Raw genomic sequence first — 115,343 nt, 5'->3', positions numbered from 1 at the left:
CGGCCGTGGAACGTCATGCCCGGGGACAGACCCGGTGCTCCGCGCAACGAGATTCCAAGGAGTTCAGGTGCCGCTGACCAAGGACGTCAAGGACCAGATCATCGCCGAGTACGCCACCCACGAGGGCGACACCGGCTCCCCCGAGGTGCAGATCGCACTGCTGACGCAGCGCATCAAGGACCTCACCGAGCACTTCAAGACCCACCAGCACGACCACCACTCACGTCGTGGCCTGCTGCTGCTGGTCGGGCGCCGCAAGCGCCTCCTCGGCTACCTGGCTGACATCGACATCGAGCGTTACCGCTCGCTCATCGAGCGTCTCGGCCTGCGCCGCTGACCCACACCGGCCCGGTTCCCCCATGGACCCGGGCCGGTTCACTGCGTCCGGGCCGGGCACGTCGCCCTCGTCCGGGCACTCCGAGAAAACCCGCGTGACGCCCGCTGGCGGTTTTCGACATTGGCTCACGGACTCCCACCCCTGGTGGCCGGAATGCCGTGGGCTTCGATCGAGAGCCGACGCGGGGCGCGCATCCACTGAGACACAAGGAGAACCACGCCTCATGATGGAAGGCCCTGACATCATCGCCGCGGAGGCGACCATCGACAATGGTCGCTTCGGCACGCGCACGATCCGCTTCGAGACCGGACGGCTGGCCCAGCAGGCCGCCGGCTCGGCCGTCGCCTACCTCGACGACGAGACCGTCGTCCTGTCCGCCACCACGGTGGGCAAGCACCCCAAGGACCAGTTCGACTTCTTCCCCCTCACCGTCGATGTCGAGGAGCGCGCCTACGCCGCCGGTCGCATCCCCGGATCCTTCTTCCGCCGCGAGGGTCGCGCCGGCACGGAGGCCATCCTGGCCTGCCGCCTCATCGACCGCCCGCTGCGCCCCGGCTTCGTCAAGGGCCTGCGCAACGAGGTCCAGGTCGTCGAGACCGTCCTGGCCATCAACCCCGACGACGCCTACGACGTCCTGGCCATCAACGCGGCCTCGATGTCCACCCAGATCGCCGGCCTGCCCTTCACCGGCCCCATCGGCGGCACCCGCCTGGCGCTCATCGACGGCCAGTGGGTCGCGTTCCCGCGCTGGTCCGAGATGCAGCGCTCCGTCTTCAACATCGTCGTCGCCGGGCGCATCGTCACCCTGGAGGACGGCTCCGAGGACGTCGCCATCATGATGGTCGAGGCCGGTGGCGGCGAGAACGAGTGGGAGCTCATCCAGGCCGGTGGCATCGCCCCGACCGAGGATGTCGTGGCCGACGGCCTCGAGGCCGCCAAGCCCTTCATCCGCGCCCTGTGCGAGGCCCAGATCAAGGTCGCCGAGAAGGCCTCCAAGGAGACCGCGGACTTCCCCGTCTTCCTCGACTACTCCGACGAGCAGTACGCCGCGGTGGAGTCCTGGGTGGGCACGAAGCTCGCCGACGCGCTGCTCACCGAGGGCAAGCTCGCCCGCGACCACGCCGTCGACGCGGTCCGCGGCGAGATGCTGGAAGCCCTCGCCGAGTCCCACCCGGACCAGGAGAAGGAGCTCAAGGCCGCCTTCCGCTCCGTCGAGAAGGAGACCATCCGCCAGCGCACGCTGCGCGAGGGCATCCGCATGGACGGGCGCACCCCGCGCCAGATCCGCTCCCTGTCCGCCGAGGTCGAGGTCCTGCCCCGCGTCCACGGCTCCGCCCTGTTCCAGCGCGGCGAGACCCAGATCCTGGGTGTCACCACCCTGGCGATGCTGCGCATGGAGCAGCAGCTGGACAACCTGAGCCCGATCACGGCCAAGCGCTACATGCACCAGTACAACTTCCCGCCCTTCTCGACCGGCGAGACCGGCCGCGTGGGCGCTCCCAAGCGTCGCGAGATCGGCCACGGCGACCTCGCCGAGCGGGCCCTCAAGCCCGTCCTGCCGACGCGTGAGGACTTCCCCTACGCGATCCGTCAGGTCTCCGAGGCCCTCGGCTCCAACGGTTCGACCTCCATGGGTTCGGTCTGCGCCTCGACGCTGTCCCTGCTGCAGGCGGGCGTGCCGCTGCGCGCCCCCGTGGCCGGCATCGCCATGGGCCTCATGACCGGCAAGGTCGACGGGGAGGACCGCTCGGTCACCCTCACCGACATCCTGGGCGCCGAGGACGGCTTCGGCGACATGGACTTCAAGGTCGCCGGCACGAAGGACTTCATCACGGCCCTCCAGCTCGACACGAAGCTGACGGGCATCGACTCCCAGGTGCTGCGCGCCGCACTGGCCCAGGCTCGCGATGCGCGTCTGGCGATCCTGGAGCTCATCAACGAGGCCATCGACGGGCCCGACGAGATGTCGCCCTACGCGCCCCGCATCATCACCGTCCAGGTCCCCGTGGACAAGATCGGTGAGGTCATCGGCCCGAAGGGCAAGATGATCAACCAGATCCAGGAGGACACGGGCGCGAACCTGACCATCGAGGACGACGGCACCGTCTACATCGGTGCTGCCGACGGGACGGCCGCCGAGGCCGCCCGCGCGATGGTCAACCAGATCGCCAACCCGCAGATGCCCGAGGTCGGGGAGCGCTTCGTGGGGACCGTCGTCAAGACGACCTCCTTCGGCGCGTTCGTCTCGCTGACGCCCGGCACGGACGGCCTGCTGCACATCTCGCAGGTGCGTCGCCTGGTGGGCGGCAAGCGCATCGACTCCGTGGAGGACGTCCTCCAGGTCAGCCAGCAGGTCGAGGTCGAGATCGCCGAGATCGGCGACCGCGGCAAGCTCTCCCTGCACGCCGTGGTCGACGGCGAGTCCGAGGACCACGGCTCCCGCGAGCCCGAGTCCGCCGTGGAGCACGAGCACCGCGAGCGTCCCGAGCACGGGGAGCGTCGCGAGCGTCGCCCGCGCACCCGGTCGCGTCGTCGCCGCGAGGAGGACAACGGTGGGAGCTCCTCCGAGGAGTGACACCGTGGACTGACCACGTGGGTGACCGCGTGGAGTGACACCGGTTCCGATCCGGTCCGGATGAGGGGCGGTTCCGTCGCACGTGCTGCGGCGGAACCGCCCCTCCGTCGTCCCCGGGGAGCGGTCTGCCCCCAGTCGGAGGACAATGGTTGACCACCGTGCGGGACCCACGCACGGGTTCCCCGATCCGAGGAGGCGACGAATGAGGATTCGATGGAGGTACATCCGCAGGACCGTCGGTGTCCTCCTCGTGCTCATGCTCCTCGGCGCCCTCATCTACGGAGTGGCCCTCACGGTCCGGGACCGGGACACGGGACCCGCGTCGGGGGATGCGCTCGCCTGCACCGAGATCGGTGCCGAGCAGGGCGTCTTCCTCGGTGTCGAGGACGAGGACACCGGAGTGAGCAGGGTCGTCCTCAGTGTCCGCACCGATGGTGGGACGTCCGAGTCCAGCCTGGAGGCGGAGGACAACGGTTCGGACGCCGGCGTTGCCGGGAATCTGTTCGTGGCCACCACCGGGCGTCCCGAGGCCTCGGACGTCGAGGTGCGCCTCACCGACCGGGACGGGGACGTCCGGGTGCTGCCCGGCGTGGGTGAGGCCGTGCTGGCGGAGCCGAACGGCCCGCAGTGCGAACCGCACTCCTGGCAACTGTCCATGGACCTCCACGACGGCTCCCTCACCCCCGCCCCCACCGCCACCCCCTGACCCCTGACCCCTGACCCCTGACCCCTGACCACGCCGAGGTCCGCTCTGTTCTGAGCTCGAAGTCCGCTCTGTTCAGGGCCCGAGGTCCGCTCTGTTCAGGCCTCGAAGTCCGCTCTGTTGGCAGCACGAGGTCCGCTCACCCAGCCTCACGAGGTCCGCTTACCGGGCCGCGCATGAGCCGCCCTGTTCGGCACACGCTCTGCCCCTCTTCCTGCCGACGAGCCGCTGAGGTCATCGCACGTGGCCATGAGCGCATGTCGCCCGGCCCCGCCCACGGGGCGACGGGTTGCCCCTGCGGCTGTTGCGTGCGCGGGCCAGTAGACTCGGGGCATCCCCGACTCGGAGGTTCGGTCATGCGCCGCTTCACGGATTCCATCCTCTTCCTCGCACTCTTCGTCATGGCTGCGTTGGCCTGGCTGATCCTCGCGAACACCGGTGGTGTCCCCGAGGCCGCGTCGGGCAGGATCGCCCCGATGACCGTGGGGACCGTGGTCGTCATCGCCTGCCCGGCCCTCCTGCTCGCCGCTCTCCTCGGGCTCGCGCGCGCCCTCAGCAAGACCTCTCCGCGCCGCTTCTACACCTGGACCACGGGCGCCGCCGTCGCGGGCAGTGTCGTGGCCGCGGTCGCCTCGGTGCCCGCCGACCGACAGGGGGTCGAGGTCGGATTCTCGTGGATGTCCTGGTTCTTCGGGATCATGGCCTTCGCCTTCGTGATCGCCCTCGTCATCGCCCTCACCGGCGGGATCCCCGGACCGTCCGACGAGGCACCCGCACAGGCCCGGCCCACGACTGCACCGGAACGGCCCCGGACCGAGACCCCGGCCCCGAAGTCCTCNGCCCCTCCGTCGTCCCCGGGGAGCGGTCTGCCCCCAGTCGGAGGACAATGGTTGACCACCGTGCGGGACCCACGCACGGGTTCCCCGATCCGAGGAGGCGACGAATGAGGATTCGATGGAGGTACATCCGCAGGACCGTCGGTGTCCTCCTCGTGCTCATGCTCCTCGGCGCCCTCATCTACGGAGTGGCCCTCACGGTCCGGGACCGGGACACGGGACCCGCGTCGGGGGATGCGCTCGCCTGCACCGAGATCGGTGCCGAGCAGGGCGTCTTCCTCGGTGTCGAGGACGAGGACACCGGAGTGAGCAGGGTCGTCCTCAGTGTCCGCACCGATGGTGGGACGTCCGAGTCCAGCCTGGAGGCGGAGGACAACGGTTCGGACGCCGGCGTTGCCGGGAATCTGTTCGTGGCCACCACCGGGCGTCCCGAGGCCTCGGACGTCGAGGTGCGCCTCACCGACCGGGACGGGGACGTCCGGGTGCTGCCCGGCGTGGGTGAGGCCGTGCTGGCGGAGCCGAACGGCCCGCAGTGCGAACCGCACTCCTGGCAACTGTCCATGGACCTCCACGACGGCTCCCTCACCCCCGCCCCCACCGCCACCCCCTGACCCCTGACCCCTGACCCCTGACCCCTGACCACGCCGAGGTCCGCTCTGTTCTGAGCTCGAAGTCCGCTCTGTTCAGGGCCCGAGGTCCGCTCTGTTCAGGCCTCGAAGTCCGCTCTGTTGGCAGCACGAGGTCCGCTCACCCAGCCTCACGAGGTCCGCTTACCGGGCCGCGCATGAGCCGCCCTGTTCGGCACACGCTCTGCCCCTCTTCCTGCCGACGAGCCGCTGAGGTCATCGCACGTGGCCATGAGCGCATGTCGCCCGGCCCCGCCCACGGGGCGACGGGTTGCCCCTGCGGCTGTTGCGTGCGCGGGCCAGTAGACTCGGGGCATCCCCGACTCGGAGGTTCGGTCATGCGCCGCTTCACGGATTCCATCCTCTTCCTCGCACTCTTCGTCATGGCTGCGTTGGCCTGGCTGATCCTCGCGAACACCGGTGGTGTCCCCGAGGCCGCGTCGGGCAGGATCGCCCCGATGACCGTGGGGACCGTGGTCGTCATCGCCTGCCCGGCCCTCCTGCTCGCCGCTCTCCTCGGGCTCGCGCGCGCCCTCAGCAAGACCTCTCCGCGCCGCTTCTACACCTGGACCACGGGCGCCGCCGTCGCGGGCAGTGTCGTGGCCGCGGTCGCCTCGGTGCCCGCCGACCGACAGGGGGTCGAGGTCGGATTCTCGTGGATGTCCTGGTTCTTCGGGATCATGGCCTTCGCCTTCGTGATCGCCCTCGTCATCGCCCTCACCGGCGGGATCCCCGGACCGTCCGACGAGGCACCCGCACAGGCCCGGCCCACGACTGCACCGGAACGGCCCCGGACCGAGACCCCGGCCCCGAAGTCCTCGACCCCGGCCACCCCCTCCTCCCAGGTGGAGGGGAGCGCGACCCCCGTCACCGCCCGCCCCTCCGGCGTGCCGTCCACGACGGGCCCCACGGATGCCGCGCTCCCCTCGGGACGCACCACCTCCACGGGCACGCCCGCACCCGACCCCTCCATCCACGGCACCGCCACGGACCGCACGACCTCCCGGGAGCCCAAGGCGTGAGCACCACCCCCCGCATCCCCTCCGATCCGTCGGATGCCCGGCAGGTCAGCACCTTCCACGCCCCCTCAGCTGATACCCCTTCGCCGACCGCTCCGACGCTCCCCGCTCCCATCGAGCTCCCCGTGGTCCCGGCCGGGGACCCGTCCTCGTCGATGTCCTTCGAGGACGGCGAGACCTGCGTGCGTCGCACCACGCTGCCCCAGGGGGTCCGCGTCCTCACCCAGCAGGTCCCGGCCACGCGTTCGGTGGGCGTCAGCCTGTGGGTCCCCGTCGGCTCCCGTGACGAGACGCCCGAGCACGCCGGGTCGACCCACTTCCTGGAGCACCTGCTCTTCAAGGGCACACGCCGCCGCAGCTCCCTGGACATCGCCGTCGCCTTCGACGCGGTGGGTGGGGAGTCCAACGCGGAGACCGGCAAGGAGTCCACGGAGTACTGGGCGCGCGTGCTCGACCAGGACCTCGACATGGCCGTCGACGTGCTCGCGGACATGGTCACCTCCTCGCGGCTCGACACGGCCGACTTCGACCTGGAGCGCGGCGTCATCCTCGACGAACTCGCCATGGCCGAGGACAGCCCCACCGAGGTCGTCCACGACGCCTTCCAGCTGGCCGTCCACGGTGACACGCCCCTGGGTCGCCCCGTCGGCGGCACGGCCGCCGCCATCCGCGCCGTGGGGCGTGACGCGGTGTGGGACCACTACCGCCACAGCTACGGCCCCGACACCCTCGTCGTGGCGGCTGCGGGCAGCGTCGACCACGACCACCTCCTGGAGGTCGTCCAGGAGTCGCTGGAGCGGGCAGGGTGGGGGAGCGACGGAGCCGCCTCCCCGCTCGGCCCTCGCGCGCGACGCGCCGAGTCCGGCTGGACCGAGCGCGGCGAGGGCGAGGTCGTGCGCCACCGTGACGTCGAGCAGGCCCACGTGATCGTGGGCTGCTCCTCGATGCGGGCGGGCGACCCCCGGCGCCCCGTGATGTCGGTGCTGCTCAGCCTGCTCGGCGGGTCGATGTCCTCGCGCCTCTTCCAGGAGGTGCGCGAGAAGCGTGGCCTGGCCTACTCGACCTATGCCTTCGACGCCCCCTACGCCGATGCCGGTGCCTTCGGCATGTACGCCGGAACCTCACCCTCGCGCGTGGGCGAGGTGGAGGCGCTCATGCTCGCCCAACTGGAGGAGGTGGCCGCCGACGGACCCACCGAGGAGGAGCTCGAGCGTGTCCGCGGACAGGTCCGCGGCGGGCTGGCCCTGGGCCTGGAGGACAACTGGTCGCGCATGACGCGCCTGGGCCGCTCCGAGGTGCAGGGCCGCTACCTGACCGTCGCCGCAGCGCTGGCCCGCATCGAGGCGGTGACACGCGAGGACGTGCGCTCACTGGCCGCGGACCTGGCATCCGCCCCGCGCAGGCGGGCAGTCGTGCTGCCCTCCTGAGGACGGGCAGCCGGACGTGGACGGCGCGCGGTGGGCGGGGTGACGTGCGGTGACGAGGGCGGGCCCGGGACTGACGAGGGCGAAGCGGGAACCGGAGACCCACGTGGGACGGGACACCGAACGGCCAGAGGACTGACGAGGACGCAACGAGGAGAACGGACGACATGATTCGTGTGGCAGTGATCGGTGCAGCAGGACGGATGGGCTCCACGGTGGTGGAAGCGGTCGAGGCCGCCGACGACCTGGAGGTCGTCGCCCGGATCGACGACGGTGACGCGATCACACGCGACACCCTGGCGGGAGCCGATGTGGCCGTGGACTTCACCGCTCCCTCCGTGACCGAGGCCAATGTCCACGCCTGCCTGGAGGCCGGCGTGGACGTGGTCGTGGGGACGACCGGGTGGATGGAGGAGTCCCTCGCTCGGGTGCGGGAGCAGGCCGAGGCCGTGGGAGCCCATGTGCTCGTGGCCCCGAACTTCGCCGTGTCAGCGGTGCTCGTCATGCGTTTCGCAGCACTCGCCGCCCCCTACTTCGAGAGTGCGGAGGTCATCGAGCTGCACCACCCCGACAAGGTCGACGCCCCCTCGGGCACGGCCCTGGCCACAGCGAGGGGGATCGCTGCGGCGCGCAACGCCCAGGACTGCGCCCCCATGCCCGATGCCACCACGACCGACCCGTTGGGCGCACGTGGCGCGGAGGTGGAGGGCGTGCACGTCCACGCCGTCCGTCTCCGTGGACTCACCGCCCACCAGGAGGTGCTGCTCGGGAACCCCGGTGAACAACTGGTCCTGCGCACTGACTCCTTCGACCGGATCTCCTTCATGCCCGGCGTCCTCTTCGGCATCCGGCACGTGTCGGAGCGCCCCGGCCTCACGGTCGGGCTCGACGTCCTGATGGGCCTGGCGTGACACGCTCCCGGCCCGCCTCCCCGGACAGGTCCGTGCGTCCCGCCCTCGTCGAGGATGCCGCGGCCATCGCCCGCATCCAGGTGGCGGGTATTCGCGAGGCCGTGGCGGCCGGACTCTCCGACCGGAACGCCCCTGCGGTGCCCGAGGTGCCCGAGGCGCAGGTGGAGGCGACCTGGCACCAGACCCTGGGCCGCCCCCAGCCCTCCGGTCACCACACCCTGGTCGCCCTGCACGGGCACGGGGTGGCCGGGTTCGCGGCCTGCGTGCCGGGGGAGCCCCTGCCCCCGACGACGGGCAGACCGGAACCGGTGCCCGCGGGCACGGACATCCTGGCACTGGAGGTCGACCGCGACTTCCGGCGCTCCGGTCACGGCTCGCGTCTGCTGGCAGCCATCGTCGACATCACGCACCCCCGGACCCTCAGGGTCTGGATCGTGGCGGGGGACGACGTGCGGGTCCGCTTCTACCAGAGCGCCGGGTTCTCACCGGCCGGCATCCGGCGCACCCTGGCCACCGGGGTCGGGAACGTGGTCGAACACCTGTGGTGGTCCAGCCTGGACTCGTGACCCCGAGCCACGCCTCCCGGGACCGCGAGGCACGCCTCGCCCGGACCCCGAGGCACGCCTCGCCCGGACCCCGAGTCGCGCCTTCCCCCCCCGGACCTCCGGGAACGTCCCGATGGGCCTGCCGTCGCCTGCTGCGGGGATGGGGACCGATGAGGCGGATGCTGAGGTCCGGCGGGGATCTGGTGAGGCACCGGGCCGGTTCCGAGATGCCGGCTTCATGTTCAGGTACCGGGTTCATGCCGAGATACCGGGCCGGTGCCGAGATACCGGGTTCATGCCGAGATCCACGGCCAGACCCCGGTATCTCAACCGCGATCGTGGGTCTCGCCGTGATCCGTGGATCTCGCCCTCGCCCTCATCCCGGCCTGAGGACGGCGCAGGGTGACCGTCTCCCGAACCCCCTGACCAGTGCCGGTCCGTCGGCCGCGGGCACCGGATCCCCGCACGGCGGCACGGGCGTGCCGGACCCTGCGTCCCGGACGCGCACGCCATGCGGATCAGGGGCACCGCCACGATCGGCAGGTCCCGACCGTGGCGGGTCACGTCCCGGGACGCGCCCCCGCCGACCGCGTCCCGTCGCATAGGCTCAGTGGCATGAGCCACGTCCCCCCGCGCACCTTCGGGTCGCTCGCCCCCGCACTGGTCACCCCGTTCAACGCCGACGGAAGCCTGGACCTCGACTCCGCACAGGCCATCGCCCGCAAGCTCGTCAGTGACGGCTGCGACACGATCCTCCTGTCGGGCACGACCGGGGAGTCGCCCACCACCCACCAGCCCGAGAAGGACGACCTCACCCGTGCCGTCGTCGAGGCGGTGGGGGACCGCGCCTTCATCCTGTGCGGTGCCGGCTCCAACGACACCGCACACGCCGTGCGCATCGCCCAGAGCGCCCAGGCCTGCGGGGCCGACGGTCTGCTCGTCGTCTCCCCCTACTACAACCGCCCCTCACAGGCGGGGGTGCGCGCCCACGTGCGCGCGATCGTGGAGGGCACGGACCTGCCCGTCATGCTCTACGACATCCCCGGACGCACAGGTGTCGCCTTCGGGGACGAGTCCCTCGACGAACTCTCCACCCACCCCCGCATCCTCGCCGTCAAGGACGCCACCGGCAAGGTCGAACAGGGTGTGGAACGCATGCACCGCACCGGCCTCGAGTACTACTCCGGCGACGACGGGCTGAACTTCGCGTGGCTGACGGGCGGCGCATCCGGGATCATCTCCGTGGTCGCCCACGTGGCGGCCCCGTACCTGCGTCGCATGGTCGACCTGCTCGACGCGGACGAGGTATGGGAGGCCCGTGAACTCTCCTACTCCCTGCGCCCTCTGATCCACGCGATCATGGGTGGAGGGCAGGGGGCCGTCATGGCGAAGTGGGCACTGCACCTGCAGGGCCTGCTGCCCAGCCCGACCCTGCGTCTGCCGCTGGTGCCGCCCAGTGAGGCGGAGGTCGCACGCGTGGAGGCAGCCATGGGGGACCTCGACCTCCTCTGACACGTTCCCGACGGTCCCGATGTGCCCGTCACATCGGGTGGGACCGGGCACGGTGGGACCCGGGGGCGCGTGCCTGCGTGGCACACTGGGACCATGAAGCCCCTATACGACAACCTGAAAGAGCCTGCACCCCTTGCCAAGGGTGCACTGCGCGTCATCCCACTCGGCGGCCTCGGGGAGGTCGGCCGCAACATGAACGTCCTCGAGCACAACGGCAAGCTGCTCATCGTGGACTGTGGTGTCCTCTTCCCCGAGGAGACCCAGCCCGGCGTCGACCTGATCCTCCCGGACTTCTCCTGGATCGAGGACCGGATGGACGACGTGGTGGGCCTGGTGCTCACCCACGGCCACGAGGACCACATCGGTGCCGTCCCCTACCTGCTCAAGCTGCGCAACGACATCCCGATCTACGGGTCGGAGCTCACCCTGGCCTTCGTCGAGCCGAAGATCCGTGAGCACCGCCTCCCCACCCCCGAACTCCACGTGGTCACCGAGCACGAGCGTGTCTCCCTGGCCCCCTTCGACCTGGAGTTCGTGGCCGTCACGCACTCCATCCCCGACGCCCTCGCCGTGTTCGTGCGGACCTCCGCGGGCAACGTCCTCATCACCGGCGACTTCAAGATGGACCAGCTCCCGCTGGACCACCGCCTCACCGACCTGCGGTCCTTCGCCCGTTTCGGCGAGGAGGGCGTGGACCTGTTCATGGTGGACTCCACCAACGCCGAGGTCCCCGGGTTCATCGCCCCCGAGCGCGGGATCGGTCCCGTCCTGGACCACGTCTTCGCCGACGCCACCGGGCAGATCATCGTCGCCTCCTTCTCCTCCCACGTCCACCGCGTCCAGCAGGTCGTCAACGCGGCCGCCCACAACGGGCGTCGGGTGGCGCTGGTGGGGCGCTCCATGGAGCGCAACATGCGCATCGCGGAGGAACGCGGCTACCTGACCGTCCCCGAGGGCGTCCTCATCGAGACCTCGAAGATCGGCGACATCCCCCCGGACAAGCGCGTCTACATGGCCACCGGTTCCCAGGGTGAGCCCATGGCCGCTCTCTCCCGGATGGCAGCGGGCTCCCACCGCTTCGTCACCATCGACCCCGGTGACACGGTGGTCTTCGCCTCCTCCCTGATCCCCGGCAACGAGAACTCCGTCTACCGCGTCATCAACGACCTCACCCGTCTGGGAGCGCACGTCGTCCACCGCGGCAACGCCAAGGTCCACGTCTCCGGGCACGCCTCGGCCGGTGAGCTCATCTACTGCTACAACATCGTCCAGCCCGCCAATGTCATGCCCATCCACGGCGAGGTGCGCCACCTCGTCGCCAACGGCCAGCTCGCCGTCAAGACCGGCGTCGATCCCCGCAACGTCGTCCTGGCGGAGGACGGAGTGGTCGTCGACCTGGTGGACGGACTCGCCCGCGTGGCCGGTTCGGTCCCCTGCGAGTACGTCTACGTGGACGGCCGCTCCATCGGTGAGATCTCCGAGGACGAGCTGGAGACCCGCCGGACCCTCGGCTCCGAGGGGTTCATCAGTGTCTACGCCGTCGTGGAGCACGACACGGGCACGGTCCTGGTCAAGCCCACGATCCGCGCCATCGGCATGGCCGAGGACGACGGGGTGTTCGACGAGATCCTCCCCGAGGTCGACAAGGTCCTGCGTGACACGGCTGCTCCCGGGCGGGTCGATCCCCACGTCCTCCAGCAGGCCATGCGTCGTGTCCTGGGCCGGTGGGTGGCCCGCCGTCTGCGCCGCCGTCCCATGATCGTGCCGGTGGTCGTCGAGCAGTGACGGGGGAGGCCACCACCACACCCCGGGCGGGTCGGCACCCCCGCCGGGCCTCCGGCAGCACGGAGGTGACCGGCGTCCCCACGGTGATGCGGGTCCCCACGGTCGTGACGAACGTGTCCGTCCTGGGCGCGGTGTGGTCCCTGGTCGCCCTCGTCCTGCACCACCACTCCCACCCGGCCGTCCGGGCGGTGACCGAGCTCTTCGACGCCTTCAACGTCCCCGTCGGCCCGGGCGTCCTGGAGGCCGTGATCCTCGTGATCCTGGCCGTGGCCGCCTCGCGCCACAAGCGCATCGCGCTGTGGGCGGTGCTGGTGCTGCAGCTGCTGGGCGGGATCTCCTCGGTCACCACCCTGGTGGAACCTGAGGGGTACGACCCCCTCTCACTGGTGGTCGCGTGCGTCTCCGTCACGGTGGCGCTGGCCTCGGTGCCTGTCCTCCTGTGGGCACGCCCGGCCTTCGCGGCGCGCACCGTCAAGGGCTCGGTGGTGGGAGCCCTGCTCATCCTCGTGACCGGCCTGGGTCTGAACCTGGTCCTCGGGCTCCTCGCGGTCCGCATCGGGTCGATGAGGCACCAAACCCACGCCCTCCAGTGGCTCCTCTCGAAGCTCTTCGGCACGCTGCCGATCTCCTTCTTCACGGATCCCGTCACCGTGCACGGTCCGCGCGGGCTGGGCGTGCTGCTCTCCCTGGTCTCCGCCGTCGTGATGGTGCTCGCCCTGTTCTACTTCCTGCGCGGACAGCGCATGCCCGGGCGCACCCCCGAGGACGACCTCTTCGTGCGGGGTCTGCTGGCCAGGTGGGGCGAGGACTCCCTCGGCTACTTCGCGACCCGCGACGACCGCTCCGAGATCGCCTCCACCGACCGCCGCGCCGCGGTGTCCTACGGGGTGGCGGCCGGGGTCTCCCTCGTCGGCGGCGACCCCCTGGGGGACCCGCAGTCCTGGGACGACGCCCTCGTGCGCTGGCGCGAGCAGTGCGCCCGCTTCGGATGGGTGCCCGCCGCCATCTCCGTGTCCGAGGCCGGGGCACGTGCCTTCCGCAACCAGGGCTTCACGGTGAAGTCCATGGGGGACGAGGCCGTCGTCCACACCCACCGCTTCGACCTCAACGCACCCCAGATGAGGACCCTCGCCCAGGCCGTGCGCCGGGCCCGCCGCGAGGGCGTGGAGATCTCCATCCGCCAGTTGGGGGACATCGACGAGGGCGAGAGGGTGGAGCTGGCCCGGGCGGCGGAGACCTTCCGCCACGGTGAGGAGCGCGGCTTCTCGATGTCCCTGGAACGCATCCTCGAACCCATCGACGCGCGCACCACCGTGGTGAGCGCCCGGGGCGGGGACGGCGCCGTCCAGGCGCTGCTGACCTTCGTGCCCTGGGGGAGCAGGGGACTGTCGCTGACCCTCATGCGCCGCAGCCCCACCTCCGTCAACGGCATCGTCGAGGCCATGGTCGTGGCCCTCATCGAGCAGGGGCGCGAGACCTCGGTGGAGCGTATCTCACTGAACTTCGCGATGTTCCGCCGCGTCTTCGACGAGGGCACAGCGGTGGACGCCACGTGGACGCACCGCCTGACGCGGCGCATCATGCTGGTCGCCTCCCGCTTCTGGCAGCTCGACTCCCTCTACGAGTCCAATGCGCGCTACCAACCGGAGTGGGTGCCGCGCTACTTCTGCTTCCTCAGCTACGCCGAGGCGACGGCCGTCATCGTCGCCTCCGGTGTCCTGGAGGGTTTCCTGCCCCAGCTGGGAGCCCGGACCTCGCAGAGGTGGAGGGTCACACCCGAACACCTGTCCCGTGTGCGTGCCCTCGAGGAACGCGCCGTGGAGGAGGCGGCGCCGGCCCCCGAGCTCTCCGAGCAGGAGAGGGTCCGCCGCTCCAAGGCGGAGCGCCTGAGGAAGGCCGGCATGGAGCCCTGGCCTCCCGGTGTCGGACTGGGGGAGGAGCCCTCCGCCCTCGTCGGTGCCGGGTCCGACCTGGCCCCGGGTGGGCGCTCGGGACGCCGGGTCCGCACCGGGGGGCGCATCCGCGCCGAACGCGACCACGGCGGCGTGGTCTTCGTCGACGTCGAGCGGCGGGGGAGGAGGATCCAGGCAGTCCTGGACGCCTCCGTCCTGCCCGCACACCAGCGCGAACTGTGGCGACTGACCGACATCGGGGACATCGTGGCCCTGGAGGGCGAGCTCGTGCGCACCACAAGGGGCGAGGTCTCCGTGGAGGTGAGCGACTGGGTGATGGCCGCCAAGTCGTTGCGCCCCCTGCCGGCCCGCGGTGCCGTGCTCGACGCCCGCACCCGGACCCGCCAACGGGTGGTCCAGTTCCTCACGGACCCCACCTCCCTGGACCTGCTGCGCATGCGCTCCCGTGCCCTGGCGGAGGTGCGGGCCGTGCTCTCCGAGAAGGGCTTCCTCGAGGTCGAGACCCCCATGCTGCACGCCGTCAAGGGAGGGGCGAACGCGCGGCCCTTCCTCACGCACTACAACGCCTACGGCACTGACGTCTTCCTGCGCATCGCACCCGAGCTCTTCCTCAAGCGCCTCGCCGTGGGAGGCATGGACGCGATCTTCGAGATGGGCCGCTCCTTCCGCAACGAGGGCGCCGACTCCACCCACAACCCGGAGTTCACCTCCCTGGAGGCCTACCGGGCGGGCGGGGACTACACGACGATGCGCCTCCTCACCCAGGAGCTCATCCAGCGCGCCGCGCGTGCCGTCAACGGGTCGTGCGTGTGCCTGAGACCGGTCGGGTCACCGGGCACGGACGGTCTGGCCGGGGTCGCCCGGCTCGACGGCACGGACCTGGCGGCCGTGGACCTGTCGGGGGAGTGGCCCGTGGTCGCGGTGCACGAGGCGGTCTCGAATGCCGTGGGTGCCACGGTCACCCCGGACACCCCGGTCGCGGATCTCGTGGAGCTCTGCCACGCCCACGACGTCCAGCCTCCCGCGCTTCCCGACGAGGGCGCTCTCGTCGGAGCCCTCTACGACGCCCTGGTGGAGGCCCGCACGGTGCACCCCACCTTCTACACGGACTTCCCGAAGTCCTCCTCCCCGTTGACGAGGGCGCACCGGCGTGACCCGCGACTGGCGGAGCGGTGGGACCTGGTGGCCTTCGGCACCGAGTTGGGGACCGCCTACACGGAACTCACGGATCCCGTCGACCAGCGCCAGCGCTTCACCGAGCAGTCCCTGGCGGCCGCGGCCGGGGACCCGGAGGCGATGAGCATCGACACTGCCTTCCTGGACGACCTCGAACTGGGACTGACGCCCACGGGTGGGCTGGGCATCGGGATGGACCGCATGGTCATGCTGCTCACCGGCTCCACGATCCGCCAGGTCCTCGCGTTCCCGTTCGTGAGGCCTCTGTCGCGGAACCCGGGGGTACGGTGAGGGCATGACCGGCCGATTCGTCTCGACGCACTCCGTGCTCCTGTCCCTGCCGCTGCACATCGACCGGCTCCCGGAGAGGGGTGCCTCGGTGCGCGCGGACACTGCGACCTCCACCCCCGGTGGAGGGTTCACGACACTGTCCGCGGCGTCCGCGCAAGGGGTGCACGCGGCGCTGGCCTCCCCTCTGGGGACGGGTCCGAACTCCTTCGCGGTGCGTCAGCAACTCATGGACGCGGGAGTGGAGATCCTCACCGAGGAACTGGTCGGGGACATCGGTGTGGGGGTGCTCCTGGTCGAGGCGGACGGGTCGACCACCTCCATCGTCACCTCCGGTGTCGAGTCGGAGCCCTCCCGTCAGGCACTGGACGCCATTCCCCTGGTCCCCGGGGACGTCATCCACATCGCGGGTGCGGACCTGACGAGCCCTGTGGGTGCGGAGGTCCTGGCCAGCTGGGGTGCGGACCTGCCCGACTCGGTGACGCTCGTGCTGGCGGTGTCGCCCGCGGTCAACGAGGTCCCGGTGTGGGCCTGGGGCAGCCTCCTGCGCCGTGCCGACGTCCTCACCATGAACATACGCGAGGCCGCACTGCTCGGGAGGGCACTGACCGATGGCGGTCACGGCACGGGCATCCGCGACGTGCTCCGCCCCGAGGCCGCGATGGTGCGTCGCCTGGGTGTCATGGGCTGCGAGGTCCAGGTGACCCAGTCGGAGCCCCGCGTCCAGATCCCCGCCTTCACCTCCGAGGTGGTCGACACCACCGGAGTGGGTGACACCCACGTGGCCACGATGTGCGCGGCCATGCTCCAGGGCCTCGACCTGGTCGAGGCCTGCCGTCGGGCGAACGCGGCATCCGCCGTGACGATCTCGCACGAGTCCGCCCTGCCCGTACCCACGTCCGAGCAGATCCAGCGGGTCCTCGAGGTCGGCCGGGTCGTGTACTCGTACTGACGACTCGGCGTACCGGCTGGGCGCGGCGAAGCACATGCGCACGGCCACAGTCGCACCACGGGCGGCGTGGTCGTTTCGCCCGGGTGGGGATGCGCGGGTAGCGTCGGATCACCATGGCCCAGAAGACACCTGCCAAGAAGTCCCGTCAGGCGCAGACGAGCGGACGTTCCCGCCCCGCGCCTGCGGAGACCCCCGCGCGCCCGGGCGTCCTCGCCCGGATGTTCGCGGCCATCGGCCGTGGGGCCAGGTCCCTGGCCACGCAGTGGCGGGAGACGGATCCCCAGGTCAAGCGCGACGCCCTCGCCTTCCTGTGCCTGGCGGTGGCCGTCGTCGTGGCGTTGCGGGAGTGGTTCCGCATCTCGGGGCAGGCGGGGATGTTCATCCACATGGCCTCCGCCGGCCTGGTCGGCATCTTCTCCGTCGTCGTGCCCCTGGCGCTGGTCGGTCTGGCCGTCGAGCTCATCCGCGCCCGCTCCGGCACCCATGCCCTGCCCCACCACATCGCGGGCGGGATCGGCATCGTCCTGTCACTGACCGGTCTGGTGCACGTCAGCGCCGGGAACCCTCCACTGCACCCCTTCGAGGCACTGCTCACTGCCGGAGGCCTGGCGGGATGGTTCATCGCGCGCCCGCTGACCAACCTCCTCTCCCCGTGGGGGGCTGGCGCGCTGCTGGTGCTCCTGCTCCTCTACTCCGTCCTGCTCGCCACCCGGACCCGCATCGCCGAGGTCCCCGGTCGCCTCTCGGACCTGTGGCGCACGCTGACCGGGCGCGGTGGCACGGGCCAGGACGGTTCCGGGCACTCCGCGCGTGACGCGCGCCGCGAGGCCCGTGAGGAGGCCCGGCGCCAGCTCGCCGCAGGTGACGACCCGTTCCTGGACTCCTACGACGCGGACGAGGCATTCCGCCATGCCCATGACACGACTGCGGAATGGGAGGACCCCGACCAGGTTCCCTCCGTGGATCCGACGGAGGAGGCGCCCTCGTCAGCGCAGGAGACGACGGTCCTGACGGGCGCGGCCCACGCACCCGACGACCACGCACCGGGCGCTCCCGGCACCGGCGCCTCCGCCCAGGCTGACCCGGAGGCCGCCACCGAGACCCTGGCGGCCCTCCCGGACACGGACGGTACACACCTCGACGCACCCCCGACGTCGCAGCTGCCCGAGGACACCTTCCAGCCGGAGCTCGACGAGGCCATCTCCTACACCCTGCCCGAGGAGTCGCTGCTGGTGCGCGGTGCGCCCCACAAGACCCGCTCCGCGGTCAACGACCACGTGGTGGAGGCCCTCCAGCAGGTCCTCTCCGAGTTCAACGTCGACGCCCATGTCACCGGGTTCTCCCGCGGGCCCACGGTCACCCGCTACGAGGTCACCCTGGGACCCGGCGTCAAGGTCGAGCGCATCACGGCGCTGTCGAAGAACATCGCCTACGCCGTGGCCAGCGCCGACGTGCGCATCCTCTCGCCGATCCCCGGCAAGTCGGCGATCGGCATCGAGATCCCCAACTCCGACCGTGAGACGGTCGCCCTGGGGGACGTGCTGCGCTCGGGAGCCGCCAAGCGCAACCACCACCCCCTGGTCGTCGGTGTCGGCAAGGACGTCGAGGGTGGTTACGTCGTCACCAACCTCGCCAAGACCCCCCACCTCCTGGTCGCCGGCCAGACCGGATCGGGCAAGTCCAGCTTCATCAACTCCATGATCACCTCGATCATGATGCGCGCCACCCCCCAGCAGGTACGCATGATCCTCGTGGACCCCAAGCGCGTGGAACTCACCGTCTACGAGGGCATCCCGCACCTGATCTCCCCGATCATCACCGACCCCAAGAAGGCTGCGGAGGCGCTGGAATGGGTGGTCAAGGAGATGGAGGCCCGCTACGACGACCTCGCCACCTACGGGTTCAAGCATGTCGACGACTTCAACAAGGCGGTCTCCTCGGGCCAGGTGAAGGCCCTGCCGGGCCTGAACCGCACGCTGCATCCCTACCCCTACCTGCTGGTCGTCGTGGACGAGCTCGCCGACATGATGATGGTGGCACCCCGCGACGTGGAGGCCTCCGTCCAGCGCATCACGCAGCTGGCACGCGCGGCCGGCATCCACCTGGTCCTGGCCACCCAGCGCCCGTCCGTGGACGTGGTCACCGGGCTCATCAAGGCCAATGTGCCCTCGCGCCTGGCCTTCGCCACCTCCTCCCTGGCGGACTCACGCGTGATCCTCGACCAGCCGGGGGCTGAGAAGCTCATCGGGCAGGGCGACGCGCTCTACCTCCCCGCGGGTGCCGCCAAGCCCATGCGTGTCCAGGGTGCGTGGGTGACGGAGTCGGAGATCCACGCCGTGGTCTCCCACGTGAAGTCCCAGATGCAGGCCCACTACCGGCCCGACGTGGTCGCCCCCGCCAAGGCAGCCAAGGTCGCGGAGGACATCGGTGACGACCTGGACGACCTGCTCCAGGCCGCCGAGCTCGTGGTCTCCACGCAGCTGGGGTCGACATCGATGCTGCAGCGCAAGCTGCGGGTCGGCTTCGCACGCGCCGGCCGCCTCATGGACCTCCTGGAGTCCCGCGAGATCGTCGGCCCCTCCGAGGGTTCCAAGGCCCGCGAGGTGCTCGTCGAGCCCGAGGCCCTGCCCGAGGTCCTGGCCATGCTGCGCGGGGAGACCGACTCCCTCGACGCGGAGGCCGCACCCCCGTCGACGGGGGAGGGGGCCGTTCCCGGCAGTGCGGGCACACCGCACCCGGGCGCCGACGGCACCGCACACGGGCACGAGGGCGACGCCGGTGGCACCGGCGCGACCGGTGGGGTGCCGCGCACCGGCGGTCCCACTGCCGCGACGCACACGCACACCGGTGAACCGGTCGGCCCCGGGAACACGTCGGGTGCTCGGACGGGCGAAGGGTCCGGTGGTGCCGTGGACGACTATGCCGGGCACGATTTCGGGGGTAGCGTCGACTGGGTCGACGAGGAACCCGATCAGGACGAGGACGCCTGGCAGCTCACCGGGCGCTGAGAGCAGTCGGAACAGGAACGATTCGATGAACGATGACAATGTCCACCGGCTGGACGAGGGACCGTCCGTCCCCCTGGTGAACCTGCCCAACGCCCTCACGGTGCTGCGCCTGGTCATGGTGCCGGTCTTCGTGTGGCTGATGGTCCTCGACGGCGATGCCGCGCGGTGGTGGGCGCTGGTGGTCTTCGTGGTCGCCGCCGCCACTGACCAATTGGACGGGCACCTGGCCCGCTCCTGGAACCTGGTGACTGACTTCGGGCGCATCGTCGACCCGATCGCGGACAAGGCCCTCACACTCGGCGCATTCGTCATGCTGAGCGTGGACGGACTGGTGCCGTGGTGGTTCACGGTGCTCGTCGCCGTGCGTGAGCTCGGCATCACCGCCCTGCGAGCAGTCCTGCTGCGCCGGGGGATCGTCGTCGCGGCCAACAGTGGCGGCAAGCTCAAGACCGTCCTCCAGATGCTCTTCATCTTCCTCATGCTGCTGCCCTGGGGATCCTTCCTCGGGGAGGGACCGGCCGGAGCCATCCGCATCGCGGCCTGGGTGGTGGGCGGTGCGGCACTGGCGCTGACCCTGTGGTCCGGTGGCGTCTACGTCGTGGAGGGGGCCCGCCTCATGCGCGCCACCCGCGCCGACGGCACACCGGCGGTGGGGGGCCCACAGGGTTGAGTCGGAGCGACGCAAGTCACAGGCGTCGCAGGGACGCGGTGGAATAGCCCCGGGGTGCTTCGCGTTGGAGTGGACATGAAGACCCAGATGAATGCCCACAGGGCCCCCGACGGGACGGCCCAGACCCGGGTGACCCGGCCTGCGACCAACCACTCGGTGGATGATCTGCGGATGCGGGCCGCCAATGTGAAGGGATACAGTCGGCCCATGGCGACCACGATGACCCCGCCCCTCCTCCGTACGGAGATCGGAGACGTCCTGCGCTCACTCCGGCAGAGCCAGGGACGCACGCTCCGGGAGGTGTCCTCCCAGGCCCAGGTCTCCCTCGGCTACCTGTCCGAGGTGGAACGCGGCCAGAAGGAAGCCTCCTCCGAACTGCTCCAGGCCATCGCCGATGCCCTCGGTGTCCCCCTGTGGTTCGTGCTGCGCGAGGTCTCGGACCGCATGTCCAGTGCGGACTGCGGTTTCGTGCCCGACACCGTGCCGGACGACCTCATGCCCGTCGCCCTGATCAGCTGACGCGGCGGTGAAGCTCTCCGAGTTCTGGAACGCCCTGGAGACGGTCTACGGACCGGCTCTGGGGCGTTCGCTCGTCGTGGACCTCTACCTGCCCGTCCTGGGCTCGACGGCTTCCGAGGCCCTGGCCGCGGGCCGGGATCCGGATGCGGTGTGGGAGGCACTGGTGGCGGAGACCGGCAAGGGCGACGAGGCCCGCTGGGTCCACCGCCGCGATCCGAAGAAGGACCGTCGGCGCACCCGGCCCTGACCGCCCCGCTCCCTCACCAAGAGGGGCTGCTCGTCCGCAGGCCCGGGCGTCCGCCCTGTTGTGAACAGTAACGATCAGTTACACTACGTAACATGACTGCCATCGAGATCCCACGTGAGTCCGGAACGATCCACGCCGAGGTCCAGGGCGGAGGGCCGCTGGTCCTCTGTGTGCCCGGGATGGGCGAGACCACTGCCGCCTTCCGCCATCTCGTGCCCGGGCTGGTCGCGGCCGGTTTCCGCGTCGCATCCATGGACCTGCGCGGGCACGGCGCCAGCAGCACCACCTTCAGCACCTTCGATGACCCCGCCGCGGCGGGGGACGTCCTCGCCGTCCTCGACAGCCTCGGGGCCGACAGTGCCACCCTGGTGGGGAGCTCGATGGGGGCTGCTGCCGCCGTGCTCGCTGCGGCCCGTGCTCCCGAGCGGGTCTCGGGACTCGTGTTGATCGGACCCTTCGTCCGCGACCGCGGCCCGGCCCTCACCCGGGCGGCCACACGGCTGGGACTGCGCCTCGCCCTCGCGGGACCCTGGGGACCTGCGGTGTGGAGGCACTACTACCCCTCCCTCTTCGGTGACCGGCTCCCCGCCGACCACCACGAGCACGTCGAGCGCACGCTCTCCCTGCTGCGCAGCCCCGAGAGGTGGCGGGCCTTCCGCAGGACGACACGCACCTCCCACGCTCCCGCCGAGGAGGCGCTGCCCGACGTGCGCACCCCCACGCTGGTCGTCATGGGCGACCGCGACCCGGACTTCCCCGACCCCGCAGCGGAGGGGCGGTGGGTCGCCGACGCCCTGGGCGGCGACCTCGTCATGGTCCCCGGAGCAGGCCACTACCCGATGGGGGAGCAGCCGGATGTCGTCATGGGTGCCCTCCTCCCGTTCCTGGGTCCCGCCCGCAGGGAGGGCGGGACCCGTGCCTGAGCGTCTCAACAGGGATGAGGTCGTGCGCCGTGCGGGGGACCTCGCCGACCGCATCGGCCTGGGCGAGGTGACGGTCACGCGTCTCGGTCGCGAACTGGGGATCGCCCCCCAGGGCGTCTACCGTCACGTCGCGGACGTCTCCGACCTCCGCGGCGCCCTCGGACGCCTGGCCGCGGGGGAGGTGTCCCTGGAGCTCTCGCGTGCCTGTTCCGGCCTGTCGGATCGGGACGCCCTCGTCGCCGTGTGTGCGACGCTGCGCGCCTGGGCCGCACGTCACCCCGGACGGTACGAGGCCCTGCAGGTGGCGCCCGACCCGGGGGATCCCGAGGCGTCCACCGCAGCGGGGGAACTGGTCTCCGTGATCGCCTCCGCCCTGCGTGCCTACGCGTTGACCGGCGACGACCTCGTCGATGCGATCCGCCTGGTGCGCTCCACCGTCCACGGTTTCGTCGACCTGGAGGGACACGGCGGGTTCCGTCTGGCCCGGGACCCGGACGCCACCTTCGAGCGGCTCGTCGACTCCCTGCACCTGGTGCTGGGGGAGTGGTCCTGAGGCCCCCGCCCCTCTCCGTGGTGCTGCCGCGGTGTGCGGGAGGACATTCCGACGACTCCGCGCAGGCCCCGGCGTGTCAACGTGCGTCGAACACGTGTTCCACCTACGCTCGTCCACAGATGCGACAGGGAACCCGCCTGCGTCCACAGGGCGCACCGGCGTGACTCCCAGATGCCGATGGTCGGGCATACCGTCATCCAGGACCCCCGGAGAGGGGAGCTCCTGATCCAAGACCAGCCGAGCACACCGGGCCGGAGAGGCCCCGCACCGAGGAGGACATGATGGCGAAGGACACGACGCGCAAGGGCGCGGGCAACGATCGCAACAAGGCCCTGGAACTCGCCCTGTCGCAGATCGACAAGCAGTTCGGCAAGGGCTCCGTCATGCGGCTGGGTGACGACTCCCGGCCCCCGGTGCAGGTGATCCCCACCGGTTCGCTGGCGCTCGACGTGGCACTCGGCATCGGAGGACTCCCACGAGGGCGGATCGTGGAGATCTACGGACCGGAGTCCTCGGGCAAGACCACTGTCGCCCTGCACGCGGTGGCCAGCGCCCAGAGGGCCGGCGGCAACGCCGCATTCATCGACGCCGAGCACGCCCTGGACCCGGTCTACGCCCGGGCGCTGGGTGTCGACACCGACGCGCTGCTGGTCTCCCAGCCCGACACCGGTGAGCAGGCACTGGAGATCATGGACATGCTGATCCGCTCCGGCGGGATCGACATCGTCGTCATCGACTCGGTGGCCGCTCTGGTCCCCAAGGCGGAGATCGAGGGGGAGATGGGCGACTCCCACGTCGGGCTCCAGGCCCGGCTCATGAGCCAGGCGCTGCGCAAGATCACCGGTGCCCTCTCCGCCACGGGCACCACCGCCATCTTCATCAACCAGTTGCGTGAGAAGATCGGCGTCTTCTTCGGTTCCCCCGAGACCACGACGGGCGGCAAGGCCCTGAAGTTCTACGCCTCGGTCCGCATCGACGTGCGCCGCATCGAGACCCTCAAGGAGGGGGGCCAGCCCGTCGGCAACCGCACCCGCGCGAAGGTCGTCAAGAACAAGATGGCCCCGCCCTTCAAGCAGGCCGAGTTCGACATCGTCTACGGCAAGGGCATCTCGCGGGAGGGCTCGATCATCGACATGGGTGTGGACAACGGGATCATCCGCAAGTCCGGGTCCTGGTTCACCTACGGGGACGACCAGCTCGGTCAGGGCAAGGAGAACGTCCGCCAGTTCCTGGTCGACAACCCCGAGCTCGCCAGCGAGATCGAGGGCCGCATCCTCACCGCCCTGGGCATCGCGACCGCCCCGGAGGAGGAGGCCGCGGTCGAGGACCCCTCCACCGGTCCCGCCCGGGTCGCCGCCGCGGCGATCGACCCGTCGGAGGACGCAGGGTTCTGAGGGCTGATCGATGGTCCGGTACGCAGATCCGGAGGACCACCCGGAACTGGGGGAGGACAGGTCGCGTCCGCGCACGTCCCCCGCTGAGAGACTGGCCAGGCGCCGGGAACGCAACGCCGCCCTGACCGGGGTGGAGGCGATCGAGGGCGCCCGGGAGGTCGCGTTGCGCAAGCTCGACGCGCGCGCATGCTCCCGCGCCGAACTCCAGCGGGCGATGACGGAGCGGGGCTTCTCCGAGGACGTCGCCACGGAGGTCCTCGACCGTCTGGAGGCCGTCGGTCTGGTCGATGACCGGACCTTTGCCGCCATGCTCGTCCGGGACCGCTTCTCGGGGTCGGGGCGGACCGGACGTGCCCTCGTCGAGGACCTGCGCAGGCGGGGCCTGGACCGGGAGGTCATCGAGGAGGCCCTCGCCCAGGTCGACCGCGACGACGAACTCGAACGCGCCCGGGATCTCGTGTCCCACAAGATGCGCTCCCTGGGATCCCTCGACCGGGAGCGTGCCTACCGGCGCCTCACGGGGATGCTGGCCCGCAAGGGCTACAGCCCGGGCACGTGCTCCGCAGTGGCCTCCGAGGCGCTCTCCGCCCGGGAGGAGTGACCCTCCCGTGCGGGGTGGCCCTCCCCGGACTGGTGACCGCCGTCGATGAGATCGACCTGACCCTCCCGTGCGGGGTGGCCCTCCCACCCGCAGGGACGGGACGCCCGGGGACGGGGACGGTTCCCGCACCCCGGTCCTAGGCTGGAGCCATGGCCACCGACGTCACTTCACTGGTCGCGACACTCATCGCCCGCCACCTCACCATTGCCACCGCCGAGTCGCTGACGGGGGGCGCGCTGTGCGCCCGGTTGGTCGACGTGCCCGGGGCCTCGGAAACCGTGCGCGGAGGGGTGTGCACCTACGCCACCGAGCTGAAGGCCCGGGTGCTCGGCGTCGACCGTGACCACCTCGCCCGCACCGGCCCGGTGGACCGGGAGGTCGCCGTCGAGATGGCGGCTGGGGTCGCCCGCCTCATGGGTGCCGACATCGCGCTGTCCACCACCGGTGTCGCAGGGCCGGGACCCGCTGACGGGCACGCCGCCGGCACCGTCCACATCGCCTGCCACCATCCCGGCGGCGTCGCACACCGGGAGCTGCACCTGCAGGGATCCCGCGCCGAGGTGCGCCGGGGGAGCGTCGATGCGGCACTCGGGCTGCTCGGTGAGGTCCTGGGGGTCGGCACCCCGCAGGGGGTCTGACCGGGAGAACGGGGTCGGTGGGTGGCCACCGAGCTCGCGGCCCCGCCCTCGTCAGCGGCCTCGTGCTCGCACCGGCACCCCGACCTGCTGCGGGCCCCGCCCTCGTGAGGCGGACCCCACGCCCCCGCACGGCTCCCACCGGCTGCGTCCGGCGGCCCCACGACTAGACTTCCGCGGGTGAGCGACACGATGACCCCCGCGATTCCCCCCACGCACGCGCCCGCACCCGCCCACGCGTCACCGGTGGCGGACGGTGGGCGGGCCGCCGCGCAGGACCGCGCGCAGGCCCTGCCCCGCACCTACGCGGTGCGCACCCTGGGATGCCAGATGAATGAGCACGACTCCGAACGCATGGCGGGCCTGCTGGAGTCCGAGGGCCTCGTGCCCGTCGACCTGGTGCCCGACGCCCTCGCACGCGCCACCGACGCCGGTGACCAGGGTGCCGACGTGCTGGTCATCAACACCTGCTCCGTGCGTGAGAACGCCGCGAACAAGCTCTTCGGGAACCTCGGTCAGCTCGCCGCCGTCAAGCGCGCCCGCCCCGGCATGCAGATCGCCGTGGGCGGCTGCCTGGCCCAACAGATGCGCGACGGCATCATCGAGCGCGCGCCCTGGGTGGACGCCGTCTTCGGGACGCACAACATCGACGTGCTCCCTGCCCTCCTGCGACGCGCCGAGCACAACCGCGAGGCCGCGGTGGAGATCGAGGAGTCCCTCAAGGTCTTCCCCTCCACCCTGCCGACCCACCGCGAGAGCGCCTACGCGGCGTGGGTGTCCATCTCGGTGGGCTGCAACAACACCTGCACCTTCTGCATCGTCCCCCACCTGCGCGGCAAGGAGCGCGACCGCCGCCCCGGGGAGATCCTCCAGGAGGTCGAGGCCGTCGTCGACCAGGGCGCCATCGAGGTCACCCTCCTGGGGCAGAACGTCAACTCCTACGGGGTCGGCTTCGGGGAGCGCGGCGCGTTCGCGAAGCTCCTGCGCGCCGTCGGGGCGACACCGGGCCTGGAGCGGGTGCGCTTCACCTCCCCCCACCCCGCCGCCTTCACCGACGACGTCATCGCCGCCATGGCGGAGACCCCCACGGTCATGCCGAGCCTGCACATGCCCCTGCAGTCCGGTTCGGACGCGATCCTGCGCCAGATGCGCCGCTCCTACCGCCGGGAGCGGTTCCTGGGGATCCTGGAGCGCGTGCGCGCCTCCATCCCGGACGCAGCGATCACCACCGACATCATCGTCGGCTTCCCCGGGGAGACGGAGGAGGACTTCGCCCAGACCCTCGAGGTCGTCGAGCAGGCCCGCTTCTCCAGCGCCTTCACCTTCCTCTACTCCCCGCGCCCGGGCACGCCCGCCGCCGACCGCGAGGACCAGGTGCCCGCGGAGGTCATGTCCGAGCGCTACCAGCGCCTCATCGCCCTCCAGAACCGCATCTGCGAGGAGGACAACGCCGAGCTCGCGGGCCGCGAGGTGGAGGTCCTCGTCTCCGAGGGGGACGGCCGCAAGGACAACGCCACCGCGCGCATCACCGGGCGCGCCCGCGACAACCGCCTCGTCCACGTCGCGCTGCCCTCCGGCATCGACGAGGGCGACCGCCCCCGCCCCGGCGACGTCGTGCGGGCGGTGGTGACCCACGGCGCCCCCCACCACCTGATCGCGGACTCCGGGGCGCACGGGGGACTCTTCGAGGTGCGACGCACCAGGGCCGGTGACGCCTGGCAGGAGCGCCAGGCCCACGAGGACGACTCCCGCATCGGGTTGGGGATCCCCACGCTGCGCGTGCGCTGAGGAGCCCGTGGGGTGTGCCCACGGGTGGTGAAGGGGCCGTCCCGGCAGTGGGACGGGGCGTGCTTCGGCCTGCAGGGGCGGCGGAAGGGGGTGGCCGTCTCTTGAGACGGTTGTGACCTGCGCATTGGTGCCGACGTAGCGTGAGGCGTCCCCCAGGGGACACCGCGAGCGGTCGCAGCTGCGGCCCTCGTGCACCACAGGCCCGGGCCCGGCCCGTGCCGCACTCGGAAGGGGAACGCGTGCACCTCCCAACATCCGCGGCACTGGGGACCACCGGCACCACATCGGGCATGCTCGAGGATCTCCGGGCACTGGTCTGCGCCGAGAGCCCCTCCTCCGACCCGGTGTCCCTGGTCTCCTGCGNTCGTCAACGTCGCGCTGCCCTCCGGAATCGACGAGGGCGACCGCCCCCGCCCCGGCGACGTCGTGCGGGCGGTGGTGACCCACGGCGCCCCCCACCACCTGATCGCGGACTCCGGGGCGCACGGGGGACTCTTCGAGGTGCGACGCACCAGGGCCGGTGACGCCTGGCAGGAGCGCCAGGCCCACGAGGACGACTCCCGCATCGGGTTGGGGATCCCCACGCTGCGCGTGCGCTGAGGAGCCCGTGGGGTGTGCCCACGGGTGGTGAAGGGGCCGTCCCGGCAGTGGGACGGGGCGTGCTTCGGCCTGCAGGGGCGGCGGAAGGGGGTGGCCGTCTCTTGAGACGGTTGTGACCTGCGCATTGGTGCCGACGTAGCGTGAGGCGTCCCCCAGGGGACACCGCGAGCGGTCGCAGCTGCGGCCCTCGTGCACCACAGGCCCGGGCCCGGCCCGTGCCGCACTCGGAAGGGGAACGCGTGCACCTCCCAACATCCGCGGCACTGGGGACCACCGGCACCACATCGGGCATGCTCGAGGATCTCCGGGCACTGGTCTGCGCCGAGAGCCCCTCCTCCGACCCGGTGTCCCTGGTCTCCTGCGCAGAGGTCCTCGCCGGCATCGGCGAGCGCCTCCTGGGCGTGGCACCCCAGATCGTCGAGGTCGAGGGCATCCCGCAGGTGAGCTGGTCCTTCGGGGGAGAACCGTCCGTCCTGCTGCTCGGCCACCTCGACACCGTCTGGCCCCTGGGCACACTGGAGGACCACCCCTGGTGCGTCCGGGACGGGCACGCCCTGGGCCCCGGCGTCTTCGACATGAAGGCGGGCCTCGTCCAGGCGCTCCACGCCGTGGCGGCACTCGATCCCTGGGAGAGCGACGGCATCACCCTGCTCGTGACCGCGGACGAGGAGGTGGCGGCACCGACGTCGCGTGAGCGCATCCTGCGCGAGGCCGGCGCCCACCCCTCCACCCTGGTCCTGGAGGCCTCCGCCCCGGGAGGAGCCCTCAAGACCGCACGGCGCGGGGTGGGCCACTACAGCCTCGAGGTCCACGGTCGTGCCGCCCACGCCGGCCTCGAGCCCGCATCCGGGGTCAACGCCTCGATCGAGCTCGCCCACCAGATCCTCGCCCTGTCGGCACTGGACGCGGGACCCGCAGGTGCCACCGTCACCCCCACCGTCATCGAGGGCGGCACCACCATCAACACCGTCCCCTCCTTCGCGGCGGTCGCCATCGACGTGCGCACGCCCTCGCGCGCCGAACAGGAGCGCGTCGAGCAGGGGCTGGCGGACCTGCGCCCCGTCCTGCCCGGGGCGCTCCTCGACCTCAGTGGGGGAGTGACGCACCCACCCCTGGAGCCCGCCTCCAGCGCCGCCCTGTACGCCCGCGCCGTCGAGGTCGCCCAGCGACTCGGCCAAGAGGCCCCGGGCCGGGCGGCGGTGGGTGGGGCCTCCGACGGCAACATCGCGGCCTCAGCCGGTTCCCGGGTCCTCGACGGACTGGGTGCGGTGGGAGGTGGCGCGCATGCTGCCGATGAACACGTGGTCGTCGAGGAGATGCCGCGCAGGGCCGCCCTCGTCACCGCCCTGCTGCGCTCCCTCGCCGAGGACCCCCTGTGAGCGCGGTGGGTCCCCTGCCGGAGGGCGTGGCCCCGGTGTCCGGGGCCGTCCCCGCACCCGACCCCGGCGCGGGGGCAGTCCTGCGGGAGCGGGCGCGCTCCGAGGCCGAACGGGCAGCCCGCCACGCGGGCGTGCGCATCACCCTGCTGGAGACCCCCGCGGAGCTCGCGGAGGCGGAGCAGGTCCTGCGCCGCGTGTGGGGGGCGCGCCCCACCGACTCCTCCATCGCGACAGCCGCCATGATGCGGGCCATCGGGCATGCGGGGGGTTACGTGGCCGGCGTGCGCGCCGATCCCGTTGCCGGCGCCCCTCTGGTCGGGGTCTGCGTCGGATTCTGCGCGGCCCCGGCCGAGCTCTCCCTGCACTCCCACGTCGCAGGACTGGTCGACGCTTCCGTGGGCCACGGGGCAGGTCGCGCCCTCAAGCTGGACCAGCGTGCCTGGGCACTGGAGCACGGCCTCACCTCGATCACCTGGACGTACGACCCGCTCGTGTCGCGCAACGCGTACTTCAACCTCCACCGCCTCGGTGCCCACCTCGCGGAGTACCTCGTGGACTTCTACGGGCCCCTGGAGGACGGTGTGAACACAGGGGAGCCCTCCGACCGCGCCCTGGTGCGGTGGGCCCTCGACGACCCCCGCGTGCTCGCCCTCGCCGCAGGTCACAGTGGTCGTGCCGGGGCGCGCGCCCGCTGGTCACCCGGGCCCGGCACGGACAGCGGCGGGTCGGGGGATGCTCCGTTGCAGGGATCGGTGGGGATCGAAAAGGGCACCCCCGAGCCGACCGTCCTCCTCACCGAGGGCAGCCACGGTGAGCCACGTCCCGGAGCGGTCACGGCGGAGGCCCTGCTGGAGGACGCAGCGGGACGCGTCCTCGTCGCTGCACCGGATGACATCGAGGGGCTGCGGCACCGGGACCCCGGGGCTGCCCACACGTGGAGGTTCGCCCTGCGGGGCGCGATGCTGCCCCTCCTGGAACACGGCTGGGAGGTGGCCGGGTTCGCGCGCGGTCGCGGCTACCTCATCGAGCGGGACCGGTGACACGCAGGGTGCGGGCCGGGCGACGGGCACGGGTGGGGACACCCGGGGGTGCGCGGACAGTGGAGGATGCGACCGGGAGGAGACGGACATGAGGATCGACGCGGTGGAGGTGCACCGGGTGAGGCTGCCCCTGGTGTCCCCGTTCACGACCTCCTTCGGCACCCAGGAGGAACGTGTGGCCCTCCTGGTGCGGGTCGTGCCCGCGGACGCCCCTGCCGGGTGGGGGGAGTGCGTGGCCCTGGCCGACCCGTTCTACTCCAGCGAGCACGTCGCCGGCGCACAGGTGGTCATCCGGGACTACCTGGCCCCTCTGCTCATGGCAGCCCCCGACGTGCACCCGCAGACCGTCGCCGTGCTGCTGGAGCACGTCGTGGGCCACCGCATGGCCAAGGCCGCCCTGGAGATGGCGGTCCTCGACGCGGAGCTGCGCGAACTCGGCCAGTCCTTCGCCACCTGGTTGGGTGCCACGCGCACCCGCGTGCCCTCCGGGGTCTCGGTCGGCATCCAGGCGAGCATCCCACAGTTGGTCGACCAGGTCGGGGAGTACCTGGACCAGGGCTACGTCCGCATCAAGATCAAGATCAGGCCCGGTTGGGACGTGGAGCCGGTGGCCGCGCTGCGCGAGGCCTACGGCGACATCCCCCTCCAGGTCGACGCGAACTCCGCCTACACCCTCGCCGATGCCGCCACGCTGCGCGAGCTCGACCGCTTCGGGCTCCTGCTCATCGAGCAACCCCTCTACGAGGACGACCTGCGCCTGCACGCCCGGCTCACCGAGCTGCTGGAGACACCCGTGTGCCTGGACGAGTCCGTCGTCTCCGCCCGCGCCGCCGCCGATGCGATCGCCCTGGGCGCCACCCGCGTCATCAACATCAAGCCGGGACGTGTGGGGGGCTACGTGGAGGCCCGGCGCATCCACGACATCGCACGCGCCAACGGGGTGCCCGTGTGGTGCGGGGGGATGCTGGAGACCGGGATCGGGCGCGCCGCGAATGCGGCGCTCGCGGCCCTGCCGGGGTTCACCCTGCCCGGCGACATCTCCGCCTCGGACCGCTTCTACCGCCGTGACATCACGGAGCCCGTCCGGATGGTCGACGGGTGGATCGAGGTGCCCGACCGCCCCGGCCTGGGGGCCGAGCCCCTGGAGGACGTCCTCGCCGAGGTCACCGAGGACGTCGAGGTCCTGCGGGCCCGCTGAGGCACCGCCCGGGTCAGCCGGTGCGTCCTCCGGAACCCCTCCGGCGCGGGTCCGCGCCGATAGTCTCGGGACAGCGACACCGACAGCGACACCGACGGGGGAGGGGCACGCACATGGGTCTGCGACGGGCAGTGGCAACCGGCCTGCTGGCAGCGGTCGTCACCGTGGGAATGGCGGCGTGCACCGCCGACACCCCCACCTCCACCGCGCAGTCGGAGGGGAGCGGGGCGGGCGCACAGACGACGTCCGGGTCAACGGACGGGGGCGGCACCGCGACCGGCAGTGACATCACCGCGCTCTTCGACCGTGCACAGACCAGTGAGGACATCCCCGACACCGAGACCACGGCCATCGACGCGTCCACGTCGCGCTTCATCGGGGAGTCCTCGGGCACGCGCTTCTACATCGCGCGCTCACCCTCCGACGATGCGGTCCTCTGCCTGGTCGTCGACCGGACCGACCCCGGTGACCCGCCGGCCTCGGGAGGGGAGGACCAGGACTCCGTCGTCCCGTGGGCGGCGGCCTGCGGCGATGACGGGCTCTCTCTCATCATGGACGACACCCAGTACGTCCTGCACACGGACCCGTTCTGGGAGCCCCAGAGCGGCGGCGACCTCGTCGGAGGCTACGTCGAGGTCGTGGACGACGTCGGTGAGTGAGAGCGCCGGCCCGGTGCAGGTGTTCGGTACCGGTCCGGTGCCGGACTTCTGCTGCGGCCTGCACCTCCGGGCCGACCCGCACCCGGAAGGGTGCTCGCCCGACTACTCCGTGGCGGTCGGGGGGACGAGGCCGGGCAGCTCGCGCACGGCCTGCAGGCCGACGACCACGGCGCGCCGGAGGAGCAGGTGGACCTGACGGTCCGACAGCCCGGCACCCACGAAGAAGCGGCTGACCAGGAAGAAGTACCACTTCTCGTCCAGCCGACCGGGGAACACGGTGGGCTGCAGGTGGGTGGAGTTCCAGGTGTTCGCGACCTGCTGCAGGTCGAAGGGGGTGATCCCGCCCGAGTCGAGGGAGGCGGCGGTCGCCTCCGGGAGGGTCATCCGCGTCTCGACCTGCATCCAGGGGGAGTCGGCGGGCTCGCGGTGCACGCGCACCGTCGTGTCGTCCACGGAGGTGGTCAGGCTGAACTCCGCGCGCGCCAGGGGGAAACCGTCCTCGGCCATCACGTGCTCGAGGCGGTCCAGGTCCAGGGGGAGCACCTCCGTGCCCCACTTGAGCTGGTCCTCGTCGCCGGGACCGTCCGTCGACCCGGACGACTCCTGGGAACCGCGTGCGGAGCCGCCCTCGTGAATGCCCTGCTGGGGGGCGTCCCCGGAGGAGGGCCCGCCGGTCCTGCCGTCCGGCTCCTCGGGCGTGCCGCCCAGCGACCAGGTCTTCCACTCACTCATCGTCTGCCTCCTGGGCCCAGCGGTCGGGGAAACGCTCGCCCAGACGGGTGAACGCGGCCAGGGACGCCATGACGAACTGGCCGACCTCCTGGTCCACCTGCTCGTCATCGGCACCCGCCACCCAGGTGAAGGTGTGCTGCAGGCGGAAGCGGATGTGGCCGTCATCGGTGACGGCCGTGGCCATCTTGGGCAGGTAGGTCGCGGCGTTGAAGGACGCGGTGAACTCCGCCGCCTGGGGTGCGAAGCGGATGTCGAGGACACGTGACCACTCGCCGATTCCCTGGACGGGGCGGTCGGGGGGCAGCACGATGCGCAGGACGTGGGAGGGCAGGATGGCGGCGACCTGGTCCTCGTCCCCCAGGAAGGGGATGAGGCCCAGCTTGCGCATCGCGCCCTCCACCCGCTCGCGGGTGACGGGAGTGGTGGTGGGGGACATGTCCCCAGTTTAGTTCCGGGCAGGGGCGGGTGCGCTCCCGGGGGTGGGGCGCGGGGTGGAGCGGGGGTGGAACGGGTGACGGGCGCAGGACGGGGTGACAGGGGTGGCGCAGGTCCCCGGGGCCGCGCGGTGCCCGGGGAGCCGCACCCTAGACTTGCCCCATGACAGCCCTGGTCCGCCTGCGCACCCTGCCCGCCCACCCTGCGGGCGCCCCTGTGCCCGGGCTGTACGACGGGCTGGAGGCGCTCAGCCGCGCGCACTCCCTGGAGGTGATCGGGTCGGAGGACTTTGTCACCTCCGCCGAGGAGTTCGCCGCCGTCACGAGCGATGAGGACCGTCGCGTCCTGCGCGTGGTGGCGCTGGCCGACGAGGGCGGACGACGCATCGAGGACCTGTGGAGCATGGTTCCCGGCGACGCCGCAGCCAGCGCGGGCCGCCCGGCGCGGGAGGATGACCGGGGCTGGACCCCTGATCTGATCGCCCCCGAGGTCCGCGCCCTCGCTCCCGCCGCGCCCGGTGTGCCCTCCGGCTCCGGTGCGCCTTCCAGCCCCGGTGCGCCCTCCGCTTGCGTCGTGCCCGGTGCGCCCGGCGAGGAAGGAGCGGAAGCCGTGGTGGGCCACCTCGTCTTGCATGCGCCCCTGCGGGACAACACACACCGTGCCGAGATCTCGGTCCAGGTCTCGCCCTCGTGGAGGCACTCCGGTCTGGACGGACTGCTGCTGCGCCTGGGGGAGGCGATCGCGCGCTCCTGGGGGCGGACCATCGCCTGGTACTGGACGGACTGCCCGGGGTGGGCCGGGGTCGGCACTCCCCAGGCCGTGCCGGGACTCCGCATCCCCGTGCCCGGGGAGGACGGGGTGGCCGCACCCGTGCGCACCCACGAGACCGACCTGCTCGCTGCTGCCGGCTACCGCCCTCTGCACAGCGAGTGGGTGACCACCCTGGACGTGGGGGAGGCACTCGCGGTGGATCCCACCCCCGTGCCGGGCTACGAGCTGGTCTCGTGGTCCTCCCCGCGCTCGCCTGAGCACCTCCTGGACCAGTTGGCCCGTATCTACGCCCTGGCCTCCACCGACATGCCCTCGGGCGACCTGTCGGAGGAACCCCAGGTGTGGGACCCCCAGCGGGTGCTGCGCAAGGAAGCACTGGCGGAGCGTTCCCGCGAGGAGTGGGTGCTCACCGCCGTGCGCCCGACCGGCGGGGAACTGGTGGGGTGGACGACCCTCGTGCTCTCCCCGACGGTGCCCGAGATCGCCTTCCAGGAGGGCACCCTCGTGCGCGAGGACCACCGTGGACATGGTCTGGCCTCGTGGATGAAGCGGGTGAACCTGGCCGAGCTGCGCGCGCGCCACCCCAGGGTGCACCGCATCCACACCTGGACCGACGGCGCCAACGCTCCCGTCATCGCCCTGAACCGCCGGCTCGGCTTCCGTCCGTCGCTGGTGGAGGTCGGGTGGGAGAAGCAACTGGGTGCGCACGGTGGCGGGGCAGAGGGTCCCCATGAGTGAGCACGCGGCGGGGGGAGCACCCATGACGGGTGCGCGCATCGGTGAGGGCGTCGACCCGGGCTCGGGTGAGCGGACTTCGAGGTCGGAACAGGGCGGACTTCGAGGTGGGAACAGGGCGGACTTCGCGCAGGGGGGGAGGGGCGGAGGGCTGCGGCGTGCCTCCGACCTGGTCGTCGCCGTGGTCGGACCCACGGCATCGGGCAAGACCGACCTCGCCCTGGACCTGGCCGAGGTACTCCCCGGCGTCCTCGGCGCCCCGGCCGCCGGGCCCGCCGAACTGGTCGGGGCGGATGCCATGCAGCTCTACCGCGGCATGGACATCGGCACCGCCAAGACACCCGTCGGGGAGCGCCGCGCCGTCCCGCACCACCAGGTCGACGTCCTGGACGTCACCGACGAGGCCTCGGTCGCCCACTACCAGGCCCATGCACGCCACGACGTCGCAGCCATCCACCAGCGCGGCGGCGTCGCCCTCGTGTGCGGGGGGTCGGGACTCTACGTGCGCGCCCTGCTCGACGTCATCGACTTCCCCGGAACCGACCCCGCCGTGCGGGCGCGGCTGGAGGCGGAGGCCGAGGGCCCGGGTGGATCGCGCGCCCTGCACGAGCGCCTGGCGGCCCTGGACCCCGAGTCCGCCTCGCGCATCGACCCGCACAATGCGCGTCGGATCATCCGCGCGCTGGAGGTCATCGAACTGACGGGCGCGCCCTACTCCGCGCACATGCCGCGTCGGGTCTTCCACCAGCCCGCGGTGATGATCGGGGTGCGCCGTCCCATGGAGGAACTCGACGAACGCATCGGTGCGCGCACGGCCGCCATGTTCCGCGACGGCCTCGTCGAGGAGACCCGCGGGCTCATCGGGGCAGGGCTGCGGGAGGGGCGCACCGCGCGAAGGGCCACCGGGTACGCCCAGGCGCTCGCGGTCATCGACGGGGACATGACCGAGGCCGAGGCGGCGGAGTCGGTGGCGCTGGCCACCCGGCAGCTCGCACGGCGCCAGGTCAAGTGGTTCCGGCCCGAGCCCCGCATCCACTGGCTCGACGTGGAGGCCCCGGGTCCGGCGGCGGGAACGGGAGGGGCCGCTGGCGGGACGGGCGACGGGTCCGTGCGCCGCACTCTGCTGGACCGCGCCGTGGACATCGTGCGCCGGGAGGCGCAGCGCCTGGATAGCGTGTCGACGTGACCACACACATGTCCGCGCACGGATCGGCTTCCGGGGAGGCGTCCGCGACGCCCACCGACCAGGTGCAGGGGAGCGGGCTGCCCCGGGACCCGGACCTGCCGGCGGGGACCGTCCTGTGGAAGGCCCACGGGACCCAGAACTCGTTCCTGCTGGTCGACGATCCCGAGGGGCTCGTGGACGTGTCGCCGGCGACCGTGGCGACCCTGTGCGACGTCTCCCGTGGGATCGGGGCCGACGGACTGATCCGCTGCGTGCGTGTGGACGGACGGTGGTTCATGGACTATCGCAATGCCGACGGATCACTGGCGGAGATGTGCGGCAACGGCGTGAGGGTCTTCGTCGACCACCTGCGCCGCGTGGGGCTGGTGGACCTCGCCGAGGGCGACCTCCTGGAGGTCGGCACGCGGGGTGGGACCAAGAGGGTCCGTGCGCTTGGACCGCGTCCGGCCCAGGTGCCGGGGCCGGTGTGGGAGCGCGGGACGCCGGGGCGGGCAGCCGGCGAGGGGGGCGGTGCGCCCGCGGGTGGCGTCCCGGGCGGTCCGGTTGCGACCGGCGCGGTTCCGGCCCACACGGGCGGGAGCGAACAGTGGTACGCCATCGACATGGGCCCCGCGGCGACCACGGGTGTTGCGGACACCTCCGTGACCGTGGTCGGCCTGGACGGCGTCTTCGAGGGCATCAGGGTCGCNATAAGAGCCAGAGGGGGGCGGTGCGCCCGCGGGTGGCGTCCCGGGCGGTCCGGTTGCGACCGGCGCGGTTCCGGCCCACACGGGCGGGAGCGAACAGTGGTACGCCATCGACATGGGCCCCGCGGCGACCACGGGTGTTGCGGACACCTCCGTGACCGTGGTCGGCCTGGACGGCGTCTTCGAGGGCATCAGGGTCGCCATGCCCAATCCCCACGTCGTCATCGACGTGGTCTCCCGCGAGGCACTGCGCGACGCGGTCCTGCCCACCACCGACATCCACGCCGCCCCCGAGGGGCTGCGGCCCACCTACGACCCCGACCCGGCCGGGGGGATCAACCTGGAGCTCGTGGTCGACGTCACCGAGCCGGGAGCACAGGTCGGACACCTGCTGATGCGCGTCCTGGAGCGCGGGGTGGGGGAGACCCGGTCGTGTGGCACCGGGTGCTGCGCGGCCGCGGTGGCCAGCGCTGCCCGACGGGGCGCGGGTGCACCCAGGACCTGGATCGTGGAGGTGCCCGGAGGAAGTGTGCGGGTCGACCTGGGAGAGGGCACGCCCTCGTCCGGTGCGGGATCCTCAGGGGCCGGCCAGCCGGGGGTCACCCTCTCCGGCCCCGCCACCCCCATTGCCGAAGTCCGCTCTGTTCCGGGCTCGAAGTCCGCTCTGTTCGGGGCGTGAGGTCCGCTCTGTTCTGGGCGTGAGGTCCGCTCTGTTCGGGTCGGGACGTGGAGCGTCCTCGTCATCACTTCCCGGTGTCACCGCGTCGCGCGTCGCCATGACTGCTCCGCTCCCAGGAGCGCCACTGAGGTCCGAGGGCGACGCCCTCGTCCGTGTTCTCCCTGGCGCCCACACGCGCCCGACCCACGGAGGTCCCTCAGGTGAAGCGACGCCTCTCCGCCGGCGTCCACAGTGCGCGGATGCCGCTGCGTTGCCGGGTGTCGCCAGCCCCGAGGTCCAGGACATGGAGCAGTCCCTCGGTGTCGCGGATCTCCGGGACGGCGAGGTCGACGACCCGGTAGCCGGCACCGATGACCTCCCGGGTCCGTGCTGCCTGGGACAGGCGGACCTCGCGACCGCTCGGTCCTGCGTACTTGATCTCGCCATTCGCCTCGAAGCAGCAGCGGGAGCGTCGGATCCCCACGTCGGCCCAGCGCGTGCCCTGTTCGGTGCGGACCTCCATCTGTGGTTCTGCGTCGAGGTAGCCGGCGGCGAGCGCCACGCGGCGCAGTTCGGACTCCCACACGGACTCCGCCAGGGGTGTCGAGCAACGCAGGATCGCCCGGGCCTGGGCGACTCCGCGGTGACCGCGCAGGTCGGACAACTTGTGGAGGAGACTCTGGCGGAAGCGCCGCGCTGACTCCTCGACCTCCGTGCGCTGGCTGCGCCAGTTCTCGCCCCGTCCCGAGGCAATGGCGACCAGGGAGTCGACGACCGCGAACGCGCGATCGGGCGGGAGGAACCTGGCGCAGTGGAGCGTCGTCTGGGCGAGATCGGTGACGAGGACGCCGTCGCGGACCGTGAGCTCACGGTCATCGAGGTCCATCCGGTGGTTCACCACGGGACGGGTCGCGAGGCGCGCCTCGCGGTCGGTCCGCGGCAGGTCCCAGAGGCGACCTGTGCGCCCCGGGGTTGCCTTCCGTCGCCACGGGACCCACAGATGTGCCTGCTCGGGGACGACCTTGACAGAGGCGCCGTGTACGAGGGCGGCGCTCTCGAGGACGGCCACCGCTCCGGTCACGTGCTCCATGGCGGAGTCAAGCCGAGCGCGGTGCACCTGCTCGGCCCGTTCCCACCAGTCGAGCTCCTCCCCGAGCACCAGGTACTCACCCGGGCGGACCCGCACCGAGTGGTCGGGCCCGGCCGTCACCGCGGCTGCGGAGCGGTTGTCATGATGTGCATCCATGGGTGGAGCCTGCCCGGTGCCCGGACGCGGCGTCGCCGACGAATGGGCGCCCTGTGGACGCGGGACGGGACGTCCACCGAACTGTGGACGGATGAAGGGGGTGGTGTGGGCCTGTGGAGAAGTGCCGTCCCCGTGGTGGTCGGTCGACGAGGGCGGCGCTGCGGACGAGTCACAGGTGAGCGGACTTCGAGGTCGGAACAGAGCGGACTTCGACCTTGGAACTGAGCGGACCTCGAGCCCTGAACAGAGCGGACTTCGAGCCTAGAACTGAGCGGACTTCGAGGTCGGAACAGAGCGGACTTCGATGATGCGGTAGCCCTTCTTGGAGGCGATCCTCGCAGCGGACCAGCCTTCGTCGCGCAGCCAGTTGACCAGGGTGTCGGCACCGAGGTTGCGCTGGACGACGAGGTACGCGACGCCCTCGTCGGCGAGCAGGGACAGCCAGTCGCCGAGCATCTGGTGCAGGGCCTGCTTGCCGATGCGCACGGGTGGGTTGGACCAGATGAGGTCGAAGCGCACACCCTCGGTGCGGGCGCGCTCCAGGGCTTCCCCGGCCGGCAGCGCCACGACTCCTGCAGCGCCGTTGGCCAGCGCATTGCGCCGGGTGAGGTCCAGTGCGCGCGTGTTGACGTCCACAGCCCACACGGTGGCCGCCGGCGCCTCCAGGGACAGGGTGACGGCGAGGGGTCCCCAGCCGCATCCCAGGTCCAGGAAGGTGCCCGACGAGGGCGGCTCGGGTGCCTCCGCCAGCAACTGGCGGGTCCCGAGGTCCAGGCGGGAGCCGGAGAACACCCGGTCGGACACCCACATGTCGAGGTCACGGCCACGGGCGGTGACGTGGACCTGTCGGAGCTCGTCGTCGGTGGCTGGGGCTGAGTCGGTGAAGTACTGGTCTTCCACAGCCCACAGCGTAGTCGGAGGGGCACTGCGGCCCTGACGTGTCAGACTGGAGGGGCACGTCGATCGCCGTGGCCACGCCGCGGCCGTCCCCGCGGCGCCCCGCGCCTCTCGCGCACCGCCCGCGCGGCCACACCACGTCCCCGAGGAGGACCCCATGTCCGAAGACACCGAACGACCCACAGGTGCCGAGGTCGGGTCCGGGCAGACCGGGACCGATCGCCACCACACCGACCAGCCCGGCGCCGACGGGCCCGGCACCGAGCACGGGCACGGCTCCGAGGAGGGTCTGCGCCGCGCGGAGGACGTGGTCGCGCGCATCCTCGCCCGGCGGGGCACCGCGCTGGCCTCCACGGAGGCCCAGGACCACAGCCATGACGCGGGCGCCCTGGAGCGCAACGCGCGTGCCGGTACCCGCCGTGTCCACGGGCTGTCCACCGAGCTGGAGGACGTCTCCGAGGTCGAGTACCGGCAGGTCCGCCTGGAACGCGTGGTGCTCGTCGGCCTGCGCACCCAGGGAAGTGAGGAGGACGCGGAGGTCTCCCTGCGCGAACTCGCCGCCCTGGCGGAGACGGCCGGGTCCGAGGTCCTCGACGGCCTCATCCAACGCCGCGAGACCCCCGACCCCGCCACCTTCCTCGGATCGGGCAAGGCCCGGGAACTCGCCGGGATCGTCGCCGAGACCGGTGCGGACACGGTGATCGTCGACGGGGAGCTCGCCCCCTCGCAGCGCCGCGGACTGGAGGACGTCGTCAAGGTCAAGGTGGTGGACCGCACCGCGCTGATCCTCGACATCTTCGCCCAGCACGCGAAGTCCCGTGAGGGCAAGGCCCAGGTGGAACTCGCCCAGTTGGAGTACCTGCTCCCCAGGCTGCGCGGCTGGGGCGAGTCCATGTCGCGCCAGGCCGGCGGTCGCGTCGCCGGTGGTGAGGGCATCGGCTCCCGTGGCCCCGGCGAGACGAAGATCGAACTCGACCGACGCCGCATCCGCACCCGCATGGCCCGTCTGCGCACGCAGATCCGCGCGATGGAGCCCTCGCGGCGCACCCAGCGCGCCTCGCGCCGGCGTGGCGGGGTGCCCTCCGTCGCCATCGCCGGGTACACGAACGCCGGGAAGTCGACGCTGCTCAACCGGCTCACGGGAGCCGAGGTCCTCGTGGAGGACTCCCTCTTCGCGACCCTGGACCCCACCGTGCGCCGCGCGACCACCCCCGACGGACGCGTCTACACCCTCACCGACACCGTCGGATTCGTCCGCAACCTCCCCACCCAGCTGGTCGAGGCGTTCCGCTCCACCCTGGAGGAGGTGGGGGAGTCCGACGTGATCCTCCACGTCGTCGACGCCGCCCACCCCGACCCCGTCGGCCAGGTGGAGGCCGTCCACGCGGTCCTCGACACCATCGAGGGCGCCCATGACATCCCCGAGGTCATCGCCCTGAACAAGGCGGACCTGGCCAGCCCCGAGCAGCTCGCCCTGCTGCGCAGCACCTACCCCGACGCCGTCGAGGTCTCCGCCTGGACGGGGGCCGGGGTCGAGGAGCTGCGGCTGCGGCTCCAGGACGTGCTGCCACGCCCCCGCGTGCTGGTCGACGTGGTGGTCCCCTACGACCGCGGCGAGCTGGTCCACCAGGTGCACGAGGACGGTGAGGTCGTCTCCGAGGACTACGTGGACGCCGGCACCCACCTGGTCGCCCGCGTCGACGACGCACTCGCCTCACGTCTGGGCGCCGTGAACGTCCACGTGGGTTCGCCCTCGTCCACGCCCGTCGGCCCGACCCGGACCGACACCGACGGGGGCGCGGCCGGTGCACCCCGGACCGCGGGGACGAGCGCACCCGCGGGAGCCGCCCTCGTCGACGGGGACGCGAACGCCACCGCACCCGAGCAGGCCACGCCCGCAGGGACCGGTGGCGCACCGGACGTGCCCGCAGCTCCGCAGCGGAGCGGAGCCGTGGAGGGGGCCCCCGCCGGTGAGTGAGGACGTCCCCCGGGCCGAGGTCGCCCGGCGTGTCCTCACCCGCGTCGTGACCGCCATGGGTGGCTCGGCGCGCCCCGGCCAGGAGCGCATGGTCGACGAGGTCGCCGCCGCCATCTCCGGCCACTCCCACGTGATGGTCCAGGCGGGGACCGGCACCGGGAAGTCCCTGGGCTACCTGGTGCCCGTGCTCACCGACTGCGCCGAGAACGGTCACCGCGCACTCGTCACCACCGCCACCCTGGCACTGCAACGCCAGATCCTCGTCAAGGACGCCCCCGCCGTGGTCGACGCCGTCGAGGAGGAGCTCGGCGTGCGTCCCGAGGTGGCCCTGCTCAAGGGGTGGAGCAACTACCTGTGCCTGCACCGGGTGGGAGGCGGCGCGGATGCGGGTGCCCCCACACTGCTGGACGTCGCCGAGGCCGGGCCCGTCACGGACCTGGGCCAGGAGGTCATGCGGGTGCGCGAGTGGGCCTCCGGCACGGACACGGGGGACCGTGACGACCTGGTGCCCGGGGTCTCGGACCGCGCGTGGCACCAGGTCTCGGTCTCGAAGCGGGAGTGCCTGGGGCGGGCCTGCCCCATGGTCGAGGAGTGCTTCCCCCAGGCCGCGCGTGACCGGGCGGCGAGTGCCGACCTGGTCGTCTCCAACCACTCCCTGCTCGGCATCCACGCCACGGGTGGGCTGGACCTGTTCTCCGAGGTGGACGTGGTGGTCGTCGACGAGGCCCACGAGCTGGCCGACCGCGTGCGTGACCAGGCCAGCGTCGAGGTCTCCCAGGACCTGGTGCAGAGGGTGGCGCGTTCGGCGAAGACCCATGCGAAGGTGCCCACCGAGGCCCTCGACCAGGCGGGTGCCGCACTGGGTGTCGTCCTCTCCTCCCTGGAGGAGGGGCTGCTCCTGCAGCGTCCCGAGAGGCTCGCGCTCGCCATGTCAGCGCTGGACACCGCCGTCCGTGCGGCCCTGAGCCGTGTGGGGGACTCCGATGCCGACCAGTCCTCGAAACTGCTGGCCAAGGGGGCCCTGGAGGAGCTCTCCGGTGCGATGGACGCCTGGGACCGTGATCCCATCCAGTCCATCACCTGGGTCTCACGCAATGAGCGCGAGGGCACCCAGCAGCTCGTCATCGCCCCACTGGACGTGGCAGGGCCCATCGGGGCCGTCGGCCTGGGGGAGAGGCCCGCCGTGCTGACCTCGGCCACCCTCGCCCTGGGTGGTTCCTTCGACTCGATGGCGCGGGAGACCGGGCTCATGGTCTCCCAGGTCCCGTGGCACGGGGTCGATGTGGGCACCCCCTTCGACACGGCGACCCAGGGCATCCTCTACATCGCCCGCCACCTGCCCGACCCGGGCCCCGGTGGTCCCGGTCCCGAGGCACTCGCGGAGCTGGTGGACCTGGCCGAAGCGAGCGGTGGCGGGGTGCTCGCACTCTTCTCCTCCTGGCGGGGAGCACAGGCGGGTGCGGAGGCACTGCGGGAGGGCACGGACCTGGAGATCCTGGTCCAGGGGGAGGAGACGGTCTCGGCACTGGTCCAGCGTTTCCGCGACCACCGGGACTCCTGCCTGGTGGGGACGATGTCCCTGTGGCAGGGCGTGGACGTGCCGGGCAGCTCGTGCCGCCTGGTGGTCATCGACCGCATCCCCTTCCCCCATCCCCACAATCCCGTGGCGAAGGCCCGTGCCATCGATGCCGAACGCCACGGGTACGGGGGCTTCCGGGCCGTGCACCTCACCCATGCGGCCCTGCTCATGGCCCAGGGCGCCGGACGACTCCTGCGCACCACCGAGGACCGGGGCATGGTCGCCGTGCTCGACCGGCGCCTGCTGACCAAGGGGTACGGGTCCTTCATCCGTGCCTCCATGCCCACGATGTGGCCGACCACGGACCCGGAGGTGGCGCGGGGGAGCCTGCGGCGCCTGGCTGCCGCGGCGGCGGGGGAGCAGTCGGCGGGCGCCGGGGAGCGGTCGGCGGCCGGGGAACAGTCGGCGGGCGCAGGGAAGCAGTCGGCGGGCGCGGGGAGGTAGGCGGGCAGTTCCTCGGGGCCACGCGCGGGGGGACCGCGGCACCCGGGACGGTGGGGAAGTGGGAGCGTCCGGGCGCAAGTCTGTGTCACCAGTCCGAGGTCCCCCCAATTGGGGGTCCTGATCTGACAAGATGGGAGTGCCCGTCGGGAACAGGAGAACAAAGTGCCCCAGACAACTGCCAAGAGTCTCTATCCGTCGGCGTCCACCGGACGCCCCTCGAAGATCGCGATCATCGGAGCCGGCGCCGTCGGCACCGCCGTTGCCTATGCCTGCGCCATGCGCGGCGACGCCCGCAGCATCGTCCTGCAGGACATCAACAAGCCCAAGGTCGAGGCCGAGGCCCTCGACATCGCCCACGGGATCCAGTTCACCCCGTGCGGTTCCGTGGAGGGCTCCGACGACGTCGAGATCGTCGCCGGCGCGGACCTGGTGATCGTCACCGCCGGTGCCAAGCAGAAGCCGGGCCAGTCACGCCTGGAGCTCGCCGGGTCCACGGTCAACCTCATGAAGAAGATCGTCCCCAACCTGCAGAAGGTCGCGCCCAACGCGGTCTTCATGTTCATCACGAACCCGGTGGACGTCGTCACCTACGTGGCCCTGAAGCTCATGGGCCTGCCCCGCAACCAGGTCTTCGGATCCGGCACGGTGCTGGACACCTCCCGCCTGCGCTACCTCGTCTCCCTGGAGACGGGCGTGGCCACGCAGAACATCCACGCCTACGTCGCCGGTGAGCACGGCGACTCCGAGGTGGCCCTGTGGTCGTCCGCGGAGATCGGCAACGTCCCCCTGGCCCAGTGGGGCCCGACCCTGACGGGGCGCACCTTCGACTCCGAGCTCCGCAAGGAGCTGGCCACGGAGGTCGTGCAGTCCGCCTACAAGATCATCGAGGGCAAGGGCGCGACGAACTACGCCATCGGCCTGTCCGCCTCGAACATCGCCGGCGCGGTCCTGCGTGACGAGAACCGTGTCCTCACCGTTTCCAGCCTGCTGGAGGACTGGGAGGGCATCTCGGACGTGTGCATGGCAGCTCCGACCCTGGTCGGGCGCAACGGGGCCGGGCGGGTCCTCAACCCGCCCCTGACGCTCGCCGAGCGCGACGGCCTCACCGCCTCCGCCCAGCGTCTGCGCCAGGTCGCCCGGGACCTGGGCTTCTGAGCAGATCCTGTCGTGGTGGTGCCCCGTCGGCCCGGTGCCGGCGGGGCACCGCTGTGTCCGCATCACTGTGTGTCGCTGCGTCCGCTTCAGCGCGGCGTGTCGGACCAGGGGGGTGGGAGTGTTGCCCGGGAACGGCGGTGGCCACCGGGTGCGCGCGACGCCCTGCGCCGGTCGGGTCGACCCCGCTCACAGGGAGTGGTTGTCGGTCACGGCGCTCACAGGGAGCGGATGACCGTCACGACCCTTCCCAGAACAGTGGCCTCGTCGCCGGGGATGGGGGAGTAGTCGGTGTTGCGCGGCATCAGCCACACGTGTCCGCCCGTGTGGGAGAGGACCTTGACCGTGGCCTCACCGTCGATCATGGCGGCCACCACCTGGCCGTCCTCGGCGGTGGCCTGGGCGCGCACGACGACGTAGTCCCCGTCCAGGATCCCGGCGTCCACCATGGACTCCCCGCGCACCTCCAGCATGAAGAGGTCGCCGCGTCCCGTCAGTGAGGTGGGCAGCTCGAAGACGTCCTCCACGTGCTGTTCGGCGGTGATGGGTGAGCCAGCTGCGATCCTGCCGACCAGTGGTACCGCGGAGGCGTCCTCGTCGGCGTGTGAGACGGCGACCTCGACGGTGACGAGCGCGGGGGGTGCTGCGACCCCGTCGTCCGTGCCCGGTGTCGGCGCGGACGCCTGCCCGGTCGCGCCGGCCGGGGTGGGCAGTGCGGCGCGGCCCAGGGTCGAGACCTCCAGGGCACGAGGGCGGCCGGGGACACGTTGGAGGCAGCCCGCGCGCTCCAGCGCGTCCAGGTGGTGCTTGACCGTCGAGGGTGAGGCGAGCCCCACCCGGTCGGCGATCTCACGGACCGAGGGTGGGTACCCGTGTCCGTCCACACTGGCGCGGACGACCTCGAGGATCTGGATCTGACGGGGTGAGAGGTTCGGCTCTTCGTGCACGGTGGCCCTCCTGGTCGTCCGTGAACTGCCGCGTCCGTCGCCGGACGCAGATGCACATGGGTGCTGTTCCACTGATGTCCTCAGGTTATGCGAGTCCGACACGGATGTGAAACACATGTTCGAGCGGGTCTCGACATTCCCTCGGGGACCAGTGTATCGTACAGGTGTTCGACGAACGCGTGTTCGACGTGGACGAACGGAGGAGCAGCCATGAGCGCGATCAATGTGGTACCCACGAGGTCGGCACACCAGCGCGGGGATCGGCCCCGACTGCGCGCCGTGCCCGAGTCCCGTGTCGCGGAGATCCGTGCGATCTCCTCGGCTCCCTCCGCGCGTCGGCGGCGCGCAGCCCAGCTCGCCGAGGACCCGGCGATGCGCCGTCGTCCCGTCGTGCGCGCACGTGTCCGGGAGGAAACCGCTGCGCGTCCCGCAGCGCTCCAGGTGGTGCGCAGGGTGGTCCTCGCCGTCGTCGCCGTTGCGGTGGCAGGCGGTCTCGGGGCAGGTGCGGGGCTCCTCGCGCAGCCCGACCCCTACGCCGGGCCGACCCATGTCCACTCCGTCGCCGCGGGCGAGTCCCTGTGGGGGCTGGCGGACCAGGTCAACTCCCAACGCCCGTTGGAGCAGGTCGTCCTGGACATCCAGGAGCTCAACGGCCTGGACGGCAGCGACGCGGTGCTCACCCCGGGTACGGAGCTGGTCCTGCCCGGGCAGTGAGACCCAGGGATACCGACCGGTGGGTCGGTTCCGTGAGGGGGGAGTCTCGACCGGGGACGGGTGTGGAGCACTGCCTGTGGTGTGTGTTGCACATGGGACGTGTGGGAACGTAGCGTTGGGGCAGGTTCCCGACGGAGGTTACACGTGCACTGCCCCTTCTGCCACAACGAAGATTCGCGTGTCGTGGACACCCGGATCGCCGATGATGGCGCCTCCATCCGCCGCCGGCGCGAGTGCACCGCCTGCAAACGGCGGTTCACCACGCTGGAGACGTCCTCGTTCCAGGTGGTGAAGCGCTCCGGTGTGGTCGAGCCCTTCTCCCGGGAGAAGGTGGTGTCCGGCGTGCGCAAGGCTTGCCAGGGCAGGCCGGTCTCGGACCACGACCTGGCACTGCTGGCCCAACAGGTCGAGGAGGCACTGCGCTCGACCGGGGTCTCCAGTGTCTCAACCGCCGAGGTCGGGAAGGCCATCCTCCCCTTCCTCTCGGAGCTCGACGAGATCGCCTACCTCCGCTTCGCTTCCGTCTACCGCAGCTTCAACTCGCTCGATGACTTCGAGGAGGCCATCGGGGAGCTGCGTGCGCGGGATGCGCGGGTCGCTGCCCACGCCACTGACGGGTCCGATGATGAGGCGCAGGCTGGTGCGGACGACCCTCGACGCGCGGTGAGCACCCCTGGATCCGACGCCCACACAGGTGACGCGCAGGGCGCGCCACAGGGGAGCGACGACGATCCTCATCCCGCAGGGCGCGCCGTACCGGGTGGAACCGCCACCGGTACCGCGAGTGCTGGTCCCGCGGGAGCAGACGACACAGCAGGCAGGAGCACCCGGCAGACACGTCCTGCGCGTCGCCGCCGTCGCACACCCAAGGACGACGCCCCGACGCTGCTCGACGACTGACCTTGCTCGACGACGAGCCTTGCTCGACGCCTGACCTCCGTTGACGCTGTTCGACGACTGATGCGCGCCCCCCCGCGTGCAGGTCAGTCGTCGGTGCGCGCGTCCTCGTCCGAGGTGATCTCCGCTGAGCCACTGTCGAGCGAAGTCGAGGAATCCGGGTGCTGGGCCTCGGGGTGCTGGACGTCCGGGGTCTGGCCGCGCAGTCCCTCGGTGGCCTCGCGCAGACGCTCCTTGGCGTCGGCGGCCGCCGCGGAGACCGCGCTCTGTGCCTGGTCGACGGCGACCTGGGCCTGCTCGGCCAGCTCGGCGACGCGGGCGGGCACCGCCAGGAGCTCCTCGCGGACGCGGCGACGCATGACCTTGCCGATCTGGGAGCGCGGCAGCTCGGACATGACGACCAGCTGGCGGGGCAGGGCGTAGTGGGCCAGGGACTTCTCCGCCCACTTGCGCACGTCCTCCAGGGTGACTGACGCCCCGGCCTCCAGGACGACCGCCGCCACGACGGACTCTCCTGCCGACCCTGCGGGCACACCGACCACTGCGACATCGCTGACGCCGGGCATGGACCGTACCGCTTCCTCCACCTGGGAGGGATAGACGTTGAAGCCGGAGGAGTTGATCATCTCCTTGCGGCGGTCCGCCATGACCACGAAGCCGTCCGTGACGCGCACCAGGTCACCGGTGCGAAGCCACCCGTCCTGGAGGGTCTGGGCGGTCTCATCGGGTCGCCCCCAGTATCCCGAGAACACCTGGGGGCCTCGTGCGATGAGCTCACCGACGTCTCCCTCGTCGACGTCACGGGAGATGTCCTCCGGGTCGACGATGCGGATCTCGGTGGAGGGGAAGGGCAGTCCGAGTGTGGCCGCCCGGCGAGCGGTCGACAGCGGGGAGCCCAGCAGGATGGGGGAGGCCTCCGTCATTCCGTAACCCTCGATGACCAGTCCACCCGTGGCTTCCTCCCACTGCCGGGCGAGGTCGGCGGACAGGGGCATCGCCCCGGAGAGGGTGAAACGCATGGACGTCAGGTCCGCGTCGAACTCGTGGGCGGACTTCAGGAGACGCTCGAACATCGGAGGCACGCCCAGGAAGAAGGTGCAGGGCAGGCGGCGCTGGGAGGTGAGCACCATCGTGGTGTCGAACTTCGGGAAGAGCGCGACGGTGGCACCCAGCCGGATGCCGGCCATGAGCCCGACGGTGAAACCGAAGGCGTGGAAGAGGGGCAGGACACAGTCGAAGACCTCAGCCCCCTCGTGGAGTTCGGGCACCCACGCGATGGACTCCTCGATGTTGGAGCAGAGGTTGCGATGCGACAGGGTCGCGGCTTTGGGAATGCCCGTGGTCCCCCCGGTGTGCAGCAGCAGTGCGGGCTCGCCGGCGTCCGAGGGGCATTCGCCCTCCCAACGCGGAGCCCGGGCGAGAGCACGGTCCCAGGAGATGACACTGGACGGTGTGGGTGCGCTGAGCTCGGCACGCTTGCGGCGCGCGGCAGGCAGGGGCAGACCCAGCAGGACACGTGAGGCGGTGGGGAGCGCCCGGGAGAGGTCCATGCCGAAGACGCGGACCGAGGGCTCCAGGAAGTCGAGGCGTTCGATGGAGTTCTCCCAGGCGATCACGACGCGTGCGTCATGGCGCTTGAACTCCTCGTGCAGCTCGCCACTGGGGGCCAGGGGATTGTGCTCGACGACGATGGCACCCAGGAACATGGTCGCGAAGACAGCGATGACGTGCTGGGGGCAGTTGGGCATGACGAGTGCGACACGGTCGCCCGGTCGGACCCCTGCCGCCGCCAGGGCGGAGGCACCACGGCGGGACTGGTCGACCAGCTCGGCATATGTGGTGGGGCGTGAGAAGAAGTCGAGGGCCGCCCGGTCCGGATAGCGTGAGGCCACGTCCTCGAGGATGTCGGTGATGCGGTCGTCGCCCACGTACACGGTGTAGGGGACGCCGGGTGCGTAGCCCTTCCGGAGCTCGTCGGTCAGCGTCATCGGTCCTCCAGATGTCTCGTCCACACCCCGAGCCTACGCTACCGTAGGTCGCCCTCGCGCGCGGACCGGGGCCACCCGCCCCACACCCTGCCGTGACGACCCCGGCGGCACCGCCCTCGTCCCCGGTCGGGACTCAGATCGGGTCGACGACCAGGCGCACGGTGTCCGCCATGCTGGAGATGGCCTCCAGCGCCTCCAGGGGCAGCTCGGACGAGATGTCCGTGATCACGTAGCCGATCGGGCCGGCGGTGCCCAGGATCTGGCCGTTGATGTTCGCGCCCGACTCGGCGAAGGTCTGGTTGACCAGTGCCAGGACCCCGGGCGTGTTGCGGTGGATCAGGCGGATGCGGTAGCGGCTGGACGGGGTCGCGGTGAGCGTGAGGTTGGGCAGGTTCACGCTCATGTCCGTGGACCCGGTGTGGAGGTAGTCCGAGACCTTCGTGGAGACGAAGCGGCCGATGTCCAGCTGGGCCTCCTCGGTGGACCCGCCCACGTGGGGGGTGAGGATGACGTTGTCCAGGCCCGCGAGGGGGGAGATGAACTCGTCACCGTTGGCCTTGGGCTCGTCGGGGAAGACGTCGATGGCGGCGCCGCCGAGGTGTCCGGAGACCAGGTGGGAGCGCAGGGCCTCGATGTCGACGACGAACCCGCGCGAGAGGTTGATGAAGAGCGCACCCTGCTTCATCTGGGAGAACTCGCGGTCCCCGAAGAGCTCGGAGTTCGATCGCGACCCGTCCACGTGGATGGAGACGATGTCGGCCTCGCGCAGGACAGACGCCAGGTCGGGCATGCGCTTGGCATTGCCCAGGGCCAGGCGCTCGGCGACGTCGTAGAAGATCACGTTGAGTCCCAGCGCCTCGGCCAGGACCGACAGCTGCGTGCCGATGTTGCCGTAGCCGATGATGCCCAGGGTGTGCCCGCGCACCTCGTGGGCGCCGTCGGCGGACTTGTCCCAGATGCCACGGTGGAGCTTGGAGTTCTTCACCGTCACGCGCCGTGTGAGGTCGATGATCTCGCCGATGGCGAGTTCCACCACGGAGCGGGTGTTGGAGTAGGGGGCGTTGAAGACCGCGACGCCGCGCTCGGTGGCTGCGGCGAGGTCGATCTGGTTGGTGCCGATGCAGAACGCTCCGATGGCGGCCAGTTGGGGATGGGCCTCGAGGACGCGGCGGGAGACGGTGGTCTTGGAGCGGATGCCGAGTATCTCGAAACCGTTGAGGGCCTTGATCAGGTCCTCCTCGTCCAGGGCTCCCTTGATGCGGGTCACCTGGATGTCGTTGGAGTTGAAGATCGTGTCGGCATCGATGTGGGGATTCTCGAGGAGCAGCGCGCGCGTCATGCCCTCCATGGTCGCAGAAAGGCGCCGTGGGGAGGCCTCGGGCCCAGCGCGTGGACGTGGTGGTGCCCACGTCGGGGGCCGACGAGGGCGGCTTCGGTCACCACCCTCCCCGCCGAAGTCCGCTCTGTTCTGACCTCGAAGTCCGCTCACTTCGGGGATCGAAGTCCGCTCTGTTCGGGGCATGAGGTCCGCTCACTTCGGGGCATGAGGTCCGCTCATCCCTTCCCTGGATGGGTACGTCCGCCCGCCCTCGCCCTCGTCCCCAAAAGAGGCCTGATCCCGGCGTCGGACCCAGGGGCAGGATCGGGAGACCAGATCCTGGTCCGGCGCGGTGAGGTCTGCCAAGGTCAGAGGTTCGGCGACACGACGGGACGGACGTCGCGGTCACTTCAGAGCGGACTTCGAGGTCAGAACTGAGCGGACCTCACGGGTCGAACAGAGCGGACTTCGACCCTTGAACAGAGCGGACTTCGCGCCGGGGGAGGGTCAGGGGTGCGGGGTGTCCAGGCCCGGGGGGAGTTCCCCCGCGGCCACGACGTGGAGGCGCTGGGTGGAGCGTGTGAGGGCGACGAAGAGGTCACCGGGACCATCGGCGAGGACCTCCGAGGGCTCCACGAGCACCACGGTGTCGAACTCCAGGCCCTTGGCCCCCACCGCGCCCAACAGGCTGATGCGCTGGTCCAGCCCGGTGAAGCCCTCGGAGTCGGCACCCCAGGCGCGGGCACGTTCCGCCCCGACCAGGACCGCGAGGCGACCCCGGCCCTCACCGTCCACGGAGTCCAGGTGGGCGGTCTCCAGTGCGACGACCTCCTGGACGCGTGCCCACAGCGGGTCCGTGTCACGTGCGGAGGCCTTCAGCGCCCCGCCCCCGACACGGGTGAGCGCATAGGCGTCCTCGGCGTCGCGCACCGCGCGCAGGGGGAAACGCACGGGCTCACCCAGGGCAGCCATGGTGTGCTCGGCCAGCTCCATCAGGGTCCGTGGCGTCCGGTAGGAGACCGAGAGGACGTACTCCGCGGACAGGGCGCGCGCAGCCGGTCCCAGCGCCTGCTCCCAGGTGGCGGGGCGGTCGTGGCCACGACGCTGGTCCAGGTCACCCACCACGGTGAAGGACCGGGACGGGCAGCGCCGCAGCAGGGCTCGCCAGGCCATGGGACTGAGCTCCTGGGCCTCGTCGACCACCACGTGGCCGTAGGTCCAGGTCCGGTCCATGGCCGCGCGCTCGGCGAGCGGCGCGGCCTCCACCTCTCCGCGTGCCGACTTCGCCAGCATCTCCGCGGTGACGATCCCCCCTCCCAGGCCCTGGGAGGTGATCGCCTCACGGGCGCGGGCGACCTCCTCGTCCTCGCGTCGGCGCTGGGCGTCCTCGCGGCGCACCTGGACGGCCGAGGTGGTCCCGAGGAGTTCCTCCAACTCGTCGAGCAGGGGGATGTCCGAGACCGTCAGACGCGAGCCCTTCGGGCGCCGCACCAGCTCCAGCTGGCGGGCGTCCAGGCGCGGGGAGACCTGGGCGTTGAGGGCGGCGAGCTGGTCGGGTCGCGCGTAGAGGCGTTCCAGCAGGCGCGCGGCAGGCGTGGGCATCCATGCGAGGTTGATGGCCCGGCGCGCATCCAGGGAGTCACGCACCTCGGAGCGCCACATCTCCAGCTCCTCGCGGTACCCCTCGGCATCGGAGGGGTCCACGTCCCCGACCTGCTGGAGGAGGCGTCGCGCCAGCACGTCCATGAGGTCCAGCGCGAAGCCGTCCCGGGCGACGTTGTGCGGCTTGCCGGTGCGCCGTGCCCGACCACGGGCCGCGACGACGTCGGCGGGCTCCAGGGTGACCGTGCGGTTCCACACGTGCAGGACCTGGGCGGACTCGGGCACCCGGGGGAGCGCCCGGACCGCGGCACGCAGGATCCCCACCCACGCCTCGTCCCCCTTGGCGGCGTCCACCTCCTCGGTGTCCTGGGCAGTGGCGTGCGTGCCGGGCACGAGGTCCCCGACGGTCAGGGCGACCACCCCGGACTCCCCGAGGGAGGGGAGCACCTGCTCGATGTAGCGCAGGAAGACGCGCGAGGGTCCCACCACGAGGACGCCCGTGCGCTCCAGCCGCTCCCGCTCGGCGTAGAGGAGGTAGGCGGCGCGGTGCAGGGCGACGGCCGTCTTCCCGGTCCCGGGACCCCCCTGGACGACCATGATCCCCTGGTCGTCCGCACGGATCACCCGGTCCTGCTCACCCTGGATCGTGGCCACGATGTCACCCATGCGCCCGTCACGGGCCTGGGTGAGGGCGGACATGAGCGCACCCTCTCCTTGCAGGGACATGCCGTCCTCGTCGGCGCCGCAGGCGTCGAGGAGCTCGTCCTCCAACCCGGTCACCCGACGCAGGCGGCTGGCGATGTGGCGCCGCCGCACGACACCCTGGGGTTCCACGGCGGTGGCCTGGTAGAAGGGGCGCGCCGCAGGAGCGCGCCAGTCGACGAGCAGACGCGAGCCGTCCTCGTCGCGCAGCCCGATGCGGCCGATGTAGCGGACCTGGTCGCCGCGGGAGTCGACACGCCCGAACACCAGGCGCTCACCGACCTGCTCCAGCCGGGTCGCCTGGTCGCCGTAGTGGGCGGCGATGGCGTCACGCTCCGTGAGGCCCTGGGCGTTGCCGACCCCGGGACTGGCCTCGGCAGCGCGCTGGTTGGCCCGGTACCGGTCCCGGGTGTCGTCGAGACGGGCGTAGGCCCGGTCCACGAACGCCTGCTCAGAGGCGAGTTCGATGTCGTAGCGCTGCGACCGGGTACCGTCCTCGCTCATGCATGCCTCCCTCGACGAAAACCGGTTGTCCATTGTGCCCCATCAGCAGGGAGGTCGTGGGGATCACCACACCGCGGACACCGCAGTGCGCCCCGGTGACGCCGGGCCCGGCAACGGCCGCATTCCTGATTCCACCCGTGGCGCAATCGGCGGGTCCCCCCTCGCCCGCGCACTACCACACGGGTAGCGTGGAGGCATCAGCGCAGGAGGACCGCAACCGCAGGTGTCGGTCCCGGACCGGGAGGGGGAGCAATGACCGTGGACGAACGCCACGAGGATCCGCACGGCGGGCTCTTCGTCGCCGGGCCCGCATCGGGTGCGCGCGCCCCGATCCTCCTCACCCACTTCGACGGGGCCATGGACGCCGGCGCTGCCGGCTCGCTCGCGGTCATGCAGATGCTGCGCACCCTGGGCGGTGAGAGGGTCGCGACCTTCGACTCCGACCAGTTCATCGACTACCGCTCCCACCGCCCCGTCATGACGGTGGAGGACTGGGTCACCACGGGTGTGGAGACCCCCGAGATCGCACTCGACCTCGTCCACGACGACCTGGGTCACCCCGTCCTGCTGCTCCACGGTCCCGAGCCCGACGCGAAGTGGGAGACCTTCACCCAGACCGTGGCCGAACTGGCCCACGACGCAGGCGTGGAGATCTCCTTCTCCATCCACGGCATCCCCGCCGGCGTCCCCCACACCCGCCCGACCCCGGTCCACGTCCAGGCCACCGATCCGGCACTGGTCCCCGACCAGCCCCAGATGTCGGGCACCATGCAGTTCCCCGCGCCCCTGTCGGCCTTCCTCCAGGAGAGGCTCTCGACCACGGGCATCGAGGGAGCGACCCTGCTGGCCGCCGTGCCGTACTACATGGCGGACAACGCCTACCCGCGCGCGGCCTCGGCCCTGCTGGGCAAGCTCTCCGACCTGGGTGACCTCTCCCTGCCCGTCGGCGATCTCGAGCGCGGTGCCACCGAGGACATCGCGCAGGTCTCGGCCCTGGTCGAGGCCAACCCCGAGGTCGAGCGGACCGTGCAGGCCCTCGAGCGGCACTACGATGCCATGGCGGAGGAAGGCACCTCGCCCACGATCTCGGACGGTGGGTGGGACGACTCCGGGGACCGTGACATCGGCGACGTCCTCGAGGCCTACCTCGCCAACCAGTCGAGGCGAGCAGGAGGCGGTACGGGTGAGGTCGTGGGCGACGAAGCGGCGCACCCCCTCCAGGAAGGCCCCGACACCGCCCCCGGGGACGACGAGGACGGGTCCGCGGACTCCGTCCAGGACGTCCTCGACCGTCTCGCCTCACGTCACCGGGACGCGGACGACCCGGGACAGGCCCCGCGGCGTCCCCGCCACCGCGTGGACGACCCCTGGGAGACCCCGAGGGGCGAGTGAGCCCGGGAGCGCACACCGCATCCCCGCCCCTCTCGGCCACCTCCTCCGCCCGGCAACGGGTGCGGGCGCATGACCGCTTCCCCCTCGTCGCGCCCGGCACCTGTCCGGACCGCCCTGACCGTGTGGGCCTGCGCCATGGCCGCCTACGTCTGCGCGATCGCCGCGCGGACCTCGCTGGGTGTCGCCGGTGTCGAGGCCATGTCGCGCTTCGACATGCCCGCAGCCACCCTCGCCCTCTTCTCCAGTGTGCAGGTGGGCGTCTACGGCGTCGCACAGATCCCCGTCGGACTCGCCCTGGACCGGTGGGGTCCGCGCCGCATGCTGGGGGGCGGGGCTCTCCTCGTCGCCCTCGCCCAGGTGGCCATGGCCCTCTCACAGGACGTCCCCTCCGCCCTCGCCGCGAGGGTCCTGCTCGGGGTCGGCGACGCGACCGCGTTCGTGTCGGTCCTCAGGCTGATCCCCTCCTGGTTCAACCCGTTCCGGATCCCACTGCTCACCCAGCTGACCTCGATCCTCGGCCTGCTCGGCCAGGTGGTCTCGGCCGTGCCGTTCATGGGTGTCCTCCACCGCTTCGGGTGGGGGACGGCCTTCGGCGTCATGGCGGGACTGGGCTTCGCCGCCGCCCTCGTCGTCCTGGCCTTCGTCCGCGACGTCCCCCCGCCCCCCGCAACCGACGCTGACGAGGGCGACACCCCCCTCCCTGTCCACCCGCCCGCCCCGCAGCCGCCGGTTGCGACCGCGCCACGCGAAGGCCTCGGCACGACCCTGCGGGAGGTCCTGGGCTCACCCTCGGCATGGTTGGGGTTCTTCACGCACTGGTCCGGGGCGGGACCCGCCATGACCTTCACGCTGCTGTGGGGGGTGCCCTTCATGACGCTGGGGATGGGCATGTCCAAGTCGGGTGCGGCGGGTGTGCTCGTCGTCTTCACCGTGGCGAACATCGCCCTCGGGCCCGTCTTCGGGCACCTCACGGCGCGCCGGCCCCGGTGGCGCGTGCCCGGGGTCGTCATCTGCGCACTCCTGGCGGGCCTGGCCTGGGCCGTGGTCCTGGCACCGACGGTGCCGCCGGCCCCCTGGACGGCGGTGGTCCTGGCGGTGGTGCTCTCCGCCACCGGGGTGTCCTCCTCGATCGGGTTCGACTTCGTCCGCGAGGACACCGCACGCCACCGCCTCGGCACGGCGATCGGGACCACCAACATGGGTGGGTTCACCGCGACACTCCTGGCGGTCCAGGGGATCGGTTGGGCGCTGGACCACGTCTCGAGTGGGCGCGACTACGTGTGGGCGGACTTCCGGGTGGCCATGGCCCTGCAGGGCGTCACCTGGTTGGCCGGGCTGGTGGGCGTGGTGCTCTGCGCGCGGGCCGTCTCACGCCGTCACGCGGGGTCGCCCGGCTGAGACCGGTCGGGAGCCGGGGCGTCCCTGGGTGCCGGTGCCCCCGCAGTCCAACGCTCCAGGGCACGTCCCCGCAGGACGCGCGCCGGGAGGGGGAGCCGACGCAGGTGCCGGTCGAGCTCGTCGAGGTCGAGGCGTCCGCCCTCCTGGGGTGGGGTCTGGGCGACGAGGACGACATTGCCGCGCCTCTGGGAACGCCCCACCTTCGGATCCGTCACGGCGCAGACCAGGGGGAAGACCTCCATCAGTGCCGACACGTCGGGACGGGCGTCGACAGGACCGCCGTGGGGGGAGTTGAGCAGGTAGAGGCCCCCGGGGCGCAGGGCCCGGGCGGCCTCGCGCGCGGACTCGACCGTGGCGAGTGCCGCGGGGACCTGCCCGTGGTCGAAGGCATCGCGGACGACGACGTCGAGTCCCCCCGGTCGTGCCCGGGAGAGGACGTCGCGCCCGTCCCCGACACGGATGCGCAGCTCGGGGGAGCGCGGCAGGTCGAACCACTCCCGGACGTGTCGGGCGAGGAGCTCGTCGATCTCGACCGCGACCTGGCGCGAGCCCGGGCGGCTGCGGGCCCAGGCCCAGGGCAGCGCACAGGCCGCGGCTCCCAGGTGCAGGGCGCGCACGGGGGCGGGTGAGGGCAGGAGGGTGTCCAGCGCGGCATCCATGTGCTGCATGTACTCGAACTCGAGGTGGGTGGGGTCGGCGACGTCCACGTTGGAGGACTCCACGTCGTCCAGCAGCAGGGTCGCCCTCGTCCCGTCCCAGCGCAGGGTGGCGGTGCCGGAGGAGACCTCGAAGCGTTCACTCCCACGGGGCACGGTGCGTCGGGACATGGGGGCAACTGTAGTGCCGTGCGGTGGGCACAGGTCCCCGGGCACCCGTCCCCGGTGGGCCCGCACCCGGCCTGGCCCGGGCACAGCTCCTGGGTCGTGCCCGTCCTGGTCGGCGCCGCCCCCTGCGCGGTCCCCTGTGCGACGCGCGACGCACACGGGCACACCTACGATTGGGCGAGGGGGTGGATGCCATGTCGAACGCGCCGAGGGACTCCCGTGCGCGCCGCGACTGGGGACACGACGACTCCGGTACCGATGTCCTCCACGTCGACATGGACTCCTTCTTCGCCTCGGTCGAGATCGCGGAGGACCCCTCACTGGCCGGGCGGCCCCTCATCGTCGGCGGGACGGGACCGCGCGGGGTCGTCACCTCCGCGACCTATCCGGCCCGCGCGAAGGGGGTGCGCGCCGGCATGCCGACAGGACGTGCCCGGGCACTGTGCCCCCAGGCCCGCGTCGTCCAGGGACGCCACGGCGTCTACGGGGAGTACTCGCGTCGCGTCATGGGAGTCCTCGCCAGCATCACCCCTGACCTCGAGCAGGTCAGCGTCGACGAGGCATTCCTGGACGTCTCGGGGGCGCGCCGCCGACTGGGTGGCCCCGTCGAGATCGGGACCACGATCAGGCGACGCATCCGCGAGGAGGTCGGACTCCCCGCCTCGGTCGGCATCGCGGCCACCAAGAGCGTCGCGAAGATCGCCTCCTCACACGCCAAGCCCGACGGGCTGCTGCTGGTCCCGGCGGACTCCACGGTGGACTTCCTCCACGGACTGCCGGTCGGTGCCCTGTGGGGTGTCGGCGGGCGGACGGGGGAGGTCCTCGACCGTGAGGGGATCGTGACCATCGGCGACCTCGCACACACCGACCTCCGGCGCCTGGTCCGCCTGGTGGGGCAGGCCTCGGGCCACCACCTCCACGACCTCGCCTGGGGCATCGACAGACGCCGGGTCTCCCCGGGCCGGGAGGAGAAGTCGATCGGCACGGAGTCCACGTTCTCCGAGGACGTCGTCGACCGCGCGTCCCTGGAGCGCTTCATCCTGCGTGCCTCCCACCAGTGCGCCGCCAGACTGCGTGCGGCGGACATGGTGGCCTGGACGGTGTCGATCAAACTCCGGGGAGCCGACTTCACCACCATCACCCGGTCCCTCACCCTGCCCGCGCCCACCGACGTCGGCCGTGAGGTCGCGCGGGCATCCGGGGAGCTCTTCGCCCGGGAGTCCATTCCCTCCGGTGGAGTGCGCCTGCTCGGGGTACGGGTCGAGAACCTCCAACGGCGCAGTGACGGGGTCGCCGTCACCCTCGACGAAGACCGTCGCCCCCTGGCTGCCGAACGCGCCATGGATGCCGTGCGGGAGCGGTTCGGTGGATCGGCCGTCGGACCGGCCTCACTCCTTGACAAGGATGCCTGACTGGAATGGTGGGGGTGGGCACCTGCACAGTAGACTGGGGGCACGCAACCCTTCGACCCCTGAGGAGGTGCCCGGTGGCGTTGTCCGACTACGAGAAACAGGTTCTCGAACAGATGGAGGCCGAGCTCCGGCGCGCCGATCCGGACCTCGCCTCGACCATGTCCGCCAAGGCCCGGCCCTCCGACACCCCTGCTGCCCCGGGTCGGCTCAATCCGCGCCGCCTGGCCGCGGGTTCCGTGCTCGCGCTCGCGGGCCTCGGAGTCGTCCTCGCAGGTGTCTCCGTGGGCCAGATCGTCTGGGCCATCGCGCTGGGAGTCGTCGGTTTCGCGATGATGGTCGGGGGAGTCCTCCTGGCCCTCCACACGGACCCCGGACAGGGTCGGGCACAGGCGCCCGGAGCCGCCGGCAAGCCCCAGAAGCCGAAGGGCTGGTCCGCGTTCATGTCCGGCCAGGAACGACGCTGGGACCGACGACAGGACCGCTGACCGTCCTCAGGTGACGTACGGCCCGTGACCGCCCGGGCTCGGCCCGTCCTCTCCAGGTCCCTGTCCCCAGGTGCCCGCCCCTGGACCTCCGGCGACGGGGCACCAGCGACCTTCGGCATGACCGGGTAGGCCCGTGGTGGCGCTCGGCGTCCGGCGTTCCGACGCTGCGCCACCCGGCATCTCCACTTCGTGCCACGGGGCATCTCCACTCCGCGCCACCGGGCAGCTCCACTTCGCGCCACCGGGCACCTCCACGTCGTGCCACCGGGCGCATCCGGGCCGCACCACCAGGCACTTGCACCCTGCTCCACACCGCGCTCCACATCCCTCCACGCCCGACCTCCACTCCGCTCCACCGTGCGCACCGTCGCGCGCGGATCCCGGGTGTCCGCCCAGCTCAGGAGTGTTTCGGTCACCCGTCCGTGCGTCGGGACCTCCAGGGAACCCCACCTGGCGGGGAACCCCGGCCCCGCCCTCGTCGATCGTCGGGAGGGATCGGACGCGATTTTCCCTCCACCTTCCACCACCTTCCACGAACCGCAGGATTTCGCGGAACCAGGGTCGACACGCCGAGCATCCCCAGCACTTTCCCAGCGATCTGGGGAGGGAAGTGGGGTAAAGTGGGGCCACGTGTCACGGAGGGGAAGGCGGTGAGACATGTTCCTCGGGACGTACGAGCCGAAGCTCGACGAGAAGGGACGTGTCATCCTGCCCGCCCGTTTCCGTGACGACATGGAGGGCGGCATCGTCCTCACCCGTGGTCAGGAGCGCTGCATCTACGCGTTCCCGGCCCAGGAGTTCGAGTCCATGACGGTGGAGCTCCGCCGCGCACCCCTGTCCTCCAAACAGGCGCGCGACTGGGTCCGTGTGATGCTCTCGGGCGCCTACAAGGAGGTCCCCGACAAGCAGGGACGCATCGTCGTCCCCGCGGACCTGCGCACCTACGCAGGACTGGGCAAGGAACTCGCCGTCATCGGCGCCGGGTCCCGCGCCGAGATCTGGGACGCGGTCGCCTGGCGCGAGTACCTCGCCGTCCAGGAGGACGTGTTCTCCAACACCGCAGAAGAGATCATCCCCGGCATGTTCTGAGGCATGGGCCGAGGTCTCCGCCCGCTGCTCTGACATCACTTCCCCGATGGCAGATCACGGTGGGGGACCCCGGTCCGTGCACGGGAGGCCGGGACGGGCACGAGAGGGGGTGGGCAGGTGGCAGGGAGCGGAGCGACCGGGGACGCGTACGAGGGCGGACCCTCGGACCCGTACGACGTCGAACAGGGATCCCCACACCAGGGCCCCACCCACGAGGGCGGCCTCCGACGCGCGGCCGACCTGCACGTCCCGGTGCTCCTGGAGGAGTGCCTGGCCATGCTCGCCCCTGCCGTCTCACACCCCGGTGCGGTGCTCGTCGACGCGACCCTCGGGATGGGCGGACACACCGAGGGAGCCCTCACCCGCTTCCCCGACCTGCACGTGGTCGGCATCGACCGCGACCCCGAGGCGATCACCCTCGCCTCGGCGCGCCTGGCCCCGTTCGCTGGGCGCTTCACGGCGGTGAACACCACCTATGACCACATCGACGAGGTCGCGGCGGAGCACGGCACCGACGGCCTGGTCGACGGCGTCCTCATGGACCTCGGGGTCTCCAGTCTCCAGCTCGACGACGAGGAGCGTGGGTTCTCCTACGCCCACGACGCCCCGCTCGACATGCGCATGGACCCCACCAGTGGGATCCCCGCCTCCGAGCTGCTCGCCACCGCCGACGAGCACGAGTTGACCCGCATCCTGCGCACCTACGGCGAGGAACGCTTCGCGCAACGTATCGCGCGTCTCGTCGTCGCCGAGCGCGGGACCGCCCCGCTGACCCGCACCTCCCAGCTGGCGGACCTGGTCCGCCGCGCGATCCCGGCCCCGGCGAGGCGCACCGGGGGGAACCCGTCCAAGCGGACCTTCCAGGCGTTGCGCGTGGCCGTCAACGACGAGCTGCACATCCTCGAGGACGCCCTGCCCCGCGCACTCACCTCGGTGCGGGTGGGGGGCCGCGTGGTCGTGGAGTCCTACCAGTCCCTGGAGGACCGCATCGTCAAGGCCGTCTTCCGGGAGGGCAGCCGGGACACCACACCCCCGGGACTGCCCGTCATGCCCGACCACACCGACGCCCCGCTCCGACTCCTGACCCGCGGTGCGGGTCGAGCCGACCAAGCCGAACTCGTCCGCAATCCCCGCTCCGCCTCCGTGAGGCTGCGGGGTGTGGAGATCGTCTCACCCTGGAGGAACCGATCATGAGCACAGCTGCTGCACGGACCCGACCCGCCTCCAGGCCGGAACGCCTCCGTGAGACCACCCGCCCCGACCTCCGCGTCGTGGAGGGGCGGGACCCCCGCCGTTCCCTCGTGCCGCTGGTCCTCGTCGCCCTCCTCGTGCTGGTGGCGGCGATCATCGCGCCCATGGTCATCAACACGCAGATGGCGGAGACCTCCTTCGCGATCCGCGACCAGCAGCTCAAGCTCAACGCCCTGGAGGCGCAGTCCTGGACGCTCCAGACCCAGCTCCAGGAGATCGCCTCGCCCATCTCCCTGGAGAAGGCGGCGCGCGCCCAGGGAATGGTGCCCGCGGGTGCCACCGGCTTCATCTCCCTCTCGGGCGGTAGTGTCGAGGGCGGACAACCGGCACAATGAGCAGAGGGGGAGCCGGCATGACCTCGGCACGACGTGCCCGCTGGATCCTGGTGATCTCCACGCTGCTGCTCGTCCTGTGCGTGACACGCCTGTTCTATGTCCAGATCGTCCGGGGTCCGTCCCTGGCGGAGCAGGGTCAGACGGTGCGCACCTCGGTCTCCGAGGTCGCCGCCAAGCGGGGGTCCATCATGGATGCCACCGGACTGGTGCTGGCGGACTCGGTGCAGACCTACCACATCGCCATCAACCAGGTGAACGTGCGCAAGTGGCGCCACTACGAGGACCAGGAGCAGGCCGACGGCACGACGCGGTCGGTCCTGGTGGGCAAGGGCCCCGCCGAGGCCGCACGCCAGCTGGCACCGCTGCTGGGGATGGACCCCGTCGAACTGGGCGGGCGGATGATCGGCGACGGCACCTACGTGTACCTCAAGAAGAACGTCGACGCCGTCACCTACCGCAAGATCCGGGAGCTCGGCATCTACGGGGTCGAATGGGAGTCCGTCTTCCAACGTGAGTACCCCAATGACAACACCGCCGCCCCCCTGATCGGGACCGTGAACGAGGAGGGGACGGGCAGCTCCGGTCTGGAGGCGACCTTTGACGACCTGCTCCAGGGGACCCCGGGCAAGGAGGCCTTCGAGATCGCTCCCAACGGGGCCGTCATGCCGGGGGGCAAGCAGACGACCCAGGAGCCCGAGGACGGCGCCACGGTGACCACCACCCTCCACGCAGACCTCCAGCACAGCGTCCAGGAGGTCCTCGACGCCCGCGTGCAGCAGCACCAGGCGGACTGGGGTGCAGTGGTCATCACGGATGTCGCCACCGGGCAGGTCCTGGTCATGGCCGACTCCGACTCCGTGTCACCGGACAATGCGGCCCCCCAGACGGTGCGCTCGGTGCAGTACGCCTTCGAGCCCGGGTCCGTGGGCAAGGTCGTCACCATGGCGACCGCCCTGGAGAAGGGGACGGTCACCCCCACGTCGGTGTTCACGGTGCCCTACGCCCTGGACATCCCCGGGGAGACACTTCCGATCACGGACTTCCACGAGCACGAGACCCAGAAGATGACCACGACCGGCATCCTGGCCGAGTCCTCCAACACCGGGACCGTCCTGGTCGGGGAGACCGTCACGGACCAGGACCGCTACGACATGATGCGGGCACTGGGCCTGGGGGAGACCACCGGCATCGAGCTGGCGGGTGAGTCCGCGGGGCTCGTGCGCACCCCGGACCTGTGGGTGGGACGCGACCGCTACGTCTCGATGTTCGGCCAGTCCTACATGATGACCGCCCTGCAGGAGGCCGGGCTCATGGCGACCATCGGCAACGGGGGCGTGCGCATGCCACCGAGGCTCGTCGAGTCCTGGACCCTGGCCGATGGCACGGTCCACCAGCCCGACGCCGTGGAACCCGTCCAGGCCATGTCCTCGGAAACGGCCTCCCACCTGCTGCGCATGATGGAGTCCACCGTCGACACCGATGAGGGGACCGGACAGATGGCGAAGGTGGACGGCTACCGCCTCGCCGTGAAGACCGGAACGGCGGAGATCACGGGTGGAACTGTGTCCACGGTCGCAGGCATCGTCCCGGCCGACGCGCCTCGGCTGGCCGTGGCCGTGGTGCTCTACAATCCCAAGGTCGGATGGCTGTCGTCGGACTCGGCGGCACCACTCTTCGGCGAGGTCGTCACGCAGGCCGTGCGCAACCTCGGAATCCCGGCCTCGACAGGGGCCGCGGACCTCTACCCGAACACCCCCGGGGAGTGACGGTGGAGGCAGGACAGGGGACCCCCGTGGTTCCCGGAGGGAGGACGATGGACAGGCACGCCAGTTGGGTTGCCAGTGCCGTCTCAGGACGACTGGTCGGCCCGGACGTGGAGGTCACGGGTCCCGTGGTGACCGACTCACGTGAGGCGCTCCCCGGATCCCTCTACGTGGCCCGCCGCGGCGAGACCACGGACGGGCATGCCTTCACGCGTGCTGCTGCCGAGGCCGGTGCCGTCTGTGCCCTCGTCGAGCACCCCGTCGACGGAGCAGACCTCACCCAGGTGGTGGTGGGTGACTCCACGCGGGCCCTGGGGGACCTCGCGCACGCCCACCTCGAGGACCTGCGTTCCCGCACCGGGATCACCGTCGTCGCCATCACCGGTTCGGTCGGGAAGACCACCACGAAGGACCTCCTCGCCCAGGTCCTCGCTGCGCACGCACCGACCGTCGCACCCCTGCGCTCCTTCAACAACGAGGTAGGGACACCCCTGACCGTGCTCAGGGCGGACCTCTCCACGCGCTACCTGGTCCTGGAGATGGGGGCATCGGCTCCCGGCAACCTCACCTACCTCACCGGCATCGCCGCCCCTGACGTCGCCGTCGAGCTCCGGGTCGGCAGCGCGCACCTGGGTGGCTTCGGGTCCCGCGAGGGCCTCGCCCGCGCCAAGGTCGAGCTGGTCGACGGGGAGGTCCCGGGAGCGACCACGGTCCTCAACGCCGACGACGACCTGGTCTCCGCCATGGGGTCGCACGCGAAGGGTCCTGTCGTGCGCTTCTCCGTCGACGAGGGCGTCCCGGCGGACGTCCACGCCCTGGACATCAGCGTCGACGCGGACGACCACCCCTCCTTCACCCTGGTGACCGGCGAGGGTCGGGCCCACGTCGACCTCGGGCTGGTGGGCGCCCACCACGTCCACAACGCCCTGGCCGCCGCCACCGTGTGCCGCGTCCTCGGCCTGGGCACCGCCGACATCGCGGAGTCCTTGAGCGGGGCGACCGCCCTGTCCCCCCACCGCATGGCGGTCTCGGAGGTCCGGGTCGACGGGCACCCGGTGACGGTCATCGACGATGCCTACAACGCCAACCCCGACTCCGTGCGGGCGGCGCTCGAGGCGCTGGCCTCCCTGGCCCACGGGCGCCGCACCGTCGCGGTCCTGGGTGAGATGCTCGAGCTCGGGGACACCTCCCCGGCCCTGCACCGCCAGGTCGGTGAGTTCGCCGCGAGCCTCGGCACGGACGTGGTCGTCGCCGTCGGGCAGGGGGCGGGCGCACTGCTGGAGCCCCTGGCCGGCCACGCAGTCACCGAGCACGCTGCGACCGCGGAGGAGGCCACCGCCCTGGTGCGGGGTGTCCTGCACGACGGTGACGTGGTCCTGGTGAAGGGATCGAACGACTCGGGTGTGTGGCGCACGGCTGATGCCCTGACAGGACAGGGGGACCCGCAGTGATCGGAGTCATCGTCTCCTTCGCGGTGGGCCTCGTGCTCTCCATGGGCCTCACGCCCGTCTTCATACGCTTCCTCGTCGCCCACCACTTCGGGCAGTTCATCCGGCAGGACGGACCCACCCAGCACCTCGCCAAGCGCGGCACACCGACCATGGGCGGGGTCGTGTTCATCCTCGCCGCAGTGGTGGCCTGGCTGGTGGGGTACCTGGCCATCGGGTCCACCCCGGACTGGTCCTCGACGCTGCTCGTCTTCCTCTTCGTCGGACTCGGGGCCATCGGCCTCCTCGACGACGGCATCAAGATCCGCAAGGAGAGGTCGCTCGGCCTCCACCCGGGTGCGAAGATCGTCGGTCAGCTCCTGGTCGGTTCCCTCTTCGCGGCCGGTGCGCTCCTGCGTCCGGACCGCCACGGGGTCACCCCGGGGTTCATGGAGATCTCGGTCTTCCGTCCCACCGTGGCGAGCCTGGCCTTCGCGGGCGTGGGTGTCGGCGCCGTGCTCTTCGTCCTCTGGGCGAACTTCCTCGTCGCCGCCTGGTCCAACGCGGTCAACCTCACGGACGGTCTGGACGGTCTCGCCACGGGCTGCTCGATCTTCGTCTTCGGCGCCTACACGATGATCACGGTGTTCCAGAACATCCAGTCCTGCTGGGGGTCCACCGTCAACGTCGCCGCCTGCTACCCGACCCGTGACCCGCTGGGCCTCGCGATCTTCTCCGCAGGCGTCGTCGGGGCCCTGGCGGGCTTCCTCTGGTGGAACGCGTCACCGGCCCAGATCTTCATGGGCGACACGGGTTCACTGGCCCTGGGCGGTGCCTTCGCGGGCCTCACCATCCTCACCAACACGGAGTTCATCGCGGTCGTCATCGGCGGGATGTTCGTGGTGATCACGATGTCCGACGTCATCCAGATCGGGGTCTTCAAGGCCACGCACAAGCGCGTCTTCCGCATGGCCCCGCTCCACCACCACTTCGAACTGAAGGGGTGGAAGGAGATCACCATCGTCGTCCGGTTCTGGTTGATCGCCGCGCTCTTCGCGATCACCGGCGTCGGGCTCTTCTACGCGGAGTGGGCATCACACCTGTGAACATCACCGAACCAGTCGCAGTCATCGGATGGGGTCGTTCCGGACGCGGAGCGGCCGGAGCACTGGTGTCCCGGGGACACCACGTCATCGCCTTCGACCAGCGTCCCCAGGTCGCCCCGAGCGACCCCGAGCTCGCCGACGTCGACCTCCGCGTCATCCCCGACGACGAGGAGCTCGCGAGGGCGGTCCTCGCCGAGTCGCCCGGCCTCGTGGTCCTCTCGCCCGGCATCGCCCCCCACACAGCCGTGTGGCGTGGGGTCGCCGCGGCCGGGATCCCCCTCTGGGGCGAGGTCGAACTCGCCTGGCACCTCCAGGAGGAGGGTCCCCACGCCGGTCGCCCGTGGCTGACGGTCACCGGCACCAACGGCAAGACCACCACCGTCGGCATGCTCGGCGCCATCCTGCGCGCCGCCGGGGAGGACGCCCTGGAGGTCGGGAACATCGGCACCCCGATCACCCGCGCCATCGACTCCGATGCGACGGTGTTCGCCGTCGAGCTCTCCAGCTTCCAGCTGGCCACGACGTCCAGCGTCTGCCCGGAGGCCTCGGTGTGCCTCAACGTCGACGAGGACCACATCGACTGGCACGGGTCGGCGCAGGCCTATGCCGCGGCCAAGGCGAGGGTCTACCACAACACCCGGATCGCCTGCGTGTACCCGGCTGCCGACGCCCTCGTCGAGCGCATGGTGGAGGAGGCCGACGTCATCGAGGGGGCACGCGCCATCGGCACGACCCTGGGTGTGCCCGCGATCTCCCAGGTGGGCCTGGTCGAGGGCACGATCGTCGACCGTGCCTTCCTGCCCACCCGCCACAAGGAGGCACTGCACCTGGCCGACCTGGCGGACCTGCGCCACATCACCGGTGACCAACCCTCACCTGCCGTCGTCTCGGACGCGCTGGCCGCCTCCGCGCTCGCACGCGCCCACGGTGTCGCGCCCGAGCACGTGGCGGAGGGCCTGCTCGCCTTCCACCCCGCTGCCCACCGGCGCGCGATCATCGGCGAGGTGGCGGACCTGACCTGGATCGACGACTCCAAGGCGACCAATGCCCACGCGGCTGCGGCCTCCCTGGCGGGTATCCGTCCCGGCACGGCCATCTGGGTGGCCGGCGGGGACGCGAAGGGACAGGACTTCCACGAACTGGTGCGCAGCGTCGCCCCCGGCCTGCGCGGGGTGGTGCTCATCGGCGCCGACCGCACGGAGCTGCGCGACGTGCTCGCGAGCGAGGCGCCGGCGGTCCCCGTGGTCGAGGTGGACGGGCACCCGGACTGGATGTTCTCCGTCGTCAACGAGGCCGTGGGACTCTCGCGCCCCGGCGACACCGTCGTGCTCGCGCCGGCCTGCGCCTCCTGGGACCAGTTCGACAACTACGGCCAGCGCGGCGACGCCTTCGTCGACGCCGTGCACCGACTCGACGCCCAGTGGGGACCGCGGCCGTGACGACGTGGTGGCGGAGCCTGCCCAGGGTCCGCTTCGGTTCCGGGGAACGCGGGGCGACTGCGCCCTCACCGGTGGTCACCTACTACCTCGTCGTCATCCCCGCCCTGATCCTCACCGTGTTCGGCCTCCTCATGGGTTTCTCCGCCTCGGCGGTGACGAACATCGCCAAGGGAGAGGACCCCTACCTCGCCTTCCTGCGCCCCCTCGCCATCATCGTCGTGGCGCTCCTCGTGGCCGCTGCGGCACAGATGGTGCCCGAACGCGTCTGGTGGCGTGCGTCGGTGGGCGTTTTCGTCGCCGCCCTCGTCTTCCAGAGCCTGGTGCTGACCCCCCTGGGCGCCACCGAGGGAGGGAACACCAACTGGGTGCACATCCCGGGCGTCCCCGTCCTCGTCCAGCCCTCGGAGTTCCTCAAACTCGCCCTCGCCCTCTTCCTCGGACGGGCACTCACCCGTCCCGGTGCCCGGGTCGACGACTGGCGCCAGATGCTGGTCACCGCCGGCATCCCCGTGGTCCTCGCCCTCGTCGCCGTCATGTTCGGCCACGATCTCGGGACTGCCATCGTCATGGCGGCCTGTGCCCTGGGCGCCCTGTGGGTCGCAGGTCTTCCCGGCAAGTGGTTCGGCGCGATGGGGCTGGTCGCGGTCCCCGCGGTCGTCTTCCTCGTCTTCCAGAACCCCACCCGGCTCGCCCGCGTCAAGCAGGTGATCCCGGGCCTCGGCACGGCCCCCTCCACGTCCGCACCCACCCAGACCGACCACGCGCTGTGGGCGTTGGGATCCGGTGGGTGGACGGGCCTGGGCCCCGGTGCCTCGCGGGAGAAGTGGAACTACCTGCCCGCCGCCCACACGGACTTCATCCTGGCGATCATCGGGGAGGAGCTCGGGCTGCTGGGCACCTGCACGGTGCTCGTCTGCCTGGGACTCCTGGTGTGGGGCATGGTGCGCATCTGCCAGAACCACACCTCCGCCTATGCGCGGGTCGTCTCGGGTGGGGTGGCGGCCTGGATCGCGTCCCAGGGGATCATCAACGTCTTCTCGGTCACGGGCCTGGGACCGGTGATCGGTGTACCGCTCCCGCTGGTGTCCTACGGCGGTTCCTCGCTCCTCTTCACCGCTGCCGCGGTGGGGATGGTCGCCTCCTTCGCCCGCGGCCAGGCCGGGATGTGGATGTTCGGGCGCCCCGACGAGGCCTCCGCCGGGCGCGATCCACGCCGCGCCCCCAGACGCCGCGGCGCGGCCCGTGCCCCACGTCCAGACCGACACATCACCCGTCCGACCTCCGAGGTGCGCCCATGAGTCCGACCATCGTCCTGGCAGGTGGGGGCACCGCCGGTCACGTCAACCCGCTGCTGGCCACCGCCGACGCCCTGCGTGCCAGGGGATGCACGATCGTCGTGCTGGGGACCTCCCAGGGGCTGGAGTCCGACCTCGTGCCCGCTGCCGGGTACCACCTGGTGACCATCCCGAAGGTGCCCCTGCCGCGGCGTCCCAGTGTGTCGCTGCTGACCCTGCCGATGCGGATGCACGAGGCGGTGCGGGAGGCACGTGCCGCCATGGAGGGGGCGGACGCGCTCGTCGGCTTCGGCGGCTACGTCTCGACACCCGCCTACAGGGCCGCGCGCACCCTCGGACTGCCCGTCATCGTCCAGGAGCAGAACGCCCGACCCGGCCTGGCCAACAGGCTCGGCGCCCGGCACGCGGCTGTCGTGGCGCTGACCTTCCCCTCCACCCCGCTACGCGCGGCGCGGGGGCGCACGGTGGTCACGGGTCTCCCGCTGCGCCCCGCCATCGCGGACCTGGCGGCGATCCGGGGCTCCGAGGGCGGGCGCGTCGAGGCGCGCCGGGCCGCCGCCGCGCGCCTCGGTCTCGATCCCGGGCTGCGCACCCTGGTCATCACCGGTGGGTCGTTGGGTGCCCAGCACCTCAATGAGGTCATGACGGAGGTCGCCGGCGAACTGCCCGAGGGCACCCAGGTCCTCCACCTCACCGGGCGGGGCAAGGACGCCCCCGTCAGGAGTGCCGTCGAGCGTGCCGGTGTGGCGGGGCGGTGGAAGGTCCTGGACTACCTGACGACCATGGAGGACGCGCTCGCCGTGGCCGACCTCGTCGTGTGCCGCTCGGGTGCGGGGACGGTGGCGGAGCTGACGGCCCTGGGACTGCCGGCCTTCTACGTCCCCCTGCCCATCGGCAACGGGGAGCAGCGCCTCAACGCCGCCGACCACGTCGCCACCGGGGGAGCACGCCTGGTGGCCGACCACGACTTCACACCGGAGGTGGCACGCACCCAGCTCCTGCCCCTGCTCGTCTCGGACGAGTTGGCGCGGATGGGTCGCGCCTCCCGGGAGCATGCGCGCACCGACGGGGCCGAGGCGCTGGCAGACCTGGTCCTCGCACAGGTGGGGGCCGGGGAGCCGCACACGGGCAAGGGGAAGGACCACGGCAATGACCACTGACCACACCGGCACGACCGCAGGAGGGGACACCCTCCGCGAGGACACCACCGGCGCGGGCGCCGCCGAGAGGGGTGCACCCGCGTTCCACTTCATCGGGATCGGGGGTGCGGGAATGTCCGTGGTCGCCGAGCTCCTCGCCGACCGCGGACTGGAGGTCTCCGGTTCCGACCGGGCCGACTCCGCGGTGATGGACCACCTGCGGGGCCTGGGCATCCGGGTCCACGTCGGCCACGATCCGGCCAATGTGCCCCCCGACGCCGTGGTCGTGGTCTCCAGCGCGATCCGTGACTCGAATGTCGAACTCGCCGCGGCGCGCTCGCGCGGACAGCGGGTGATCCACCGCTCCCAGGCACTGGCCCTGGCTGCCGCGGGCATGCGGTTCGTGGCCGTGGCAGGTGCCCACGGCAAGACCACGACGTCGGCCATGCTCGCCCTGGCCCTCCGGGCCGTGGGTCTGGACCCCTCTGCGGCCATCGGCGGGGTCCTCCCCGAGTTCGGGACCGGAGCGCACCTGGGCGGGGGCGACATCTTCGTCGCCGAGGCCGACGAGTCGGACGGGTCCTTCCTCAACTACACCCCCAGCGTCGAACTGGTCACCAATGTGGAGCCCGACCACCTCGACCACTACCGCACGCAGGAGGCCTTCGAACAGGTCTTCGTCGACTTCGTCGAACGCCTGGTCGAGGGGGGCCTCCTCGTGTGCTGCGCCGAGGACCGGGGGGCCTCGCGCCTCGCAGCCACCGCGCGCGGTCAGGGACGGCGGGTGCTGACCTACGGGCGGCCCGACCTGTGCCCCGAGGCCCCCGACGTGCGCATCGAGGACGTCGTGGAGCACGCGGACGGCTCCACGGCGCGTCTGGTGGAAGGGGACACCGTGGTGGACCTGTCCCTGGGCGTGCCGGGATGGCAGAACATCGTGAACGCAGCGGGCGCCTGGACAGTGGGCGTGGAGCTGGGCGTGGACCCGGTGGCGATGGCCCGTGCACTGGGTGCCTTCCGCGGTGCGGAGCGTCGCTTCCAGCTGCGCGGACAGGTCGGGGACCGCAGGGTCTTCGACGACTACGCCCACCACCCCACCGAGGTGGCCGCCGCCCTCGCCGAGGCGCGGGTGGTGGCGGGGGAGGGACCGGTGACCGTGGTCTTCCAGCCCCACCTGTTCTCCCGCACCCGGGCCTTCTCGGACCGCTTCGCCCGCGCGCTCTCGGCTGCGGACACGGTGGTCGTCACGGATATCTACGCCTCGCGGGAGGACCCCGTCGACGGTGTGGACTCCTCGCTCATCACCGCACACCTGCCCGGATCGCACCTGGTGCACGACATGCACGAGGCCGCACGTCTCGGCGCCCGTCTCACGGGTCCGGGCGGGATCCTGGTGACCATGGGCGCAGGATCGATCACGACGACGGCCCAGGACGCGTTGGAGGAGTGGCGCCAGGAGGAGGGGACGGGGGAGTGAAGCAACCCCCCCGCCCCAGGGTGCCCCGCCAGTCGGCAGGTACCCGCGCGACCGCGCAGACACCCCCCTCACGCCCGGCGGACCCGTCGGGCGGCGACGGGACCAGGACCACCGACGAGGGCGACGTCCCCCGCCCACCGTCGGGTGGCGGGAGTGGGGAGCACTCCACGGTGGAGTCGCACGTGCCCGGGACAGGTGCCGGGAGGGCCGGGTCCGACCGCGACCGGGGTCGCGCAGGCAGGTCCGGTCGGGCAGGTGGGGACTCCCCTGCGCGGGGCACCACGGAGCGCGCGGTGGCCCGGCACAGGACTCCGCGCAGCCTGGAGCGTCCGCTGGAGGCCGGGGACGCGGCCAGTGTCCTGGGTTCCCGAGAGGAGGCCGTCTCGACGGGCCTGGGGGAGAGGCTGGAGGAGCGCAGACGGGCACGCATGCGCCTGAGGGGGACACATCTCCTGGTCCTCGTGTCCGCCCTGGCCACGGTGGCCGTGGTCGTCTGGGGCATCCTCTTCTCGCCGCTCCTCGCGCTGAGTGCGGACAAGGTCTCGGTCACAGGTGCTGACGACGACCTGTCGGGCCAGGTCACCCAGGCGGTCCGACCCTTCGTGGGCACGCCCCTCCCGCGCATCGACACCGGGGCAGTGGTCCGGGCCGTGGGGGAGATCCCCCTCGTCCGCGACGCCGAGGTGTCCCGGCGGTGGCCCGACGGCCTGTCCGTCGTCGTCCGGGCACGGGTGGCCGTCCTGGCGGAGAAGGAGGGTGACGGGTTCGCCCTCGTCGACGACCAGGGCGTGGCCGTCTCCCACCGTGGGGACGCCCCCGACGGGATGCCCGTGGTGACGCTGCCCGCCGAGGGCGAGGACCGTGTGCGTGCCGCGGGCGCTGCGGCGACCACCTGGGCGGCACTGCCCGAGGACCTGCGCCCGGAGGTCGAGGAGGTCCGGGCCGACGGACACATGGTGACCCTGGCACTCAGCGGCGGGCGCACCGTGCGCTGGGGCACGGACGAGGACGGCGACCTGAAGGCGAAGGTCCTCGCACTGCTCCTCGACCAACGACCCGCCAGCGTCTACGACGTCTCGGACCCCACCAGGCCCGTCACCTCCTGAGGATTGGCGACGGCGACGGTGACGGTCCGCGTGGATCCGTGTGCCGACACGCCCGCCAGCCTCCTTGCCGGGGACCCGAGGGTTCCCTACCTTCATCCCGGCAGAATGCAGGCACAACACCAACCTTGAACTAGAGCTTGAAGGTTACGGTGGCAAGGGGGACAACGTGGGGACACCGCAGAACCATCTGGCAGTCATCAAGGTCGTCGGCGTCGGCGGCGGCGGCGTGAATGCCGTGAACCGCATGATCGAGGTGGGTCTCAAGGGTGTGGAGTTCATCGCGGTGAACACCGATGCCCAGGCACTCCTCATGTCCGACGCCGAGACGAAGCTCGACATCGGTCGGGACCTCACCCACGGGCTGGGTGCGGGCGCCGATCCGGCCGTGGGGCGGCAGGCGGCGGAGGACCACTCCGAGGAGATCGAGGACTCCCTGGAGGGGGCCGACATGGTCTTCGTCACCGCAGGTGAGGGCGGTGGGACGGGCACCGGTGGCGCCCCCGTCGTGGCCCGCATCGCCCGGGGCGCAGGCGCCCTGACCGTCGGTGTCGTCACGCGCCCCTTCTCCTTCGAGGGCAACCGTCGTGCCTCCCAGGCCGACGTGGGCGTCGAGGCCCTGCGCGACGAGGTCGACACGCTGATCGTCATCCCCAACGACCGGCTCCTGGAGATCTCCGACTCCAACATCTCCGTTCTCGACGCCTTCCGTGCCGCCGACCAGGTCCTGCTCTCCGGTGTCCAGGGCATCACCGAACTGATCACCACCCCGGGTCTCATCAACGTCGACTTCAACGACGTGAAGTCCGTGATGAAGGATGCGGGCTCCGCCCTCATGGGCATCGGTGCCGCCACCGGTGAGGATCGTGCCCTGCGCGCCGTGGAGACGGCGATCTCCTCCCCGCTGCTGGAGGCCTCCATCGACGGGGCCCACGGCGTCCTCATCTTCTTCCAGGGTGGTTCCGACCTGGGCCTGCAGGAGATCTTCCAGTCCTCGCTGCTGGTGCGCGAGGCCGCCCACCCCGAGGCCAACATCATCTTCGGCAATGTCATCGACGACTCCCTGGGCGACGAGATCCGCGTGACGATCATCGCTGCCGGGTTCGACGAGACCGGGGACACCCCCTCCTCCGCCGACGCCCTGCGCGAGTCGACCGCCCCTGCTGCGGCCCCCGCCGTCCCGGCGGCCCCCGTCGCACAGTCGGGCGCCACGGCGGCACCCGCTGCGGGCGCGGGCACGCAGACCTCGCGCCCCCTGGGCACCCTTCCCCAGGCCTCGGCCCCGGTGGCCCGACCCGCGCACCGCGCAGCCCCCGAGGTGCCCACACGCACGGGTGCGATCCCCCTGGCCGAAGCACGACAGCGTGCCGAGGAGTCGGCGCGCGCCCAGGCCGGCCGCGCCGAGGACCGCTCGCTCGAGGTGCCCCGCATCTTCGACGAGGACGAGGACCGCGGCGACGACCTGGACATCCCCGACTTCCTGCGCTGACCCATGGGCGGCGAGCTGGGCGGGGCACGGGTCCTGTTCACCACGGCGGGCCCCGGCACCGAACCCCTGCGCGCCAACCTCGGCCTGCACGTCGGTGACGACCCCGACCTGGTCCACGCCCGCAGGTCCGCCCTGGCGCGGGAGGTCGGGCGCCCCCTGGTGTGGATGGAACAGACGCACTCCGTCGGGGTGGCGGTGCTGGACCGTGCCAGTGCTGTGCCCGCCCACGGTGACGTGGACGCGGGGACCGGCACCGTCCTCCAGGAGCGCACCGGCCCCACGGCCCCCGACCCCTCCGAGGGCGAGTGGGGGACGCTCGACGCGGACGGCGTGGTCATCGATGCCCGTGGTTGGCCCTCCGCCCCCGGGGTGGCCGTGATGGTGGCGGACTGCCTGCCCGTGCTCCTCGCGGACTCCTCCGGCGAGGTGGTGGCCGCCGTGCACGCCGGGCGCAAGGGTCTGGCCGGGGGCATCCTCTCCCGCGCCGTCTCCCTCATGGCGCCCCTGGTCGGCGGTGCGGACCGGTTGCACGCGCTCATCGGACCTGCCGTGTGCGGGCGCTGCTACGAGGTCCCCGCGGCCCTGCGCGCCGCGGTCGCCCGCACCCACCCCGCATCCCGGTCCCTGACCTCCTGGGGGACGCCGTCCCTGGACCTCCCGGCCGGGGCGGAGGAGGAACTGCGGGGACTGGGCCTGCTCGACGTCCGACGTGACGGCCGGTGCACACGCGAGGATCCCGGGTTGCACTCCCACCGGCGCGATCCGCGGTGCGGCCGCCAGGTCGGAGTGGTCCTCCCACGTGTCCGGACAGGGGCGGCCCGGTGTGACGACATGCCGCGGGTCCTGGGTCCCGGACCGATCGACCTGAACTAACGTGTGGTCAGCGGACCGACAGGTGAGGAGTGGACGATGGCAGGATCGTTCGGGAACAAGGCACGGAAGTTCATGGGCTGGTACACGCCCGAGGACGATGACCAGGAATTCGACGCGTTCGACGTGGAGGACGACATGCCCGAGATGACCGACCTCGCGCCCGTCGAGGCCCCCGCCGTCACCCCGCTGCGACGCGAGGGCGAGCCCCGGCGTGCGAGCGCGACCGACCTCAGCCGCATCGTCACGGTGCACCCGGGTTCCTACAACGACGCCCTCCCGATCGGGGAGTCCTTCCGACAGGGGATCCCGGTGATCATCAACCTCACCGAGATGTCGGACATGGAGGCGCGGCGTGTCGTCGATTTCGCCGCCGGTCTGACCTTCGGGCTGCACGGGGTCATCGAGCGCGTGACGAACAGGGTCTTCCTGCTCTCGCCCAGGACCGTCGAGGTCACCGGGGACGTCACGGGTTCGCGTCGCGGCGCCCTGTTCAACCAGGGCTGACCCGTGGTGGTCCTCCACGTGGTCGGTCTCGTCCTGTACTACGCCGCCGGCCTCTACATGCTCGTCCTGCTCACGCGCATGGTGCTGGATTGGGTGAGGTTCTTCTCGCCGCAGTGGCGACCCAGTGGTGCCCTCCTGGCCCTGGCCAACCTGATGTACGCCCTCACCGACCCGCCGCTGCGCTTCCTCCGGCGCTACATCCCCCCTCTGAGGCTCGGGGAGGGCTTCGCCCTGGACGTCGGTTTCATGGTCCTCTTCATCGGCGTCATCATCGTCCAACGCCTGTCGATGATCCTCGTGGGGCTGTGACGGTGAACACCCGCAGAGACCCCTCAGAGGCCCTCCGTGGGGGTGAAGGACACCGCCGACGCGGGAGATGTGTGACTCCTGTTGTCCAAGTTGCACGCGAGTCGGTTATCATTCCAATAGTCTGAAGCAGGATCGTCCGGAGACTCGGGTGGTCCGGTGACGGAGAATGGGAGTTCATCCCGTCCCCCGATCGACGATCCGATTACCAAGAGGGTGAGGAAATGGCGCTGCTCACGACCGAGGACGTCCTCAACAAGAAGTTCCAGTACGTGAAGTTCCGCGAGGGCTACGACCAGGTGGAGGTCGACGAGTTCCTCGACGAGGTTGTCGCCACCATCTACGCGCTCAACGTCGAGAACCAGGAGCTGAAGGAGAAGCTGGAGGCTGCCGAGCGCCGCGTCTCCGAGCTCTCCTCCGGTGCCCCCGTCCAGGCGGAGCCCGCCGTCGCGGCGTCCCCCGAGCCCGAGCCGACCCCGGAGCCGGATACGACCCCCGAGCCCGCTCCCGAGCCCCAGCCCGCGGCGGCGACGCCTGCGGAGCCGGAGTCCGCGACCTCCATGCTCGCCCTCGCCCAGCGTGTCCACGACGAGTACGTGCGTGACGGCCGCGAGGAGTCCGAGAAGATCATCGCGGAGGCACGTTCCAAGGGTGACGAGATCGTCGCCGACGCCCAGAAGCAGCGCGAGACGATCCTGGCCCAGCTGGACCAGGAGCGCGGGCTCCTCGAGTCCAAGATCAACGAGCTGCGCGGTTTCGAGTCCGAGTACCGGGCCTCGATCCGCGCGCACCTGGAGACCCTCCTCAAGGAGGTCAACCAGGGATCCTCGAACTGATCCAGGTCCCACCGGACCAACGCCCCGTGGCGGCGACGCCTGACGTCGCCGCCACGAGTGTGTCCGGAACCAGACATCCACCTGCGGGCGACGCAGGTGCCCCACGGAGGTACCAGTGAGTGACTCCCACGCCGAGCGGGCAGTCGGCGGCCCCCGCACGTGGGTCCGTGTGCTGGTCGCCGTCGTGGTGGTCGTGGTGGCCGTCGTCCTCGACCAGGTCTCCAAGGCCTGGGCGGTGGAACACCTGCAGACGGGACGCTCCCGTCCACTCGTGGGTGACGTCCTCACCCTGCAGCTGGTCCACAACTCCGGTGCCGCGTTCTCCCTGGGTGCGGGTGCGACGTGGGTCTTCACGGTGCTGGCGACCTGTGTGGTGGCCGCCATCGTCTGGCTCCTTCCCCGTACGTCCCACATGCCCACCCTCATCGCATTGGGTCTGCTGGCCGGAGGGGCGATCGGCAACCTCATCGACAGGCTCGTGCAGCCGCCCTCGTTCGGGCAGGGCCACGTCGTGGACTTCATCAACTACGGCGGACTCTTCGTCGGCAACGTCGCCGACATCTGGATCGTCGGTGCCGCGATCTGGCTGGCGGTCATCTACGCCTTCGGCCACCAGGGGAGCTCCCCGGACGTGACACCCGCAGGGGAGCACCGTGGCTGAGGCGCGACTCCTGCCCGTTCCCGAGGGCCTGGTGGGGGAGAGGGTCGACGTGGCACTGTCACGTCTGCTCGGGCTCTCCCGCACCCGTGCCGGGGAACTGGCCAGCGACGGGCACGTCCTGGTGGACGGACAGGCCTGCTCGAAGTCACAGCGCCTGGGAGCGGGCGACCTCCTGCAGGTCGAGATCCCCGAGGACCGCCCCGCCGCCACACCGGTGACCGGCATGGGCATCCTCTACGACGATGACGACGTGGTCGTGGTCGACAAACCCGTGGGCGTCGCCGCGCACACCGGGCCCGGCTGGAGCGGGCCGACCGTCCTGGGCAACCTGGAGGCCGCCGGCTACCGCATCTCCACCTCGGGACCGCCGGAGAGGCAGGGGATCGTCCACCGTCTCGACGTGGGCACCTCGGGGGCGATGATGGTCGCCAAGTCGGAACTGGCCTACTCGGTGATGAAGAGGGCCTTCCGGGAGCGCACCGTGCGCAAGATCTACCACGCCGTGGTCGCGGGCCATCCCGACCCGTCCTCGGGCACGATCGACGCCCCCATCGGACGCCACCCCTCACGCGAGTGGCGCATGGCGGTCATCGACGGCGGCAAGAGGGCCGTCACCCACTACGACACGCTCGAGACCCTGGCCGGGGCCGCACTGGTGCGGGTGCACCTCGAGACGGGTCGCACCCACCAGATCCGGGTCCACATGGCCGCCGTGCACCACCCCTGCGTGGGGGACGTGTTCTACGGTGCGGATCCCGTCCAGGCCGAGCGCCTGGGACTGGGACGCCAGTGGCTCCACGCCGTCGAACTGGGCTTCACCCACCCCCGGACCGGTCTGCCGGTGACGGTGCGCTCGGAGTACCCCGCGGACCTGGCCCATGCCCTGGACGTCCTGAGGGAACCGGGCGCATGACGGGCGCGCACACCACCCTTCCCTCCCCGGAACCCTCCGGGGGGAGGGGCCGCCCCGGCGGCACCGGTCCCTTCGTGGGCGGGGCCACCGCGGACGGCCTGCGCGTGGTCGAGGCGGTCCACCCGGGCCTGCGCGCCCAGGAGATCCAGGTGCGCTGGGAGGTCTTCGTCCGCGAGCAGGGTGTGCCCGTGGTCCTCGAGGTCGACGCGCGCGACTTCCGCCCCGACGTCGTCCACCTGGTGGCACTGGACGCATCGGGGCGCGCACTGGGCGTCGTGCGGGTGATCCCCGACGGTGGCGGTCACTTCCACCTGGGCCGCCTGGCGGTGCGCCGGGAGGCACGAGGGCGGGGGATCGGGGCAGAGCTGGTGCGCGCCGTGCACGCGCTGCTCCTGGCGCAGGTCGGCACGTGGGCGGGACCCGGCCCGGTCGTGGTCCTGGACGCGCAGGTGCAGGCCATCGGCTTCTACGAGGCACTGGGCTACACGCGCACACCGGGGGAGGTGTTCCTGGACGCCGGTATCGAACATGTCACCATGTCCAGGACGCTGGAGGCGGAGGCCCGCCACTAGGATCGGGGCATGGCCGCCCGTGACAGTTTCGTGCACCTCCACAACCACTCCGAGTACTCGATGCTGGACGGCGCCGCCAAGATCACGCCCATGGTGGAGGAGGCCGCACGCCTGGGCCAGCCAGCCATCGGGATCACCGACCACGGCTACCTCTTCGGTGCCTACGAGTTCTACGCGGCCTGCCAGAAGGCCGGGATCAAACCGATCATCGGCCTGGAGGCCTACGTCACGCCGGGCACCTCCCGCTTCGACCGCAAGAAGGTCCAGTGGGGCGAGGCATGGCAGAAGCAGGACGACGTCTCCGCCTCCGGCTCCTACAACCACCTCACCCTGCTGGCCCACTCCACCCAGGGCATGCTCAACCTCTTCCGCCTGGGGTCCTACGCCTCGACCGAGGGCCAGTTCGGCAAGTGGCCGCGTGCCGACAAGGAGCTCCTGGAGCGCTACCACGAGGGCCTCATCGTCTTCACGGGATGCCCCTCGGGCGCGGTGCAGACCCGCATGAGGCTCGGGCAGTGGGACGAGGCCGTCCAGGAGGCCTCCGACCTGCGCGACATCTTCGGTGCGGAGAACTTCTACGTCGAGGTCATGGACCACGGCATCGACTTCGAACGGCGTACGCAGAAGGACCTCCTGCGCCTCGCGAAGCTCATGGACGCCCCCCTGGTGGCCACCAATGACGCCCACTACGTGAAGAAGGGTGACCGCGACATCCAGGACGCCCTGCTGTGCATCAACTCCGGGGCACGACTGGCGGACCCGGACCGCTTCCGCTTCGACGGGGACGACTACTACATCCGCTCCAGTGAGGACATGCGCCAGATCTGGGCCGAACTGCCCCAGGCGTGTGACTCCACCCTGGACATCGCCGAGCGCTGCGAGGTCCACTTCACCACCACCGACGAGGGCGCCAACTACATGCCGGACTTCCCCGTGCCCCCGGGGGAGGACAAGACCTCCTGGTTCATCAAGGAGGTCGAGGCAGGGCTGGCCTACCGATTCCCCAAGGGCGTGCCCGACGCGGTGCGCAAGCAGGCGGCCTACGAGGAGGACGTCATCGTCTCCATGGGCTTCCCCGGCTACTTCCTCACCGTGGCGGACTACATCAACTGGGCCAAGGAGCAGGGGATCCGTGTCGGACCGGGGCGTGGGTCCGGGGCAGGGTCCATGGTCGCCTACGCGATGCGCATCACCGAGCTCAACCCCATGGAGCACGGTCTGATCTTCGAGCGCTTCCTCAACCCCGAGCGTGTCTCCATGCCCGACTTCGACGTCGACTTCGACGAGCGCAGGCGTGACGAGGTCATCGACTACGTCAAGCGCAAGTACGGCGAGGACCGCATCAGCCAGGTCGTCACCTTCGGCCGGATCAAGACCAAGCAGGCACTGAAGGACTCCGCGCGCATCCTCGGCAAGGACTTCAAGATGGGGGAGCAGCTCACCAAGGCGCTGCCGCCCTCGGTCATGGGCAAGGACATCTCCGTCAACGGCATCTTCGACAAGGAGAACAAGCGCTGGGCGGAGGCCACGGAGTTCCGCCGCTACTACGAGGAGAACCCCGACACCCACGAGGTGGTCGACCTGGCACGCGGCCTGGAGGGGCTGACACGGCAGTGGGGCGTCCACGCCTGCGCGGTGATCATGTCCTCCCACACGCTCACCGACATCATCCCCATCATGAAGCGCCCCCAGGACGGCGCCATCATCACCCAGTTCGACTACCCGACCTGTGAGGGCCTGGGCCTGCTGAAGATGGACTTCCTGGGCCTGCGCAACCTCACCGTCATCTCCGACGCCCTGGACAACATCCGCCTCAACGGCAAGGAGATCCCCGACCTCGACCACCTGCCCCTGGACGACCGGGCCACCTACGACCTCCTCTCCCGGGGTGACACGCTCGGCGTGTTCCAGCTGGACGGCGGCGGCATGCGCGACCTGCTCAGGCTCATGCGCCCCGACAACTTCGAGGACATCTCGGCCGTGGGTGCCCTCTACCGCCCGGGTCCCATGGGCGCCAACTCCCACACGAACTACGCCCTGCGCAAGAACGGTCGCCAGGAGATCACACCGGTCCACCCGGAGCTGGCGGAACCGCTCAAGGAGATCCTGGGTGGCACCTACGGCCTGATCGTGTACCAGGAGCAGGTCATGCAGATCGCGCAGAAGCTCGCGGGCTACTCCCTGGGCCAGGCAGACATGCTGCGCCGTGCGATGGGCAAGAAGAAGAAGTACATCCTGGACAAGGAGTTCGCACCCTTCAGTGAGGGGATGCGGGAGAACGGGTACTCCCAGGAGTGCGTCCAGACGCTGTGGGACGTCCTGGTCCCCTTCTCCGACTACGCCTTCAACAAGGCCCACTCCGCCGCCTACGGCCTGGTCTCCTACTGGACGGCCTACCTCAAGGCGAACTTCCCCACGGAGTACATGGCGGCGCTGCTGACCTCCACCAAGGACAACAAGGACCGCCGGGCCCTCTACCTGGCGGAGTGCCGCCACATGGGCATCACCGTCCTGCCCCCCGACGTCAACTCCTCCATGGGCACCTTCGCCCCTGCGGGGGCGGACATCCGTTTCGGTCTCTCCGCCATCCAGAACGTCGGCGCGAACGTCGTCGACGCGATCGTGCGGGCGCGGGAGGAGAAGGGGCAGGCCACCTCGTTCCAGGACTTCCTCGACAAGGTCCCCCAGGTCGTGTGCAACAAGCGCACCGTCCAGTCCCTCATCAAGGCCGGGGCCTTCGACTCACTCGGCCACACGCGACGCGCCCTGCTGGCACGCTGCGACGAGGCCGTCGACGCCGTCACCGACGTCAAGCGCAACGAGGCCATCGGGCAGTTCGACCTCTTCGGGGGGCTCGGGGGCGACGAGGGCGGCTCCGCGAGCTTCGCCATCGAGATCCCCGACCTGCCCGAGTTCGACCGCAAGCACAAGCTGGCGGAGGAACGCGAGATGCTCGGCCTCTACGTCTCCGACCACCCCCTGCGCGGGGTGGAGAACGCCCTCACCCGCTACCAGGACACCGAGATCGCCCGCATCATCGGCAACGAGGAGTCCATGGCGGACCGGGTGGTGCGCATCGCCGGGTTGGTCTCCGCGGTCCAGACGAAGGTCACCAAGCAGGGCAATCCCTGGGCGATCGCCACGATCGAGGACCTCACCGGCTCGGTGGAGGTGCTCTTCTTCCCGCGTTCCTACGAGACGATCCAGTCCTTCCTGGCCCCCGACATCATCGTCCAAATCGAGGGGAAGGTGAACGTCCGCGACGACCAGACCAGCGTGTACGGCCAGTCGATGACGATCCTGGACCTGCGTGACGACGCCGGGGCACCGCTGGACCTGGTGCTGCCGGCGGGGCGCTGCACGAAGGACCTGCTCTCGGAGCTGCGTGACGTCCTGGAGTCCTTCCCCGGGGAGTCCCCCGTGCGCCTCCACCTCCGTCAGCCGGGTCGCACCACGGTCGTGGAGCTGGACCCGAGGCTGCGGGTCTCGCAGTCGAGTGCCTTCTTCAGCCAGGTCAAGGCCGTGGTGGGGGTCAGCGGGGTGATGGTCCCCAGGTGACAGGGGCGCCGGGTTGACCGGTTCGCGGACAGTGCCCCGGACGACCTCGGTTAAAGGTAGAGTCAAGAACGTGACAACCTTTGACGGGTACCAGTCCCCCGAGCGGACATTCGACGAGATGTTCGACGGCCGTGAGGTGCGCCCCCAGTACCGCGAGCTCGCCGAGGCCTTCTCGGGCCTGTCCGCCCAGGAGGTGCGCACCCGGGCGGACTACCTCTCCTCGACCTACCTGGACCGCGGCGTGACCTTCGCCGTGGGCGGGACCGAGCGCCCCTTCCCCCTCGACATCGTCCCCCGCATCATCGAGGCGGAGCAGTGGCGATCGGTCGAGGCGGGCCTCATCCAGCGCGTCCGGGCCCTGGAGGCCTTCCTCGACGACGTCTACGGGGAGGGCCGCATCCTCCACGACGGTGTCATCCCGAGGCGCGTCGTGACGACCTCGCCGCACTTCCACCGTGTGGTCCACGGCTTCCGTCCACCGGGTGGTGTGCGCATCCACGTCTGTGGCACGGACCTGATCCGCGACGCCGAGGGCACCTTCCGCGTGCTGGAGGACAACGTCCGCATCCCCTCGGGTGTGTCCTACGTGCTCACCAACCGCGCCGTCATGGGTGTCGCCCTGCCCGAGGCCGTCCAGCGCTACCGGGTCTCCCCGGTCCACGGATACCCCCGCATGCTGCTCTCCGCGCTGGAGCGCTGCGCGCCCGAGGGCGTCGCGGAACCCACCGTCGTCGTCCTGACACCGGGCGTGCACAACTCGGCCTACTTCGAGCACGCCCTCCTGGCCCGCATGATGGGCGTGGAGCTGGTCGAGGGCCGCGACCTCGTGTGCCGCGACGGCCATGTCTGGACCCACACGACGACCGGCCTGGCCCCGGTCCACGTCATCTACCGCCGCGTGGACGACGACTTCCTGGACCCCGTCCACTTCCGGGGTGACTCCCTGCTGGGGTGCGCGGGTCTGGTCAACGCGGCGCGCGCGGGGAACGTGACCATCGCCAATGCCATCGGCAACGGGGTGGCCGACGACAAGCTCGTGTACACCTACGTGCCGGACTTCATCCGCTACTACCTGGGGGAGGAACCGCTGATCCCGGGTGTGGACACCTGGAGGTTGGAGGACCCCGACAGCCGCGAACTGGTCCTGGACCGCCTCACCGAGATGGTCGTCAAACCCGTGGACGGATCGGGTGGCAAGGGGATCGTCATCGGGTCCCAGGCGAGCCCCGCCGAGCTGGAGACCCTGCGCACGCACATCCTGGCCTCACCGCGCAGCTGGATCGCCCAGCCCATCATCCAGCTCTCCACCGTGCCCACGCTCGTGGGTGACACCATGGCACCACGTCACGTGGACCTGCGCCCCTTCATCGTCAACGACGGGCAGGAGCCACGGGTGCTCGCCGGTGGCCTCACCCGTGTCGCCCTGCCCGAGGGCAAGCTCGTGGTCAACTCCTCCCAGGGTGGCGGATCCAAGGACACCTGGGTGCTCGCGGACCCGGACGCCCGGGTCGAGTTCTCCACCGTGCTCTCCCTGGCTGCGGCCAAGGGGGTCGCCCACGAGGTCCGCTCCGCCCAGGAGGGGGCCCTCGACGTGGCCCTCGAGGTGCCCGACATGCTCGAGGAGCGCCGTCAGCAGCAGCAACAACAGCAACAGCAGCAGGCCTGTCCGGCGTCGCCCGTGCCCCTGGACGGCGCGAGCGCGGCCCCCGCGACGACCACCCCCGCCACCGCCACGACCGCGCACACCGGAGGTCGACATGCTCAGTCGCATCGCTGAATCACTGTTCTGGATCGGACGCTACCTGGAGCGGACGGAGGACACGGCGCGTCTGCTCAAGGTGCACCTGCGCCTCCTCATCGAGGACCCACTGGCGGACGAGGGCCAGGCATCCGCCGCGCTGCTCTCCGTCATGGGCATCCCGGTGGAGGACGCCGACACCTCCGACGTGATGCGCCTGTTGTGCCTGGACCCGGCATCGACCAGCTCCATCATCTCCTCCATCGACGCGGCCCACGAGGCCGCCCACCGTGCACGCGAGACCGTGCCCGACGACCAGTGGGAGATCCTCAACCGGTGGTGGCGCGCCACGCGCGCCGGTTCCCTGGAGAAGGGGCGACCCACCGACGTGATGACGGGGATCACCAACCGGTGCGCCATGATCTCCGGCATGATGCACTCCCAGCTGCTGCGTGACGAGGGGTGGTGGTTCCTCATCATGGGACGCAACCTGGAGCGTGTGGACATGACGGCGCGCGTCATCCGACTCGCGGCGCTGCGGCCCTCACCGACCTCCTGGTCGGATGCCCTCAGCAGTTGTGCGGGCCAGCACGCCTACATCCGCAGCCGGGGTGCCGCCTCGACGGACCTGGACATCGCCCGCTTCCTGCTCCTCGACGAGTCCTTCCCCCGTTCCCTGCTCTTCAGCCTGGACGCGGTCGCCCACGCCCTGGACACGATCGACCGGTCGGACCCCGTGCGCGGGCACGTCTCGGAGGCGACGCGTCTGGTGGGCCAGACCCGCTCCCGCCTGCTCTACCGCGCACCGGAGGCAACGATGGAGGACCTGCCCGCCCGCATGGCGGCCCTGGGTACGACCTGCGCCGAGATCAGTGCCTGCGTCCAGGAGAGATTCTTCGAGGGCACCTCGGCGACGCGCTGGACGGGGGACCACCTGTGAGCAGGATCAGGATCGTCCACCGCACGGGGTACACCTACCACGAGCCCACACTCGCCTCATTCAACGAGGCACGCATGGTCCCGTGCACGGATGCCGACCAGCACCTGGTGGAGCACCGCCTGGAGATCTCCCCGAAGGCCTGGACCCAGGAGTACACCGACTACTGGGGCACGCGTGTCGTCGCCTTCGAACTCCACCAGCCCCACATGCGTCTCGACGTCACCTCCTCCTCGACCGTCGAGGTCTCTCGGAGGGGACTCGGGGGCATGGGGATGACATGGGAGGACCTCACCTCCGCGGCGGTGGAGGACCGGTTCGCGGAGTTCCTCAGCATCTCCCCGCGCGTCGACCCGGGTCCTGAGCTGCGGGACGCCCTCTCGGCACTGCTGCTGGAGTCCCAGGGGCCCGGGGACTTCGCACCCCGGGTGGGGGCATTCATCCACGAACGGGTCGAGTACGTCACGGGGTCCACCACGGTCCACACCCGGGCGCGTGAGGCCTGGGCCTCGCACGCGGGGGTCTGCCAGGACCTCGCCCACCTGATGATCGGCGCACTGCGGGTGGCACACGTGCCGGCCCGTTACGTCTCGGGGTACGTCCTGCCCGACGGCACGGCCTCGATCGGCGAGACACGCACGGGGGAGTCCCATGCGTGGGTCGAGTACTGGGACGGTCGTTGGCTGGCCTACGACCCCACCAATGCCAACGAGCCGGGGGACCTGCACGTGCGCGTGGGCTCCGCCCCCGACTACTCGGGTGTCACGCCCCTGCGGGGCATCTTCACCGGTGGACCCGAGTCGGAGCTCTTCGTGCAGGTGGAGATCACGCTGCTGGGCTGAGGCACCTCCCCGGTCGCGCCGGGGGTGTGCCGCACCCGCACGCCCGGGTCCCGGTGGAGTGGGCGGCGGTCCTCAGTCGGGGAGGACGCGCACGAGGGCGGACTCGCTGCCCATCGGTGTGTCGACCTCGACGAGGTCCCCGTCCTGGAGGTGGTGGCCCCGACGCAGCTCGACGCCACCGTTGACGCTCACGCCGCCCTCCTGGACGAGTTCGCGGGCGAGGGCGCCGTCATCGGCCAGGCCCGCCAGCTTCAGGAACTGCCCGAGCCTGATGCTGCCGCGCACCTCGACCGTCCTCGTCGTGCCCATCGTGTCCGTCCTCCGCATGCCGTCGCCACAGGGCGACCACCGCCCATGCGACCAGTATCCCAGCGATGTCGGCCGCCGCGTCACGGGGGTCGCCCGCGCGTCCGGGCACCCACGCCCACTGGATGAGCTCCGAGGCGGGTGCGTGCACCAGCGGCGGGCCGACCGCGAACCACGTCGGCCACCCCGCCAGGAGTCCGGCGGCGGTGACCAGGGCGAAGGAGGTGGCGTGCACGATCTTGTCGAAGCCGGGCTCCCCCGGGGCGGTCGGACCCGGCCATGAGCGGGTGAGGTCCCACAGCGGAGCCAGGAAACCGGGGCCGTCCGCGGCCTGGGGCGTGTAGAGCACCCAGCACTGCACGAGGAGCAGGACCACCCACACGACGACCCGGCCCCTGCGCATGGTGACAGTGTGCCACCGGCGCAGGGGCCGGGTCGTGGGGGGCAGGTCCGGGCATCGGCCCGGGCGGGTCGGGTCAGGACGCGGAGGCCCGGGCGATCTCCTCGATGGAGGCGCTCAGCGTCGCGGTGAACTCCTCGTCGCTCTGCTGGGCGGAGAGCCCCTGGAGCAGGGCACGGGAGAAGGAGGCGATGAGCCCGGGGTTGCGGGAGAGCTTGTCGCAGGCCTCGTCGCGGGAGAAGCCGCCGGACAGGGCGACCACCCGGATGACGCGGGGGTCGGCGATGAGGTCGGCGTAGAAGTTGTCCCGTTCCGGGATGGTCAGCTTGAGCATGACGCGCTGTCCCTCGGCGAGCTCGTCGAGGCAGGCGTTGATCTCCGTGAGCAGGACCGTCTCGGCGACGGCACGGTCGACGGTGTGGATGTCGACCTCGGGTTCGATGATGGGGACGAGTCCGTGCCCGAGCACCTGGTGGGCGAGCTCGAACTGCTGGCGCACCACGGAGCGGATGCCCGAGGGCTTGGCCTCCAGGACGACGGAGCGTTCCTTGGTCCCGAAGATGCCCTTGGCCACCGCCTTGTCCAGGAGCGCGTCCAGGTCGGGGATCGGCTTCATGAGGCGCACGCCCTTGTCCTCGTCGGCCAGTCCCTTGTCGATCTTGAGGAAGGGCACGATGTGCTTCTCGTCCCACAGGAAGGTCGCGGTCGGCATGCCCTCGATCTCGCGGTCCACCGTCATCTCGAAGAGGATCGCGGCGAGGATGTGCTCGGAGGTGAAGGCGGGGTCGGTGATGACCCGGGTGCGCATCTGGTGGACCAGGTCGAACATCTCGGCCTCGCTGTGCCACGCGTCCGGCTGGATCCCGTACCCCGCCAGTGCCTTCGGCGTGGAGCCGCCCGATTGGTCGAGTGCGGCGATGAATCCGGCACCCGACTCCATCTGTGTCAGTTGTTCGTCATTCACTTCGGACTCCCTTCCGAGCAGTCGTGCGCTGTGTGCGCCATCACACACAGTGTAGGAGCCGCGGGTGCTCCCCGGACCGAATCAGCCACGATCTGCTGCGATCTCACATCCGCACTGTCCGGGGCTCGGCCGGGCGCGTCGTGTCGGGGGTGTCTTGCCTAGGCTGGGGGCATGAGACGCATCGATCTGCGGGGCACCACGCCCTCGGCCCAGGACCTGCGCCGGGCACTCCCGCGTGCGGCCGTGGACATCACCGCCGCCACGGAGGTGGTCCGCCCGATCATCGAGCGGGTCCGCACCGAGGGCGCCCCCGCCCTCCTCGACCTCGCCGAGCGCTTCGACCACGTGCGTCCCCCCGCCCTGCGCGTCCCCGCCGAGGCGATCGGCCGGGCCCTGGACGGGCTCGACCCCGAGGTCCGCCGCGCCCTGGAGCTCTCCATCGCCCACAACCGTGAGGGCCACCTCCAGCAGGTTCCTGCCCCTGCGACCGTCGAGGTCGTCCCCGGCGGCACCGTCTCCCAGCGGTGGGTGCCGGTGCGTCGCGTGGGCCTCTACGTGCCCGGCGGGCTCGCGGTCTACCCCTCGTCGGTGGTCATGAACGTCGTGCCCGCCCAGGTGGCGGGCGTGGAGTCGATCGCCCTGGCCTCCCCGCCCCAGGCCGCCTTCGGGGGCCTCCCGCACCCCACGATCCTCGCCGCCTGCGCACTGCTGGGTGTGGAGGAGGTCTGGGCCATGGGAGGCGCGCAGGCCATCGCCGCGCTCGCCTGGGGATTCGAGGACGAGGGCGGCTCCTGCGAACCCGTCGACGTCGTCACCGGTCCGGGCAACATCTACGTGGCTGCCGCCAAGCGCCTGGTCCGGGGTGTCGTCGGCATCGACGCCGAGGCCGGGACCACGGAGATCGCGGTCCTCGCCGATGACTCCGCCGACCCCGCCCTCGTGGCGGCCGACCTCGTCAGCCAGGCCGAGCACGACCCGGCCGCCGCCTCCGTCCTCATCACCGACTCCCCGGCACTGGCGGACGCCGTCGAGGCGGCACTGCCCGCCCAGGTGGCGGCGACGAAGCACTCCGGGCGCATCGGCGAGGCGCTGTCGGGACCGCAGTCCGGGATCGTCCTCGTCGACGACCTCGAGCAGGCCCTGCGCGTCGTCGATGCCTACGCCGCCGAGCACCTCGAGGTCCAGACCCGCGACGCGGCAGCCGTGGCCGCGCGGGTGCGCAATGCCGGCGCCGTCTTCGTCGGACCCTGGACGCCGGTGCCCCTGGGTGACTACATGGCGGGCTCCAACCACGTGCTGCCCACGGGCGGCACCGCACGGTTCTCCTCGGGGCTCAACGTCCTGCAGTTCCTGCGCTCCCAGCAGGTCGTGGAGTACTCCGACGCGGCCCTGGCCTCCGTGGCCGACCCGTTGGACGCACTGGCCCGCGCGGAGGACCTGCCCGCCCACGGTGCCTCGGTCCTGTTGCGGCAGGGGAGGGGCACTGCGGCGCGAGCGGACACGTTCGAGTCCGCGGAGGTCACGGATGCCGCCGATGCCGGTGCGGACGAGGGGGACGGCGGCGCCGGGAAGGACACCGGGTTCTCCGACACGGTCGGGGTGCTGCGCCCATGACGTCCCCACAGGAACCCGTACCCGTGCGGCCCATGCTGCCGGTCCGCAGTGACCTGGCCGGCCTGGAGCCCTACGGCGCGCCCCAGCTCGACGTGCCCGTGCGACTCAACGTCAACGAGAACCCGTTCCCGCCCTCGTCCGCCGTGGTGGAGGACATCGCGGCCTCCGTCGGGCGCGCGGCGGCGGGCCTGAACCGCTACCCCGACCGCGACTTCCCGGAACTGCGCGCCGCACTCGCCGACTACCTGGCGGTGGAGTCCCACGTGCGCGTGGACCCCGGACTCGTCTGGGCCGCCAACGGCTCCAACGAGGTCATGGTGCAGATCCTCCAGGCCTTCGGTGGCTGTGGCCGCACCGTCGTGTCCTTCGCCCCGACCTACTCCATGTACCACGAGTACGCGCGCGACACCTGCACCCGCTGGGTCCAGGGGGAGCGCGGGGACGGCTTCCGCCTCGACCTCGACGAGGTCGAGCGCGTGCTGGAGCGGGAGCACCCCTCGGTGCTGCTGCTCGCCAGCCCCAACAACCCCACCGGCACCGCCCTGGACCCCGACTCCGCGCGACGCGTCCTCGACCTGACCCGGGCCTCGGGGCCCGAGGTCGAAGGCGGGCGCGCCGCCACCCTGGTCGTCATCGACGAGGCCTACGGCGAGTTCCGCCGCGACGGTGTGCCTTCCGCCCTGGAGATGCTCGCCGACAACCCGCACCTGGTCGTCTCGCGCACCATGTCGAAGGCCTTCGGCATGGCGGGCCTGCGACTGGGCTACATGGTGGCGGCACGCGAGGTCATCGACGCCGTCATGCTGGTGCGCCTGCCCTACCACCTCTCCGCCGTCACCCAGGCGGCTGCCCTGGCCGCGCTGCGCCACCGCAAGGAACTCATGGCACAGATCGCGGGCCTGCGCGGGGAGCGTGACGCGCTGGCCACCTGGCTGCGCGAGCAGGGGTACACGGTGGCGGACTCGGACGCGAACTTCGTGCTCTTCGGGACCTTCCCGGACCGCGAGGGCGTCTTCCGTGCTTTGCTGGACCGCGGGGTGCTCATCCGCGTCGTCGGTCCGGAGGGGTGGCTGCGTGTGTCAGTGGGCACACCGGAGGAGACCGCGGCCTTCAGGGCCGCACTGACGGAGGTAACGGCATGAGCGGGACCAGGATCGCGACGATCGACCGGGTGACCTCGGAGTCGAGCGTGCACGTGGAGATGGACCTGGACGGGACGGGACGCACCGAGATCTCGACCACCGTCCCCTTCTACGACCACATGCTCACCGCGCTCGGCAAGCACTCCCTCATCGACCTGGTCGTCCAGGCGAGCGGGGACACCGACATCGACGTCCACCACACGGTCGAGGACACCGCGATCTGCCTGGGGCTCGGACTCAAGCAGGCGCTCGGTGACAAGCGCGGCATCCGTCGCTTCGCCGACGCGACCGTGCCCCTGGACGAGGCCCTCGCCCGCGCAGTCGTGGACGTGGCGGGCAGGCCCTACATCGTCCACGAGGGCGAACCCGCCGGACAGGAGTACCACCTCATCGGTGGGCACTTCACCGGGTCCATGACGCGCCACGTGCTGGAGTCGCTCGTGTTCAACTCCGGGATCTGCCTGCACATGACCGTCCTGCACGGGCGCGACCCCCACCACATCGTGGAGGCCCAGTTCAAGGCCCTGGCACGCGCGCTGCGCTTCGCGGTGGAGCCGGACCCCCGGGTGACGGGGATCCCCTCGACCAAGGGCGCGCTGTAGCATTGACCGTCGCGCGGCCCGACCGCGCGTGATGGGTGACTGGCGGCGTCCGCCCTCGTGCGCGGGGGCGGGGACGCCCGAGCGAGACGCAGGAGGAACGGGTGTGAGCGGCGACGCCGACGACATCGATGCGGAGTTCGAGGACATCGTCTCCCACTTCGCGAGCTCGACCCCGGAACACGGTGGGAACCCCGAGGAGTCGGGGGAGGACGCAGCGGGGGACACCTCCGAGGAGGACCTCGACACCCCTGTCGACGAGTCCCTGCACCTGGAGGGTGGACACCTCTCCGTCGCCCTCGTCCTCGCGCCTCTGCCCTCACCCGGGGCCCTCCACTCCCTCCTGGCACTGGCCGGTCTCAAGGAGGCGGTCGTGCGCCTGCGTCCCTGGACCGCGGTGTGGTTGAGCGTGGAGACCACGCCCAGCCCCGAGGACGAACTGGCCTCCCTGCTCGGTGGTGCACGCGAGATGCCCGCCCCCGTCGACACGGTCGCGCGCGTGGTCTCCCGCCTGTCGAAGTTCGGCGCGGTGGCGATCATGTCCTGGCTGGTCGAGGGTGAGGGCATCGAGCCCGGGGTCTCCGGGCAGATCACGGCTCGCCGTTACGTCCACGGCGAGCCCGAGGAGGACATCCCCGCCGGCGTGCTGCTGGGTTCCATGCCCCCCGCCACGGAGGACCTGCTGCTGGGGCGCACGAAGCCGACCGACTACGAGGACTCGGTGGCGCCCGACGGCACCGTCCAGCGCAGACCCGGCCCCTTCGGCTGGTTCAGGAGGAAGTGACCATGGCAGCTCCTCGCGTCGTCGTGCTGGACTACGGGTCCGGCAACGTCCGTTCCGCGTACCGCGCCCTGGAGCGTGCCGGTGCCGAGGTGGCACTCACCGCCGACCCGGACGAGGTCCTGGCGGCCGACGGTCTGGTGGTGCCCGGTGTGGGGGCCTTCGCCGCCGTCATGGACCAGCTGCGCGCCGTGGGTGCGCCCGCGCTGATCGACCGTCGCCTCGCCGGGGGCCGGGCGGTGCTCGGGATCTGTGTCGGGTTGCAGGTGATGTTCGAGGGGTCCGTGGAGAAGGGGACCCACGAGGGCCTCGGCCAGTGGCACGGGACCGTGGAGCGCCTGGACGCACCGGTCGTGCCGCACATGGGCTGGTCGGAGGTGATCCCTCCGGAGGGTTCCGAGCTGTTCCGGGGCGTGGAGGACCAGCGTTTCTACTTCGTGCACTCCTACGGGGTGCTCACCGACCCGGCCGAGGGGATGCCCGAGGGGCCGATGACACCTCCGCGCACGACCTGGGCCGAGCACGGTTCCCGCTTCGTGGCCGCCGTGGAGGACGGGGCGCTCTGCGCCACCCAGTTCCACCCGGAGAAGTCCGGCGAGGCCGGGGCACAGCTGCTGCGCAATTGGCTGGCGACGCTCGGCTGATGCGGGTGCCGTGCGACCGAGGTGCACACGCCCGGGGCACCACTCCCGCCGATGCCCCGGGCGCCTCTCCTGCCCGTGCCCCGGGTACCACACCCGCCACTCCTCAACACTGGCCCCTCCCGGAAGGACACCCCCATGAGTGATTCCCTGATCCTGCTGCCCGCCGTCGACGTCGTCGAGGGCCGGGCCGTCCGCCTGACGCAGGGCGAGGCCGGCACCGAGACCTCCTACGGGGCACCGGTGGAGGCCGCCCGGACCTTCGTGGAGGCCGGGGCCCAGTGGCTGCACCTGGTGGACCTCGACGCCGCCTTCGGACGCGGTTCCAATGCGGAGCTGCTCGCCGGGATCGTCGCGGAACTGCCCATCGACGTCGAGCTCTCCGGGGGCATCCGCGACGACTCCTCCCTGCGTCGCGCCCTGGACGCGGGCGCCCGCCGCGTGAACCTGGGTACCGCCGCCCTGGAGGACCCGGAGTGGACCGAGCGGGCGATCGCCGAGTTCGGTGACCGGGTCGCCGTCGGGCTCGACGTGCGTGGCGAGACACTGTCGGCACGCGGCTGGACACGCGACGGTGGCAATCTCTGGGAGGTCATGGAACGCCTCGACCGCGCGGGCTGCCAGCGCTACGTCGTCACCGACGTCGCCCGCGACGGGATGCTGTCGGGTCCGAACCTGGACCTGCTCGCGCGCGTGTGCGCAGCCACCGACGCCGCCGTGGTGGCCTCGGGTGGGGTGTCCTCCCTGGCCGACATCGCGGCCCTGAGGGACCTGGTCCCGTCCGGAGTCGAAGGGGCGATCGTGGGCAAGGCCCTCTACGCGGGTGCCTTCACCCTTGAGGAGGCCCTGGCCGTCGCACGTGGCGAGGCGGGCGAGTGAGCGGGACGGGGAAGTCGCCCACCGGCCCGGAGGGCGTGCCGGGTGGCGACCTGCCTGCCCGCACCGAAGACCTGCCGGGTGGCGACCTGCCTGCCCGCACCGAAGACCTGCCGGGTGCAGACCTGCGCGCCGACGCGGAGGACCTGCCGGGTGCTGGCCTCCCCGCCGCTGCCGAGGGCCTGCTGCCGGGTGCTGACCTGCCCGCTCCTGACCGGTCGGTGGGCCACGGGACGCCCCATCGCGCGCCCCGTGGTGGCCACGTCCCCGCCCTCACCTCGGAGCAGCGTTCCCGCCTCGCCCAGAGACTGTCCATGAGGCGAGGGGACGGCGACCACGGCGATCTGCTCCCGCGCACGGCCGGGGCGATGGACCTGTCCGATCCCACCGAGCGCCTGGAGGCACTGGTCGCCGCGCTGGCAGCGGAACGGGTCATCGTCCCCATCGAGGTCGAGGCGGATCCACGGGTGACCGGCGTGCACGCCGGGCTGGGGATCGGTGATGCGAGCGGGGCGGACTTCGCCCGGGTGGAGACTCCGTCCGGTCCTGCCCTGGCCGTCTACACCTCTGCTGCGGCGCTCGCCTCCGACCGTCCCGGCGCCCGGCCCATGCCGATCTCCTTCCGCACGGTGGCACTGACCGCCCTCGTCGAGGTCGGCGGTCACGTCCTCGTCGATCCCGGTGCTGCGGAGTTGCTCCTGCCCAGGCCCGCCGTGTCCGCCCTCGCCCAGGGGGACGAGTGGCTCCCGGCCTGGCGGGACCCCGAGCTGCGCGAGGAGCTGCGAACCCTGGCGGGTTGCGGAGTCGAGCGTGGGGTCAAGGACGTCCGGGTGTCCTACGGCGGGGGAGTCGCGGTCCGGGTCGATCTCGTGGCCGACCCCAACACCGAACCCCTGGCCGTGCGGGGAGCCCTTGCGAGGGCGGCCCGTGCAGTTGCCGGGTCCCCACGCCTGTCCGTGGCTGCCGAACGCGTGGAGGTCGTGCCCCTGTGGGCGCCCATGGTGTGACCTCGCCGACCACGTTCCGGGGCCTCGCGGCACCGGGTGCGGCCGGGTGGACCTTCCCTGGGGGAAGTACTCACAAAATGTGAGTGGTGCTGGGAGTGGTACCACTCCCGGCAGCCCGGTGGCCCGGCAGCCCGGTGGCCCGGCAGCCCGGTGGCCCGGCAGCCCGGTGGCCCGGCAGCCCGGTGGCCCGGCAGCCCGGTGGCCCGGCAGCCCGGCAGCCCACGGCCCGGACGCGCCGCCGCGCAGGGGCCCCGCGTGAGCGAGCCGAGACAGTGACCTCCTCCTGCCCCTCCTGTGAGGGACGGCACCCGGACCTCGGGCCGCCCTGCTGGTGGGCCGGACCGAGCTGGTGATATCCTGTGTGTCGACCGTCCGGGCACCTGTGCCCGGGACGCAAGCGGAGATCCTCCCACCTGGATGCCCGCCACCGTGCCCGTCACGGTGGTTCGTGCCCGACCCGGCCAACACCGGGAGCGCGGTACAGGGGATCGGGTCCGTCGACACGTGGTACTGCCGCGCGTCGTTGTGGGCCTCCGTGTGCGTCATGGCACGGAGGCCTTTCTTCGTGCCGGAACAGTTGACACCGTGGAAGGAGTCACCCATCAGCGAGACCCGCATCAATGATCGCATCCGAGTCCCCGAGGTCCGCCTCGTCGGACCCGGCGGGGAGCAGGTCGGCGTCGTCCGTATCGACGCCGCGCTCCGACTGGCCGAGGAGGCCGGACTCGACCTCGTCGAGGTCGCGCCCGACGCCAAGCCGCCCGTCTGCAAGCTCATGGACTACGGCAAGTTCAAGTACGAGGCCGCCCAGAAGGCTCGCGACGCCCGCCGCAACCAGGCGAACACGCAGCTCAAGGAGATCCGTTTCCGCCTGAAGATCGACGACCACGACTTCGAGGTGAAGAAGGGGCACGTCGTGCGCTTCCTCACCCAGGGGGACAAGGTCAAGGTCATGATCATGTTCCGCGGCCGCGAGCAGTCACGTCCCGAGGCGGGCGTGCGTCTGCTGCAGAGGCTGGCGGAGGATGTCGGTGACCTGGCGACCGTGGAGTCGATGCCCCGCCAGGACGGACGCAACATGACGATGGTGCTCGCCCCGACGCGCCGCAAGGCCGACGCGATCACCGAGCAGCGCCAGCGCCGCGAGGCCGAGCGCGAGGCTCGCAAGGACAAGAGGGCCGAGCGTTCCACCAGGGACCAGGCTCGCGGGGCCGAAGCCGCACGGTGAATGGCTCAGACGCAGGACCCCGATCGGGCCCCGCGTTCGACACAGAAGGAATGGAAGACATGCCCAAGAACAAGACCCACTCCGGGACGAAGAAGCGCGTCCGCAAGACCGGCTCCGGCAAGCTCATGCGTGAGCAGGCAGGTGCGCGCCACCTCCTCGAGCACAAGTCGAGCCGCAAGAAGCGTCGTCTGGCTTCCGACCAGCCGGTCGCCAAGTCCGACCAGAAGCGCGTCCGCAACCTGCTGGGCATCTGACCGGCCCGTCCGCACCAAGGAGAAACTGAGAAATGGCACGTGTGAAGAGGGCCGTCAACGCCCACAAGAAGCGTCGCGTCGTCCTGGAGCAGGCGTCGGGTTACCGCGGTCAGCGTTCGCGCCTGTACCGCAAGGCCAAGGAGCAGGTCACCCACTCCTTCACCTACTCCTACCGCGACCGCAAGGCCCGCAAGGGCGACTTCCGTCGCCTGTGGATTCAGCGCATCAACGCTGCGTCCCGCCAGAACGGCCTCACCTACAACCGCTTCATCCAGGGCCTGAACCTGGCTGGCGTGGAGGTCGACCGTCGCATGCTGGCCGAGCTGGCCGTCAATGAGCCCGCCGCATTCGCGTCGCTCGTCGAGACCGCGAAGGCAGCACTGCCCGCGGACGTCAACGCCGCCAAGCAGGCCTGAGACCGACGGATCGGGACTCCGTGTCCGACCGGTCTGACGCTGAGCGCCCGTCCATCCTGGACAACCCCCACGCCGAACGCGTGAGGCGGGTTGCCGGGTTGGCCGGGCGCTCAGCGCGTTCACGCTCGGGTCTCATGCTCGTCGAGGGGCCGCAGGCCGTGCGCGAGCTGGTGACCCATCGTGGCGAACACGTGCGCGACGTCTACCTGAGTGGGGGAGCCGCACAGCAGCACCCCGACATCGTCGACGCCGCGCGCTCGGCCACCCGCTGGGTGCACGAGGTCACCGACGAGGTCGCCCACGCGATGTCACCCGACGCCCAGGGAGTCATCGCCGTGGCCCGCAGTGAGGCCGTCGCCGACGGTTCGCCGCGCGAGGGCGGGGGACCGGTGGTCATCCTCGTCCGCGCGCAGGACCCCGGCAACGCCGGGACCATCATCCGCACCGCTGATGCCATGGGCGCCTCCCGTGTGGTGCTGACCCGCGACTCCGTCGACGTGCGCAATCCGAAGGTGTTGCGGGCCACCGCTGGCTCCGCCTTCCACCTCCCCGTGTCCACGGGTGTCGAGCTGGCCTCCGTCGTCGAGGAGATCCACGAGGGCGGGGTCGTGGTGATGGGCACCTCGGGCGGCGATGGATCCCTGGACCTGTCCGACCTGCTCGCCGAGGCCGTGCGCCTGGGGGAGGGGGCACTGACGGTGCCCCACGCCTGGGTGCTCGGCAACGAGGCGCAGGGGCTCTCGGACCAGGAGGAGGAGGCCTGCGACGTCCTCGTCCGCATCCCGATGACCGGGCAGGCCGAGTCGTTGAACGTCTCCTCGGCAGCGGCCATGTGTCTCTTCGCCTCCCAGTGCGGGACCACCGCCCGTCACTCCTGACGGGCAGGGGCCCTCCCGGGTCGCTGGCGGCCCGCTCGGCCCAGACGGGTCCCGCCCGCACCGGGTCCGCCCGTGCCTGTCCCGCCCGCGCGTGATCCGTCCGTGGTCGGCGCACCCGAACCGGGTTCGTGGGTGCTGAGCCCGCCCGGGCCGGAATCGTCCGTGCTCGGCCCGCCCGGAGCCGCTCGACTCCTCCGGTCAGCCGCCGCGGTGGACAGGTGCCCACCGCTTCGGAGCGGAACACCTGCCACACCCCGATAGGCTGGGTCCATGCGCGTGCGAGACCTGGACGAGTCCGAACTCATCTCCCTCCTGACGGCTGTGCTGCCGACCGGGGAGCGCACCATCCTGGGTTCCGGTGACGACTGCGCCTTCGTGGCCTCTCCCGAGGCGGGGTTCCTGGTGACCACGGACATCCTCGTGGGCGGGGAGCACTTCCGTACGGACTGGTCCTCACCCGACGAGATCGGAGCGCGCGCCGCCGCCCAGAACCTCGCCGACGTGGCCGCCATGGGGGGTCGGACCTCCTCCCTGGTCGTCTCCCTGGTCCTGCCTCCCGACACCCCCGTCGACTGGGTGGTCGCACTGGCCGCCGGTTTCGGCGAGCGTGCGCGTCTCGCGGGAGCAGGGGTGGTGGGAGGGGATCTCTCATCCGGTGGGGAGGTCGTGGTCTCCGTGACGGCCCAGGGGTGGACGCACGAGACCCCGGTACTGCGCACCGGCGCCCGACCAGGTGACATCCTGGCGATCGCCGGGACCCTGGGACGTTCCGGTGCCGGGCTGGAACTGCTCTCGCGCGGGCTGGTGGACCCGGCCTGTCATGACGCCGAGGTCCTGGGGGACCTGGCGGAAGCCGTCACGACGTACCGGGCACCCACCCCGCCGCTGGAGGCCGGACCCACGGCCGCTGCCCACGACGCCCACGCGATGATGGACGTCTCCGACGGACTGGTCATGGATGCCGGGCGCATGGCTCGGGCCTCCGGCGTCATCGTCGAGCTCGACCCCGCTCTCCTCGCCCCCGATGTGCGGGCCCTGGAGGCGCCGGCACGAGCCTGTGGGCGCCCCGCACTGGACTGGGTGCTCTTCGGGGGCGAGGACCACCCGATGCTGGCCGCCTTCCCGCCACGCGTGGTGCTGCCCACCCCGTTCCGACCCATCGGCGTCATCGGCGCGGTGGAACCGGAGGGTTCCCCGCGGGTCAGGCTGGACGGCACCGACATCTCCGGGGGCTGGGGCCACTTCCGCCACTGAGGCGCGGGCGCAGCACGCCGACACCCGCATCGACCGAGTTCCTCACCCGACGGCATCGGTGGACGCGGGTCCGTCGGCCCGACACCGGACACGGGTTCCGGCCACGGACTCCGGACACGCCGAGGGCCCGGTGGGATCACTCCCACCGGGCCCTCGGGCTCAGTTCAGCACCGTGGGACGCGCACGGGGCGCGACCCGTCAGGACTCAGATCGCGCGGGCGACCTTGTCCGACTTCAGGCACTTGGTGCACACGTTCAGGCGCTTCGGGGTGCCACCCACCAGAGCGCGGACGCGCTGGATGTTCGGGTTCCACCGGCGGTTGTTGCGCACATGGGAGTGCGAGACGCTCTTGCCGAAGCCCGGTCCCTTGCCGCAGACGTCGCAAACGGAAGCCACGATGTTCTCCTCGGTTCCAGATTCTGGGTCCCGCTCACGCGGGTCGGTTCATGCAGCGGTGGAGATCCACCGCAGGCAACCACAAGAGAATACCCGATCCGCCCTCGTCGATCCAAGTCGTGGGGCCCCGCGCCGCGTGTCAGGTGGCACACAGCGTGGCCCTGCGGCGACAATCGTGGCATCACCACCTTGGCTGCGCGGGCATCCCCGCGCCCGGGTGCACGACCAGTGACACAGGTACCGGGACATCGAGAGCATCCGGACACCTGGAACACCCAGACACCGGGAGGCAGCTCCCGGCCACCGACCCTGGAGGACACCGTGGAACCCACTGCGGGGACGCTCGCGGAGACCCTGCGCACCGCAGCGGACGAGGCGGGGCGGCTGCGGGCCTTCATCGACGACCTCGACGGGTCGGACGGCCAGGACTGCGACACCGGGTCGAACGCCGCGCTGACCCTGGACGCGCTGGCGCGCGCCGTGGGGGAACTGGAGCCCGCGGATTCCTTCGAGTCCGCACTGGAGGTGGGAGTCGACGCCGCAGTGCGCAGCGGGGTCGGGCACGTCGGTGTCCTCCTCGGGGCCGTGCTCGCGACCTGGGCGCAGGCGCTGGGGGGCGCCCAGTCCCTGCGCCCCGTCGACGTGGCGCGCATGCTGCGTGCGAACCCCTGGGAGTGCGAGGGCGTGCACATGGACTGGTCCCTGGCCCTGGAGTCCATGTTCGACGAGGGGACCTCGGAGCTGGAGACCCTGGGCGACACACTGCCCGACGTGGGAGGCCTCGTGGCGGTCTTCTCCGCCCAGGCGCAGTACGGACTGGTCAACGCGACGAACGACTCCACGGGGAGGGTGGACGCGGGCGCGGCGGTGCTCGCACTGCTGCTCGCCTCCCTGGACGCCACCGTGCGCTCGGACCACTCGATGCTGGACTCCCTGGTGCACATGCTCGCCGACCTGGCCGGGTCGCCCGGCGCAGCCTCCCCACGACCCCAGGTCCCCGCGCCGGGACGCGCCTTCACCGTCGACATCGTCCTGCACGGCACCTCGGAGGACGCCGCCTCCGCCCGCCACGCACTGGCCGGCCTGGGGGTGCGCCACTCGGTGGTGGGACGGGCCGACCTCTTCGGTGTGGGGGAGTGGCGCCTCCACGTCGACACCTCCGCCCCCCTGGCGGTGCGACCCCGGTCGGGGACCGTGGTGCGCTTCCAGGTCTGCGATGCGCGCCCCGACGAACTCATCGGCCAGGACATGCTCTCCGACGGGGTGACCCACCGCGGCGTGCGGCTGCTGGAGCGGCGCACCCTGGCGCGGGTCGAACGGGCGATGGTCGTGGCCTGCACACGGGCCCCCGGCCTCGTCGAGGACCTCGCCCAGGCGGGCGCCGTCACGCTGCTGGACCCCGATCCCGAGGATACCCAGGCGCTCGTGCAGGCCGCGCGCGCCTCCACCACGGGCGTGTGCCTCGTCGCGCCCTGCGACCCGGCCTCGGTCGACCTCGCGCGCAGCGTCGCCCGGCACTTGGAACTGCCGCCGACGACCGACGAGGGCGGGGGCGCGGGCACCGCAGGAGCCGACCCCGCGACCACGCGTGAGGGGGTCCCGCTGCGGGTGCTGGTCGCGGACTCCTGCGACGACCTGTCCGCACTCCAGGTCGCCCAGGCCTGCGGGACGTTCTTCGTGCCCCGACCGGGTGGCCCCGGAGCCGCCGGGGTCATGGAGCCGATGCTGCGGGAGTCCGCCCACCGGGCCCTCGCACGCAGTCTGGTCGCCACCCTGGCGGTGGACGCGCAGGGTGGGGACCTCTCCGCCGCCCTCCAGGAGATCTCGGCACTCCCGCCGCGTCGTCTGCGTCTGCTGGCCTCGCGGGCCGACGGCCCCGTCCTCGTCGCCACGCTGCGCCAGATGAACCAGGGCATCGACCCGTGGACCCCTGCCCCCGACCTCGAGGTCATCGACGGCGGCCAGGAGGGCCCCAGCCTGCTCCAGGGGGTGCGATGAACGCCCTCGACGTCCCCCTCGACCTGCGCCTGCCCAAGGCCACCGCACGCAAGCTGGCGGGGGCGGGACTGACGACGGTCGGGGACCTGCTGGCGGTGGCGCCGCGTCGCTACTACCACTGGGGAGCGATGACCAGGCTGTCGGGCCTGCGTGAGGGGGAGGACGTCACGATCCTCGCCGAGGTCGTCTCCACCCGCCTCGTCCCCAACCGCTCCCGCAAGGGGGTGCGCCTGGAGGTGGCACTCACCGACGGCACCGACGTCATCGACGCCACCTTCTTCGCCACCAACGAGTTCCGCCTGGCCCCCCACCAGAGGCTCCTGGTGCCCGGGGCCCATTTCCTGTTCGCGGGCAAGGTCGGCTCCTACCGCGGGCACCTCCAGCTCACCCACCCCCAGTTCGAGGGTGCGGAGGGTGAGACGGAGGAGGACATCCGCCGCCGCCAGGAGCGCCCGATCCCCATCTACCCCGGTGGGTCAGGACTCACCTCCTGGATGGTGGCCCGCGCAGTCGGCATGGTTCTGGACGCCCTCGTCGACGCGGAGGTGCCCGACCCCGTGCCCGCCGAGGTGCGGACGCGCCGCGGACTGCTCGCCCATGCGGCGGCCCTGCGTCAGTTGCACCGGCCCCTCGACGACGCCGAGCACCGGGCCGCGCGCGCCAGCCTCGCCTGGGCCGAGGCCTTCGTCCTCCAGACCGGGCTGCTGGAGGCGAGGGAAGGGGCCCGTGCCGAGCGGGCTCCGGCCTGCCCCGTGGAGGGCAACCGCGTGCTGGAGGGGTTGCTGGACTCCCTGCCCTTCGAGCTCACCGACTCCCAACGTCGTGCGCTCTCGGAGGTCCAGGTCGACCTCGAGGGCACCCGTCCCATGCAACGCCTGCTCCAGGGCGATGTCGGGTCCGGCAAGACCGTGGTCGCGCTGGCCGCCATGTGCCAGGTCGTGGGCGCAGGCCACCAGGCCGCGCTCCTGGCCCCCACCGAGATCCTCGCCGAGCAGCACGCCGCCTCCCTGACGGCCCTGTTGGCGGCGCTGCGCGCGGAGGGGACGGATGTCGAGCTGCGCCTGCTGACCGGCTCCACCCGGGCGGTGGTCAGGCGCGAGGTGGACGTGGCCCTGAGGGCGGGCGGGCCGTTGATCGTCGTGGGCACCCACGCCCTGCTGCAGGACTCCGTGGAATTCCCCGACCTGGGCCTGGTGGTCGTGGACGAGCAGCACCGTTTCGGCGTCGCCCAACGTGATCGCCTGCGCCGCCCGGGCGGCGGTGGGAGCATCGATGCGGCCGGTGACGAGGGCGGCGTGAGCGTGCCCCACCAGCTCGTCATGACGGCCACACCCATTCCGCGCACGGTCGCGATGACGGTCTTCGGCGACCTCGACGAGACCCGCATGACCGGCCTGCCCCCGGGGCGCACCCCCGTCGAGACCTTCCTCGTCGACGCCGCGAACCCCGCCTGGATGACACGCCTGTGGGCGCGCGCCCGCGAGGAGGTCGACGCCGGCGGACGCGTCTACGTCGTGTGCCCGCGCATCGACGAGGGCGACCCCGTGGCCGATGCGGAGGCCGGGAGCGGTGCGGGGGCTGCGGCGGGCCACACCCCACCACCCCTGGCCAGCGTGCATGCCGTGGCGGAGTCCCTGCGCACGGGCGGCCCACTGGCCGGACTCGGTATCCACGAGCTCCACGGGCGCATGAACGCCGCGGAGAAGACACAGGTCATGGACGACTTCGCGGAGGGCCGCGCGCCGGTGGTGGTGGCGACGACGGTGGTCGAGGTCGGGGTCGACGTGCCGGAGGCCTCCATGATGGTGGTCCTGGACGCCCAGCAGTTCGGGCTCTCCCAGCTCCACCAGCTGCGCGGGCGGGTGGGGAGGTCGACACGGGCGTCGGTGTGCATGGCGGTGCACCGCCACGAGATCTCGGAGTGGTCCATGGAGAGGCTGCGGGCCTTCGCCTCCACCACCAACGGCTTCGAGCTGGCGGATGAGGACCTGCGCCTGCGCCGGGAGGGAGACGTGCTCGGGGCGGACCAGTCGGGGCGCACCTCGGGCCTGCGGTTCCTCTCCGTGCAGCGCGACGAGGCCGTCATCCGTGAGGCCCGTGAGGAGGCCTCACTGGTGGTCGGTGCCGATCCGGCCCTGTCGGAGCACCCCGATCTGGCGCGAGCGGTGCGCGCGAGGGCGGGCAGCGACATCGTGTGGATGGAACGTTCCTGAGGGGCCCGAGGGGGCTCCTCTCCGGATGCACGGACACCCGGACGGGATCATTGTCTCCCGTGGGTCGCGTCGTGCGCGGCGGAGCGTGGACACAGGTCCTCAGGTGAACAGTGCGGAGGCACCGATGCAGGCCACGGTGCCGGCGACGATGCTGAGGACGGGGTTGTGGCGCCACAGGTGCAGACCGACGGTCACCGCCAGGCCGACCAGCAGGGGCGACAACTGCGCACTGTCCCCGAAGTCGGTGTCGTGGACCGTGTAGACGGCCAGGATCACCATGATGCCCACCGGCATGCGGGCCCCGAGCCACGGCAGGAGTCGTGACTCCCGCAGCCGTGCGACCAGTGCGAAGGGAGCCGCCCGCAGGACGAAGGTGACGGCGGCCGCGACCAGGACGACGGCGACCAGGTAGGTCTCAGACACGGGGTCCTCCCCTGTGCTCGTCGCGGTCCCCGTCGGGGTTCCCGGGTGCCGGGCCGCCCTCGTCCCCGGTGCTCCGGGTGCCCGCGGCGTCCGGGACTGCTGCGTCCGTGGCCGCTGCGCGGTGCTTCCCGCCTCCCGTCAGGACGACGCGGGCCCCGCCCTCGTCCGCGAGGACGGGCCCACGACGCCCGGCCCGCAGGCCCGCGGTGCCCCACACGCCCAGCAGCACGCAGACGTAGGCGACCATGGCGACGAGCAGCATGTCGTGCGGGGCCCACACGGCGGCCGCCGTCGCGCAGGCAGCGGCGACCAGCGGGAAGGGCAACGAGCCGGTCGCGCGGTGGGCATCCATGGCCAGCACCACGAACAGCGCGGTGAAGGCGAAACCCAGCCCCGGCACCTCCGGGGGCAGCAGGGAACCCAGCCCGACTCCCAGCAGGCCACCCGCCACCCAGGAGACCTGGAGTGCGGCCTGGATGGTGAGGATGCGGGTGCCCGACCAGGTCCGCGCCGCGGGCGTGGCGGTGAGGGCGTAGGCCTCGTCGGTGAGGGTGTGGATCGAGTACAGGCGGGCGAGGCGTCCGTGGACGCGGTCGAGGGGGAAGGACAGCGCGTAGAAGACGTGGCGGGAGTTCACGAGGAGCGCGGTCAGGGCCACGGTCCCCAGTGGGGCCGAGGCCACGGCCAGACCCACCAGCACGAACTCCAGCGAGCCCGCGAAGACGACGGCCTGGCACAGCGGCGCCCACCACCACGGCAGACCGCTCTGGACGACCAGCACCCCGAAGGTCGCCCCCGTGCAGGCGATCGCCACGGCCGCCGGCAGGACCGTGGCGAGCCCGGCCCGGACCTCGGCGACCCGGCCCGGAACCGGCGCCCTGCCGCTCGGTGACGCCACGTCGGCGTGCGGGGACCTGGTCGGGGACATGGTCCACATTCTCCCCACCCGCTGTCCACGCCGCCGAGCTGTCCGGGGCGCGGGGGCGCCACCAGGTGAAGTGCCCCTAGAGTTGGGGCATGACCAGGATCGTGGCGGGCGAGGCCGGGGGACGCACCCTGAGGGTCCCAGCACGCGGGACACGACCCACCTCGGAGCGTGTCCGCGAGGCGCTCTTCTCGCGCCTGGAGCACATGGACGTCGTGGACGGGGCCCACGTCCTGGACCTGTACGCCGGTTCCGGGGCGCTCGGCCTGGAGGCCGCCTCCCGTGGTGCCGCCGAGGTCGACCTCGTGGAGCGGTCCCGCCCCGCAGCCCAGGTGATCAGCGCCAATGTGCGCACCTTGGGCCTGGGGGAGGTGGCGCGGGTGCACTCCGCCGATGTGCGTTCCTACCTGCTGTCGCGCCGTGGGGAGGCACTGGGGGGTGACATCGACCTCGTCCTGGTCGACCCGCCCTACGACGTCCCCGAGGACGACCTCACCGAGGTCCTGCACCTCCTGGGCCCGTGGATCGGGGCGGACACTTTGGTCGTCGTCGAGCGTTCCACGCGCAGCCCCGAGCCCGGATGGCCCGAGCACCTGCACCTGGAGGAACAGCGCACCTACGGCGAGACCGCCGTGTGGTTCGCCGGCCCGCCGCTGGCACCGGAGGAGTCCCACACCACCGTGCCGGCGGCACCGACCCCTTCCGTGCGGTCCACACAGCTCGCGCCGGGTGCACTGCCCGGCACCCAGCCACCACCGGACGCGCTGCCCGGCACCCAGCCACCACCGGACGCGCAGCCACCCGCCTGACTGGCCACGGCGTCGCCCTCGTAGACTGGGCCCATGACCACAGCTGTCCTGCCCGGGTCCTTCGACCCGGTCACCCTGGGCCACGTCGACCTGATCCGGCGCGCGACGCGTGTGGCGGACCTGGTGGTCGTGGCGGTGGGTGTCAACGCCCACAAGACCGCCCACTTCGACATCGACCGGCGCACCGGGTTCATCCGTGGGGCGCTGGAGGGCATGCCGCGCGTGGAGGTCGCCCGCATGGACGGGCTCCTCGTCGACTTCTGCCGCGAGCACGACGCGGACATGGTCATCAAGGGCATCCGTGACTCCGCGGACGTGTCCTGGGAGATCCTCCAGGCCAGCGTGAACCGCGAGATCGGGGGCGTCGAGACGGTCCTGCTGCCCACCAGCCCCGAGCTGGTGCACGTCTCCTCCTCCATCGTGCGCGAACTCGCCTCGTGGGGAATGGACGTCTCCCGGTATGTTCCGGCAGGCGTCGCGCGCGCGATGGCGGACAATGGGCCCGAGGGCACCCACCGTGGTGCCGGGCAAGAGGGAGGCAGCGATGTCTGAGCAGGAGCACGTCGGGGGCGCGATGGACGAGGGCGACGCCGCCCACCCCGCGGCGACCGGCGTGGGCGGCACGGGCGAGGACCACGGCCAGGCCGGTGCGTCCGGGGCCGAGGGGAGCCAGCAGTGGGGGAGTGAGGCCGTCTACGGTCCCTCCACGGTCATCGCTGCCCTCGACCAGCTGGAGGACCTCATCGACCAGGCCCGCTCGGTGCCCCTGTCAGCCAGCGTCATGGTGAACAGGGCCGAGCTGCTGGACCTCATCGACCAGGCCCGCGAAGCACTCCCGGACGACCTGGTGGCCGCCGACGCAGTGGTCGCGGACGCCGATGCGGTGCTCGGGCGCGCGGACTCCGCCGCCGAGGTCACCATCGCCGAGGCGAACACGCGGGCGCGCTCCACCCTGGACGACGCACGCGAGCGTGCCGACCAGATGCTCCAGGACGCACGCGAGCAGGCCTCCCACACGGTGACCCGCGCCCAGGAGGAGGCCGAGGAGACCCGCAACCAGGCGCGCTCCGACGCCGAGTCGACCATCGCCGACGCCAACGCCCAGGCGGAGCGACTGGTCTCCACGGAGAACATCACCCACCTGGCGGAGGACCGCGCACGCCAGATCGTCGCGGAGGCCAAGTCCACGGACGCCCAGCTGCGACGTGGCGCGGACGAGTACGCTGCCAAGACGCTCTCGGAGGTCGCACACCTGCTGGCAGACCTCCAGCGCCGCACGGACGCCGGTCGTCGGGCCATCGCCGACCGGAACGGAATCGACCAGACGGACATTGACATTGACCACGACTGACACCAACCTGCAGCTCTCCCTGCGCGGCCTTCCCCGGACCCTGGGGTCGACCGCACACCACGAGGTCGACTGGACGGTCCCCGATGACCTGGGGACCTCCGCCATGTGGGTCGAGCCGCGCAGCACCCTGCACCTGGACGTCGCCCTGACCAGCGTGGACGAGGGGGTCCTCGCCCAGGTCACGGGCGACGTGGAACTCCACGGCGAGTGCGTGCGCTGCCTGGACCCGGTGGTGGAGGAGGGCGAGTTCCACGCCGCAGAGGTCTACTTCGAGTCCCCGAAGCGTCGCACCACCCCCACCCCGGAGGACGAGCTCCCCGAGGAGATGCTCACCGTCCAGGACGGCGACGTCGTGGACCTGGAGCCACTGGTCCGTGACGAGGTCCTCGACATGGTGGACCCCCTGCCGCTGTGCCGCCCCGACTGTCCGGGGCTGTGCCCCCAGTGCGGGATCCGGCTGGCCGATGCCCCGGCTGACCACCACCACGACGACATCGATCCGAGACTGGCCGCCCTCGCCGCGCTGCTGGACCCCGAGGGGGACGCTGCGGAGGAGGACGGGGACGGTGGGGACGCCGCGGGAGGCGACGGTCCCGACGGCGGCGCGGACACCGCGGAAGGGCACGCTGACGACGGGAGTGACCAGGCCTGATGTCCCGCAAGCTGCGACTGCCCGTCCCACCCAATGACAACCCCGCGGAACTGCTGCCCCTCTGGGGGGCGGAGATCGACCCGGAGCTCCTGGACCTGGCACTCACCCACCGCTCCTACGCCTACGAGGCCGGGGGGATCCCCCACAACGAGCGCCTGGAGTTCCTCGGCGATGCGGTCCTGTCCATCGTGGTGGCCGACCGGCTCTACCACGACCACCCTGACCTGCCGGAGTCGGACCTGTCCCGCATGCGCGCGGCCACCGTCTCCCAGGAGCCACTGGCCCAGGTGGCACGCCGCATCGGGCTGGGAGACTTCATCCGCCTGGGCAAGGGCGAGGGCCTGACCGGCGGTCGTGACAAGGACTCGATCCTCTCCGACACCGTGGAAGCGCTGATCGGGGCGACGTACCTGTCCCTGGGCCTGGAGCAGACCCGGCGTGTGGTCCTGGACCTGGTGGCCTTCCTGCTCGACCAGGCGGTGGAGCGGGGCCAGACCCAGGACTGGAAGACGATCATCGCGGAGTACGCCCAGCAGGAACACCTGCCGGAACCTGTGTTCACCGTGCACGGCCAGGGTCCCGACCACCACCGGCTGTTCACCGCAGAGGTGTCCTTCGGTGAGGGCGAGGCGCAGGGCGTGGCGACGGCCTCGTCGAAGAAGCATGCGGAGAACATGGCCTCCCGCGATGCCATGCAGCACTTGGCGCCCGGTTTCGTCGGTACGCGGCCCTGAGCTGGGGCCCCTGAGCTCGCGCCCCTGAGTCGGCACGGCTGATCCTGTGCAGGAATGCACCCAGTTTCTGCGTGCAATGGGCGGGTGGCGCCACTCGTGGCGGCGGCCCCTCCTTCTGACCTGCGACGATGCTTGTGCGTTCATCGGAGCCCAGGCGCAGTCGCTCGAAACTGGGTGCATTTCTGCGCATCGGATGTGCGCACCGCATCGGGACGGGTACCCGGACGGGGACCAGGACACGTCCCGTGCGGGCATTACGGGCGTTCCTGTTCCCGGTGGAGGTCGGAGAGGTTCTCTTGGGAGCCGTCTGTGGGCCGCTGTGGCGCAGAGGTCCCGGCCCGGTCGGGATCTGCAGCGATGCCCCGGTCTCCCACCCGGCCTCCATCTCCCACCCACTGGCGGTCATCCGATGGGTGGATGACCTGCGATGGCGGCAAACAGAGCGGACTTCGACCCCCNTCCCCGCTGGCGACCTTCTGCTTGGTGGCGTCCAACTGCATGCCCGCCGCGAAGAGCTGCTGGATGGCGAAGTCGTGGAGGTCCCGACCGATCCGGTCACGTTCGTCGAGGAGGTTGGCGACGTCCTCCGCGTGGCGGGCGGAGGCCAGCTCCAGGGCCAGTGTCGCCTGGGAGGCCAGGGACTCCGCCAGGGGCAGGTCGGAGGAGGCGAACTCCTGGCGCCCCTGTCTCCGCAGGAGCACCAGCACACCCGAGGACTGACCCCGGGAACGCAGGGGGGCGTAGAGCGCCGGTCCGAACTCGCCGAGCTGCGGGACGCGCATGGTCTGGGCGCGGGCCATGGAGTCCACGATCATCCCCGTGCCCTCCGCCAGCACCGACATGGCCCGTCCCTCGGGCGGGAAGACGACGCCCAGCAGCCGGTCCGCGTGGTATCCGTCGGTGATCTCCGCGGTCCATGTCTCACCCACCGACGGCAGCACGATGATCGCCGTGTCCGCATCGGAGACGTCGCGAACGGTCTGGGCGATGAGGACCAGGGCCTCCTCCTCGTCGGCGCCCTCCAGCATGGTGGTCGTGAGGTTCTGCGAGGCCGCGATCCACCGTTCCCTGTTGCGGGCCTGGGCGAAGAGCTCGGCGTTCTCCACGGCCACGCCGGCCGCCGCGGCCAGCGAGGTGACCACCTCGGCGTCCGTCTGCCCGAACCCGCCGAACTTGTCCGTCAGGTAGAGGCGTCCGTAGACCTGTTCGTGCACGGTGACGGGCGCACCCAGGAAGTTCTCGATCTCCTGGTGGCCGTGGGGGAGGGTGACTGCGGCGTACTCCGCGTGGCGGACGTCGTTGATGATGAGGGGACCGTCGGTGGGGATCTCGGCGATGAGGCCGTGGCCGAGTGGCGGGTTGCCCATGTGCGCCACCTGCTCCTCGGAGAAGCCGTGCTGGATGAACATCGTCGTGTCACCCCAGTTGTCGAGCACGCTGAGCGCGCCGTAGCGGGCACCGGTGAGCCGACAGGCCTGGTCGACGAAGCGCTGCAGCGCCGGGCGCAGGTGCAGGTTGGAGGTGAGGTCCAGCGCCGCCTCGAGGAGGCGGAGATCGGTTCTGCCCGAGGGCGTCATGAGGACTCCTGTTCGACGGCCCACCGGTAGGAGTGACGGTGGGCGCTCAGCTGCGCGTGTGTACCCCGCTCCACGACGGTGGCGGGTGCGGGTGCGGTGGTCCGGCCCGGCGTTCCGTCGTCGCCGTGCCCGTGGCCTTCGGGGGGGACGAGGGCGGGGGCGGGAGCTTCTGGACGGTCGAGGACCAGCACGGTGTCGGCGCCCGCCAGGGCGGAGAGCCGGTGGGTGACCACCAGGACACCACGGGAGGCATCATCCGGGCCCAGCAGGGACGTGAGGAGCGCGTCCGCAGTGGCGGGGTCCAGGTGCTCCCCGGGTTCGTCGAGGAGCAGCAGGGGCGAGGGCGAGGCCAGTGCGCGGGCCAGGAGCAGCCGTCGGCGCTCACCGCCGGAGACCGTGGTCCCACCGGAGCCGACCAGGGTGTCAAGTCCGGCGGGCAGCTCCGCCAACCAGGGTCCCAGCCCCGCCGTGGCGAGCAGCTCGGTCGCCCGCTCCTCGGTGAGGTCGGGACAGGCGACGCGCAGGTTCTCCAGGACGGTGGTGGCGAAGACGTGGGCGTCCTCGGCGGTCATCGTCACCTGGGAGGTGACGTCGTGCCGGTCCCCTCCCCACACCTCCACGCCGTCCAGCGTGACGCTCCCCGAGACGGGGGGCAGCATGCCCGCCAGGGTGTAGAGCAGGGTCGACTTCCCGATCCCAGAGGGCCCGACCACGGCCAGGTGGGTGCCGACCTCCAGGTCGAGGTCGATGCCGGTGGCCACCACGGGCCCGCCCGGCCAGCCGATCGAGAGGTCGCGGGCGACGAGGCGTGGCCCACTTCCCGGCGCCGGTGCGGGTACGGGGTGGGGGACCACGGGAGCGTCGTGCCCGAGCAGGTCATCGATGCGCAGGGCGGCCTGGGCGGAGCGGACCAGCTGGACGGCGGCCGGGGCCATGTCGGCGGTTCCCTCGAAGGAGGCCAGGGGGGTGAGCACCAGCACCGCCAGGGCGACCGCGGCGACCAGGCCGTTCGTGGTCTCGGGGATGCCCAGCAGGAGGGCACCGACCACGGCGAGGCCCATGGCCAGTCGGTCGATGCCCGCAGCGATCCCGGAGGTCCGTGCGGCGCGGGCGGTCGCGCGTTCCAGTGAGGCACTGGTGTCGGCGAGCTGGGTGTGCAGGCCCCGGATGCGTCCCGCGACCTGCAGCTCGGCGGCCCCGTCCAGGAGCGTCATGGAGGTCTCGGACAGTTCCGTTCGTGCGGCGCGGGAGTCGAGTTCGGCCCGACGTGCGGAGCGCATGGTGATCAAGGGAGCAACGACGCCGGAGACGAGGAGGCAGGCCGCCAGCACGGCGGCGGCAGCGGGGGGACAGGAGCGCGATGCCGACGACGGTGCCCACGCCCACCACGGCCGTCACGCAGGCCGGCAGCAGGGACTTCACGACGAGGTCGCCGACGTCGTCGACATCCGCCCCGGTGCGTGCCAGCAGGTCGCCGCGCTGCAGGGCCGCGACCCGGTCCACGCGGGAGGTGGCGAGGAGGTCGTAGAGGTTCTGCCGCAGGGAGTCCATGCCGGCCAGGGCCACCCGGTGACTGGCGAGGCGTTGGAGGTAGCGCATGAGGGCGCGCATCACACCGAACATGCGCACCGAGGTCGCGGCCACCGTCAGGTAGAGCACCGGGGGCTGTTGTGCGGCCCGTGCGATCAGCCACGCGGAGGTGGCTGCCAGGGCGATGGCGGAGCCCAGTCCCAGGGTCCCGAGGAGCACGGAGAGGGCGAAGCCGCGGCGGTCCACGTCCAGCAGCCCCAGGACACGACGCAGGGCTCGACGCTCGGGTGCGGTGAGGAAGGCGTTCATTGCCGGCCTCCCTCGGAGTCGGGTGTGCGGTGGGGATCCGTCCCGTCCCCGTCCGGCGGGGTGGACCCGGCCTGCGGGGCAGTGGGTGCGACGAGGGCGGGGTCGAGCAGCCCGGGCAGCTCCACGCGCACATCGCCCAGGGTCTCGACCTCACCGAGCACCGGCCAGTGCCGGATCTCCTCCGGCGTCGCGGCACGGGTGCGGACCTCGATGACCCGGTCCGCGGCCGCGACGACGGCCGCCCGGTGGGCGATGACCACCACCGTCCGCCCGGCGTCACGCATGGCGCGGATCGTGCGGACCACGACCCCTTCGCTGACGGCGTCGAGGTGGGCGGTCGGTTCGTCCAGGACCACGAGGTCGGAGTCGTCGAGCAGGGCCCGGGTGAGTGCCAGGCGCTGTCGCTGCCCCACGGAGAGCCCGACGCCTCCCTGACCCACGGGGGTCTCCCAACCCTGCTGCAGCGTGGCGACCACCTGGTCGAGGCCCGTGGCCTGCGCTGCGCTCGCCAGTTCGGCGTCGGGGACCTCCCGGGCACTCCCGGCATCCCCCAGCACGTTCTCACGCAGGGTGCCGGGCAGGATCGTGGGGGCCTGGGGGACCCAGGTCGCGTGTGACCACCAGGAGGTGGGGGAGACCTCGGCCAGGTCGAGCCCGGGGCCGGGATCCGGCGTGGTGCCGCTGCCGGGTCCGCCCTCGTACCCGGTGGGCCGCAGGAGGACACGACCCCGCGTGGCGGGCTCGAGGCCCAGGAGCACCATGACGGTCGTCGTCTTCCCGGAGCCGGAGGGGCCGGTGAGCGCCACGAGTTCACCGGGGTGGATGACGGCGTCGAGGTCCGCTGGCGCCCACACGCCGCGAGCCGCGACGGAGAGACCCTCCAGGACGATGTCCGTGGAGGCGGGATCGGGTGCGGGGGTGTCACCGTGCTCGGGTGCGGGTGCCTCGATGACCTCGAAGGCGGCCTCGGCGGCGGCGACCCCGTTGGCGGAGGCGTGGAACTGGGCGCCGACCTGGCGCAGCGGTTCGAAGACCTCGGGCGCCAGCATGATGACGGCCAGCCCGGTGGTGAGGGGGATGGAGCCGTGGACCAGACGCATGCCGACCTCGACGGCGACCAGGGCGACGGAGAGCGTCGTGAGGAACTCCAGGACGCCGCCCGAGAGGAAGGCCACGCGCAGGGTGGCCATGGTCGTGCGGGTGTTCTCCTTGCCCAGGCGACGCAGGTGTTCGCGGGGGCCGTCCTCGCGTCCCAGCCCCCGCAGGGTGGGCAGTCCGGCCATGAGGTCCAGCAGTTGGGAGCCCAGTCTCTCCATCGAGGCGAGCTTGCGGTTGGAGGAGTCCTGGGTGAAGCGCCCGATGAGCACCATGAACACCGGGATCAGGGGGATGACGGCAGCTGCGATGAACGCCGACCAGAAGTCGAGCACCAGCACCGTGCCCAGGGCAAGTGGTGTGACGGTGACGACGAGCAGCAGCTGGGGCAGGAACTTGACGAAATAGGGGACGAGGTCGTCCAGGCCGCGTGTCACCAGGGTCGCGGTGTCGGCGCCGTGGCGTGCGCGCCAGCGCGGGCCGAGTTCCTCGGCGCGGGTGAGGACTTCCTCGCGGAGTTCGCGGATGGCTCCCTCTGCTGCGCGGTGGGCCAGTGACTCACGCAGCGCGACCACGCCGGCGCGCACCGCCACGACCCCGACCAGGGCGGCGATGAGGGGGAGGACACCGTGGAGGTCCTGGGTGCCCAGGACCACGGGGGAGACAGCGTGGGAGATCAGGAGTGCCTGGGCGATGACGAGGGCGGCTGTGAGCAGTCCGAGTCCGGCCGTGACGATGATGTGGACCCGCGCCGATCGGGCGTGTCGGAGCAGACGCGGGTCGAGGGGTTTCACCCGCCCCATTGTGCCAGCTGTGGGACCGAGGTCCATGGTCAGCGGGGTGTGGGGCGTCGATCACCACGCTGCGTGACCGGGGGCGGAACCGGAGGNGGGCGAGGGCGATCCACGAAACCGTGGCACTGCACCCCAACCAGGGCACTGAACCACGTTGCACAGGGAAGGCCCCAGGCCACAAGACCCAACCTCAGACCACCCCCACCCCCATATCGTCTTCGAGGTGGAAACAGAGCGGACTTCGAGAAATGCGGGGGTGGGGCGGGCCGGGGTGGCGGTCGTGGGACCTTCATCCCGGTACGATGGTGGCGTGAACGCGAACGAGAAGAAGCCGGCCAACATCCGCGTGATGATCGTCGATGACCACGAGATCGTGCGTCGCGGCATCGCCGAGATCGTGGACCGCGCCAACGGACTTGAGGTCGTGGCGGAGGCGGGCACCGTGGCCGACGCTCTGCGACGCGCCGAACTGGTGCGCCCCGACGTGATCCTGGTCGACCTGCAGCTGCCCGACGGCACCGGCATCGACATCATGGAGAAGCTCGGCAAGACCCGCCCCGAGATCCGGCCCATCGTCCTGACCTCCTTCGACGACGATGACGCCCTGGCCGAGTCCCTGGAGAAGGGCGCACGCGCCTACGTGCTCAAGACCGTGCGGGGCGCGGAGATCACCGATGTCATCAAGGCCGTCTCCGAGGGCCGTGTCCTCCTCGACGAGCGCACCGTGACGCGCCGGCGTGCCGACCACGACGACCCGACCGCCGACCTGACACCCTCGGAGCACAAGGTCCTCGAGCTCATCGGTGACGGCCTCTCCAACCGCGAGATCGGCGAGAAGCTCGGCGTCGCGGAGAAGACGGTCAAGAACCACATCACGTCACTGCTGTCCAAGATGGGGCTCCAGCGCCGCACGCAGGTCGCCGCCTGGGTCGCGGGACAGCGCGCCGCCGCCTGGAGGAACTGACACACCGACGAGGGCGGTGCCGCGCCTCTGCCCGTGCGTACCGCAGATCCTCACGGCCCCGTGACGGGTGCACCGCGCTCACTGTGCCAACGGCACCCGCCACGTGATCTCGGCCCCGCGACCCTCCAGCCCGGTGCCGAACGTGAAGTCCCCCCCGTGCCGGCGCGCCCGTGCCTGGAGGTTGCCCAGACCGGAGTTGCGGGTGCGCTCGGGATCGATGCCGCGACCGTCGTCGGCGACGCGGACCCGGATCCCGCCCTGCTGCTCGTGGCCGTCGACGTCGACGATGACCCGTCCGGCGGTGGCGTGGGCGTGACGGGCGATGTTGGACAGTCCCTCGCGCACGACGGCCACGACGTCGTCGGAGATGTCGGCGTCGATCCGCCCCTCCACCTGCTCGGTCATGGACTCCTCGCGGTCCTCCACGGCATTGATGGTCTGTCCGTCCAGCCGGATGACCAGGGAGGGGGCGAAGCCGAGGAAGTTGCGCGACAGCGAGGCCTCGCGGCGCACACGCTCCACCAGGCCGACGTTCTGGTCGGGTTCGCGCAGGTTGTGGACGATGGCGCGGATCTGGCGCACGGCCTCGTCGACGGAGGCCAGTGAGTCGTCCAGGGAGGCGATGATCCCGTCGCGCTCCAGCTCCCCGCTGGCGACCTTCTGCTTGGTGGCGTCCAACTGCATGCCCGCCGCGAAGAGCTGCTGGATGGCGAAGTCGTGGAGGTCCCGACCGATCCGGTCACGTTCGTCGAGGAGGTTGGCGACGTCCTCCGCGTGGCGGGCGGAGGCCAGCTCCAGGGCCAGTGTCGCCTGGGAGGCCAGGGACTCCGCCAGGGGCAGGTCGGAGGAGGCGAACTCCTGGCGCCCCTGTCTCCGCAGGAGCACCAGCACACCCGAGGACTGACCCCGGGAACGCAGGGGGGCGTAGAGCGCCGGTCCGAACTCGCCGAGCTGCGGGACGCGCATGGTCTGGGCGCGGGCCATGGAGTCCACGATCATCCCCGTGCCCTCCGCCAGCACCGACATGGCCCGTCCCTCGGGCGGGAAGACGACGCCCAGCAGCCGGTCCGCGTGGTATCCGTCGGTGATCTCCGCGGTCCATGTCTCACCCACCGACGGCAGCACGATGATCGCCGTGTCCGCATCGGAGACGTCGCGAACGGTCTGGGCGATGAGGACCAGGGCCTCCTCCTCGTCGGCGCCCTCCAGCATGGTGGTCGTGAGGTTCTGCGAGGCCGCGATCCACCGTTCCCTGTTGCGGGCCTGGGCGAAGAGCTCGGCGTTCTCCACGGCCACGCCGGCCGCCGCGGCCAGCGAGGTGACCACCTCGGCGTCCGTCTGCCCGAACCCGCCGAACTTGTCCGTCAGGTAGAGGCGTCCGTAGACCTGTTCGTGCACGGTGACGGGCGCACCCAGGAAGTTCTCGATCTCCTGGTGGCCGTGGGGGAGGGTGACTGCGGCGTACTCCGCGTGGCGGACGTCGTTGATGATGAGGGGACCGTCGGTGGGGATCTCGGCGATGAGGCCGTGGCCGAGTGGCGGGTTGCCCATGTGCGCCACCTGCTCCTCGGAGAAGCCGTGCTGGATGAACATCGTCGTGTCACCCCAGTTGTCGAGCACGCTGAGCGCGCCGTAGCGGGCACCGGTGAGCCGACAGGCCTGGTCGACGAAGCGCTGCAGCGCCGGGCGCAGGTGCAGGTTGGAGGTGAGGTCCAGCGCCGCCTCGAGGAGGCGGAGATCGGTTCTGCCCGAGGGCGTCATGAGGACTCCTGTTCGACGGCCCACCGGTAGGAGTGACGGTGGGCGCTCAGCTGCGCGTGTGTACCCCGCTCCACGACGGTGGCGGGTGCGGGTGCGGTGGTCCGGCCCGGCGTTCCGTCGTCGCCGTGCCCGTGGCCTTCGGGGGGGACGAGGGCGGGGGCGGGAGCTTCTGGACGGTCGAGGACCAGCACGGTGTCGGCGCCCGCCAGGGCGGAGAGCCGGTGGGTGACCACCAGGACACCACGGGAGGCATCATCCGGGCCCAGCAGGGACGTGAGGAGCGCGTCCGCAGTGGCGGGG

Annotated in this window: 99 protein-coding genes and 4 pseudogenes; 83 read left to right on the top strand and 20 right to left on the bottom strand. The window is 71.5% G+C overall.

Features of this window, described 5'->3' with window-relative positions; translation table 11 throughout:
• Nucleotides 1–67 precede the first annotated feature (67 nt).
• The 27 genes and pseudogenes from rpsO to BQ9890_RS05880 all read left to right on the top strand — a co-directional run bounded on the left by rpsO (nucleotide 68) and on the right by BQ9890_RS05880 (nucleotide 31,816).
• On the top strand, nucleotides 68–337 hold the full coding sequence (gene rpsO, locus BQ9890_RS06010) for a 30S ribosomal protein S15 (RefSeq protein WP_043534206.1): 270 nt from the start codon (nucleotides 68–70) through the stop codon (nucleotides 335–337).
• 223 nt (nucleotides 338–560) lie between these two features.
• Nucleotides 561–2,912, top strand: a complete 2,352-nt coding sequence (locus BQ9890_RS06005) for a polyribonucleotide nucleotidyltransferase (protein ID WP_075890119.1) — start codon at nucleotides 561–563, stop codon at nucleotides 2,910–2,912.
• Between the two features lie 202 nt (nucleotides 2,913–3,114).
• Nucleotides 3,115–3,618, top strand: a complete 504-nt coding sequence (locus BQ9890_RS06000; protein ID WP_075890115.1) for a hypothetical protein — start codon at nucleotides 3,115–3,117, stop codon at nucleotides 3,616–3,618.
• 940 nt (nucleotides 3,619–4,558) lie between these two features.
• On the top strand, nucleotides 4,559–5,062 hold the full coding sequence (locus tag BQ9890_RS05990; RefSeq protein ID WP_075890115.1) for a hypothetical protein: 504 nt from the start codon (nucleotides 4,559–4,561) through the stop codon (nucleotides 5,060–5,062).
• A 353-nt stretch (nucleotides 5,063–5,415) separates the two neighbouring features.
• Nucleotides 5,416–6,099, top strand: a complete 684-nt coding sequence (locus BQ9890_RS05985) for a hypothetical protein (RefSeq protein ID WP_075890113.1) — start codon at nucleotides 5,416–5,418, stop codon at nucleotides 6,097–6,099.
• Between the two features lie 152 nt (nucleotides 6,100–6,251).
• The gene (locus tag BQ9890_RS05980; RefSeq protein WP_075892814.1) at nucleotides 6,252–7,523 is read left to right on the top strand and encodes a M16 family metallopeptidase; all 1,272 of its coding nucleotides are present in this window, start codon (nucleotides 6,252–6,254) and stop codon (nucleotides 7,521–7,523) included.
• Nucleotides 7,524–7,687: 164 nt separating this feature from the next.
• Nucleotides 7,688–8,431 (top strand): 4-hydroxy-tetrahydrodipicolinate reductase, encoded by a 744-nt coding sequence (gene dapB, locus BQ9890_RS05975; protein ID WP_075890111.1) that lies wholly within the window; start codon nucleotides 7,688–7,690, stop codon nucleotides 8,429–8,431.
• On the top strand, nucleotides 8,428–8,997 hold the full coding sequence (locus tag BQ9890_RS05970; RefSeq protein WP_075890109.1) for a GNAT family N-acetyltransferase: 570 nt from the start codon (nucleotides 8,428–8,430) through the stop codon (nucleotides 8,995–8,997). The genes dapB and BQ9890_RS05970 overlap by 4 nt, the downstream gene beginning before the upstream one ends.
• 594 nt (nucleotides 8,998–9,591) lie before the next feature.
• The gene (dapA, locus tag BQ9890_RS05965; protein ID WP_075890107.1) at nucleotides 9,592–10,488 is read left to right on the top strand and encodes a 4-hydroxy-tetrahydrodipicolinate synthase; all 897 of its coding nucleotides are present in this window, start codon (nucleotides 9,592–9,594) and stop codon (nucleotides 10,486–10,488) included.
• Between the two features lie 93 nt (nucleotides 10,489–10,581).
• Nucleotides 10,582–12,273 carry a ribonuclease J gene (locus tag BQ9890_RS05960; RefSeq protein WP_075890105.1) on the top strand — a complete coding sequence of 564 codons (1,692 nt, stop codon included), beginning with the start codon at nucleotides 10,582–10,584 and terminating at the stop codon, nucleotides 12,271–12,273.
• 65 nt (nucleotides 12,274–12,338) lie between these two features.
• A complete protein-coding gene (gene lysX, locus BQ9890_RS05955; protein ID WP_230297842.1) occupies nucleotides 12,339–15,653 on the top strand; it encodes a bifunctional lysylphosphatidylglycerol synthetase/lysine--tRNA ligase LysX in 3,315 nt (1,104 codons plus the stop codon).
• 4 nt (nucleotides 15,654–15,657) lie between these two features.
• On the top strand, nucleotides 15,658–16,602 hold the full coding sequence (locus BQ9890_RS05950; protein WP_195907633.1) for a PfkB family carbohydrate kinase: 945 nt from the start codon (nucleotides 15,658–15,660) through the stop codon (nucleotides 16,600–16,602).
• 113 nt (nucleotides 16,603–16,715) lie between these two features.
• Nucleotides 16,716–19,610 carry a DNA translocase FtsK gene (locus BQ9890_RS05945; RefSeq protein ID WP_075890103.1) on the top strand — a complete coding sequence of 965 codons (2,895 nt, stop codon included), beginning with the start codon at nucleotides 16,716–16,718 and terminating at the stop codon, nucleotides 19,608–19,610.
• A 25-nt stretch (nucleotides 19,611–19,635) separates the two neighbouring features.
• Nucleotides 19,636–20,280 carry a CDP-diacylglycerol--glycerol-3-phosphate 3-phosphatidyltransferase gene (pgsA, locus tag BQ9890_RS05940; RefSeq protein ID WP_075890101.1) on the top strand — a complete coding sequence of 215 codons (645 nt, stop codon included), beginning with the start codon at nucleotides 19,636–19,638 and terminating at the stop codon, nucleotides 20,278–20,280.
• 171 nt (nucleotides 20,281–20,451) lie between these two features.
• Nucleotides 20,452–20,799, top strand: a complete 348-nt coding sequence (locus BQ9890_RS05935; protein WP_396142576.1) for a helix-turn-helix domain-containing protein — start codon at nucleotides 20,452–20,454, stop codon at nucleotides 20,797–20,799.
• A 7-nt stretch (nucleotides 20,800–20,806) separates the two neighbouring features.
• On the top strand, nucleotides 20,807–21,046 hold the full coding sequence (locus BQ9890_RS05930) for a DUF3046 domain-containing protein (protein ID WP_075890099.1): 240 nt from the start codon (nucleotides 20,807–20,809) through the stop codon (nucleotides 21,044–21,046).
• Between the two features lie 92 nt (nucleotides 21,047–21,138).
• Nucleotides 21,139–21,969 (top strand): alpha/beta fold hydrolase, encoded by an 831-nt coding sequence (locus BQ9890_RS05925; RefSeq protein WP_075890097.1) that lies wholly within the window; start codon nucleotides 21,139–21,141, stop codon nucleotides 21,967–21,969.
• Nucleotides 21,962–22,522, top strand: coding sequence for a TetR/AcrR family transcriptional regulator (locus BQ9890_RS05920; protein ID WP_075890095.1), 561 nt, complete (start codon nucleotides 21,962–21,964; stop codon nucleotides 22,520–22,522). The genes BQ9890_RS05925 and BQ9890_RS05920 overlap by 8 nt, the downstream gene beginning before the upstream one ends.
• A 278-nt stretch (nucleotides 22,523–22,800) precedes the next feature.
• Nucleotides 22,801–23,916, top strand: a complete 1,116-nt coding sequence (gene recA, locus BQ9890_RS05915) for a recombinase RecA (protein ID WP_075890093.1) — start codon at nucleotides 22,801–22,803, stop codon at nucleotides 23,914–23,916.
• A 10-nt stretch (nucleotides 23,917–23,926) separates the two neighbouring features.
• A complete protein-coding gene (locus BQ9890_RS05910; RefSeq protein ID WP_075890091.1) occupies nucleotides 23,927–24,517 on the top strand; it encodes a regulatory protein RecX in 591 nt (196 codons plus the stop codon).
• 149 nt (nucleotides 24,518–24,666) lie between these two features.
• Nucleotides 24,667–25,155: a CinA family protein gene (locus tag BQ9890_RS05905; RefSeq protein WP_075890089.1), complete on the top strand. Its 489-nt coding sequence runs from the start codon at nucleotides 24,667–24,669 to the stop codon at nucleotides 25,153–25,155.
• Nucleotides 25,156–25,344: 189 nt separating this feature from the next.
• The gene (gene miaB, locus BQ9890_RS05900) at nucleotides 25,345–26,940 is read left to right on the top strand and encodes a tRNA (N6-isopentenyl adenosine(37)-C2)-methylthiotransferase MiaB (RefSeq protein ID WP_078062263.1); all 1,596 of its coding nucleotides are present in this window, start codon (nucleotides 25,345–25,347) and stop codon (nucleotides 26,938–26,940) included.
• Between the two features lie 366 nt (nucleotides 26,941–27,306).
• Nucleotides 27,307–27,540: pseudogene (locus tag BQ9890_RS15240) on the top strand (tRNA (N6-isopentenyl adenosine(37)-C2)-methylthiotransferase MiaB); the annotation flags it as partial.
• Between the two features lie 239 nt (nucleotides 27,541–27,779).
• Nucleotides 27,780–28,919 (top strand): M20/M25/M40 family metallo-hydrolase, encoded by a 1,140-nt coding sequence (locus tag BQ9890_RS05895; protein WP_230297841.1) that lies wholly within the window; start codon nucleotides 27,780–27,782, stop codon nucleotides 28,917–28,919.
• Nucleotides 28,916–29,959 carry a hypothetical protein gene (locus BQ9890_RS05890; protein ID WP_078062262.1) on the top strand — a complete coding sequence of 348 codons (1,044 nt, stop codon included), beginning with the start codon at nucleotides 28,916–28,918 and terminating at the stop codon, nucleotides 29,957–29,959. The genes BQ9890_RS05895 and BQ9890_RS05890 overlap by 4 nt, the downstream gene beginning before the upstream one ends.
• Before the next feature lie 88 nt (nucleotides 29,960–30,047).
• Complete coding sequence (gene menC, locus BQ9890_RS05885; RefSeq protein ID WP_075890087.1) at nucleotides 30,048–31,157, top strand: o-succinylbenzoate synthase; 1,110 nt, start codon at nucleotides 30,048–30,050, stop codon at nucleotides 31,155–31,157.
• A 113-nt stretch (nucleotides 31,158–31,270) separates the two neighbouring features.
• Complete coding sequence (locus BQ9890_RS05880) at nucleotides 31,271–31,816, top strand: hypothetical protein (protein WP_075890085.1); 546 nt, start codon at nucleotides 31,271–31,273, stop codon at nucleotides 31,814–31,816.
• Between the two features lie 102 nt (nucleotides 31,817–31,918).
• On the opposite strand, the gene BQ9890_RS05875 is transcribed toward BQ9890_RS05880, so the two are convergent.
• Both BQ9890_RS05875 and BQ9890_RS05870 read right to left on the bottom strand, forming a co-directional pair.
• A complete protein-coding gene (locus BQ9890_RS05875; protein ID WP_078062261.1) occupies nucleotides 31,919–32,548 on the bottom strand; it encodes a hypothetical protein in 630 nt (209 codons plus the stop codon).
• Nucleotides 32,541–32,984, bottom strand: a complete 444-nt coding sequence (locus tag BQ9890_RS05870) for a YbjN domain-containing protein (RefSeq protein WP_075890083.1) — start codon at nucleotides 32,982–32,984, stop codon at nucleotides 32,541–32,543. Before BQ9890_RS05870 ends, BQ9890_RS05875 begins: the two co-directional genes overlap by 8 nt.
• 161 nt (nucleotides 32,985–33,145) lie before the next feature.
• Here BQ9890_RS05870 and BQ9890_RS05865 point away from each other — a divergent pair, with 161 nt between their 5' ends.
• The 4 genes and pseudogenes from BQ9890_RS05865 to BQ9890_RS05850 all read left to right on the top strand — a co-directional run bounded on the left by BQ9890_RS05865 (nucleotide 33,146) and on the right by BQ9890_RS05850 (nucleotide 37,040).
• Nucleotides 33,146–34,492 carry a GNAT family N-acetyltransferase gene (locus BQ9890_RS05865; RefSeq protein ID WP_075890081.1) on the top strand — a complete coding sequence of 449 codons (1,347 nt, stop codon included), beginning with the start codon at nucleotides 33,146–33,148 and terminating at the stop codon, nucleotides 34,490–34,492.
• A gap of 148 nt (nucleotides 34,493–34,640) precedes the next feature.
• Nucleotides 34,641–35,675: a tRNA (adenosine(37)-N6)-dimethylallyltransferase MiaA gene (gene miaA, locus BQ9890_RS05860; RefSeq protein WP_230298003.1), complete on the top strand. Its 1,035-nt coding sequence runs from the start codon at nucleotides 34,641–34,643 to the stop codon at nucleotides 35,673–35,675.
• An 8-nt stretch (nucleotides 35,676–35,683) separates the two neighbouring features.
• Nucleotides 35,684–36,034, top strand: a pseudogene (locus tag BQ9890_RS05855) (hypothetical protein); the annotation flags it as partial.
• 442 nt (nucleotides 36,035–36,476) lie between these two features.
• Nucleotides 36,477–37,040, top strand: coding sequence for a diaminopimelate epimerase (locus BQ9890_RS05850; protein WP_075890079.1), 564 nt, complete (start codon nucleotides 36,477–36,479; stop codon nucleotides 37,038–37,040).
• A gap of 196 nt (nucleotides 37,041–37,236) precedes the next feature.
• Here the strand turns inward: BQ9890_RS05850 and BQ9890_RS05845 are convergent, their stop codons facing one another.
• Both BQ9890_RS05845 and BQ9890_RS05840 read right to left on the bottom strand, forming a co-directional pair.
• On the bottom strand, nucleotides 37,237–38,265 hold the full coding sequence (locus BQ9890_RS05845; protein ID WP_143226254.1) for a hypothetical protein: 1,029 nt from the start codon (nucleotides 38,263–38,265) through the stop codon (nucleotides 37,237–37,239).
• Nucleotides 38,266–38,526: 261 nt separating this feature from the next.
• A complete protein-coding gene (locus tag BQ9890_RS05840) occupies nucleotides 38,527–39,165 on the bottom strand; it encodes a class I SAM-dependent methyltransferase (protein WP_075890075.1) in 639 nt (212 codons plus the stop codon).
• Between the two features lie 154 nt (nucleotides 39,166–39,319).
• On the opposite strand from BQ9890_RS05840, the gene hflX reads away from it, so the two are divergent.
• The 3 genes from hflX (at nucleotide 39,320) to BQ9890_RS05825 (ending at nucleotide 44,318) form a co-directional block, all read left to right on the top strand.
• Nucleotides 39,320–41,140: a GTPase HflX gene (hflX, locus tag BQ9890_RS05835; RefSeq protein ID WP_078062260.1), complete on the top strand. Its 1,821-nt coding sequence runs from the start codon at nucleotides 39,320–39,322 to the stop codon at nucleotides 41,138–41,140.
• Complete coding sequence (locus BQ9890_RS05830) at nucleotides 41,133–43,163, top strand: ATP-dependent DNA helicase (protein ID WP_075890073.1); 2,031 nt, start codon at nucleotides 41,133–41,135, stop codon at nucleotides 43,161–43,163. Before hflX ends, BQ9890_RS05830 begins: the two co-directional genes overlap by 8 nt.
• Before the next feature lie 162 nt (nucleotides 43,164–43,325).
• Nucleotides 43,326–44,318, top strand: a complete 993-nt coding sequence (locus BQ9890_RS05825; protein WP_078062259.1) for an L-lactate dehydrogenase — start codon at nucleotides 43,326–43,328, stop codon at nucleotides 44,316–44,318.
• A gap of 215 nt (nucleotides 44,319–44,533) precedes the next feature.
• Here the strand turns inward: BQ9890_RS05825 and lexA are convergent, their stop codons facing one another.
• Nucleotides 44,534–45,262 (bottom strand): transcriptional repressor LexA, encoded by a 729-nt coding sequence (gene lexA, locus BQ9890_RS05820; RefSeq protein WP_075890071.1) that lies wholly within the window; start codon nucleotides 45,260–45,262, stop codon nucleotides 44,534–44,536.
• Nucleotides 45,263–45,472: 210 nt separating this feature from the next.
• On the opposite strand from lexA, the gene BQ9890_RS05815 reads away from it, so the two are divergent.
• Entirely contained in the window at nucleotides 45,473–45,976 is a 504-nt protein-coding gene (locus tag BQ9890_RS05815; protein ID WP_075890069.1) for a LysM peptidoglycan-binding domain-containing protein, read from the top strand.
• A 60-nt stretch (nucleotides 45,977–46,036) separates the two neighbouring features.
• Nucleotides 46,037–46,876: a transcriptional regulator NrdR gene (gene nrdR, locus BQ9890_RS17035; protein ID WP_456047829.1), complete on the top strand. Its 840-nt coding sequence runs from the start codon at nucleotides 46,037–46,039 to the stop codon at nucleotides 46,874–46,876.
• 83 nt (nucleotides 46,877–46,959) lie between these two features.
• Here the strand turns inward: nrdR and BQ9890_RS05805 are convergent, their stop codons facing one another.
• From BQ9890_RS05805 to BQ9890_RS05795, 3 genes are all read right to left on the bottom strand, one after another.
• Nucleotides 46,960–48,861, bottom strand: coding sequence for an AMP-binding protein (locus BQ9890_RS05805; protein WP_075890067.1), 1,902 nt, complete (start codon nucleotides 48,859–48,861; stop codon nucleotides 46,960–46,962).
• Between the two features lie 133 nt (nucleotides 48,862–48,994).
• Nucleotides 48,995–50,200, bottom strand: a complete 1,206-nt coding sequence (gene serA, locus BQ9890_RS05800) for a phosphoglycerate dehydrogenase (RefSeq protein WP_075890065.1) — start codon at nucleotides 50,198–50,200, stop codon at nucleotides 48,995–48,997.
• A gap of 486 nt (nucleotides 50,201–50,686) precedes the next feature.
• On the bottom strand, nucleotides 50,687–52,987 hold the full coding sequence (locus BQ9890_RS05795) for a HelD family protein (protein WP_075890063.1): 2,301 nt from the start codon (nucleotides 52,985–52,987) through the stop codon (nucleotides 50,687–50,689).
• Nucleotides 52,988–53,239: 252 nt separating this feature from the next.
• Between BQ9890_RS05795 and BQ9890_RS05790 the strand changes: the two genes are divergently transcribed.
• The gene (locus BQ9890_RS05790; protein WP_075890061.1) at nucleotides 53,240–54,379 is read left to right on the top strand and encodes a PAC2 family protein; all 1,140 of its coding nucleotides are present in this window, start codon (nucleotides 53,240–53,242) and stop codon (nucleotides 54,377–54,379) included.
• Between the two features lie 135 nt (nucleotides 54,380–54,514).
• Nucleotides 54,515–55,777, top strand: a complete 1,263-nt coding sequence (locus BQ9890_RS05785; RefSeq protein WP_195907632.1) for an MFS transporter — start codon at nucleotides 54,515–54,517, stop codon at nucleotides 55,775–55,777.
• Here BQ9890_RS05785 and BQ9890_RS05780 read toward each other — a convergent pair.
• Nucleotides 55,756–56,604: a spermidine synthase gene (locus tag BQ9890_RS05780; RefSeq protein ID WP_075890057.1), complete on the bottom strand. Its 849-nt coding sequence runs from the start codon at nucleotides 56,602–56,604 to the stop codon at nucleotides 55,756–55,758. The genes BQ9890_RS05785 and BQ9890_RS05780 overlap by 22 nt on opposite strands.
• A gap of 191 nt (nucleotides 56,605–56,795) precedes the next feature.
• Between BQ9890_RS05780 and dinB the strand changes: the two genes are divergently transcribed.
• The 25 genes from dinB (at nucleotide 56,796) to BQ9890_RS05655 (ending at nucleotide 85,151) form a co-directional block, all read left to right on the top strand.
• Complete coding sequence (gene dinB, locus BQ9890_RS05775) at nucleotides 56,796–58,013, top strand: DNA polymerase IV (RefSeq protein WP_075890055.1); 1,218 nt, start codon at nucleotides 56,796–56,798, stop codon at nucleotides 58,011–58,013.
• A gap of 74 nt (nucleotides 58,014–58,087) precedes the next feature.
• Nucleotides 58,088–58,498, top strand: coding sequence for a DUF3040 domain-containing protein (locus BQ9890_RS05770; RefSeq protein ID WP_075890053.1), 411 nt, complete (start codon nucleotides 58,088–58,090; stop codon nucleotides 58,496–58,498).
• 657 nt (nucleotides 58,499–59,155) lie between these two features.
• Nucleotides 59,156–59,587: a division/cell wall cluster transcriptional repressor MraZ gene (mraZ, locus tag BQ9890_RS05765; RefSeq protein WP_075890051.1), complete on the top strand. Its 432-nt coding sequence runs from the start codon at nucleotides 59,156–59,158 to the stop codon at nucleotides 59,585–59,587.
• Between the two features lie 240 nt (nucleotides 59,588–59,827).
• A complete protein-coding gene (gene rsmH / locus BQ9890_RS05760; RefSeq protein ID WP_075892796.1) occupies nucleotides 59,828–60,781 on the top strand; it encodes a 16S rRNA (cytosine(1402)-N(4))-methyltransferase RsmH in 954 nt (317 codons plus the stop codon).
• Nucleotides 60,778–61,173: a cell division protein FtsL gene (locus BQ9890_RS05755; RefSeq protein WP_075890048.1), complete on the top strand. Its 396-nt coding sequence runs from the start codon at nucleotides 60,778–60,780 to the stop codon at nucleotides 61,171–61,173. Before rsmH ends, BQ9890_RS05755 begins: the two co-directional genes overlap by 4 nt.
• On the top strand, nucleotides 61,170–62,939 hold the full coding sequence (locus tag BQ9890_RS05750; protein WP_230297840.1) for a peptidoglycan D,D-transpeptidase FtsI family protein: 1,770 nt from the start codon (nucleotides 61,170–61,172) through the stop codon (nucleotides 62,937–62,939). Before BQ9890_RS05755 ends, BQ9890_RS05750 begins: the two co-directional genes overlap by 4 nt.
• Before the next feature lie 47 nt (nucleotides 62,940–62,986).
• Nucleotides 62,987–64,387 (top strand): UDP-N-acetylmuramoyl-tripeptide--D-alanyl-D-alanine ligase, encoded by a 1,401-nt coding sequence (locus BQ9890_RS05745; protein ID WP_075890044.1) that lies wholly within the window; start codon nucleotides 62,987–62,989, stop codon nucleotides 64,385–64,387.
• The gene (gene mraY / locus BQ9890_RS05740; RefSeq protein WP_075890042.1) at nucleotides 64,384–65,469 is read left to right on the top strand and encodes a phospho-N-acetylmuramoyl-pentapeptide-transferase; all 1,086 of its coding nucleotides are present in this window, start codon (nucleotides 64,384–64,386) and stop codon (nucleotides 65,467–65,469) included. The genes BQ9890_RS05745 and mraY overlap by 4 nt, the downstream gene beginning before the upstream one ends.
• A 2-nt stretch (nucleotides 65,470–65,471) precedes the next feature.
• Nucleotides 65,472–66,908, top strand: coding sequence for a UDP-N-acetylmuramoyl-L-alanine--D-glutamate ligase (gene murD / locus BQ9890_RS05735; protein ID WP_078062546.1), 1,437 nt, complete (start codon nucleotides 65,472–65,474; stop codon nucleotides 66,906–66,908).
• Nucleotides 66,905–68,206 (top strand): peptidoglycan glycosyltransferase FtsW, encoded by a 1,302-nt coding sequence (locus tag BQ9890_RS05730; RefSeq protein ID WP_075892794.1) that lies wholly within the window; start codon nucleotides 66,905–66,907, stop codon nucleotides 68,204–68,206. The genes murD and BQ9890_RS05730 overlap by 4 nt, the downstream gene beginning before the upstream one ends.
• Nucleotides 68,203–69,363 carry a UDP-N-acetylglucosamine--N-acetylmuramyl-(pentapeptide) pyrophosphoryl-undecaprenol N-acetylglucosamine transferase gene (locus tag BQ9890_RS05725; protein WP_075890038.1) on the top strand — a complete coding sequence of 387 codons (1,161 nt, stop codon included), beginning with the start codon at nucleotides 68,203–68,205 and terminating at the stop codon, nucleotides 69,361–69,363. Before BQ9890_RS05730 ends, BQ9890_RS05725 begins: the two co-directional genes overlap by 4 nt.
• A complete protein-coding gene (gene murC, locus BQ9890_RS05720) occupies nucleotides 69,353–70,819 on the top strand; it encodes a UDP-N-acetylmuramate--L-alanine ligase (RefSeq protein WP_078062256.1) in 1,467 nt (488 codons plus the stop codon). Before BQ9890_RS05725 ends, murC begins: the two co-directional genes overlap by 11 nt.
• Nucleotides 70,816–71,925, top strand: a complete 1,110-nt coding sequence (locus BQ9890_RS05715; RefSeq protein ID WP_143226253.1) for a cell division protein FtsQ/DivIB — start codon at nucleotides 70,816–70,818, stop codon at nucleotides 71,923–71,925. Before murC ends, BQ9890_RS05715 begins: the two co-directional genes overlap by 4 nt.
• A 166-nt stretch (nucleotides 71,926–72,091) precedes the next feature.
• Nucleotides 72,092–73,411: a cell division protein FtsZ gene (gene ftsZ, locus BQ9890_RS05710; RefSeq protein ID WP_075890034.1), complete on the top strand. Its 1,320-nt coding sequence runs from the start codon at nucleotides 72,092–72,094 to the stop codon at nucleotides 73,409–73,411.
• A gap of 3 nt (nucleotides 73,412–73,414) precedes the next feature.
• Nucleotides 73,415–74,284: a purine nucleoside phosphorylase YfiH/LACC1 family protein gene (locus BQ9890_RS05705; protein WP_075890032.1), complete on the top strand. Its 870-nt coding sequence runs from the start codon at nucleotides 73,415–73,417 to the stop codon at nucleotides 74,282–74,284.
• 36 nt (nucleotides 74,285–74,320) lie between these two features.
• The gene (locus BQ9890_RS05700) at nucleotides 74,321–74,788 is read left to right on the top strand and encodes a cell division protein SepF (RefSeq protein WP_075890030.1); all 468 of its coding nucleotides are present in this window, start codon (nucleotides 74,321–74,323) and stop codon (nucleotides 74,786–74,788) included.
• Between the two features lie 18 nt (nucleotides 74,789–74,806).
• Nucleotides 74,807–75,097 (top strand): YggT family protein, encoded by a 291-nt coding sequence (locus tag BQ9890_RS05695; RefSeq protein ID WP_268258641.1) that lies wholly within the window; start codon nucleotides 74,807–74,809, stop codon nucleotides 75,095–75,097.
• A gap of 221 nt (nucleotides 75,098–75,318) precedes the next feature.
• Nucleotides 75,319–75,930, top strand: a complete 612-nt coding sequence (locus BQ9890_RS05690) for a DivIVA domain-containing protein (RefSeq protein ID WP_075890026.1) — start codon at nucleotides 75,319–75,321, stop codon at nucleotides 75,928–75,930.
• A gap of 115 nt (nucleotides 75,931–76,045) precedes the next feature.
• Nucleotides 76,046–76,591, top strand: coding sequence for a signal peptidase II (lspA, locus tag BQ9890_RS05685; protein WP_075890024.1), 546 nt, complete (start codon nucleotides 76,046–76,048; stop codon nucleotides 76,589–76,591).
• Complete coding sequence (locus tag BQ9890_RS05680) at nucleotides 76,584–77,504, top strand: RluA family pseudouridine synthase (RefSeq protein WP_075890022.1); 921 nt, start codon at nucleotides 76,584–76,586, stop codon at nucleotides 77,502–77,504. Before lspA ends, BQ9890_RS05680 begins: the two co-directional genes overlap by 8 nt.
• Nucleotides 77,501–78,076, top strand: coding sequence for a GNAT family N-acetyltransferase (locus tag BQ9890_RS05675; RefSeq protein WP_078062255.1), 576 nt, complete (start codon nucleotides 77,501–77,503; stop codon nucleotides 78,074–78,076). The genes BQ9890_RS05680 and BQ9890_RS05675 overlap by 4 nt, the downstream gene beginning before the upstream one ends.
• 9 nt (nucleotides 78,077–78,085) lie before the next feature.
• Complete coding sequence (gene dnaE, locus BQ9890_RS05670; protein ID WP_075890020.1) at nucleotides 78,086–81,634, top strand: DNA polymerase III subunit alpha; 3,549 nt, start codon at nucleotides 78,086–78,088, stop codon at nucleotides 81,632–81,634.
• A 70-nt stretch (nucleotides 81,635–81,704) separates the two neighbouring features.
• Nucleotides 81,705–83,411 carry a circularly permuted type 2 ATP-grasp protein gene (locus BQ9890_RS05665; protein WP_230297839.1) on the top strand — a complete coding sequence of 569 codons (1,707 nt, stop codon included), beginning with the start codon at nucleotides 81,705–81,707 and terminating at the stop codon, nucleotides 83,409–83,411.
• The gene (locus BQ9890_RS05660) at nucleotides 83,392–84,312 is read left to right on the top strand and encodes an alpha-E domain-containing protein (protein WP_075890018.1); all 921 of its coding nucleotides are present in this window, start codon (nucleotides 83,392–83,394) and stop codon (nucleotides 84,310–84,312) included. The genes BQ9890_RS05665 and BQ9890_RS05660 overlap by 20 nt, the downstream gene beginning before the upstream one ends.
• Nucleotides 84,309–85,151: a transglutaminase family protein gene (locus BQ9890_RS05655; RefSeq protein ID WP_075890016.1), complete on the top strand. Its 843-nt coding sequence runs from the start codon at nucleotides 84,309–84,311 to the stop codon at nucleotides 85,149–85,151. Before BQ9890_RS05660 ends, BQ9890_RS05655 begins: the two co-directional genes overlap by 4 nt.
• 72 nt (nucleotides 85,152–85,223) lie before the next feature.
• Here BQ9890_RS05655 and BQ9890_RS05650 read toward each other — a convergent pair whose 3' ends face one another.
• The 3 genes from BQ9890_RS05650 to BQ9890_RS05645 form a co-directional block, all read right to left on the bottom strand.
• Entirely contained in the window at nucleotides 85,224–85,460 is a 237-nt protein-coding gene (locus BQ9890_RS05650) for an RNA-binding S4 domain-containing protein (protein ID WP_075890014.1), read from the bottom strand.
• Nucleotides 85,381–85,860: a VanZ family protein gene (locus BQ9890_RS15230; RefSeq protein ID WP_143226252.1), complete on the bottom strand. Its 480-nt coding sequence runs from the start codon at nucleotides 85,858–85,860 to the stop codon at nucleotides 85,381–85,383. The genes BQ9890_RS05650 and BQ9890_RS15230 overlap by 80 nt, the downstream gene beginning before the upstream one ends.
• A gap of 73 nt (nucleotides 85,861–85,933) precedes the next feature.
• A complete protein-coding gene (locus tag BQ9890_RS05645; protein WP_075890012.1) occupies nucleotides 85,934–86,821 on the bottom strand; it encodes a fructose bisphosphate aldolase in 888 nt (295 codons plus the stop codon).
• 171 nt (nucleotides 86,822–86,992) lie between these two features.
• On the opposite strand from BQ9890_RS05645, the gene hisD reads away from it, so the two are divergent.
• The 12 genes from hisD (at nucleotide 86,993) to thiL (ending at nucleotide 97,511) form a co-directional block, all read left to right on the top strand.
• Entirely contained in the window at nucleotides 86,993–88,435 is a 1,443-nt protein-coding gene (hisD, locus tag BQ9890_RS05640) for a histidinol dehydrogenase (RefSeq protein WP_078062254.1), read from the top strand.
• The gene (locus tag BQ9890_RS05635) at nucleotides 88,432–89,577 is read left to right on the top strand and encodes a histidinol-phosphate transaminase (RefSeq protein WP_075890010.1); all 1,146 of its coding nucleotides are present in this window, start codon (nucleotides 88,432–88,434) and stop codon (nucleotides 89,575–89,577) included. The genes hisD and BQ9890_RS05635 overlap by 4 nt, the downstream gene beginning before the upstream one ends.
• Nucleotides 89,574–90,179: an imidazoleglycerol-phosphate dehydratase HisB gene (gene hisB / locus BQ9890_RS05630; protein WP_075890008.1), complete on the top strand. Its 606-nt coding sequence runs from the start codon at nucleotides 89,574–89,576 to the stop codon at nucleotides 90,177–90,179. Before BQ9890_RS05635 ends, hisB begins: the two co-directional genes overlap by 4 nt.
• A 103-nt stretch (nucleotides 90,180–90,282) precedes the next feature.
• Complete coding sequence (locus tag BQ9890_RS05625) at nucleotides 90,283–90,960, top strand: hypothetical protein (protein ID WP_075890006.1); 678 nt, start codon at nucleotides 90,283–90,285, stop codon at nucleotides 90,958–90,960.
• Nucleotides 90,961–90,962: 2 nt separating this feature from the next.
• Entirely contained in the window at nucleotides 90,963–91,601 is a 639-nt protein-coding gene (gene hisH / locus BQ9890_RS05620) for an imidazole glycerol phosphate synthase subunit HisH (protein ID WP_075890004.1), read from the top strand.
• A 135-nt stretch (nucleotides 91,602–91,736) separates the two neighbouring features.
• On the top strand, nucleotides 91,737–92,477 hold the full coding sequence (gene priA, locus BQ9890_RS05615; protein WP_075890002.1) for a bifunctional 1-(5-phosphoribosyl)-5-((5-phosphoribosylamino)methylideneamino)imidazole-4-carboxamide isomerase/phosphoribosylanthranilate isomerase PriA: 741 nt from the start codon (nucleotides 91,737–91,739) through the stop codon (nucleotides 92,475–92,477).
• Entirely contained in the window at nucleotides 92,474–93,481 is a 1,008-nt protein-coding gene (locus BQ9890_RS05610) for an SseB family protein (protein ID WP_230297838.1), read from the top strand. Before priA ends, BQ9890_RS05610 begins: the two co-directional genes overlap by 4 nt.
• A gap of 544 nt (nucleotides 93,482–94,025) precedes the next feature.
• Nucleotides 94,026–94,709, top strand: coding sequence for a translation initiation factor IF-3 (infC, locus tag BQ9890_RS05605; protein ID WP_075892784.1), 684 nt, complete (start codon nucleotides 94,026–94,028; stop codon nucleotides 94,707–94,709).
• A 59-nt stretch (nucleotides 94,710–94,768) separates the two neighbouring features.
• Nucleotides 94,769–94,963: a 50S ribosomal protein L35 gene (gene rpmI / locus BQ9890_RS05600; RefSeq protein WP_075892786.1), complete on the top strand. Its 195-nt coding sequence runs from the start codon at nucleotides 94,769–94,771 to the stop codon at nucleotides 94,961–94,963.
• Between the two features lie 32 nt (nucleotides 94,964–94,995).
• Complete coding sequence (gene rplT, locus BQ9890_RS05595) at nucleotides 94,996–95,379, top strand: 50S ribosomal protein L20 (RefSeq protein WP_075890000.1); 384 nt, start codon at nucleotides 94,996–94,998, stop codon at nucleotides 95,377–95,379.
• A gap of 98 nt (nucleotides 95,380–95,477) precedes the next feature.
• Nucleotides 95,478–96,257 carry a TrmH family RNA methyltransferase gene (locus tag BQ9890_RS05590; protein ID WP_230297837.1) on the top strand — a complete coding sequence of 260 codons (780 nt, stop codon included), beginning with the start codon at nucleotides 95,478–95,480 and terminating at the stop codon, nucleotides 96,255–96,257.
• A 270-nt stretch (nucleotides 96,258–96,527) separates the two neighbouring features.
• A complete protein-coding gene (thiL, locus tag BQ9890_RS05585) occupies nucleotides 96,528–97,511 on the top strand; it encodes a thiamine-phosphate kinase (protein WP_195907631.1) in 984 nt (327 codons plus the stop codon).
• A gap of 205 nt (nucleotides 97,512–97,716) precedes the next feature.
• On the opposite strand, the gene rpmB is transcribed toward thiL, so the two are convergent.
• Nucleotides 97,717–97,908 (bottom strand): 50S ribosomal protein L28, encoded by a 192-nt coding sequence (gene rpmB / locus BQ9890_RS05580; RefSeq protein WP_075889998.1) that lies wholly within the window; start codon nucleotides 97,906–97,908, stop codon nucleotides 97,717–97,719.
• Between the two features lie 321 nt (nucleotides 97,909–98,229).
• On the opposite strand from rpmB, the gene BQ9890_RS05575 reads away from it, so the two are divergent.
• Together BQ9890_RS05575 and BQ9890_RS05570 are read left to right on the top strand one after the other, a co-directional pair.
• Complete coding sequence (locus tag BQ9890_RS05575) at nucleotides 98,230–99,906, top strand: DAK2 domain-containing protein (protein WP_075889996.1); 1,677 nt, start codon at nucleotides 98,230–98,232, stop codon at nucleotides 99,904–99,906.
• A complete protein-coding gene (locus BQ9890_RS05570; RefSeq protein WP_075889994.1) occupies nucleotides 99,903–102,119 on the top strand; it encodes an ATP-dependent DNA helicase RecG in 2,217 nt (738 codons plus the stop codon). The genes BQ9890_RS05575 and BQ9890_RS05570 overlap by 4 nt, the downstream gene beginning before the upstream one ends.
• Nucleotides 102,120–102,218: 99 nt before the next feature.
• Here the strand turns inward: BQ9890_RS05570 and BQ9890_RS05565 are convergent, their stop codons facing one another.
• The gene (locus tag BQ9890_RS05565) at nucleotides 102,219–102,542 is read right to left on the bottom strand and encodes a branched-chain amino acid transporter permease (protein ID WP_075889992.1); all 324 of its coding nucleotides are present in this window, start codon (nucleotides 102,540–102,542) and stop codon (nucleotides 102,219–102,221) included.
• Nucleotides 102,535–103,470 (bottom strand): AzlC family ABC transporter permease, encoded by a 936-nt coding sequence (locus BQ9890_RS05560; RefSeq protein ID WP_078062544.1) that lies wholly within the window; start codon nucleotides 103,468–103,470, stop codon nucleotides 102,535–102,537. The genes BQ9890_RS05565 and BQ9890_RS05560 overlap by 8 nt, the downstream gene beginning before the upstream one ends.
• Before the next feature lie 89 nt (nucleotides 103,471–103,559).
• On the opposite strand from BQ9890_RS05560, the gene rsmD reads away from it, so the two are divergent.
• From rsmD to rnc, 5 genes are read left to right on the top strand one after another with little or no spacing between them, the layout of a single operon-like run.
• Nucleotides 103,560–104,276, top strand: coding sequence for a 16S rRNA (guanine(966)-N(2))-methyltransferase RsmD (gene rsmD / locus BQ9890_RS05555; protein ID WP_075889988.1), 717 nt, complete (start codon nucleotides 103,560–103,562; stop codon nucleotides 104,274–104,276).
• A gap of 33 nt (nucleotides 104,277–104,309) precedes the next feature.
• Nucleotides 104,310–104,828, top strand: coding sequence for a pantetheine-phosphate adenylyltransferase (gene coaD, locus BQ9890_RS05550; RefSeq protein ID WP_075889986.1), 519 nt, complete (start codon nucleotides 104,310–104,312; stop codon nucleotides 104,826–104,828).
• Entirely contained in the window at nucleotides 104,821–105,627 is an 807-nt protein-coding gene (locus BQ9890_RS05545; protein WP_230297836.1) for a DivIVA domain-containing protein, read from the top strand. The genes coaD and BQ9890_RS05545 overlap by 8 nt, the downstream gene beginning before the upstream one ends.
• Entirely contained in the window at nucleotides 105,614–106,279 is a 666-nt protein-coding gene (locus BQ9890_RS05540) for a YceD family protein (protein WP_075889984.1), read from the top strand. The genes BQ9890_RS05545 and BQ9890_RS05540 overlap by 14 nt, the downstream gene beginning before the upstream one ends.
• Nucleotides 106,279–107,013: a ribonuclease III gene (gene rnc / locus BQ9890_RS05535; protein ID WP_075889982.1), complete on the top strand. Its 735-nt coding sequence runs from the start codon at nucleotides 106,279–106,281 to the stop codon at nucleotides 107,011–107,013. The genes BQ9890_RS05540 and rnc overlap by 1 nt, the downstream gene beginning before the upstream one ends.
• A gap of 461 nt (nucleotides 107,014–107,474) precedes the next feature.
• Here the strand turns inward: rnc and BQ9890_RS05530 are convergent.
• The 3 genes and pseudogenes from BQ9890_RS05530 to cydD all read right to left on the bottom strand — a co-directional run.
• Nucleotides 107,475–108,590 (bottom strand): annotated as a pseudogene (locus tag BQ9890_RS05530) (GAF domain-containing protein); the annotation flags it as partial.
• Nucleotides 108,587–109,921, bottom strand: coding sequence for a thiol reductant ABC exporter subunit CydC (gene cydC, locus BQ9890_RS05525; protein ID WP_326844910.1), 1,335 nt, complete (start codon nucleotides 109,919–109,921; stop codon nucleotides 108,587–108,589). The pseudogene BQ9890_RS05530 and the gene cydC, both read right to left, overlap by 4 nt.
• A gap of 504 nt (nucleotides 109,922–110,425) precedes the next feature.
• Entirely contained in the window at nucleotides 110,426–112,327 is a 1,902-nt protein-coding gene (cydD, locus tag BQ9890_RS05520; RefSeq protein WP_230297835.1) for a thiol reductant ABC exporter subunit CydD, read from the bottom strand.
• A 340-nt stretch (nucleotides 112,328–112,667) separates the two neighbouring features.
• On the opposite strand from cydD, the gene BQ9890_RS05515 reads away from it, so the two are divergent.
• Nucleotides 112,668–113,282 (top strand): response regulator, encoded by a 615-nt coding sequence (locus BQ9890_RS05515; RefSeq protein ID WP_075892776.1) that lies wholly within the window; start codon nucleotides 112,668–112,670, stop codon nucleotides 113,280–113,282.
• Nucleotides 113,283–113,360: 78 nt separating this feature from the next.
• Here BQ9890_RS05515 and BQ9890_RS05510 read toward each other — a convergent pair whose 3' ends face one another.
• Complete coding sequence (locus BQ9890_RS05510; RefSeq protein WP_075889976.1) at nucleotides 113,361–115,043, bottom strand: sensor histidine kinase; 1,683 nt, start codon at nucleotides 115,041–115,043, stop codon at nucleotides 113,361–113,363.
• Nucleotides 115,040–115,343: pseudogene (locus BQ9890_RS15625) on the bottom strand (hypothetical protein); the annotation flags it as partial. The gene BQ9890_RS05510 and the pseudogene BQ9890_RS15625, both read right to left, overlap by 4 nt.

The sequence above is a fragment of the Actinomyces provencensis genome (assembly GCF_900155435.1).
Taxonomy (GTDB): domain Bacteria; phylum Actinomycetota; class Actinomycetes; order Actinomycetales; family Actinomycetaceae; genus Pauljensenia; species Pauljensenia provencensis.
Note: the sequence above shows the minus strand (reverse complement) of the source record. Positions and strands in the feature narration are given on the sequence as shown.

What these genes read in the sequence shown, in the direction of transcription:
- BQ9890_RS06005 (WP_075890119.1), top strand. Translation starts at nt 561, where the DNA reads ATGATGGAAGGCCCTGACATCATCGCCGCGGAGGCGACCATCGACAAT.
- BQ9890_RS06000 (WP_075890115.1), top strand. Translation starts at nt 3,115, where the DNA reads ATGAGGATTCGATGGAGGTACATCCGCAGGACCGTCGGTGTCCTCCTC.
- BQ9890_RS05990 (WP_075890115.1), top strand. Translation starts at nt 4,559, where the DNA reads ATGAGGATTCGATGGAGGTACATCCGCAGGACCGTCGGTGTCCTCCTC.
- BQ9890_RS05985 (WP_075890113.1), top strand. Translation starts at nt 5,416, where the DNA reads ATGCGCCGCTTCACGGATTCCATCCTCTTCCTCGCACTCTTCGTCATG.
- BQ9890_RS05980 (WP_075892814.1), top strand. Translation starts at nt 6,252, where the DNA reads ATGTCCTTCGAGGACGGCGAGACCTGCGTGCGTCGCACCACGCTGCCC.
- dapB (WP_075890111.1), top strand. Translation starts at nt 7,688, where the DNA reads ATGATTCGTGTGGCAGTGATCGGTGCAGCAGGACGGATGGGCTCCACG.
- dapA (WP_075890107.1), top strand. Translation starts at nt 9,592, where the DNA reads ATGAGCCACGTCCCCCCGCGCACCTTCGGGTCGCTCGCCCCCGCACTG.
- BQ9890_RS05960 (WP_075890105.1), top strand. Translation starts at nt 10,582, where the DNA reads ATGAAGCCCCTATACGACAACCTGAAAGAGCCTGCACCCCTTGCCAAG.
- BQ9890_RS05950 (WP_195907633.1), top strand. Translation starts at nt 15,658, where the DNA reads ATGACCGGCCGATTCGTCTCGACGCACTCCGTGCTCCTGTCCCTGCCG.
- BQ9890_RS05945 (WP_075890103.1), top strand. Translation starts at nt 16,716, where the DNA reads ATGGCCCAGAAGACACCTGCCAAGAAGTCCCGTCAGGCGCAGACGAGC.
- pgsA (WP_075890101.1), top strand. Translation starts at nt 19,636, where the DNA reads ATGAACGATGACAATGTCCACCGGCTGGACGAGGGACCGTCCGTCCCC.
- BQ9890_RS05935 (WP_396142576.1), top strand. Translation starts at nt 20,452, where the DNA reads ATGCGGGCCGCCAATGTGAAGGGATACAGTCGGCCCATGGCGACCACG.
- BQ9890_RS05925 (WP_075890097.1), top strand. Translation starts at nt 21,139, where the DNA reads ATGACTGCCATCGAGATCCCACGTGAGTCCGGAACGATCCACGCCGAG.
- recA (WP_075890093.1), top strand. Translation starts at nt 22,801, where the DNA reads ATGATGGCGAAGGACACGACGCGCAAGGGCGCGGGCAACGATCGCAAC.
- BQ9890_RS05910 (WP_075890091.1), top strand. Translation starts at nt 23,927, where the DNA reads ATGGTCCGGTACGCAGATCCGGAGGACCACCCGGAACTGGGGGAGGAC.
- BQ9890_RS05905 (WP_075890089.1), top strand. Translation starts at nt 24,667, where the DNA reads ATGGCCACCGACGTCACTTCACTGGTCGCGACACTCATCGCCCGCCAC.
- miaB (WP_078062263.1), top strand. Translation starts at nt 25,345, where the DNA reads ATGACCCCCGCGATTCCCCCCACGCACGCGCCCGCACCCGCCCACGCG.
- menC (WP_075890087.1), top strand. Translation starts at nt 30,048, where the DNA reads ATGAGGATCGACGCGGTGGAGGTGCACCGGGTGAGGCTGCCCCTGGTG.
- BQ9890_RS05880 (WP_075890085.1), top strand. Translation starts at nt 31,271, where the DNA reads ATGGGTCTGCGACGGGCAGTGGCAACCGGCCTGCTGGCAGCGGTCGTC.
- BQ9890_RS05875 (WP_078062261.1), bottom strand. Translation starts at nt 32,548, where the DNA reads ATGAGTGAGTGGAAGACCTGGTCGCTGGGCGGCACGCCCGAGGAGCCG.
- BQ9890_RS05870 (WP_075890083.1), bottom strand. Translation starts at nt 32,984, where the DNA reads ATGTCCCCCACCACCACTCCCGTCACCCGCGAGCGGGTGGAGGGCGCG.
- BQ9890_RS05865 (WP_075890081.1), top strand. Translation starts at nt 33,146, where the DNA reads ATGACAGCCCTGGTCCGCCTGCGCACCCTGCCCGCCCACCCTGCGGGC.
- BQ9890_RS05850 (WP_075890079.1), top strand. Translation starts at nt 36,477, where the DNA reads ATGGGCCCCGCGGCGACCACGGGTGTTGCGGACACCTCCGTGACCGTG.
- BQ9890_RS05845 (WP_143226254.1), bottom strand. Translation starts at nt 38,265, where the DNA reads ATGGATGCACATCATGACAACCGCTCCGCAGCCGCGGTGACGGCCGGG.
- hflX (WP_078062260.1), top strand. Translation starts at nt 39,320, where the DNA reads ATGTCCGAAGACACCGAACGACCCACAGGTGCCGAGGTCGGGTCCGGG.
- BQ9890_RS05815 (WP_075890069.1), top strand. Translation starts at nt 45,473, where the DNA reads ATGAGCGCGATCAATGTGGTACCCACGAGGTCGGCACACCAGCGCGGG.
- BQ9890_RS05805 (WP_075890067.1), bottom strand. Translation starts at nt 48,861, where the DNA reads ATGACGCTGACCGACGAGCTCCGGAAGGGCTACGCACCCGGCGTCCCC.
- serA (WP_075890065.1), bottom strand. Translation starts at nt 50,200, where the DNA reads ATGACGCGCGCGCTGCTCCTCGAGAATCCCCACATCGATGCCGACACG.
- BQ9890_RS05795 (WP_075890063.1), bottom strand. Translation starts at nt 52,987, where the DNA reads ATGAGCGAGGACGGTACCCGGTCGCAGCGCTACGACATCGAACTCGCC.
- BQ9890_RS05790 (WP_075890061.1), top strand. Translation starts at nt 53,240, where the DNA reads ATGACCGTGGACGAACGCCACGAGGATCCGCACGGCGGGCTCTTCGTC.
- BQ9890_RS05785 (WP_195907632.1), top strand. Translation starts at nt 54,515, where the DNA reads ATGGCCGCCTACGTCTGCGCGATCGCCGCGCGGACCTCGCTGGGTGTC.
- BQ9890_RS05780 (WP_075890057.1), bottom strand. Translation starts at nt 56,604, where the DNA reads ATGTCCCGACGCACCGTGCCCCGTGGGAGTGAACGCTTCGAGGTCTCC.
- dinB (WP_075890055.1), top strand. Translation starts at nt 56,796, where the DNA reads ATGTCGAACGCGCCGAGGGACTCCCGTGCGCGCCGCGACTGGGGACAC.
- mraZ (WP_075890051.1), top strand. Translation starts at nt 59,156, where the DNA reads ATGTTCCTCGGGACGTACGAGCCGAAGCTCGACGAGAAGGGACGTGTC.
- BQ9890_RS05755 (WP_075890048.1), top strand. Translation starts at nt 60,778, where the DNA reads ATGAGCACAGCTGCTGCACGGACCCGACCCGCCTCCAGGCCGGAACGC.
- BQ9890_RS05750 (WP_230297840.1), top strand. Translation starts at nt 61,170, where the DNA reads ATGAGCAGAGGGGGAGCCGGCATGACCTCGGCACGACGTGCCCGCTGG.
- BQ9890_RS05745 (WP_075890044.1), top strand. Translation starts at nt 62,987, where the DNA reads ATGGACAGGCACGCCAGTTGGGTTGCCAGTGCCGTCTCAGGACGACTG.
- BQ9890_RS05725 (WP_075890038.1), top strand. Translation starts at nt 68,203, where the DNA reads ATGAGTCCGACCATCGTCCTGGCAGGTGGGGGCACCGCCGGTCACGTC.
- murC (WP_078062256.1), top strand. Translation starts at nt 69,353, where the DNA reads ATGACCACTGACCACACCGGCACGACCGCAGGAGGGGACACCCTCCGC.
- BQ9890_RS05705 (WP_075890032.1), top strand. Translation starts at nt 73,415, where the DNA reads ATGGGCGGCGAGCTGGGCGGGGCACGGGTCCTGTTCACCACGGCGGGC.
- BQ9890_RS05700 (WP_075890030.1), top strand. Translation starts at nt 74,321, where the DNA reads ATGGCAGGATCGTTCGGGAACAAGGCACGGAAGTTCATGGGCTGGTAC.
- BQ9890_RS05690 (WP_075890026.1), top strand. Translation starts at nt 75,319, where the DNA reads ATGGCGCTGCTCACGACCGAGGACGTCCTCAACAAGAAGTTCCAGTAC.
- BQ9890_RS05675 (WP_078062255.1), top strand. Translation starts at nt 77,501, where the DNA reads ATGACGGGCGCGCACACCACCCTTCCCTCCCCGGAACCCTCCGGGGGG.
- dnaE (WP_075890020.1), top strand. Translation starts at nt 78,086, where the DNA reads ATGGCCGCCCGTGACAGTTTCGTGCACCTCCACAACCACTCCGAGTAC.
- BQ9890_RS05660 (WP_075890018.1), top strand. Translation starts at nt 83,392, where the DNA reads ATGCTCAGTCGCATCGCTGAATCACTGTTCTGGATCGGACGCTACCTG.
- BQ9890_RS05650 (WP_075890014.1), bottom strand. Translation starts at nt 85,460, where the DNA reads ATGGGCACGACGAGGACGGTCGAGGTGCGCGGCAGCATCAGGCTCGGG.
- BQ9890_RS15230 (WP_143226252.1), bottom strand. Translation starts at nt 85,860, where the DNA reads ATGCGCAGGGGCCGGGTCGTCGTGTGGGTGGTCCTGCTCCTCGTGCAG.
- hisD (WP_078062254.1), top strand. Translation starts at nt 86,993, where the DNA reads ATGAGACGCATCGATCTGCGGGGCACCACGCCCTCGGCCCAGGACCTG.
- BQ9890_RS05635 (WP_075890010.1), top strand. Translation starts at nt 88,432, where the DNA reads ATGACGTCCCCACAGGAACCCGTACCCGTGCGGCCCATGCTGCCGGTC.
- hisB (WP_075890008.1), top strand. Translation starts at nt 89,574, where the DNA reads ATGAGCGGGACCAGGATCGCGACGATCGACCGGGTGACCTCGGAGTCG.
- hisH (WP_075890004.1), top strand. Translation starts at nt 90,963, where the DNA reads ATGGCAGCTCCTCGCGTCGTCGTGCTGGACTACGGGTCCGGCAACGTC.
- priA (WP_075890002.1), top strand. Translation starts at nt 91,737, where the DNA reads ATGAGTGATTCCCTGATCCTGCTGCCCGCCGTCGACGTCGTCGAGGGC.
- infC (WP_075892784.1), top strand. Translation starts at nt 94,026, where the DNA reads ATGGCACGGAGGCCTTTCTTCGTGCCGGAACAGTTGACACCGTGGAAG.
- rpmI (WP_075892786.1), top strand. Translation starts at nt 94,769, where the DNA reads ATGCCCAAGAACAAGACCCACTCCGGGACGAAGAAGCGCGTCCGCAAG.
- rplT (WP_075890000.1), top strand. Translation starts at nt 94,996, where the DNA reads ATGGCACGTGTGAAGAGGGCCGTCAACGCCCACAAGAAGCGTCGCGTC.
- thiL (WP_195907631.1), top strand. Translation starts at nt 96,528, where the DNA reads ATGCGCGTGCGAGACCTGGACGAGTCCGAACTCATCTCCCTCCTGACG.
- BQ9890_RS05570 (WP_075889994.1), top strand. Translation starts at nt 99,903, where the DNA reads ATGAACGCCCTCGACGTCCCCCTCGACCTGCGCCTGCCCAAGGCCACC.
- BQ9890_RS05560 (WP_078062544.1), bottom strand. Translation starts at nt 103,470, where the DNA reads ATGTCCCCGACCAGGTCCCCGCACGCCGACGTGGCGTCACCGAGCGGC.
- rsmD (WP_075889988.1), top strand. Translation starts at nt 103,560, where the DNA reads ATGACCAGGATCGTGGCGGGCGAGGCCGGGGGACGCACCCTGAGGGTC.
- coaD (WP_075889986.1), top strand. Translation starts at nt 104,310, where the DNA reads ATGACCACAGCTGTCCTGCCCGGGTCCTTCGACCCGGTCACCCTGGGC.
- BQ9890_RS05545 (WP_230297836.1), top strand. Translation starts at nt 104,821, where the DNA reads ATGTCTGAGCAGGAGCACGTCGGGGGCGCGATGGACGAGGGCGACGCC.
- rnc (WP_075889982.1), top strand. Translation starts at nt 106,279, where the DNA reads ATGTCCCGCAAGCTGCGACTGCCCGTCCCACCCAATGACAACCCCGCG.
- cydD (WP_230297835.1), bottom strand. Translation starts at nt 112,327, where the DNA reads ATGGGGCGGGTGAAACCCCTCGACCCGCGTCTGCTCCGACACGCCCGA.
- BQ9890_RS05515 (WP_075892776.1), top strand. Translation starts at nt 112,668, where the DNA reads ATGATCGTCGATGACCACGAGATCGTGCGTCGCGGCATCGCCGAGATC.
- BQ9890_RS05510 (WP_075889976.1), bottom strand. Translation starts at nt 115,043, where the DNA reads ATGACGCCCTCGGGCAGAACCGATCTCCGCCTCCTCGAGGCGGCGCTG.